This is a genomic window from Rathayibacter sp. VKM Ac-2801 (genome assembly GCF_009834245.1).
Classification (GTDB): domain Bacteria; phylum Actinomycetota; class Actinomycetes; order Actinomycetales; family Microbacteriaceae; genus Rathayibacter.
Window position 1 is genome coordinate 225,552 of record NZ_CP047183.1, and the last position, 111,806, is coordinate 337,357.

Consider the following 111,806-nt stretch of genomic DNA (forward strand, 5'->3'; position numbering starts at 1 on the left):
AGCGCGACGGCGACTCCCGCCCTCCGTACCGTGGCGGTGGGGACTCTCGTCCGCAGCGCGACGGCGACTCCCGTCCTCCGTATCGTGGCGGTGGGGACTCTCGTCCGCAGCGCGATGGGGACTCGCGTCCTCCGTACCGTGGTGGTGGCGACTCTCGTCCGCAGCGCGATGGCGACTCGCGTCCTCCCTATCGTGGTGGTGGCGACTCTCGCCCCCAGCGTGACGGGGACTCGCGGCCGCGCAGGGACGGGGACTCCCGTCCTCCGTTCCGCGGCGGATCGCGTGACGGTGGAGCGCGGCCCTGGTCGGACGATCGTCGCGGCGGCGGAGACCGCCAGGGCGGCGGACGCGGACGCGAGGGCTTCGGCGGCGGACGCGGCGGCCCCCGCGAGGAGCCGGAGCTCACCGAGGAGGAGCGCGAGCGGCGCTCCCTCCAGTCGGTGCGCCCGCGCCACGACGACCCGGACCTTCCTGACGACGTGCAGGCCAAGGACCTCGACAAGGTCGCGCGCAACGAGCTGCGCACGCTCTCGAAGGACAACGCCGAGTGGGTCGCCCGCCACCTGGTGATGGCCGGCCGCCTCCTCGAGGAGGATCCCGAGCTGGCGCACCGCCACGTGCTCTCGGCGGCGCGCCGCGCGGGACGCATCGCCGTGGTCCGCGAGTCGCTGGCCATCTCGGCTTACGCGACGGGCGACTTCGCTCTGGCGCTGCGGGAGCTGCGGACCTTCCGCCGGATCTCGGGCTCGGACGAGCAGGTGCCGCTGATGGTCGACTCCGAGCGTGGCGTCGGGCGGCCGGACAAGGCGCTCGAGCTGGGACGGTCGATCGACCGCACCACGCTGAGCCCCGGCGCGCAGGTGTCGCTGGCCATCGCCATGTCCGGCGCCCGCCTCGACCTCGGCCAGGCGGAGCTCGCCCTCATGGAGCTCGAGATCCCGCAGCTGGACCCGGACCGCGCGTTCTCGTACAGCCCGGATCTCTTCGCCGCCTACGCGCTCGTCCTCGAGGAGGTCGGCCGCTCCGAGGAGGCGGCGGAGTGGCAGCGCCGTGCGGACATCGCGGCCCAGGCCGTCTTCGCAGCCGAGGGCGGCGGTGACGACGAGACGATCGAGGTGATCGAGGAGGAGCACGAGTCGGCCGGCGCCGACTCCGCTCCCGATCGTGCCGACGAGGGGACCGCGGTCGACGCCGCGGACGAGTACCTGGACGATGAGGACGAGGTCGGCCCGATCGTCGTCGACGACGCGGACGAGGACGACGCTGAGCGGACCGAGCCCGAGGAGATCGCCGATCCCGAGGCCGACCTCTCCGACACGGACGAGCCGACCACCGCGGACGAGTCCCTCGAGTCGGACGGTCTCGCCGAGACCGACTCCGATGAGCGTTTCGACTCGGCTGAGGCGACCGCCGTCGAGTCCGTCGAGCCCGATGACGCCGAGACCGACGACTCCGCGGACGCAGGCCAGACCGCCGACTCCGACGAGCTCGCCGCCACCCGCCCCACCACGCCCGCCGACACCGCCGAGGAGGACGCCGATGTTCCGCAGCAGCAGGACTGAGCCCACCCCGCTCGACGGCCGCGACTCCGTTCTGGCCGACCTCGACGGGGTCGTCTACACGGGCGCCGACGCGATCCCGTTCGCGGTGGAGAGCCTGAACCGAGCGGCCGAGACGCTGCGCGTCGGCTACATCACCAACAACGCGTCCCGCACGGACGCCTCCGTCGCCGGACACCTCTCCGAGCTGGGGCTGAGCGTGCGGCCCGAAGACGTCGTCACCTCCCCGCAGGCGGCCGTCGTGCTGCTCGCCGACCTGGTGCCGGCCGGCTCGACGATCCTCGTCGTCGGAGCGGAGGGCCTCACCTCCGAGGTCGAGCGCGCCGGATTCACCGTGACGCGCAGCGCGGAGGACTCGCCGGCGGCGGTCATCCAGGGCTTCGCGCCCACGGTCGGCTGGGAGCAGCTCGCCGAGGCCTCGTTCGCGCTCCACACCGGGATCCCGTGGGTCGCGACGAACACCGACTGGACCATCCCTGTCGCCCGCGGCATCGCCCCGGGCAACGGGACCCTCGTCTCGGCCGTGCACACCGCGGTCGGCAGGCTCCCGGTCGTCGCGGGCAAGCCCGAGCGCGCCATCTTCGACGCGGCGACCGCGCGCTTCGGCTCGACCAACCCGCTGTTCCTCGGCGACCGGCTCGACACCGACATCGCCGGCGCGAACGGCGCCGACATGGAGAGCGCGCACGTGCTCACCGGGATCGACCGGGCCAAGCAGCTCCTCGCAGCGGAGCCCAAGCTCCGGCCGACGTACATCCTCGGCGACCTGCGCGAGCTGCACCTGCCCTACCCGGCCACGACCGTCTCCCGGAACGGCACGCACGCCGTCCGCGGCGCGAAGGTCCGCCTCGACGGCGACTCCGTGGTGATCGTGGACGCCGGCGACGACGCGACGGATCTGCTCCGGGCCGCCTGCTCGGTGATCTGGTCGTCCGGCCGCGCGATCTACGGCCTCGACGTGCCGGAGTCGCTCTACAGCTGAGCCTGCTCGGCGGGCTCCCGGCGTCCCTCGCGGCGCAGGAGCCCGTCGAGCCGGCCGGCCAGGCCCACCGCCACGATCGCGATCAGCGCGGCGTACGAGAAGGTCGCGGCGAAGACACCGGTCCCGGCTCCGATCAGCCCGGTGACCGCCGCCGCCAGGAGGCCCGTCAGCGCGAGCGAGACCGAGGCGCCGGTCGAGTCGGCGATCTGCAGGGCCGAGCTGTTGAAGCCCTCCCGGCCCGGAGCGGAGAGCGCGAGCGTCATCGTCCCCATCCGCGGGAACATGGTGCCCATGCCGCCGCCGGCGAGGAACCAGCCCACGCCCGCGACGATCGGGCTGAGCGCGAGCACCGTCACGAGCAGCACGACGCCGATGCCGGCGAGCACGAGCGACGTGCCGAGCCTCATCGCTCCGCCATGGCTGAGGCGGGTGCCGGGGCGCCCCTGGAGGTTCGAGCCGAGGGCCCAGGACACGGCGCCCGCGGTGAGCATGGCGCCCGAGAGCCAGGGCGGCAGGCCGTACTGCTCGGAGAGCAGCAGCGGCAGGTAGACCTCGGTGCCGAAGAACGCCGCGGCGACGAGGGCGCGGAGGAGGATCACCGACGGCAAAACGCCCCGGGCGCGCAGCGTGCCGGCGGGCAGGAGCGCGCGGACGGCCACGACCACGACCACCACGGCGGCCGCGGCCAGGAGCCCGGCGAGATCGGGGGCGAGCTCGGCGCTCGTGCTCAGCACGACGACTCCGGCCGAGACCACGACGGCGCGGGCGATGCGGCCCACGGCTCGGCGGTCGAAGGGGAGGCGCTCGCGCGGCTCGAGCGAGCGGAGGATGGGCGCGATCGCGGCGCTCGCGAGGGCCACCAGGCCGACGACTCCGAAGAAGACCCAGTGCCAGCTCGCGAGCTCGGCGACGACCCCGGCCACCAGCGGCCCCACCAGGGAGGGCACGACCCATGCGGCGGCGAAGGCTCCGAAGATCCTCGGATGCAGCTCGCTCGGGTAGACCCGGGCGACGAGCACGTAGAGCGTGACGGTGATCCCTCCGCTGCCGAGCCCCTGCAGCAGGCGGGCCGCCACGAAGACGGGCATCGACTGTGCGGCGCCCGCGGCGACGAGGCCCAGCGTGAAGAGCAGGATCGCGACCACGAGCGACGGGGTCGGGCCGCGGCGGTCGGCGGAGGAGCCGGCTGCGACCATCCCGACCACGGCGGCGGCCAGTGTCGCGGCGAACGCCAGGGGGTAGAGCGCCCGTCCGTCGAGGTCGGCGCTGACGATCGGCATGATCGTCGTCACGGCGAGCGACTCGAACGCGCAGAGGAACACGAGGCTCGTGGTTCCGATGGTGGTCAGGAGGAGGGGAGCCGAGGTGATGCCGCGGCGATCACGAGAACGCACCTGCTCAACAGTACGCCGAGCGCACAGCCCGTCAGCGGTAGACGGCCCAGTCGTCCTTCGCGAGGACCGTCGGGGTGCCCTCGATCTCGACCAGCCAGCCGCGGTCGTCGCGCTCGAGGTAGCGCCCCTGCACGATCTCGGGGGCCCAGCCACCGTCGCGGGACGAGATCCAGCGGACGAAGCGGACGGTGCCGCCGCGACGGAACAGTGTGCCGTTGTGGTCGCTCATGCGGGGATCTTCTTCACGGAGAGGTCGTCGGACGACGAGGATTCGGGGAGGAGGTGGAGGCCGAGGCGGCCGTTCGAGGCGTTCGAGAGCTCGCGCAGCCAGTGCGGGTTCAGCTCGATCGAGGCGGTGCCGTCGTATTCGTAGCGGGTGGGGATGCTGGGGTGGAGCCACAGCTCGGACCGTCGGCCCTCGCCGTCCTCGATCGTCAGGAGGAAGCCCTCGCCGCGCCGGAACCGCGAGGTGATCACGGTCTGGAGGTGGGCCAGAGCGCGGTCCTCGAAAGCGTGCGAGCTGGCCGGGGCGCCGTAGAGAAGTCGTCCCATCGAGCGCACCTCCTCCTCGTCGGCGGCGCACGGAAGGCGTGCCGCACGATCGACACTAGGTTTTGCTAAGCCGGTTAGCTAACAGCCGGAGCGTCCACTGCGCTTTCGGGATACACGCGCTCGGGCGGTCGGAGAAGTGGTTCGATGGGGACAGCGAGTTCCCGCCCGGGGCGCCTGCCGCTCGGAAGGTGCACCCCCGATGGACGCTCGACCAGACCTGTTCGCTCTGCTCACGCGGCTGCGCACGGCGGAGCGCGACTACGACGGCCGCGTGGAGCGGCGCCTGGGCATCGGCGCCACGGACCTCGCGGCCCTGCGGCTGATCGGAGTCGGAGAGCGGCGGAACGAGATCGTGCGCGCTGTCGACCTGGCCGCGGCCCTGTCGATCACGACGGCGGCGGTCTCCCTCCTCGTCGACCGCCTCGCCCGCGCCGGGTACGTGAACCGCACCCCCGACCCCTCCGACGGCCGCGGTCGGATCCTCTGCCTGACGGAGCGGGCGCAGAAGGCGATCATCGGCACCGACGACCCCACCTACGAGCTGATCCGCACGATGGTCGCGCAGGTGCCGGAGCCGGAGGCGGCGACCGTCGCGCTGCTGCTCGACGGCCTCAGCAGCATCCTCGAGGGGCAGCTCCCGCCCGACGTCGTCGACTGATCAGCTCTGGAGGGTGGTGCTCGGCGATTCGCCGAACCGCTCCGTGTAGGCCGCGCTGAAGCGGCCCGCGTTCCCGAAGCCCCAGTGCCGGGCGACGGCGGAGACCGTCGTCCCGTGGGGCGGGCTCGCGGCGAGCTCCTCCCGGGCGCGGTCGAGCCGCACCAGGCGCAGGTAGGCGATCGGGCGCATCCCGAGCACCCGCTGGAACGCGGACTGCAGGCCCCGGACGGTCAGGCCCGCCGCCGACGCCATCTCCGCCGGGCCGATCGGCTCGCGGCAGTGGGCGTGCACGTACTCGACGGCCGCGCGGACCCGCGCGTTCCGGGGGGCGAGGAGCTCGGGCGGGACCGGCGCCGACTCCGGAGGGTAGAGATCGAGCAGGGCGGAGGCCGTGGCGCGGGTGAGCTCGTCCCAGAGCAGCGGCTCGACCCGCTCGCTGCGCAGGGCACGGGCGGAGTCGGCGACGGCCGTGCGCCAGCGGCGGATCGCCGCGGCGTCGGGGCGGTGCTCGGAGTCGAAGACGAGGGACCCGACGAGGCCGCGCTCGGCGGCGACCCGGTCGACCACTCCCCGGTCGAGGTGCACCAGGCGCTGGTCGAAGTCGACGTAGTCGAAGGCGAACGGCCGGCCGACGGGGAAGAGGACGGGTCGGTTCTCCTCCATCGCGATCGAGGCGCGGCCGACGTCGATCCGTCCGGAGCCTCCCACGATCCACTGCACGACGACGTCGTCCGAGTCGCCCACGCCGCCGGCGAGGTGCCCGGACATCCGCGACGTGCGGAGGGTCATCCCGCTGTCGCCGATGGCGGCGTAGCGGTAGCTGAAGTCGGCCGCGGTGGTGGCGGCGCGCCACTCGTCGCCGTTGTAGAGCCGCGCGAGGCTGTGCCGCGCCTCGTCCGGATCCCCGCCGCCGGCTTCGAGCCGGACGCGGGGGTGATGATCGTCCACGGGTCGAGGTGCCTCAGCGGGTCAGGCGCTCGATGAGCTCGCGGTAGCGCGCGGCCGTGCGCTCGACGATCTCGGACGGGAGCGTCGGGGGGAGGCCCTGGCCGTCCCAGTTGTCGGAGAGCCAGTCGCGCACGATCTGCTTGTCGAAGGAGCGGCCGCGGATCCCGGCGTCGTAGTCGTCGGCGTCCCAGTAGCGGGAGGAGTCGCTCGTGAGCACCTCGTCGCCGAGGGTGACCACTCCGGTCCCGCGGTCGACCCCGAACTCGAACTTCGTATCGGCCAGCAGCACGCCACGGGCCAGGGCGATGGTGGACGCCTCGCGGAAGACCGCGAGCGAGAGGGTGCGCAGCGCCTCCGCGGCCTCCTCCCCGACGATCTCGACGGTGCGCTCGAAGGTGATGTTCTCGTCGTGCTCGCCCTGCGGGGCCTTCCACGCGGGGGTGTAGATCGGCTCGGGGAGCACGTCGCCGTCCTGGAGGCCCTCGGGGAGCGGGACGCCGCAGACGGAGCCCGTCTCCCGGTACTCCTTCCAACCGCTGCCGGAGAGGTAGCCGCGGACGACGCACTCGATCGGGAACATGTCGAGCGTCTTCACCAGCATCGACCGGCCGCGGACCGCCTCGGGGATCTCTCCCGGAACGAGGTGGTTCGGGATGTCGGAGAGCTGCGCGAACCACCAGAGGGACAGCGTGGTCAGCAGCTCGCCCTTGCCGGGGATGCCGGGCTCCAGGACGGCGTCGTACGCGCTGACCCGGTCGCTGGCGACGACGAGCATGCGGTCGGCGCCGAGCACGGGGTCGGCGTCGTCGGGGGTGTAGAGGTCGCGGACCTTGCCGGAGTAGGCGTGCTGCCATCCGGGCAGCGGCGCCGTGGTGTCGAAGGACAGGGAGTCGTCGCGGGTCACGTCGCCATTCTCCCCGATCCGGCGTTCCGCGGCTCCTGAACGCCTGCTGTGTCCTTCCGGATCCGGGCTGTCAAGCAGGCGCGGCCGCCGATCGCCCGCGCCTAGCGTCGGAGACATGACTTCGCAGAACGAACAGACCCCGCAGAAAGACCAGTACACGTTCCAGGACCCCGCCGCGATGTTCTCCGACATCGACACGGAGGCCCAGTACCAGGAGGGCTCCGGCCTCGACTCGAAGATGGACGACCCCGCCGACCGCGGCGAGTCGACCTACCGCGGCTCCGGCCGCCTCGCCGGCCGCAAGGCGCTCATCACCGGAGGAGACTCGGGCATCGGTGCGGCCGTCGCCATCGCCTACGCCCGCGAGGGCGCCGACGTCGCGATCGTCTACCTCCCCGAGGAGGAGTCCGACGCGAAGAAGGTCGTCGCGCTGATCGAGGAGGCCGGCCGCACCGCCGTGGCCATCCCCGGCGACATCACCGACCACGACTTCGCCGTGGGCGCGGTCGCGCAGGCCGTCGAGGGCCTCGGCGGCCTCGACATCCTCGTGAACAACGCCGGCAAGCAGCAGCACGTCGAGGACTTCCTCGAGCTCTCGGACGAGCAGTTCGACGAGACCTTCAAGACCAACGTCTACGCGATGTTCTGGATGACGAAGGCGGCCGTGCCGCACCTCGCCCCGGGCTCCGCCATCATCAGCACCTCGTCGATCCAGGCGTACTCGCCCTCGCCGATGCTGGTCGACTACGCCAGCACGAAGGCCACGATCAACACGTTCTCGAAGGCGCTCTCGCAGCAGCTCGCGCCCAAGGGCATCCGCGTGAACGTCGTCGCCCCGGGTCCGATCTGGACGCCGCTGCAGACCGCGGGCGGCCAGCCGTCCGACAAGCTGCCCGAGGTCGGCTCGCAGACGCCGCTCGGACGCTGGGGCCAGCCGGCCGAGCTCGCTCCCGCTTACGTCTTCCTCGCCTCCCCGGAGTCGAGCTACGTCATCGGCGAGACGCTGCACGTCAACGGCGGCATGCCCACGCCGTAACACTCGGCGCTCACGGCGGGCCCGGTCGCGGCGCGGAGGAACTTCTTCCGCGCTGTGACGGGGCCCGCCGTTTTGGTTGTCGTAACAATCGACTGCTGTGCAGGTTCGTGCGCGAGAGTCGGTGCATGACCGATTCCCTGCCGATCCTCGACCTGTCCCGCCTCGACCAGGGGGAGGCGGAGGCCGCCGCCTTCCGCCGCGACCTCCGGGAGACCACGCACGACGTGGGCTTCTTCTACCTCGTCGGCCACGGCGTGCCCCAGGACCTCCTCGACGACGTCGTCGCCGTCTCGCGCCGCTTCTTCGACCTGCCGGAAGAGGAGAAGCTCGCGATCGAGAACACCCTCAGCCCGCAGTTCCGTGGCTACACCCGCTTCGGTGCCGAGCTCACCAACGGCGACGTGGACTACCGCGAGCAGGTCGACATCGGCATCGACCGCCCGGCCGTCCCGAGCGGACCGGACGTCGCCGACTACGAGCGCCTCGAGGGGCCCAACCTCTGGCCGGAGGCGCTGCCGGAGTTCCGCGAGGTCTTCGAGCGCTGGCACGCGGAGCTCGCCGCGGTCGCGATCCGGCTGCTGCGCACCTGGGCCGTCGCCCTCGACGCCCCGGAGGACGTGTTCGACGAGGCGTTCGCCGAGCGGCCGTTCTCGCTGGTGAAGGTCGTCCGCTACCCGGGCACCTCGGACCCGGAGCCCAAGCAGGGCGTGGGCGCGCACCGCGACGGCGGCGTGCTCACGCTGCTGCTGGTCGAGCCCGGCAAGGGCGGCCTGCAGGTCGAGCACGACGGCTCGTGGATCGAGGCGCCGGCGAAGGAGGGAGCGTTCGTCGTCAACATCGGCGAGATGCTGGAGCTCGCCACGGGTGGCTACCTCAAGGCCACGCTGCACCGCGTGATCTCGCCGCTGATCGGGACGGACCGGATCTCGATCCCGTTCTTCTTCAACCCCGCGCTCTCGGCGACCATGCCCTCGCTCCCGCTGCCCGAGGAGCTCAAGTCCGGGCTCTCGGTCGACCCGACGAATGCGCCGATCCTCGAGACCTACGGCGAGAACGCGCTGCGCTACCGGCTCCGCGCCCACCCGAACGTGGCGGCCGTCCACCACGCGGACCTGCTCGCTCCCACCGTCTGACCCGCTCCGCGAGATGCCGCTCCGGTACGCCTGCACCGGCGTGTCGCGTACCGGACCGGCGTCTCGCGGGACGACGAAAGGGCCCCCTCCTGCGCTCGCGCGGGAGGGGGCCCTTCGTCGTCAGCGCGTCAGCAGCGCGCAGCGGCCACGGGGACCGTCGCGGTGAACGCGGGCTGGCCGGTCGCCGATCCGGTCACCGTCACCGTGCCGGCCGGCATCGAGGCCAGGCGGGTGGTGAAGGCGGCGGAGGCGGACGAGCCGGGTGCGACCGCGGTGAACGACTTCGAGCCGTAGGCCGAGGCGATCGTGACGTCCGCGGCAGCGGTGTCGGTGTTCTTCACGGTCGCCGTGAGGACGATCTTGCCGGCGACGCAGCGCGTCGACACGGCCGGGACGAGCTCGAGGGTGTCCAGCGACACCGCGGCCGAGGCCGAAGTGCGCACCAGCTTGTCCGCGTAGCCGGTGTAGGAGGCCGTGACGCTGGTCACGTCCGCCGGGACCGAGACGCTCGCCGTGCCGCCGGTCAGCGGGACGGTCGACGTCCACGAGCCGCCGGTGAAGGTGACCGAGCCGACGACGTCGCCCTTGTCTGCCGCCGCGACCGTCGCCGTGACCGTGCGGCCGTCGGCGGTGAGGGTCGTGGTGGAGTCGACGGCGGTGACGCCGGTCCAGTTCTTCATGGCGGTGAGGACCGTCTGCGGGACGCTCACGAACGCACCGTGCCGCGGGCTGGCCGGGAGGCCGGCGCGGCTCTTGGGCGAGACGTTCCAGTCGGCCGACTGCGAGAGGCGGTCCGTCTGCGAGCTGCCGGCGATGGCCGCTCCGGAGGTGAGGAAGGCCTTGTAGCCGCCGTCGCCGTAGTTGTCGACGAGGAAGGCGTAGCCGTCGCCCGTGCCGGTGGTGTCGTTCGGGTCACCCGCGTTCAGCTTGATGATCTCGGGTCCCTCACCGGCCTGGCCGGTCTCGAGCGAGGTCATCCGGGTGTCGGTGAGCTGCCAGGTGGTGTTCGGGTCGGCGCTCCAGTTCGAGGAGGTCGTCCCGGCGGTCAGGACCTTCGACCTCTCGAGGAAGATGTCCTTGCCGGCTTCGAGGGTGCCGGCGGCGCCGCCCTCCTCGTTCTTGGTGAAGCGGTAGTAGTAGTCGCCGATCTTCGTGATCGTCGAGTCGATCCGCGCGTAGCCCGTGTCCTGCCAGGTGGCGGGAGGAGCGGTGAACGTGCGGAAGTCGCGGGTGATCACGGAGAAGACGCGGGAGTAGAGCTTGTCGCTGTTGGTCTTCGTCGCGTCCGAGTAGAGGCGCGAGGAGAAGAACACGACGTAGGACTGCAGGGCGTCGTCCCAGTACGCCTCGGGCGCCCAGGTCATGCCGGCGGCCGGCTGGTTCACCGTGATGCCGGTGTCGACGCCGTTGGTGCGGGTCCACTGCACCAGGTCGGTCGACTCCCAGACCTCGATCTTCAGGCTGCCCTTGGACTGGGCGTCGCCCCAGCTCGTGCCGCAGGAGATGCAGAGGTCGGTGGCGACCATGTAGTACTTGTCGCCGTTGTGCGAGCGGAGGATGAACGGGTCGCGCAGGCCCTTCGTGTCGGTCGTCGAGGTGATGACCGCCTTGCCGCCGTTGACCGGCGAGAAGGTGAAGAAGTCGTTGCCCGAGGTCGCGGCCTGGTAGATCTTCTCGTCGCCGTCCGACTTGAAGTACGCCGAGGCGTAGCCCGCGTCAGGAGCGGTGCGGCCGAGCTCGGCGACCGTCAGCGTGAAGGCCCGGGTCTCGGTGACGCCGTTGAGCGTCGCCTTCGCGGTGAGGGTGACCGTCCTGTCCCCGGAGCCGTAGGCCGGGCGGGTGACGACGCCGCCGCCGCGGTAGGGGTCGGCCGCGCCGACTGCCGGAGGCGCGTAGGAGGTGCTCGTCGGCGTGACGAGGGCCGGGTCCGAGGAGGTCCAGGTGATGTCGGTGCCGTTCTTGGCGCCCTTCACCGCGAGGGGGAGGTTCTCGGTCGTGCGCGTGGCGAGCTTCAGCGCGTCGAGGTCGTCGTTGATGCTCGGGGCGAGCACGACGACGTCGAAGGCGATCGTCGCGCCCTGAGCGGTGGTCGCCGTCAGGGTGACCGGGGTGTTCTGCGCGATCGAGCGCGAGACGACGCCGGTGGTCGAGACGACCGCGCTGTTCGAGGAGGTCCAGGTGAGCGGGACGCCGCTGCTGGAGGCGGGCAGCGTCAGGTTCGAGGAGACCTGGGTCAGCGAGGGGTTGCCGGCCAGCAGGACGGGCTGGATGTCCGAGCGCAGCAGGGCGGAGGTCGCGGACGCCTTCGCCGCGGCGGTCGGCATGCTCGAGGCGACCTGCTCGGCGGTGAGGGAGGTGTCCCAGAACTTCACGTCGGCGACGTCGGCGGTCACGAGGGCGTCGCCCTGGTAGAGCGAGCGGCCGAGGTAGCCCAGCGTGGAGCCGGTCGGGACGATGCTCGCCATCGACTTGGCGGTCGTCACGGTGGAGATCTGCGTGCCGTCGCGGTACAGGGTGAGCGTCGTGGTCGCTCCGGTGCCCGTGCCGACGAGGGTGAGCGTCGTGAATCCGGGGTTGAGCGTGCCGCCGAAGGGCATGCGGGTCTCGCCGTTGCCGGAGTCCTTCACGCGGATGCCCGCGAGCACCTGGCCGCTGGGCGAGCCGTCGGGGTTCCGCGGGTTCACGAAGACGTGGTTGCCGAGCTGCGTGGTGTTCCACGGGCCGACGCCGTCGCCGATGACCCAGCCGAACTGGTTGGCGGTGGTCTGCGTCTTCACGGTGTACTCGACCGCGAAGGCGTTGTCCGAGCCGGTCACGAGCCCCTGCGGGAGGGAGGCGTAGCCGTTCGCCTTGAAGCGGGCGACCTGGTCGCCGCCGGCGTCCGCGAACGACGAGTCGCCGAGCCCGGTCAGGGTCGCGTTGCGCCCGTTGCCCGAGATGTCGAGCAGAGCGGACCCCGCGTGCGACATGTCGTAGTGCGCGGTGGGCGCGGGCACGTCGACGGCCTGAGCCGAGACGGGGACGAGGGCGCCGGTGAGGGCGACGCTCGTGCCTGCGAGTGCGGAGAGGAGGAGGGTTCGCACGCGGCGCCGAGGCGCGGCGGCAGGGGGCTCCGGGGAGCGTCGTCTCATCGTCGAGACCTTTCCGTCAGGGGAGGGGCGTCGGACCGGGGGGAACGGCGCAGTGTTCACGTTAACATGTGCGCCGCCCCAGAGCTATGGGAGAGGTGGACTCATCTGCGGACCGATCGCTACCACTCCGGACCCTCGGAGTGAATCCCCTGATCACTCCGAGGAGCCGGACGTACGGTGACGGTGACGGGCCGATGACGACACGATCGCCGCAGACCGTCGTGCCACAGGTACGGCCGCGGGCCGGCCGGAGAGGACGGTCGGGATGAACGACAGTGTTCCGTTCTGGGTGCGCCTCGCGCGCAAGGAGCCGCAGTGCGCCATCGTGCGGGGCCGGATCTTCGAGATCGGCGCTCCCGATGAGCGGGACGGGCTGTTCCTCCTCACGGTGTGGGAGAAGGGCCGGACGGTCGGCCACGTGATGTGCACGGACCCGCCGTCGTACCGTCCCAGCGGTCCGCGGGTCGCCGCCGACCCGCAGCCCGTCGCCGGCGTGGAGGAGCTGCTCGAGCTCCTCGTGCCGCAGCGCTCGCGGTCGGGGCTCCGGGCGCACGGCTGACGGCTCGACCCGCCCGGCGGGGGACGCGCGTCCCGCGCCGATCGACGGCCTCTCGGGGGAGTCGTGCGGGAGGAGCGGGGCTGGCATCCTGACCTCGGCGCGATGGCCGCGCCCCGTGAGGGGAGCCCCATGAGCGCCACCGAGGACGTCGACGACGGGACCGCCGAGTTCGGCTACCGCCCCTCCCTCACCCGCGGGATCGGCCGCTTCGGCAGCTTCGCCGCGGGCGTGAGCTACATCTCGATCCTGACCGGCACGTTCCAGCTCTTCTCCTTCGGCTTCGCGCTCGGCGGTCCCGCCTACTGGTGGTCCTGGCCGATCGTGTTCGCCGGGCAGCTCATGGTGGCGCTGTGCTTCGCCGAGCTCGCCGCCCGCTACCCGGTCGCCGGCTCCGTCTACAACTGGAGCAAGCGCCTGGCCGGTCCGACGGTGAGCTGGCTGGCGGGCTGGCTGATGGCGACCGCCTCCGTGGTCACGCTCGCCGCCGTCGTGCTCGCCTACCAGGCGACGCTCCCGCAGATCTGGGGCGGATTCCAGCTCGGCGAGTCCTCGGGTGTCAGCGCGGTGGTCTGGGGTGCGCTGCTGATCGCGTTCACCACTGCGGTTAACGCGCGCGGCGTGCGGCTGATGGCCCGGATCAACAGCGTCGGCGTGCTGATCGAGCTCGTCGCGGCGGTGCTGCTGGTGGCGGTGCTCGCGGTGCACGTGGTGCATCCGCCGACCGTGCTGCTCGACACGAGCGGCTACGGCGGGAGCACGCCGGGCGGGTACGCCGGCGCGTTCCTCATCGCCGCGATCGCGTCGGCGTACGTGATGTACGGCTTCGACACCGCGGGCTCGCTCGGCGAGGAGACGGTCGACCCGCGCCGGACCGCGCCGACGGCGATCCTGCGGGCGGTGACCGCCTCCTTCGTCCTCGGCGGCCTGATCCTGCTGCTGGGGATCCTCTCGGCGCCCGACCTCGCCGATCCGGCGCTCGGGCAGGCGTCGGGCGGGCTGCAGCGGATCGTGCTGCAGGTGCTCGGCGGCCCGCTGGGGACGGTGTTCCTGCTCTGCGTGGTCGTCGCGATCACGGTGTGCGCGCTCGCCGTGCACACGGCGGGCATCCGGCTGATCTTCGCGATGGCGCGCGACAACGCCCTGCCCGGCAGCCGCGTGCTCGCCCGCGTCGACCCGCGGCGCGGGACCCCGGTCGCGCCGGCACTGATCGTGGGGGTGCTCGCCGTGCTGATCCTGGTGGTGAACGTCGGGACGCCGGCGATCTTCACGGCCGTGACGAGCGTGGCGGTCATCCTGATCTACCTCGCGTACCTGCTGGTGACGGTGCCGCTGCTGATCGCCCGGCTCCGGGGCCGGTGGCCGGCGGCCGCGCCCGGGCGCTTCTCGCTCGGACGCGCGGGCCTGCCGGTGAACGTCGTCGCGGTGCTCTGGGGCGCGGCGATGACGGTCGACCTCGCGTGGCCGCGCGTCGAGGTCTACGGGGAGGAGCTGCGCTGGAGCGCGGTCGTCGTGATCGCCGCGGTCGTCGGGATCGGCCTGGCCTGGTTCCTCCTCCGCGGCCGGCACCGGCTGGGCACGCTGGCCGCGCACGCGCTGCCGACCCCGCGCGGAGACGACTCGGCTGGAGACGTCCGCCGCTGAGACGCCCGGGAAGGCTGGTTCTCGAGGCGGGAGACGAGCCTTCCCGGGCGGGTCAGTGGCGACGACGCCAGGTCTGCGCTCCCCAGAAGAGAAGGAACGCGGCGACCGGGAAGAGCACCAGCGTCGGAAGCTGGAGCCCGACCAGCACGGCGATCACGAGGAAGCAGGCGCCGACGGCGAGCGCGGTCAGCAGGTCCTTCGTGGTGGCGGTCACGACGGCTCCTCTCAGCAGTCGACTTCGTACGTGAACCAGAGTGCCGGACCGGTTCCGTAGGGGATGTTGATCTGGCTGCAGCGGCCGTTGCTCGCGGCGTCCTTGAAGGGCTGGATCTTGGTCCGCAGGACCAGCGCGGCGCCGAGGCCGCACGCGACAGCTCCCGGAGCGGAGCCGATCAGGCCGCAGAGGGTCGCGGCGGCGCTGCTCGCGTCGCCGGAGTCGGCGATCGCCTGCGTCTCGGCGCGGTCGAAGCGGACGCCCGTCCCTCCCGGCCAGAGGACCGGCTGGGGGTCGGCGACGACAGGGAAGACGATGCCGGCCGAGGAGAGGTCGACGTGCTGCAGGAGCGTCGTCCCGCTCACCGAGTAGGAGGTGGGGACTGCCGCTCCCGTTGCGTCGACCGCCCAGGGCGGCGCGAACCGGTAGTGCGGTTGCCCCGCCGGATCGAGGACGACCGCTCCACCGTCGTCGGTCAGGGACAGCGACGATCCCGTGCCGATGCTCACCGCGTAGGGGTACTCCTCGGGCGCGGTCCGGTCGCGCAGCACGGTGTGGATGCGCACGGTGCTGCCTGCCACCACGGGCACGGTCGTCGAGCCGTCGCCGTTGTCGTAGACGCGGACTCCAGGGTGCTCGGTCGACCCCGCGACGGCTCCGTCTCCGGCGGGCAGCCGGATGGACAGTGTGGGCGCGTCCTCCGCCGTGATGGTGAGGGGCTCCCTGCTGGTCGACGGGAGGTCGACGGTCGCTGCGTCGCCGAGAGTGCCGGCAGTGGGCGGAGTGGTCGCGGCGTCGACAGCGCTGACCGCGGCTTCTGCAGTGCTGGTCGCGCCGTCGTGAGCGCTGACCGCGGCGTCGGGGAGCGCCGACGGCGCCGCGTGCGCCGGGGCGACGCTTGCAGCGACCAGAGCGCACGCCAGGAGCGCCGCGAGTCCGCCGCGGGCGGCGGTCTCTCGATGGTCTCTGTTCATGTTCTCTCCTCCTCGTGGTCCGGGTACCGCCGGGACGCGGTGCCCGCGTCTCGGAAAGGAGGCACGCCGGGATCGCGGCCGACGCGTGAGCGCCTGTCGGTCCCGGCGTGTCCCCGGTGCGCAGTCCCGATCCGCTCGTTCTTGCGCTTTCGATACTCGACCATACGTGTATGGGTCTTGACCAGTCCGCAAAAGGGGGAGCATGCCCGCGCGCGGGGACGACCCGGGCACGAGGACGGACCGGGAGGGTTCTGCCCTCGTGCTCCCGCCGCCGGGCTCGAGCAGACCTCGGGCGACTCGGCGGCGGCGGGAGGGGAGGAGGATGGGGGAGCGGGTGCTCGGCCGAGCGCCCCGGGGAGGAGCACGCGTGCGGGACCGCCTGGCGACTCCGTCCCTGCTCGCGCACGCCGTGCTCATCCAGGCCGTCGCGTTCCTGCTCCGGCCGGCCGCCGTCTACCAGGCGATCCAGCTCGACGTGCCGGCCTGGGCGCTCGGGGCGCTCGGCGCCTCCTTCGCTCTGGTGCCGCTGCTGATCGCGCTGCCGACCGGCGGGCTGGTCGACCGGGTCGGCGCCCGAGCGGTGATGGCCGTCGGCTCGCTCGTCGCGGTGGGAGCGGCCGCAGTGCTGCTCCTGGCGGGCGGGAGCGTCGCCGGGCTGCTGGTCGGCATCGCCCTGCTCGGCGCGGGGCACCTGGGCTGCGTGGTCGGGCAGCAGACCGTCGTCGCGGGCGGCACCGGAGGGACGCGGCTCGACAGCCGCTTCGGCTACTACACGTTCGCCGCGTCGCTCGGCCAGGCGATCGGGCCCGCGTTCATTCCGGTGCTCGCGGGCGGCTCGGTGCGGCCCGACCCGGCGCCGCTGTTCCTCGTGGGCGGGATCCTCGCGGTGCTGCTGCTCGTCTCGACGGCGGGGATCCGCAGCCCGTCCCCTCGCGGACCCGCGGCGGCGGAGGAGGCGGCTCCGGGCTCGACGCTCGGGCTCCTCCGGGTGCCGGGCCTCGCGCGCGCCCTGCTGACCAGCGCGACCGTCGTCGCCGCCGTCGACCTGACCGTCGTCTACCTCCCCGCCCTCGGCGCCGAGCGCGGACTCCCGGCCGGCGTCGTCGGGGCCCTGCTCACCGTGCGCGCGCTCGCGTCGATGGCCTCACGGCTCCTCCTCGGCGCAGCCACCGCCCGGCTCGGGCGCACCCGGGTGATGGTGGGCGGCATCCTGATCTCGGCGCTCTGCCTGGTGCTGGTCGCCCTGCCCGCGCCGACCGTGCTCCTCTTCGTCGCGGTCGCCGCCCTCGGCCTGGGCCTGGGGATCGGCCAGCCCATCACGATGTCCTGGCTGATCGAGCGCACCCCCGCCGACCGCCACGGCCGTGCCCTCGCGCTGCGCCTGGCCGGGAACCGCCTCGGGCTGATCGCCCTGCCCAGCCTCCTCGGCGTCCTCGCGGCGGCGGCCGGAGCGGGCGGCGTCCTCATCGGCACCGGCGCCGCGGTCGGCGCGACCCTCCTGCTTCTGCGCGGGGTGCGCCTGGACTGAGGTGCCCGGGACCGCAGCGGATCGGCGGCGCGAGCCGCGTTCCCGGGCACCTCGGTCGGGACGCGGGAGGATCAGCTCCCCGGCTCCTCCACGCGGACGTCCTCGGCCGCCTTGTCGGCGCGCCAGCCGCGCCAGACCGGCTGGCGGAGGGTTCCGGAGGCGGTGCGCTCGCGGTAACGGACCTCGCCGACCAGGACGGGTGACACCCAGTGCACGCCCCGCGACTCGAGCGGCGGGACGGAGACGGCGGGCTCGTCGGCGGCTTGCTCGGCCAGGCGGTCGACGAGTCCGCGGCGCTCGCGGTCGCTGAAGCCGGTGCCGACGCGGCCGGAGTAGGCGAGCCCGTCCGCGCCGGGGATCGCGGTCAGCAGCGCCCCGACCGAGCCCTGCAGGCCGCCCTCGCCCTCGCGCCAGCCCACGATCACGACCTCCTGCAGCCGGTGGTGGGTGAGCTTGATCCAGTCGCGCGAGCGGCTGCCCTCCTGGTAGCGCGAGTCGCGGCGCTTGGCGACCACGCCCTCGAGCCCGAGAGCCAGGCTCGTGGCCATCGCCTCCTCCAGGTCGCCCTCGAACACCGACGGGACGTGCACGCGCTCGTTCTCGGCGACGAGCTCCACCAGTGCCGCGCGACGCGTGTCGTAGCCGCTCCCGGTCAGGTCCTCGCCGCCCTGCTCGAGCAGGTCGAAGACCATCAGGTGCACCGGAGTGGACCGGGCGGCCGCCTCGATCTCGCGCGGCTTCGTCAGTCCGCCGCGGGTCTGCAGGGCGCCGAAGTCGGGGCGCCCGCGAGCGTCGAGGGAGACGATCTCGCCGTCGAGCACGGCGTCGACGGCCGCGTCGGCGAGCGGGGCGAGCAGGTCCGGGAACGCCGCGGTCAGGTCGTTGCCGTTGCGGCTCGTGAGGGTCGCGGTGCCGCCCTGCACCCGCACCAGAGCGCGGTAGCCGTCCCACTTCATCTCGATCGCGGCCCCGGGGTCCACGTCGTTCCGGCGTCCCGCGGTGGCGAGCATGGGGCGGTGGCGGCGCGGAGCGGAGTCCTCGGCCGGGCGGTCGGCGGAGGGTGCGGGCCGGGGAGCGCTCGACGCGGCGGACGCGGCCGCCCGGCCCCGTCGCTGCGTCCCGTGCCCGTGAGCGGGACCCGCCGCCATCAGGTGCAGGAGCCAGTTCTTCTCGGCGCCCGCCGTCGATCCCGTGTGCAGCAGGGCGTAGCGGCGGGGCTCGCCGCCGAGCCCGCCGTCCGGGCGTCCGGTCAGCACCGCGATCACCTCCTTCCCCTCGCGCCACTTCTCGAGCGCGTAGGTGCCCTCGTCCCAGATGCGGACCTCGCCCCCGCCGTACTCGCCGGCCGGGATGGTGCCCTCGAAGGTCGCGTACTCGAGCGGGTGGTCCTCGGTCTGCACCGCGAGCCGGTTCGGGTCTCCCTCCAGCGGCGGGCCCTTCGGCACCGCCCAGCTGACCAGGACGCCGTCGTGCTCGAGCCGGAAGTCGTAGTGCAGGCGCCGCGCGTGGTGCTCCTGGATGACGAAGGAGTCGCCCGAGGAGGAGCCCGCGGACCCCGCCTCGGGAACCGGCTCCGGCGTCTTCGACGCGTCGCGCATGCTGCGGTACGTCGCGAGGCGGTCGGAGGAGGCGTCCGTCGCGGCGAAGCCCGCCATCCGCTCCGGGGTCGGCTCGAGCCCGGCGCCGCGGGCGGCGAGCAGCGGGCGGAGGAGGTCGCCGCCGCTCCGCAGCCGCTCCACCACCTCGTCGGGCGAGAGGTGGCGCAGGTCCTCGGCGCCCAGCTCCTCCCAGGTGCGGGGCGCGGCGGCGGCGGGCCGGAGGCGCCCGCGGAGGGAGTAGGGGGCGATGGTCGTCTTCGCCGCGCTGTTCTGGCTCCAGTCGACGAGGACCTTGCCCTCGCGCAGGGTCTTCTTCATGTCCGAGACGACGAGGTCGCGGTGGTCCGACTCGAGCGCGCGGGCCAGCTCGTGCGCGACCGCCGAGATCTGGTCGCTGGAGGCGGAGGCGTCCAGCGGGCAGTACAGATGGATCCCCTTGCTCCCGCTGGTCACCGGCAGCGGAGCCAGGCCCATCCCCTCCAGCAGGTCGCGGGCGAGGATCGCCACCTCGGCGCACTCGGGCAGGCCCGCCCCCTCGCCCGGGTCGAGGTCGAGCACGAGGCGGTCGGGCGGGCGGCGCTCGCCGTCGGAGCCCACCCGCCACTGCGGGACGTGCAGCTCGAGCGCCGCCTGCTGCGCCAGCCAGGTGAGCCCGGCGACGTCGTCGACCAGCGGGTACTCGACGTCGCGCGACGAGTGCGCGAGCCGGGTCCGGCTCAGCCAGTAGGGGGCGGAGGAGGGCAGGTTCTTCTCGAAGAAGACCTCGCCCGGGTGCTCGGCGGTGCCCACTCCGTCGACCCAGCGCTTCCGGGTGACCGGGCGGCGGGCGAGGTGCGGCAGCATCGCGGAGGCGACGGAGGCGTAGTAGGAGAGCACGTCGGCCTTGGTGAAGCCCGTCTCCGGGTAGACGACCTTGTCGAGGTTCGTCAGCCGCAGCCTCCGCCCGCCGACCGAGACGATCTGCTGCGAGGCGGCCATCCCCCCATGGTGGAGGCAGGCGCGCGCCGAGGGAACCCCGGACCGTCGAGGGAACCAGCATCGGCGGGCTCCCTCGACGACTCGGGGTTCCCTCGGCGGCGGGGAGTAGCGTCGACGCACCACGTCCGAAGGAGCCCTCCGTGCCCGACACGATCGCCGACATCCCCCTCACCACGATCGACGGCACCACGTCGACCCTCGCCGACTACCCGCCCGTGCGGCTGATCGTCAACGTCGCCTCCCGCTGCGGCCTCGCCCCGCAGTACGAGAAGCTCGAGGCTCTGCAGAAGAGCTACGGGGAGCGCGGATTCACGGTCCTCGGCTTCCCGAGCAACCAGTTCCTCCAGGAGCTGAGCGACGAGGACAAGATCAAGGCGTACTGCTCGGCGACCTGGGGGGTCACCTTCCCGATGTTCGAGAAGGTCCGCGTCAACGGCCGCTCGGCGCACCCGCTGTACGCGGAGCTCACCAAGGCGGAGGACGAGAACGGCAAGGCCGGCCGGGTGAAGTGGAACTTCGAGAAGTTCCTGATCACGACCGACGGCACGGTCCACCGGTTCCGCCCGACGGTCGAGCCCGACGACCCGCGGATCGTCAACCTGATCGAGGCCTCGCTCCCCGCCTGATCCCGCTCAGCGGCGGGCGCGTGGCCGGGGTGGGCCACCCGTCGCGGATCAGCGGTCGCGGAGCCCCAGAGCCGACCGCGCGTCCGCGGGCTCGACGCCCTCGGGGCAGACGATGTCCGAGACCTCGAACGGAGTAGCGCGAGTGAAGGGGATCATCTCGATCCCGTCGACATGGCGCAGCAGCACGAGTCCGCCCTGGCCCTCGCGCAGGCTCCTCCGCACCTGGCGCAGGAAGATGCCGGCCATGTCGAGCTCGACGACGAAGGAGCGGCCGCTCACGTCGATCCGGCAGCCGATGACGGCCTGGGGATCGACGGACACCGAGTCGGGGACGCGACGCGGCTCGACCGGCTGGTCCTTGCGGAGCGCCCGCACCGGGGTGAAGGTGTGGAAGCCGGTCGCTCGCGCGGTGTCCGTCATGGTCGTCTCCGTCCGTCGACGTCCGCCGATGGTTCCGGGGACGTCTTCTCGACGGTACTTCTCACCCCCGCAGAGGGGACGGGGTTGACGGCCGCGCGATCGCGAGGCAGCGGGGCTCAGGAGCCCTGGCGCTGCTCCTCGGGCTCCGGCAGGACCGAGAGCTCGCCGTGCATGCTGGCGACGCTGAGCATCTGCTCGATCCACGCGCGGTTGAGCTTGGGCTGGTGCGCCTCGGTGAAGCGGAAGTGCAGCGGCACCGACGGGTGCAGCCAGACGGAGCTCCGGCCGTGTCCGGTGGAGGCGTCCTCCATCCACGAGAGCGAGAAGGCTTCGTTGCGGCGCAGCTTCGAGAGGACGGCGACCTTCAGGTGCGCGAGGACGCGCTCCTCGAATTCGATCTCGAGGTTCTGCGGTCCGTAGATGAGCGTGGCCACGGGCCCCCTTCGTTCATCGGGCCGGCCCTGGCGGACGGCTCCTCGGGGGACGGTATCCGCTCGGACCCCGGTGCGGGGAATCGGGCAGGAGACACGCCGGACCCCCATTGACAGTCCCGCGGACGGGACGTAGCACTGCCGGGCGTGCTGGGCGCCACCCTAGCCGACGCGTATCGGCGGAGTCGATGCTCCGTCGCGGATCTCCGGTCGGTCGGGGCCGGGGAGCAGGCGCGGGCTCCTCCGGCGGCCGGCCGCGTCACTCCGGATCCTCGTCACGGACCGGCCGGCGCGTCCCATCCCTCCTGCGGGGTCGCGCAGGTGCCGCGGAAGACGTACTGCGACGGCAGCCTCCGCTGGTGCGAGGACCAGTCGATCGCCGGCCGCCGCTGCTCCGGAGGCAGGTAGCCGAGGCGGTACACCGCCATCAGCTCGAGCTCGTCGGGCACGGCGAGCAGCGACTCGATCCGCGCCCACGCCCCAGGCACCTCCATCGGGAACGACACGAACTGGATCCCCATCCCCAGCTCGACCGTGCTCAGCCAGACGTTCTCCATCGCGGCGCCCATGCTGAACACCGAGTAGAAGGAGGAGAGCTCGCCCGGCCGGTACTCGGAGCGGTCGAGCATCACCCCGAGCAGCAGCGGCGATCCCGCGACGAGCCGGCGGTTCTCCTCGCCGAGGGTCTGCGGGACGCGGAGGGAGTTCATCAGGAACTGCCCGCGCTTCGTGAAGACCTGCTTCGTGAAGGGGCGGAGCGGAGCCGGCAGCCTGTCGAACAGCATGCCGTCGCGCCGCTGCTCCATCTCCTCGCTGCTGAAGCGGAAGTAGGGCTTGTAGCGCTCGAAGAAGGTGCCGTTCGACATCGCGGTGGTCATGCTCTCGCCGCTGATCGCGGCGATCCGGTCGATGGTCTCGCGCTCCTCGACGAGCACGAACCGCCACGGCTGGCTGTTGAGCTGCGACGGGGCGCGTCCGGCCACCTCCATCAGGAGCCGCTGGTGCTCCTCCGAGACGGGGTCGGGCAGGAACGCGCCGTTGGTGGTCTTCCGGCGCCGGACGACATCGAGGAACTCCATGCCTCGATCCTGCCCCGATCGATCGCGCACAGGGGGAGCGGCGGCGGCCCGGGGCGCGCGCGGTACCATCGAGGGTCCTGTGCAGGCTCGAGGGAAGCGGTGGAACGGTGAAGACGAGGGTCATCTTCTACCTTCTCGGAGGTGTGTTCGTGCTCGGCGCGGGCATCAACTCGGTGGTGGGCTCCGGCTTCTCGGTGCCGAACATGCTGACGATCCTCTGCGGCGCGCTCATCCTCGCGATCGCCGGCTGGCAGGCGCTCCGCTCGTACCGCGCCGACCCCGACCGCGACGTCGAGCCCCCGCGCTAGAGGCGGGGACCGTCAGCGCAGTGCCGCCCCGGCTCTGAGGCGCTGGAGCACGCCGCGCCGCCGCTCAGGCCTCCGCGTCCGCCCGAGAGCGGCGAGCACGAACGGAGCCGCCGCCAGCGCGATCGCCGGGTGCCGATGTCCGTGCGTCCCGGCGAAGGGGATCACCGCCAGCGGGACGGCGGCGGGAGCCAGCGCCGCCGCGGCGCGGGGGGCTGACCGCCGCAGCGTCGCCCAGGCCAGAGCGGTGAGCGTCGACGTGCAGACGTAGAGCGCGTGGTGGATCCAGTGCCAGCGGCCCGTGCGGAGGGCGCCGGTGGCGACGGCGGTGCCGAGGGCGCAGTTGGCGGAGTAGCTGACAGCGGCGGCGCGCAGCCAGAGCGGACCGGATGCGCTCGCCCTCCGCCGCGTCCTCACACGTCGCCCCGCGCGAGCAGCAGCCGGTAGGGCGCCGCGCGCTCGACCCGCCACCCCTCGGGCGCCACCGCCCGCAGCTCGGCAGCGGTGTAGCTGCGGCGCACCGACAGCGACCCGTCGTAGTGGAGGAACGAGCCGGCCGCGATCGGGCGCGTCGCCAGCAGGTAGGCCGTGTAGGCCAGCCGCGAGCGCTCGATGTCGTTGTGGAGGGCGCGCGGGGCCAGGCGCTCGCTGTCGGCGAGCAGCTCGGCGAGCGACTCCGGCGACAGGTGGTGCAGCACGTGGTTCGAGGTCACCAGATCGAAGTGCTCGCCCTCGGCGACCAGGTCGGCGCTGCTCGCGCGGCGGAACTCGACTCCGGGCGGCGCGGACGTCGACGTGGCGAAGCCGGAGGCCCGCTCGTCCGGATCGACGGCGGTGATCGCCAGGCGGAGTCCGTCCTCGCGTGCCCAGCCGGCGAGGGAGCGGGCGACGTCGCCGCCTCCGGAGCCGATGTCGAGCAGGCGGAACGGCTCGTCGGGCCGCAGCAGCGGACGCAGGCGCGAGCGGTAGAGGCCGCGCCACCCCGAGACCAGCCGGTTCACCGTGCCGAAGCGGGCGTAGGTGGCGTCGAGCAGGGTCCGGTCGCACTCCGGGTCGTCCATCAGCTCCTGCTCGGAGACCTCGCGGTGGCGCAGGTCCGGCGCGAGAGGGGCTCGCGGAGTCACTCCCCGCCCCGCTTGGTGAGCAGCGCGAGCTCGACGGTGAGGCCGGGCCCGAACGCCATCGCGCCGATCCGCTCGCCGTCGGCCGCCTCGCCGTGCAGCAGGCGCCGCAGGATGAAGAGGACGGTCGCGCTCGACATGTTGCCGTTGGTCCGCAGCACCTCGCGCGACGGGGCCAGCTGCTCGTCGCTGAGGGCGAGCGAGGCCTGCACCTTGTCGAGGATGCTGCGGCCGCCGGGGTGGATCGCCCAGCGCTGCACGTCGCTCCGCTCGACCTCGGCGCCGGCCAGCAGCGGGGCGACGGCCGCCTCGATGTTCGCGCCGATGATCGAGGGCACGTAGGTGCTCAGCCGCATCGAGAAGCCGTGGTCGCCGATCGTCCAGGCCATCTCGGTCTCGCCCTCGTCGGTGAGCGTCGTGGCGAGCGCGTCGAGTTCGAGCACCGGTGTGCCGGGAGCGGCTTCGCGGGCGGTGACGACGGCCGCCGCTCCTCCGTCGGCGAAGACGGAGGTGGCGACGATCTGCTCCGGGTCGTTGGAGCTGGTGAGGTGGATGGTGCACAGCTCGACCGCGACGACGAGGACGACCGCCTCCGGGTCGGCCTCGCAGAACTGGCGGGCGGCGCGGAGCCCGGGGAAGGCGCCGTAGCAGCCCATGAAGCCGAGGTGGAAGCGCTGCGTCGAGGGCGCGAGCCCGAGCCGACGGACCAGCTGGTAGTCGGGCCCCGGGGCGTAGAAGCCGGTGCAGGAGACGGTCACCACGTGGGTGACGTCCTCGGCGGTCATCGACGCGGACGCGAGGGCGCGTCGGGCCGCCTCCGTGAAGAGCTCGGGAGCGCGCTCGGTGTAGACGGCGTTGCGCGCCGCCGTCCCCGGATCGAGCACCAGGCCGCTCGCGGCGTCGTAGAAAACGCTCGCACCCTCCCGTTCGACCCGGTCGAGCTCGTCGACCACCGTGCTGCGGGTGTCGATCCCGGACGCGTCGAAGGCCGCGCCGATCAGGCGGGACCCGAGACGGGTCATCGCGGGCTGGGACGCGAAGAGGTCGCGCACCTCGGACTGGCGCAGGACCGTGGTCGGCACCGCCGTCTCGATGCTGCGGATGTGGACGCTCACCCGCAGGAACCTATCGCGGAATCCTGCGGGTGAGCGGTGCCCTGGAGCGGGATCAGAGGATCGGCTTCCCGCCGGTGACGGCGATCGTCGACCCGCTCATGTAGCTGGCGTCGTCGGAGGCGAGCAGGACGTAGGCGTGGGCGACTTCGGCCGGCTGGCCCGGGCGGCCGAGCGGGACCTGCTCGCCGAACTCGGCGACGGCCTCCGCGGGCATCGTGCTCGGGATGAGCGGGGTCCAGATCGGGCCCGGTGCGACCGCGTTGGCGCGGATGCCCTTCGAGCCGAGTGCCTGCGCGAGCGAGGCGGTCATGCTGAGCATCGCCGACTTGGTCGCCGCGTAGGGCAGCAGCTGGTACGACGGCTGGTCGGACTGCACCGAGCTCGTCGCGATGATCGACGCGCCCTCCTTGAGGTGGGGCAGCGCCGCCTTCACGAGGTGGAAGTAGGCGCTGATGTTGGTCGCGATCGTGCGGTCCCACTCCTCGTCCGGGATGTCGGTGACGCTCTCGCGGCTCATCTGGAAGGCGGCGTTGCTGACCAGGACCTCGAGGTGGCCGAAGCGCTCGACGGTCTCGGTGACGACGGAGCGGCAGTGCGCCGGGTCCTGCAGGTCGCCGGGGAGGAGCAGTGCCTCGCGGCCGGCCTCCCGGATCCACTTCGCGGTGTCCTCGGCGTCGTCGTGCTCGTCGAGGTACGAGATCGCGACGTCGGCGCCCTCGCGCGCGAACGCGATCGCGACGGCCTTGCCGATGCCGCTGTCGCCGCCCGTGACGAGGGCGACCTTGCCGCTGAGGCGGCCGGTGCCGCGGTAGCTGGTCTCGCCGTGGTCGGCCTTCGGCGTCAGTTCGGCCTCGGTGCCGGGCGGTGTCTGCTCGGGGGATTCCGGAGTCATTGCTCTCCCTCTCGTCGGTGCGTTCCTCCATGCAAGCCGCTCGGGGCCCCGCCCGCAGGGGGTTGACGATCCGGAGCGCTGATCGGCCGTCAAGCCCGCGACACCGGGGACTCGCCGGGTCTTGACTGAGAGCATCCGCCCCGTTCCGGGGGCGCGGCCAGGAGGTTCGACATGAGCACGACAGACAGGGACCCGGGTTCCGACAGTGGACTGCCCGGACGCACCGGCACTCCGGGCACAGGAGACGACACGACCGCCGTGCCGCGGACGGAGGGCTCGCATGCGGAGTCGACGACCGGCGCGACCGGCGCTTCGCGGGCCGGCTCCTCGCCGGTCGTCTCGGCGCACGACGACTCCTCGCGGACCGGCTCCTCGCCCACCGGCCCCGAGCACCGCGCACCCGTCGACCCCGACTCCGCCGAGGCGAAGCAGGCCCGTGCGGCCGCGCGCAAGGACATCCACCAGCGCGAGCGCGACCGCTTCGGCGGCTTCAAGATCGGCTGCGCCTTCTTCGGCTGGCTCGCCGCCACCGGACTCGCGGTCCTCCTGACCGCCCTCGTCACCGCGATCGGGGCCGCCGTCATCGGGACCCAGGACGTCACCGGCGACCTCGCGGCCGACCCCGCGGCGTTCGGCTGGGCGGGCGCGATCGCGCTGCTGGTCATCCTCCTCGTCGCCTACTACTGCGGCGGCTACGTGGCCGGCCGCATGGCCCGCTTCAGCGGAGCGAAGCAGGGCGTCGGAGTGTGGGCCTGGGCGGTCGTCGTCGCGATCGTCGTGGGCATCGTCTCGGCGATCACCGGCGGCAGCCAGGCGCTGTCCGCGGTCAGCGGCTTCCCGACGATCCCGCTGGACGCCGGCGACGCCACTGTCGCGGCGATCGTGACGGCGCTCGCCGCGCTGGTCGTCGCGCTGGTCGGCGCCGTGCTCGGCGGTCTCGCCGGCATGCGCTTCCACCGCCGCGTCGACCGCGAGGGCCTCTCCGGCCTCTCCGTCTGACGCTCCCATCCCTCCTCCCTCCCGCGAGATGCCACTTCGGTAGGCCACGCACGGCGTGTCGCGTACCGAAGTGGCATCTCGCGGAGGGGAGGTAGGGTCCTTCGCGTGACGGGGGAGCGAGGGGCGCGGCTGGCGGGCGAGCTGCAGGAGTGGGACGCGGGTGCGCTCGCGCTCCTGCGGGACGAGTACCTGGCGTTCCTCGAGCAGCGCGGCGAGTCGGCGCTCGAGCGCGACGGCTCACCCGAGCACGTCACGGCGAGCTGCTTCGTGCTCTCGCCGGATCTCGCGCGGGTGCTGCTCTGCTTCCACCGCAAGGGCCGGTTCTGGGTGCAGCTCGGCGGTCATGTCGAGCCGGGCGACGGCTCCGTGGCCGCCGCGGCCCTCCGTGAGGCGCGGGAGGAGAGCGGCCTGGCTCGGCTCCGCCCGCTCGGCGAGCTCCCGCTGGATCTCGACCGCCACGGGCTCGGCAGCGGCTTCGGCCGGTGCGCCCGCCACTGGGACGTGGGCTACGGCGCTCTCGCCGATCCCGACGCCCCACTGATCGTGAGCGACGAGAGCGACGACGTGGCCTGGTGGCCGGTCGATGCCCTGCCCGCGGAGGTGCCGCCCGGCTTCCCGGAGCGGCTCGCGGGCGCGCTCGAGGCGGCGCGTCTGCTCTGACCAGGTCGGCGCGACGCGGCTGTCGGTCGTGCGGTGTCGAACGAAGGAAGGAAGTGCTTCCACGGCGGCGGATCCGCGTGACCTCGGTCGCTCGCGGGCGTTCCTCCTTCGTTCGGAACACCGCCGCCGCGTCGGTGCGGCACGATGGGGCGATGAGCAGCGCTGACCGACCCGTCATCGTCCTCGCCGGAGCGAGCGGCTTCCTCGGCACCGACCTCGCCCGCCGCTTCACCGCCGACGGCTGGACGGTCAGGCGGATCGGCCGCTCCGGGCCGGACGCGCGCTGGGGCGACACCGCCGGCATCGCCCGCCTGCTCGACGGTTCGCGCCTCCTGGTGAACCTCGCCGGCAAGAGCGTCGACTGCCGGTACACCGCGGCGAACCGCGCCGAGATCCTCCGCTCGCGCGTGGCGACCACGGCGGAGCTTCATCGTGCGGTCGCGGCGGCCGCGACTCCTCCGCCGGTCTGGATGAACGCGAGCACGGCCACGATCTACCGGCACGAGGAGGAGCGGGCGAACACCGAGGACGAGGGCGTGCTCGGCGAGGGCTTCTCGGTCGACGTGGCGCGGGCGTGGGAGTCGGAGTTCTTCGCGGGGGAGACCCCCGGCGTGCGGCGTCTGGCGCTGCGGATGGCCATCGTGCTCGGAGACGGGCCGGCGACGGCGATCCTGCTGCGGCTGGCGCGGCTCGGCCTCGGCGGTCCGCAGTTCGACGGGCCGTGGCCCTCGACGCGCGCCCGTCGCGAGGCCGGCGTGCATCACGAGCACCGGCGCACCCGCGGCCGTCAGCACTTCAGCTGGATCCACGTGGAGGACGTCCACCGGTCGATCCGCTTCCTCGAGGAGTCCAGCCTCGACGGGCCGGTGAACCTCGCGTCGCCGAACCCGAGCGACAGCACCGAGCTCTCCCGACTGCTCCGTGCCGCCGTGGGCCGGCGGATCGGCGTGCCGGCTCCGCGCTTCGTCCTCGAGCCCGCGACGCTCCTGCTCCGCACCGAGCCCGAGCTCCTGCTCAAATCCCGCTGGGTCGTGCCCGCCCGCCTCGAGGACGCCGGCTTCACCTTCGCGCACCCCCACCTCGCCGAGGCCCTCCGCACCCTGGCCTGACCCGCGCCGAGGCTCACCCCCTGAAGCGTCCTGGTGCGGCGTTCCGGCGGATCATCACCGTGACGCGCTGCTGCTCTCGCCACGGGTGCCCATCAGGGCCGCCGCCGCTGCGGTCAGCTCGGCGTTCGAGGAGACCCGCGTGCCGTCCTCCAGCACGGAGGTGTCCTCGAGCCCGGTGCGGATGCTGTGACCGCGCGCGATCGCCCGGCGGCTCACCTGCCAGGAGGCCCGGCCGATGCCGTGGTGCAGCTGCGGCAGAGTGATGCCCGCCGCGGCGACCATGGCCTCCATCTCGGCGTCCAGTGCGACAGCGTCGTCGGAGTCGGCCTCGAGGGGCTCGATCACGAGGCGCACGAAGCGCGACGGTGCTCCCGCCCGTACGAACTCCTCGACGTCGGACAGGGAGAGGACGCACGCCTCCACACCCACGCCGCGGCTCGCGAGCAGGGCGGTCACGTCGTCGATGCCCGCCTCGCCCTGGTTGGCGGCGATGAGGTCCGGCAGCTCCGTCCACTCGTCGATCAGCGCGAGGCGCTGCCGGGGGTCGGGCACGATCTCGGCGAAGGTCGTCACGTTCAGAGGTGTGCCCGGGCAGGTTCTGCGCACCGCCCTCAGCATCCGTCCGACCGGTCCGGCCGCCAGCGACTCCTGGCCGTCGTCGTCGAAGGCGTGCAGATGCAGAAGTGTCGCTCCGGCGGCGACGCAGGCCGCGGCGTCCTCCGCGGTCTCCTCCGCGGTGCGGGGCATGGCGGGGTGGTCGGTGTCGCCGTTGAGGGCCACCTGCAGATCGGGGGTGCCGCCGGCGCGGAGAGCGCGGATGTCCTATCCGTCCTCGTCGAGCAGATGACGGAAGAGCGGATCGGCGAACTCGGCGACACCTGCGTAGCGCGCCGTGAGCCTCCGGTAGGTCGTGACGCGTTCGGAGTGAGGCAGGACCGTGTCCCGCTCGCGGACGGTCGCGTCGATCGCGGTGCCGAAACCGTCGTGGACGCCGGCGCCGACCAGTGCGCAGATCGCGGCGCCCATCCCGGCGGCGTCGTTCACCTGCACGCGGCGCGCGGGACGGTCGAGGACGTCGGCGACGATGCTCATCATCAGGTCGGAGCGGGATCCGCCTCCGGAGACGACGACCTCGCGGAACCGCCGTCCGAGCGCGTGCTCCATCCGGTCGACGTGCCCCCGCATCGTCATCGCGATCCCCTCGAGAATGCTGCGGTGCACGTGGAATCGGCCCTGCCGTCCGTCGAAGCCGAGCATCGCCCCTCGCCGGTGCGAGGCGTCGTCCGGGGCCAGCCAGTCGAGCAGCGTGATCAGGCCGTCCGAGCCGGGTGCGACGAGCGCCGCGCCCGCGTTCAACTCCTCGTCCGTCAGGCCGCCGGCCAGCAGGTCCCGCCACCAGCTCACCGTCCACATCCCCCGGCGGATCCCGCCGCTCTCGTAGAGGTAGCGGCCGGGTTCGCTGCCGAAGTTCACCCAGTACGCCTCGGAGGAGGGTGCGAACGGCCCGGTCGACATCGCGGCGATGTAGGTGCCGAGGGAGAGCAGCAGCTGGTCGTCGGAGCGCAGGCCGCTGCCCAGCGCTTCGACCGCTTTGTCGTTCGCGGTCGCGAACACGGGGAGTCCTGCGGGCAGGCCGAGTGCTCCGGCCGCCTCGGTGCTGACATGCCCGAGGAGGCCGCCGGGATCGACGAGCTCGAACAGCTGCTCGGGCCGGATGCCGGTCGCTTCGTAGGCGGCGGGGTCCTCGGACCAGCGCCGCGTCCGCTGGTCGATCGGCCAGACGCCCTGGTGGTTGGCTGCCGCATCCCGGCGCTCGCCGGTGAGGCGGTGGGTGACGTAGCCGGAGGAAGTGGTGACGAAGGCGACTCCGGGCCGCTGGACGTGCGGGCGCGAGACACGCTCGTCCATCCAGCTCATCATCGGCTCGACGAGGCGACCGTCGGCGTCGAGCAGCGCGCGGCAGAAGCGGATGGTGCACAGCCCCAGGCCCACCACCTGCGCCGTGTCTCCGCGGAACGAGGCCATGGCCTCGGCGCAGGCCTCGACGACGGACTCCCAGACGTCGTCGCCCGGATGGACGACGCGCCCCGGCTCCGGCGTCTCGTACTGGAGGAGACGGCGCTGCGCAGAGGCGTGCACCACCCCGTCCTGATCGATGATCAGCACTTTCGTGCTCTGCGACCCGTTGTCCACTGCGACGACGTAGCGCGTCCCCTCCGCGACGCTCACGAGTCGAGGGCGATCAGCGTGCCCGCGTTCATCACTCCGCGCGGGTCGAAGGCGGCCTTGAGCGTGGTCAGCATCCCGAAGGCGGAGCCGTGCTCCTGCTGCGTCCACGGCGTGCGGTACTTGCCGATGCCGTGGTGGTGCACCATCGAGCCGCCCAGGCGCAGCGACTCCTCGACGATGATCGCGTTGAGCGGGACGTGGTACTCGTCGATCTCCTCGCGCGGGGACACCTGGATCGCGTAGTCGTAGACGAAGTACAGGTTCGTGCCGGTCTGGTAGCTGTGCGACGAGTGCGCGCCCAGCATCGTCAGGTCGGCGGCGCGGGGGAACTCCTCGCGGATCCGGGTCATGACCGCGTCGTAGAGCGCGCGCACACGGGACCAGTCGATCGAGACCTCGGTCGTGTAGCCGAGGTGCGCCTCGCGCAGCATCGTCTCCTTCTCGGCGTCGATCTTGTCCTGGCCCCAGTTGAGGCCGTCGAACCAGCGCTCGATCAGCGCCGTCTCGACGCGCTCGTGCGGGCGGGAGGCGAACAGCTCCTCGATCGCCTCGGCGGTGGCGTCCGCGATCCGCTTCGGGCCCTCGGCGACGAGGATCACGACGCTCCTCCCCCCGGCGAAGTGCGCGAAGTGCTGGGCGGCGTCCTCGGGTGAGTAGGCACGGCAGACGGAGGGACGGTAGCCCGCGGTCACCAGCTCGCGCAGCGCGTCGACGCCGTCGGCGAAGTCGTCGACGAGGAAGCCGAAGAAGCGGTTGTTCTCGGGCTGGTACCGGAACACCTTGATCGTCACCTCGGTGATCACGCAGAGCGCGCCCTCGTTGCCGATCACGACGTGGCGCAGGTCCGGTCCCGCGGCGCGGCGCGGCACGTTCTTGATCCGCGCGACCGTCCCGTCCGGGAACACGGCCTCGAGTCCGACGACCATGTCCTCGATCGCACCGTAGAGCGTCGAGAACTGGCCGATCGAGCGGGTGGCGACCAGGCCGCCGTACTGGGCGAGCGGCTTCGACTGCGGTGAGTGGCCGGTGGTGAGGCCCTGCTCGCGCAGCACGTCCTCGAGGCGCTGCAGCGGGACGCCGCACTGCACGGTCGCCATCATGTCGACCGGATCGATCGAGAGGATCGCGTCCATGCGCGAGCCGTCGAGCACGATCGTGTCCTCGATCACGGTCTCGAGGCCGCCCTCGGTGGCCGTGCGGCCGGTGCGGGGGACCACGTTGATCAGATTCGCGTCCGCGAACCGCAGGACGGCCGCGACCTCCTCGGCGGTGCGCGGGTAGACGATCAGGGCGGGGATCGGCCCGTCGAAGATCCCGTGCACCGACTGGTACTTCTTGAAGCGGTCGACGGAGGCGAGCTCCAGCTCGCGCGGGTCGGTGTCGACCGATCCCGCGCCGAGCAGCTCGGTCACGGCGGCGACGATCTCGTCGCGGCGGAGGGGGGAACGGGAGGCGGCCATGCGGTGGTCCATCGCTTTCGGAAGGGTCGGGAGGGAGGTCATCAGCGGACGAGGTAGCCGCCGTCGACGACCAGGACGTGGCCGTTGACGTAGTCGGAGGCGCGCGAGGCGAGGAAGACGGTGGCGCCCATCAGGTCGCCCGGGTCGCCCCAGCGCTCGGCGGGGATGTGCTCGAGGACCCGGCGGTCCGCGTCCGGGTCGGCGCGGGTGGCAGCGGTGATGGCGGTGGCGAAGTAGCCGGGAGCGAGAGCGTTGACCTGGATGTTGTCGCGGCCGAGCTCGTCGCAGTAGGCCTTGGTGAAGCCGACGATCCCCGCCTTGGTCGCGGCGTACGCGGGGGAGCCCTTGCCGCCGAGGAACGAGAACAGCGAGGCGATGTTGATGATCTTCCCGCCGCCCTGCGCGCGCATCCGGACAGAGGCCTCGTGCGCCAGCTCGAACGCGGCGGTCAGGTTCACGGCGAGCATCGGGTCCCACTGCTCGCGGCCGAAGTCGTCGACGTCGGCGAGCAGGCAGATCCCGGCGGAGTTGACCAGCACGTCGATCGCGCCGAAGCGCTCGACGCAGGTCTCCACCACCCCGGCGGGCGTGCCGCGGACGCTGATGTCGGCCTCGACGAACTCGTAGCGGGCGCCGGTCGCCTCGACGAGCCGGCGGGTGGTGCCGTCGTCCTCGGCGAGGCTCGGCACGAGCACGTCGGCGCCGGCGGTGGCCAGGGCGAGCGTGAAGGCGCGGCCGAGGCCGGTGTTGCCGCCGGTGACGACCGCGGTCCGGCCGGCGAGCGAGAAGTAGTCGGTCGAGAAGTCGGTGATCTCCATCGAGAGGTCCTTTCCAGGTCTCAGGCGTGGTGCGGATCGGCGATGCCGACGTAGCGAGTCTCGAGGTACTCCTCGATGCCCTCGGCCCCGCCCTCGCGGCCGAGACCCGACTGCTTCACGCCGCCGAAGGGCGCGGCCGGGTTGGAGACGACCCCGGCGTTGAGGCCGAGCATCCCGGTCTCGAGCTCCTCGGCGAGCCGGAGCCCGCGGTCGAGGTCGCGGGTGAAGGCGAAGGCGACCAGGCCGAAAGGCGTCGCGTTCGCGAGCTCCACCGCCTCCGCCTCGGTGTCGAAGACGACGATCGGGGCGACCGGGCCGAAGATCTCCTCGTCGAGGATCCTGGCGTCGCGCGGCACGTCCGTGAGCACGGTCGGCTCATAGAAGTAGCCCGCACCCGGGACGGCGGAGCCGCCGAGGGCGAGAGTCGCCCCGTCCTCGAGGGCGCCGGAGACGAGCTCCGACACCTTGCCGCGGGTCGCCTCGTCCACGAGTGGCCCGAGAGTGGAGCCGGGCTCGGTGCCACGGGCGACGCGGAAGCCGGCCATCCGCTCGACGAAGGCCGCGGTGAAGCGCTCGGCGATGCCGCGCTGCACCAGGAAGCGGTTGGCGGCCACGCACGCCTCGCCCCCGTTGCGCATCTTGGCGAGCACGGCGCCCGAGACGGCGGAGTCGAGATCGGCGTCGTCGAAGACGAGGAACGGGGCATTGCCGCCGAGCTCCATCGAGACCCGCAGGACCTGCTCCGCCGAGTCGGCGATCAGCCGACGGCCGACCTCGGTCGAGCCGGTGAAGGACAGCTTGCGCAGGCGCGGGTCGCGCAGCAGCGGACCCGTGACGGCTCCGGCGCTGGTCGTCGGCAGCACCGTCAGCACGCCGTCGGGCAGGCCTGCTTCGCGGAGCACCTCCGCCAGCAGCAGCGCGGTCAGCGGCGTGAGAGCGGCGGGCTTGAGGATCATCGTGCACCCGGCCGCGATCGCCGGCGCGATCTTGCGGGTGGCCATCGCCAGCGGGAAGTTCCACGGGGTGATGAACAGGCACGGACCGACCGGGCGCTTCAGCACCAGGAGGCGGTTGATCCCGTCGGGCGCTGTGGCGTAGCGCCCTGAGATCCGCGGCGCCTCCTCGGAGAACCAGCGCAGGAACTCCGCACCGTAGGCGACCTCGCCGCGCGACTCCGCCAGCGGCTTGCCCATCTCGAGGGTCATCAGCAGCGCGAAGTCCTCGGCTCGCTCGGTGACGAGCTCGAAGGCGCGGCGGAGGATCTCGGCGCGGGTGCGGGGAGCGGTCGCGGCCCAGCCGCGCTGCGCGGCGGCCGCGGCGTCGAGTGCGCGGACGCCGTCCTCGGGGCGGGCGTCGGCGATCTCGAGCAGCGTGCGGCCGGTGGCGGGATCCTGGACGGCGAAGGTGGAGCCGTCGGCGGAGTCGGCCCAGCCGGAGCCGAGGAGCAGCTGCACGGGGATCCGGGCGAGGAGGGCGGCCTCGTCGGCTGCGGTGGTCATGCGGGTCTCCAGGGTGGTGGTCGTGGCGGTCACAGGCGCAGGTCCCGCCCGATGAGGTCCTCGTAGAGGCGGAACGGCGTCATCTCTCCGGCGCGATCGCCGTAGGAGGCGCGGGCGCGGCGGTAGATCTGCTCCACCAGGCCGCTGAGCTCGGCGGGCACGCCCACCGAGCGGGCGAGGTCGATCGAGAGGCCGAGATCCTTGCAGGCGAGAGCGATGGCGAAGCCCTCGTCGTAATCGCCGGCGGTCAGGATCGAGAGCACGTCGCGCTCGACGAAGGTGCTGTTCGCGGGGCTCGCGATGAGGGAGTCGCGCAGCACTCCGAGGTCGACGCCGGCCTTCGTGCCGATCGCCAGCACCTCGGCGGTCGCGACCAGGTGCGAGAACCACAGCTGGTTGATCATCAGCTTCACCGCGTAGCCGGTGCCGTGGCCGCCGACGTGCAGGATCCGCTCCGGATCGCCCATCGCCTCGAGCACCGGGCGGACCCGGGCGACGTCCTCGGCCTCTCCGCCGACGAAGATCTGCAGCATCCCGCTGGCGGCACCGACGGCCATGCCGCTGACCGGTGCGTCCAGGACCCGCAGGCCCCGGTGCCGTTCCTCGGCGCGGACCCGGTCCGCTACCTCGGGGACCGAGGTCGACATGTCGATCCAGGTGCCGCCGTCGGCGATCCCCGCGAGGATGCCCGAGGGGCCGCCGACGACGTCCGAGACGTGGCGCGGAGTCGGCAGCATCGTGATGACGAGGTCGCTCGAGGCCGCGACCTCGGCGGCGGTCGGCGCCCAGACGGCGCCTCCCGCCACCAGCTCGTCTGCCGACTCGCGGCGGATGTCCGTGACGACGAGCGGGAAGCCGGCCTTCTGCAGGTTCCTGGTCATCCCGGAGCCCATGTTGCCGAGGCCGATGAACCCGACGGTCGGGGTGGTGGCGGGGGGCATGGTGATCGTGTCTCCTGTCATGGGGCGGCCGGAGCCGTGTAGAAGGGGTTCGCCGGAGCGCCGCGGGCGGCGAGCACGTCCTCCAGCGGCGGCAGGTGCCGGGCACCGTTGCGGAGTGCGGTCGCGGTCGCCTCGCGGTTGTGGCGGTAGACGGCGTCGGCGTCGTCGGCCGCGGCGTTCACCCAGACCGCGGCGATCACGACGCACTCGTCCACCGCGGCGGGATCGACGGAACCGTCGGCCACCGCGTCCGCCACTCCCGCCGCGACGCCGGCCTGCGCCGGGCCCCAGATCATCACGCCGTGCTCGTCGCCGGCCGGGGCCGACTTGGTGACGAACAGCGTGAGCGGCTTCACCGGGAGCGAGGGGCGCAGCACGGCGACGAAGGGGACGTGGCCGGCGCTCGGAGTCGCGAGGGCGGTGGCCCAGGCCGTCCCGGCCGGGCCGGTGCGGGCGCCGAGAACGGTGTTGATGTGGGCGGCGTTGACGCCCTCGCCGACGAAGCTCTCGCCGACCTCGAGGATCGGGGCGGTCATCCGAGGAGTCCCTGCTCGTCGAGCCACTCGCTGGCGACGTCCTCGGGGTCCTCGCCGTCCACGTCGACGCGGGCGTTGAGCTTCTGCATCTCCTCCGTGGTGAGCAACGGCGAGACCTCGGCCATCACGTCGGCGATCGCCGGGTACTCGTCGAGCACCGACTGCTGGAGCGTGAACCCGCCCTGGTAGACGGGGAAGAACTGCTGGTCGTCCTCCATCACGGTCAGGTCGAGGGCCGAGATGCGGCCGTCGGTCTGGAACACCTCGCCGAAGTTGCAGTCGTCGCCCTTCTGGGTGGCGGTGTAGATGACACCGGTGTCCAGGAGGGTGACGTTCGAGTCGGGCACGTCGAGTCCGTAGGCGGTCTTCAGACCGGGCCAGCCGTCGTCGCGCGTCGAGAACTCGCTCTCGATGCAGAACGTCTGCTCGTCGGCGGGCAGCTTCGCGACGTCGCTGAGCGTCTTCACGCCGAGCTTCTCGGCCTCGGAGGACCGGATCGCGAAGGCGTAGGTGTTGTTGAGGGGCGCGGGGTCGAGCCAGGCGATGTCCTTCTTCGCGTCGGCCTCCTTCACCGCGGCGAACTGGGCCTCGGCGCCGGGGATCGGTGACGTGTTGCCGTTGTAGGTGATCCAGGAGGTGCCGGTGTACTCCCAGTAGCCGACGAAGTCCTTGTTCTCGAGCGCCTGGCGCACGTTCGCCGAGCCCACGAGCTTGGTGTTCGCCTCCAGGTCGGCGCCGTGGGCGTTGAGGAGGTCCGTGGTGATGTGGGCGAGGATGTACTGCTCCGAGAAGTCCTTCGATCCGATCTCCCCGGAGAGGCCCGAGAGCTCGTCCCCCGCTCCTCCCGAGCCCTGGGAGGCGCCCCCGGAGCATCCGCTCAGGGCGGCGATGCTCGAGACGGCCGCGGCGACGATGACGACGGTTCGCTTCTTCATGGTTGTTCCTTCTGTGCAGGGGTGTGCGGGGGTGCGGATGTGCAGGAGTGAGGGGGGCGGGCCGGCGGCTAGAGGCCGCGCGGGCGCACGGCGTCCTCGACCAGGCCTGCGGCCCAGTCGATGAGCACCGCGATGCAGGCCACGAGCACGGCGCCCGTGATCAGGACGGGATAGCGCTGCAGCTTCAGGCCGTTGACGATCATGTCGCCGAGCCCGCCGGCGTTGATGAAGGTGGCGATGGTGGCGACGCCGACGCAGAAGACCAGCGAGGTGCGGAGCCCGGCGAGGATCACCGGCGAGGCCAGCGGCAGCTCGATCCGCCGCAGGACCTGGTTCGGGGTCATCCCCATCCCGCGCGCCGACTCGCGGACGCCGGCGTCGACCTGCTCCAGCCCCGTCAGGGTGTTCCGCAGCACGGGGAGGAAGGAGTAGGCGACCAGCGCGACCAGTGCGGTGGCGAATCCGGTCTGCCACACGATCGCCAGCAGGATCACCACGCCCACCGCGGGCGTCGCCTGGCCGATGTTCGCCAGCCCCAGCACCACGGTGTGGAACACCTTCGACTTCGCCCGGTAGACGGCGATGCCGGCCGGGATCGCGAGGACCGCGACGAGCGCTGAGGCGGTCACGGTGAGCACGACGTGCTCGCCGACGCGGGCGAGGATGTAGCCCGGGTTGAGCGTGCGCTGCTCGATCGAGTCGAGGGTGCTGCTGCTCAGCCAGAGCAGGGTGACTGCGAGCACGACGGCCACCGCCAGTGGAGCGGCGACCCGGCGCAGCACGCGGCCCGAGCGGCCGGCGCGGAGCGCGACGGAAGGAGCGATGACGGCCATGTCAGCGGACCTGTCCCGGCGCGGCCGACGGGTCGGAGTCGCCGGTGAGCACCGCGGAGATCGCAGCGTGGTCGAGGGAGCCGCGGACGGTTCCGCCGCCGTCCACCACGTCGACGCAGGGTGCTCCGGTGAGCACGAGCAGGTCGAGCGCGTCGCGGAGGGTGGCCGAGAATCCCACCCGCGGCGACCCCGACGGGCCTGCCGCGGCGAGGCGGGCGCCCCGCACCGGAATCAGCGCGAGGCGCTTGAGCGCCGCGCCGCTGCCGATGAAGGAGGCGACGTAGTCGTTCGCCGGCGCCGCGAGGATGGCTGCCGGAGTGTCGAACTGCTCGATGCGCGACCTCTCGCTCATCACGGCGATCCGGTCGCCGAGGCGGATCGCCTCATCGAAGTCGTGGGTGACGAAGATGATCGTCTTGCCGATCTCGCTCTGCAGGCGCAGGAACTCCGCCTGCAGCTTCTCCCGCGTGATCGGGTCCGTCGCGCCGAACGGCTCGTCCATGAGCATGACCGGCGGATCGGCGGCGAGCGCCCGAGCGACTCCGGCCCGCTGCTGCTGACCGCCGGAGAGCTGCTTGGGGTAGCGCTGCGCGAACTGGCCCGGGTCGAGCTGCACCGTGCGCAGCAGCTCGTCGACGCGCTCGGCGGTGCGCTGCCTGGTCCAGCCGAGGAGCCTCGGGACGACGGCGATGTTCTCGGCGATCGTGAGGTGCGGGAACAGGCCGATCTGCTGGATCACGTAGCCGATGTGCCGACGCAGCTGGTTGGGATCCAGGCTGAGCACGTTCTTGCCGTCGATCCGGATCACTCCGCTCGTCGGCTCGATGATGCGGTTGATCATCTTCATCGTGGTGGTCTTGCCGCACCCGCTCGGGCCGACGAACATGACCAGCTCGCCGGGCTCGATCCGCATCGAGAAGTCCTCCACAGCGGGCGCCGACTGGCCGGGGTAGGTCTTGCTGACGCCTTCGAGCTCGATGGCGACTCCTCCCTCCCGCTGCGAGATCGCGGAGAGGAAGCCCGTGTCGGTGGGTTCAGGGGTGGTCATCTCAGGCACGCAGACCTCTCGAGGTGGTGAAGCGGGTGATCAGGAGGAAGGCGGCGTCGACCAGCAGCGCCAGGACGACGACGGCGACGGTGCCGGTGAGGGCGTAGTTGAGGGCGTTCTTCGAGCCGAGCGAGGAGAGGCCCTTGAAGATGTACTGGCCGAGGCCGGGACCGGCGACGTACGCGGCGATGGCGGCGATGCCGATGGTGAGCTGCGCGGCGACGCGGACGCCGGTGAGGATGATCGGCCAGGCGATCGGCAGCTGCGTGGTGAGCAGGACCCGCAGTGGACCCATCCCCATCCCGCGCGCCGCCTCGAGCACGTGGCTCGGGACCTCGCGGAGGCCGACCACCGTGTTCCGGATGATCGGCAGCAGCGAGTAGAAGACCAGCGCCACCACGGTCGGCGCCCAGCCGAGCCCGAGGACGGGGCTGAGGATCGCCAGCAGGGCCAGCGAGGGGATCGTGATCGCGATGCCGGCGGCGGTGATGGCGAGCGAGCGGGGGACCGGGCGGTCCCATACCAGCAGGCCGATCACGACGCCGAGCACCAGGGCGATGACGAGCGAGACCGCCACGACGAGCACGTGCTCGAGGACGAGCTCCGCGATGTCGTCCCAGCGGCGACCGAGGAAGACGACGAGTCCGGAGACGTCGGATCCGGGCACGGATGACTCCCTTCTCTCCATTGAGCGGGGCCGCCGAGTGGCGACGAGGTCAGAGTACGAAGAGCGGTGCCATAAAAACAATGGATGTTGCTCATATGACAACTGCCGTCTACCGTTGCGTCATGCAGGACGACAGTGCGGCGCCGCGGCGCAACTCCTCGGGCCTGGCCCGCGACATCGAGATCCTCGAGATCCTGGGCGGACCGGAGGCCGAGGAGTCGGGCGGGCTGGGCGTGATGCGCATCGCGCAGCTCACCGGCCGCGACAAGGCGGTCATCTCGCGCAGCCTGGCCACTCTCTCCGACGCGGGCCTGCTCGACCGCGATCCCGCCACGCTCGGCTACCGGCTCGGGAGTCGGATCTTCTCGCTCGCCGCCCGCACCCTCGAGTCGCAGCTGATCGCGCGTTCGCGCCCGCACCTTCGGAGGATCGCCCGCTCCACGCGCGAGACCACGCACCTCTGCGTGCTCCGCGGCGGCAACGTGCTCACCGTCCTCAGCGAGCTCAGCCCGCACGAGGTGCGCACCACGGGCTGGGAGGGGGTCATCACCGCGGCCTGGCGCACACCCTCGGGGCGGGTCCTGATCAGCGACTGGGACCGCGCCTCCCTCTCGGCCTGGTACGACGAGCACGGGCACGACCGGCCGGTGGTGGGGCCGGTCGATCCGGCCATGGCCGCGGCAGGCTTCTCGGTGCTCGAGGAGCCGCCGGTCGATAAGGCGGTCGTCTCGGATTTCGACTCGCTGATCGCCGAGCTCGCGCGGATCCGGGAGCGGGGCTGGGCGACGCTCGACGAGGAGCTGGAGCGCGGGGTCGTAGGGGCCTCGGCGCCGGTGCGCGACTTCTCCGGCCGCATCGTCGCGGCGATCAACGTCAGCGCGCCGAAGTCGCGGATCGGATCACAGCTGGACGCACTCGGGGCCTATGTCTCGCTCACGGCGCGCGAGCTGTCCACTCACCTCGGCTCTCCGGGGTGAGTGCAGCCGCACCGACACGGCGGGCCTCACCGGACGACACCGCCGGCGGCGAGGAGGAGGCCGGCTCGCCGCGCTCGGTCGAGCGGGCGGCTTCTCAGGAGCGGCGCGGCTGCCGTCGCGCTACCGCGCGACCTTCGCCGCGATGTCGCTCCGGTACATCCCGCCGTCGAGGTGGATCAGGTCGAGCGCGCGGTACGCACGCTCCCGCGCCTCGACGAAATCGGCGCCGCGAGCGACGACGTTGAGCACGCGGCCGCCGGTGGCGACGAAGCGTCCGTCGACCAGCTGGGTCGCTGCGTGGGCGATGGTGACGCCGGGGACGTCCGCCGCCGCGTCGAGTCCGGTGATGGTCCGCCCGGTGACGGCGTTCTCGGGATAGCCCTCGCTCGCGAGGACGACAGTGACGGCGACCTCGTCGGTGAACGCGGGCCACGGCACGGAGGCGAGGGAGCCGGTCGCGGCGGCGTGCAGCAGCGCGGACAGCGGGGAGGCGAGGCGGGGGAGGACGACCTGGGTCTCGGGGTCGCCGAAGCGGGCGTTGAACTCGATCACGCGCAGGCCCGCGTCGGTGACGATGAGGCCGCAGTAGAGGAGTCCGACGAAGGGGGTGCGCTCGCGCTCGAGCTGGCGGATGGTCGGGATGGCGACCGTGTCGATCACCTCGTCGACGAAGGCGCGCTCGCTCTCCCAGCGGTCGGCGAGCCAGGGGAGCGGGGAGTAGGCGCCCATGCCGCCGGTGTTCGGCCCCTCGTCGCCGTCGCCCAGGCGCTTGAAGTCCTGTGCGGGGGAGAGGGGGACCACGTCGTGGCCGTCGGAGAGGAGGAAGAGGGAGACCTCCTCGCCGGCGAGGAACTCCTCGATGAGGACGTCGCCGGACTGCAGCCAGAACTCGGCGTGCGCGATCGCGGCGCTGCGCGACTCCGTCACCAGGACGCCCTTGCCCGCGGCGAGGCCGTCGGCCTTGACGACCGACGGGAGTCCGTACTCGTCGATGACGCGGGTGGCGTCGACCAGGGTGGAGACGCGTGTGGCGCGGCCGGTGGGCACGCGGGCCATGTCCATCACGCGCTTCGCGAAGGTCTTCGAGCCCTCGAGCGCGGCGGCGGCCTTGTCGGGGCCGAAGGTGGGGATGCGTCGGCGGCGGAGGGCGTCGGCGACTCCCGCGACCAGGGGCGCCTCGGGGCCGATCACGACGAGCTCGATGCCCTGCTCGACGGCGAAGTCGCTGACGAGCCGGGGGCTGTTCGTGTCGAAGTGGATGACCTCGACGTCGCGCGCGATGCCGGCGTTGCCGGGCGCCGCGATGATCTCGTGGTGCTCCTCCTCCGCGAGGAGAGCCGTGATGATGGCGTGCTCACGGGCACCCGAACCGAGAACGAGGATCTTCACCCTGACAGGATAGGGCGCCCCGCGCCGGAGCCGTCCTCCGAGCCGCCCGCCTCCCGCGAGATGCCACCTGTGACGACGACACGCCGAGGATCGCCTGCACAAGTGGCATCTCGCGGACGGCAGCCGGGTGAGCGGCGAGGGAGGATGGGTGCATGGCCAAGGGCAGGATCGACGAGGCGAGCGGGCAGTCCGCGGTGCGGGCGGCGCTCGCCGGGGGAGCGGACCGGAACACGACGGCGACGGCGGTCCGGTTCCTCCTGCAGATCATCGAGACGAACGTCCCCGGGCGCAGCGTCGAGGTGCGCGTTCCGCCGTTCGGCGCGGCCCAGTGCGTCGAGGGTCCGGGCCACACCCGCGGCACTCCGCCGAACGTGATCGAGATGGACGCGGCGACCTGGCTGCCGCTCGCGACCGGCTCCCTGCCGTGGAGCGAGGGCCTCGCGAGCGGGCGGATCCACGCGTCCGGAGTGCGCGCGGACCTCACGCCGTTCCTCCCCGTCCTGCGCGTCGGCTGAGCATCGGCGAGTTAACTTCTCGTAAACGCGGCGGCGAGCCGTCGTCAGAACGTTTGACCTGGGGTCCGCCGTCGGGTTGTCTGGGAATAACCCCCTCACGCGGCACGAATCCTCTCCGGATCCACCGCTCGATGCTTGGAGTCCCCTTCACGATGCGCAGTACTTCCCCGGGCCGACGCGGCCTCACCCGACTCCTCTCCGCGACCGCCGTCGGCGCCGTCGCCGGAGCGGCTCTCCTCGGCGCCACGCCCGCCGTGGCGGCCGAGGGCGATGTCGCCATCGACATCCTCTCGATCAACGACTTCCACGGGCGGCTCGCCGCCGACCGCGCCGTCGCCGGAGCCGCTGTGCTCGCCGGCGCCGTCGACTCCTACCGCGCCGCCAACCCGAACACGCTGTTCGTCTCGGCCGGCGACAACATCGGCGCGTCGACCTTCGTCTCGAAGGTGCAGGGCGACATCCCCACGCTCGACTCGCTCAACGCGATGGACCTCGACGTCAGCACGCTGGGCAACCACGAGTTCGACCAGGGCCGCGACGACGTCGACGGCCGCGTCGTCGACGCCTCGGCGTTCCCCTACGTGAACGCGAACCTCTACGACACCGCGACCGGCGAGCGCGCCTACTCCCCGTACGTGATCACCGAGCAGGACGGCGTCTCCGTCGCCTTCATCGGCGCGATCACCGAGGACCTCGGCAAGCTCGTCAGCCCGGCGACGATCTCGACGCTCTCCATCGAGCCGATCGCCGAGAACGTCAACGAGGTCGCCGCGCAGCTCCAGGACGGCGACGCCGCGAACGACGAGGCCGACGTGGTCGTCCTGCTCCTGCACGAGGGAGCCGACGCCGACGCGGCCGAGCTGAACACCCCGGAGGCCGACCCCAAGTTCGGCGCGATCGTCAACGCGGTCGCCCCGAACGTCGACGCGATCGTCTCGGGCCACAGCCACCAGGAGTACAACGCGGGCATCGACGCCGGCCGGGCCTTCCCGACCGTCGTGTCGCAGACCGGCAGCTACGCCGAGAACATCGGCCGCATGTCCCTGACCGTCGACCCGGCGACGAAGCAGCTCACCTCGCTCACCAGCGAGGTCGTCCCGCTCACGAAGGTCGTCGACGACCCCACCTCCGACGACCCGGCCAAGACGATCGTCGTCGGCGCCTTCACGCCCGACCCCGAGGTCGAGGCCATCGTCGCCGACGCCCAGGCCGTCGCCGTCCGCGAGGGCAGCGTGAAGGTCGGCACCATCACCGAGGACATCTCGCGCGCCTACCGCCCGGACGGCACCACGACCAACCGCGGCTCGGAGTCGACCCTCGGCAACCTGGTCTCGGACGCCCAGCTCTGGGCGACCCGTGAGCTCGGCACGCAGATCGCCTTCTCGAACGCGGGCGGCCTGCGCGACGACCTGTCCTACATCGCGACTCCGGACCAGCCCGGCGACGCGGACGGCGTGGTCACCTACGCCGAGGCCTCCGACGCCCAGCCCTTCGCGAACACCCTGGTGACCCTGCAGCTGACCGGCGAGCAGATCTCCGACCTGCTCGAGGAGCAGTGGGTGGGCAGCTCCAGCCACCCGCAGCTGAACCTGTCCACCTCGAAGGACCTCACCTACGTCTTCGACGCCACGGCGCCCGAGGGCTCGCGCATCTCGCAGGTGTTCTTCCAGAACGAGCCGATCGACCCGGCCGCGACCTTCACCGTCGTGACCAGCAGCTTCCTCGCGAGCGGCGGCGACGGCTTCAGCACCTTCACCGAGGGCACCGGCACGGCCGACTCCGGCCGCATCGACCTGGACGCCTTCGTCGGCTACATCCAGGACCTCGGCACCGTCAGCCCCGACCCCGTGCAGCGCACGATCGGCCTGACCGACAACGTCCCGGACTCGGGCGAGTACGCGGTCGGCGACACGATGACCGTCGACCTCTCCTCGCTCCTGTTCAGCACCGGAGCCGCGGCCGACACCACCGTGACCGCGAGCGTCGACGGCACCGTCGTCGGCACCGCGACGATCGACCCGACCCGGGCCGTCACCGACGACTCGACCGGTCGCGCCTCGTTCTCCGTCCCGATCGACGAGAGCCTGGCGGGCGGCGCGCACACCGCGACGTTCGCGCTCGACACCACCGGAACCGAGATCAGCCTCGGCTTCGCCGTCGCGGCCGGCGCCGGAGCGGGCACCCCCACTCCCGGACCGACCACGGAGCCCACGCCCGCGCCGACCACGCCGCCCACCACGGGCCCCGCGCCGACGCCGACCACCGCTCCGGTCGCCGGGTCGCACCACCTCGCCGAGACCGGAGTGGACGCGACCCCCGCGTTCGCCGCCGGGATCGCCGCCCTGCTGCTCGGTCTGGGCATGACGGTCGCGCGCCTGCGCCGCCGCACCGCCGCGAAGTAGCCGCACCGCGCACGACGACGGGCCCTCGACTCCGGTCGGGGGCCCGTCGTCGTGCGTGGGGGCGAGCCGAGGGGCGGGACCGCCCGGGTGCCGCGGGCGGGGAGGGGCTCCCCGAGGAGCGGTCGCAGCCCCTGGAGACGCGAGAACGCCGCCTCCCTATCGGGAGACGGCGTCGGAACGCGATGAGGTGCTGTCGCGGAGCGGCGGGGCTCAGTGCTGCGCGGGGACCTGGCGGTAGCCGTCGCGGCTGGCGACGAGCACCGTCGACACCGTGCCCCATGCGGCGAGGCCACTGAGGACGACGAGGATTGCGATGCTCATGAGTGTTCTGCCTTTCGTTGCGGCGGCTTCTGATCCATCCGCCGGGATGCTGTGTACAACGTCCAGTGTCCGGTCCCGTGTTCCGAAGGACAATCGAACTGTTCTTGCCCTGACGTGTAGTTTCTCTACATGGACGTCCGCCGACTGGAACTGCTCCGCGAGCTCTCGATGCGCCGCTCGATCACGGCCGTGGCGGAGGCGACGCACCGCACGCCCTCCGCGGTCTCGCAGCAGCTCAAAGTCCTCGAGCGCGAGGCCGGGGTGCCGCTGATCGAGCGCTCGGGTCGGGGCGTCGTGCTCACGGCGGCGGGGCGCGAGCTCGCCCGCAGCGCCACCGAGATCGCGATCGCGCTCGAGCGGGCCGACGCCGTCTGGCAGACCTTCAAGAACAACCCGATCGGCGAGGTCACGATCGCGACCTTCCCGACCGCCGGGCAGATGCTCCTCCCGAACGCGCTGGTGGCGCTCCGGAGCGTCGAGGGGCTCGTCGTGCAGTGCGAGGACGCGGACCCCGGCACGGACGAGTTCGCCGACCTGACCGCCGACTTCGACATCGTCCTCGCGCACTCGCCCACCGGCCGCAGCGCCTGGGCCGGCCGCGGCCTCGCGATGGCGGAGCTGATGATCGAGCCCCTCGACATCGGCCTGCCTGTCGGGCACCGCCTTGCCGACCGGGCGACGGTCTCGGCGGCGGACCTGGTCGGCGAGACCTGGATCGGCGTCCCCGACGGCTTCCCGTTCGAGCGGGTGATGCAGGACATCGAGACCGCGTCCGGCGAGGCGGTGCGGGTGGAGCAGCGCTTCGCGTCGACCCGCGTGACGGAGGCGTTCGTCGCGGCGGGCCTGGGCATCGCGGTGCTCCCGCGCTACACAGCGGGCGGCGCGGGAGTGGTGGTGAAGCCGCTCCGCGGGGTGAACTCGGTGCGGCACATCGTCGCGCTGATGCGGCCGGACCGGGCGGAGCGGCTCTCGGTCCGCACCGTCGTCCGCGAGCTGCGGGCGCAGGCCGGCCGGCTCGTGCACGCGCTCTGAGCGATCACGGTGCCGCGCCCTCGCCCGCGCGGGGGAGAATGGAGGCATGAGCGATCCCGCCCGCCCCGAGGTCACCCGCGAAGAGGTCGACGTCCGCCGCTCCCCGCGCGTGTGGCGCATCCTGACCCTCGGCGTCGGGCTCGGAGCGATCGTGGCGTTCGTGCTGACCTTCGCGCTGCCCGAGACGCAGGGCTTCTCCCGCGGGCAGGTCTTCGGCTTCAGCCTGCTGCTCTTCGTGACGCTGTTCGGCGCCCTGGCGGGGCTGGTCGTGGTCCTGCTCGACCGGGTCGTCGGCCGGAAGGTCGTCCGGACGACCGCCGAGCGGATCGTCGAGCGCGAGGAGCAGGCAGTCGAGGAGCCCGTGGCCGAGGAGGCTCGGCCCGACGTCGCGACGACGTCCGACGAGGGCGATCCGCAGACGGGGTCCGACCGGGTCTAGCCGGCCGAGGCGGGCCGTCCTGCGGCCGCGGCACTCCGCTGAAGGTCCCGCCCGCGGCTCGCGCTCGCGGACGGGACCGCGGCGTCAGCGTCCCCGGCGAGACGAGGAGCGGCGGCTGCTGCTCGTGGGGGACGTCGGGCGCTTGGCGGCGGCGCGCTTGGCGGCGGCGCGCTTGGCCTTCTGCGACTTCGAGATCTTCTTGGCCACGAAGGTGAGCAGGAACGGCAGGATTCGGTAGATCACGGGGGACTCCTCGGGTGCATGCGCGCGGGGCCGCGCACCCACCGATCATGGAGCGGCGCGCGGATCCGCGGCACCCGTTGCGCCGGGCCCGGCGCTGTGCAGAGCTCAGCTGAGCTGCGTGCGCTCCACCCAGTCGAGGTACTCCGGGGTGACGGTGCCCGTCACGTACTCGCCGGTGAAGCAGCTGGTCTCGAGGTCGGTGACGTCCGAGCCCTCGAGGATCGCCGCCTTCATGTCGGCGACCTCCTGGTAGATCAGCTGGTCGGCGCCGATCGCCTCCGAGATCTCGGGGATGCGGCGGTTGTGAGCCACGAGCTCCTGGCGCGAGGGCATGTTGATCCCGTAGACGTGCGGGTAGCGCACAGGAGGCGCGGCGGAGGCGAAGGTGACCGTGTTCGCGCCGGCCGCGCGGGCCATGTCGACGATCTCCTTGGAGGTGGTGCCGCGGACGATCGAGTCGTCGACGATCAGGACGTTCTTGCCCTTGAACTCGCTCGACATCGCGTTGAGCTTCTGCCGCACCGACTTCTTGCGGACCGCCTGCCCCGGCATGATGAACGTCCGGCCGACGTAGCGGTTCTTGTAGAAGCCCTCGCGGTACTCGATCCCGAGCTTCTGAGCCACCTGCATCGCGGCGGGGCGGGAGGAGTCCGGGATCGGCATGACGACGTCGATCGCTCCGCCCGGCGTGTACTGCGCGATGGTGTCGGCGAGGCGGTCGCCCAGGCGCAGGCGCGCCTCGTAGACCGAGATGCCCGACATCACGGAGTCGGGGCGGGCGAGGTAGACGTACTCGAACGAGCACGGGATGAGGCGCGGGTCCTTCGCGCACTGACGGCTGGCCATCCGGCCGTCGGGAGTGATGAAGACCGCCTCGCCGGGGGCGACGTCGCGGACGATCTCGAAGCCCTGCGCCTCGAGCACGAGCGACTCGGAGGCGACGACCCAGTCGTCCGGCGCCCCGGTGTTGCTGCGGCGGCCGACGATGAGCGGGCGGATGCCGAAGGGGTCGCGGAACGCGAGGAGCCCGACGCCGGCGATCAGCGCGATGGTGGCGTAGGAGCCCTCGACGCGCTCGTGCACGCGGGCGACGGCGTCGAACACCTCGTCGGCGTCGAGGTCGCGGCCCGACATCGAGGCCTGCAGCTCGTTCGCCAGCACGTTGACCAGCAGCTCCGTGTCGGAGGTGGTGTTGAGGTGGCGGCGGTCGATGCGGAAGAGCTCCTCGGTGAGCTCGCGCGTGTTGGTGAGGTTGCCGTTGTGGACGAGGATGATGCCGTACGGCGCGTTCACGTAGAACGGCTGGGCCTCCTCCTCGCGCTCGGCGTTGCCCTTCGTCGCGTAGCGCACGTGGCCGAGGCCCATGGAGCCCAGCAGCGAGCGCATGTCGCGGGTGCGGAACGCCTCGCGGACCTGTCCCGCCGCCTTCTTGATGTGCAGGGTGCTGCCGTCGGCGGTCGCGATGCCGGTCGAGTCCTGGCCGCGGTGCTGCAGGAGGGAGAGGCTGTCGTAGATGGACTGGTTGACCGGTCCGGAGGACACGATCCCAACGATTCCGCACATGCCGGAGGGGCTCCCAAGGGGATAGCAGGGGGGTTTGACGATCCATCCTGGCACGCGGGGGACTCATCCCCTAATGGTTCGCCCTGGGCGGATCCGTGGTCCCGGGGCTGCTCTGAGCGGTGTCGACCGGCGGATCGGCCGGGCCGTCAGCGGGGCGCCGCGCGGCCGCTCAGCTGCTCGGAGTCGTCCAGGCTCCCGCGAGACTGCGGTCCAGGACGCGTCGCCAGCCCTGCGGAGCCGCGGGCTCGCGGCTGGTCGTGCCCGCCATCCAGAGCAGCAGACCGCTCGGCGAGGGCGCGCTCTGTCGGGCCGCGCCGCGACGGGAGAAGGCAGTCGGTAGGGTCGTCGCGTGAGTGATGAGACGAGCAGCTACGCCCGCGCAGGAGTCGACACGGCGGCGGGGGACCTCGCCGTCGAGCTGATGAAGTCGGCGGTGTCGGCGACGCACGACGGCAACGTCCTCGGCGGGGTCGGCGGCTTCGCGGGCCTCTACGACGTCTCCTTCCTCCGCGACTTCCGCGCCCCCCTCCTCGCGACCTCGACCGACGGCGTCGGCACGAAGGTCGCGCTCGCGCAGGCGATCGACAAGCACGACACCATCGGGCAGGACCTCGTCGGCATGGTCGTCGACGACATCGTCGTGGTCGGCGCCCGCCCCTTCTTCATGACCGACTACATCGCGTGCGGCAAGGTCGTCCCGGCCCGCATCGCCGACATCGTCGCCGGCATCGCGCGCGCCTGCTCCGAGACGGGCACCGCGCTCGTCGGAGGCGAGACGGCGGAGCACCCGGGCCTGCTCGGAGCCGACGACTACGACGTGGCGGGCGCCGCTGTCGGCGCGATCGAGGCGGACCAGGTGCGCGGCGCCGACCGCGTGCGCGACGGCGACGTCGTGGTGGCGATGGCCTCCTCCGGACTGCACTCGAACGGCTACTCGCTCGTGCGCCACATCCTCGCCGAGCGCGGCATCGGCTTCACCGACCGCTCCGAGGAGCTGGGCGGCGTGGTCGGCGAGGTGCTGCTGGAGCCGACCCGCCTCTACACGCGACCCCTCCTCGACCTGCTCGACGACGCCGAGCTCGGCCCGGCCGTCCACTCCATCAGCCACGTCACCGGCGGCGGGATCGCGGCGAACCTCGCCCGGGTGCTGCCGCGCGGCTCCTGGGTCGAGGTCGAGCGGGCGAGCTGGAGCCCGTCCGACGTGTTCCGCGCGCTCGCCGGGATGTCCGGCGCGACGCTTGAGAGCACCGAGGGCACCTGGAACCTCGGCATCGGCATGTTCGCCGTGGTCGCGGCAGAGGCGGCCGACGCTGTGATCGCGCGCCTCGAGCGCTCGGGCGTCCCGTCCTGGGCCGCGGGTCGCGTCTCGTCGGCCGCGCGCGGGTTCGAGGGCTTCGAGCAGGGCGCGAAGGGCGTGGACGGCGGAGCGGTCCGCCTGGTCGGGTCCTACGCCGGCTGACCTCCGGAGGCGCCGCGGATCAGCGCGGTGCGGCGTGCGCGCGCTCCCAGGAGTGCTCGTGCCGGGTCAGCAGCCACGAGCCCGCCGCGCAGAGGGCGCAGGCGGCCGCGGTGGCGAGCAGGGCGGTCGCCCAGGTCGGAGCGTCGCGGCTGACGAGCAGGTTCGCCGAGGCGACCAGCACGCCGAGGCCGGCGCCCGCGCTGGTGCCGAGCACGAACGGACCGTCGCGGCGGCTCGCGACGCGCACTGCGACCATGCCGGCGACCGCTCCCGCGCCTCCGACGACTCCGATGCCCGCGCCGGACGCGGCTCCCATGAGCAGGCCGAAGCTGACCAGCCCGGGCGGACCGTCGGAGGCGAGGACGCCGGGCAGGTAGAGGACCAGGGCGACGGCGGCGCCGACCGCGCCGCCCACCAGGATCGCGCCGACCAGCAGGGCGGCGGTGACGTAGCCGACCCGCGCGACAGGTCGCGCGGATCCTCCAGGTTCGAACATTCGCGGCTCCATCGACGCGGGCCCGCGGGGCAGCGGGCGGTCCTCGGACAGTACGCCCGAACACCCCGCGGCGGAACCGCCGTCGGGGATCGGCGGGATCAGCGGCGCAGGGTCTCGCTCGGGAGCTCGCCGAAGCGCGTCGCGTAGTGCTGGGCGAAGCGCCCGCCGCTGATGAACCCCCATCGGGCGGCGACGTCGCCGACCACCAGCGAGCCGGCCGATCCGGCCGAGAGCTCCTCGTGCGCGCGCTCGAGGCGGACGTCGCGCAGGTAGTGCCGCGGGGTCTCGCCGAAGGCGCGCTGGAACGCCAGCTGCACGCCGCGGACCGTGAGCCCCGCCGCGTCGGCGATGTCGGCCACTCCGAGAGGCAGGTCGGCGTTGGCCTGCACGAACTCCACCGCCCGGCGGAGGCGCCGTGCGCTGACCGAGGGCGGGACGGCCGGCAGCGGGGCGATGCGGTGGGCGAAGGTCTGCAGGGCGGCGAGCGCGGCGATGCGGGCGACGCCGTCGCGCTGCAGCACGGTGGGCGTGTGCGCGGAGGCGAGGGTGTCGCGCAGGAGCCGGACCGCCGCCCACCAGGCGGTCGTGTCTCGCGCCACGGGGGCGAACCGCAGCGGGCCGGGCTCGGTGCCGTGCAGCTCGGCGGCGATCGCCTCGAGGTGGGCGGCCTCGAAGTGCACGAGCGCGTCGCGGTACTCGAGAGCCTCGAAGCCGAAGGGCCGGCCGCTCGGGAACATCGCCGGGCGGCCGACGACCAGGCGGTGCTCGTCGCGCCCCAGGTCGAGGGAGGCGCGCCCCGCGGTCAGCCAGAGGGCGACGTAGACGTCGCTCGGGGCCACCGTGCCGCGCACCCGCCCGAGGAACGAGGCGGAGTGGAGGCTCACCGGCCCGGGCCCGGTCGTCGTGTAGCGGAACGCGAACGGCACGACCGAGCGCTCGGCCCGGAAGCCGGAGCCGTTGTACGAGCCCGCGTAGAAGTCGCGCGCTTCGTCGAGGTCGTTCCCGCGACGCTCCGACTGCCACACGGGCAGCCGTGCGGGCGGGGAAGTGCTCATCCGGTCAGTGTCCCAGCGAGCACCGACATTCTGCACGCAGTGGCGGAAAGCGGGAGGACGTGCTCAGCCGAGCGACCCGCGCTCCAGATGGAAGAGGGCGAGCGCGGCCACCGCTGCCGTCTCGACGATCGCCCCGGAGCGGACCATCGCCGCGACCTCCGCATCGGGGAACCACTGCTGCCGCATGTCCTGCTCGGTGTCCTCGCGCTCGTGCTCGCCGTGCTCGAGCCCCTCGGCGAGGAAGACGTCCACGGACTGCGCGACGAAGCCGTACGCCTCCGCGAGCCGGCCCAGGTGCGTCAGCCGCTCGGCCCGGAGGCCCGTCTCCTCGCGCAGCTCGGCGCGCGCGAGAGCCTCGGCGTCGCCGCCGGAGGAGCCGTGCGGCCAGCCGCCGGCCGGGAACTCCCACGCGCGGCGGCCGATCGGATACCGGTACTGCTCGACCAGCCAGAACCCGCCGCGCTCCCGCGGGAGCACGAGGGCGTAGTCGTCGCGCTCGACGACGGAGTAGGCGCCGCGCGTTCCGCCCGGCCAGAGCACCTCGTCCTCGCGGACGCGGATCCACGGGGTCTCGTAGGCGATCCGCGTCGACAGCTGCCGGACGGCGCCGTCGACCGGTCCTCCGCCCGTAACCTCGTCCGTCGGATCCCCGCCCGCACGCGGAACGGGGCCGCCCCGAGGGAGCGGCCCCGTGTCACGGGAGGAGTCACGCACGCTTCTGGTGCGGCTCCTCGACGAGGTCCGTGTCGTCGCCGTCGTCCTCGGCGTCGATCCACTTCGAGTAGTCCGGCTCGTCCGGGTGGCTGAGCTCGCGCTCGAGCGCGCTGTAATCGACCGCCGGGCTGAACGACTTCAGCTCACGGGCGATCTTGGTGTTCTTCGCCTTCTGACGGCCGCGCCCCATGGGTGACCCCCTCACGATGACAGGCCAGACGGGCAGTGAGCCGGCTGGGGAAAAGAGCAGACAGGGAAAGTTGAAATCTACGCGGTAGTTTAGCAGACGGGGGACACGCCACCCCGGGCCTCGATCTGCCGGACGGCCGCCCATCCTCGACCGCGTCAGGAGCACCGTGGACAGCGTCGCCCCACCGCGCCCCGTCGTGGTGATCGGCGCGGGTCAGGCGGGCCTGTCCGTGGCCTACTACCTGCGCCGTCTCGGCCTCGTCCCCGGGCGCGACCTGGTGGTCCTCGACCGCGGACCCGAGCCCGGAGGGGCCTGGCAGTTCCGCTGGGAGGCGCTGCGGCTCGGCTCCGCGCACCGCGTGCACGACCTCCCGGGCATGGAGCGCATGGGGCTGTCGTTCCGCACGGCCGACCGCCGCCGGCCGGCCCGGGACGTGGTCCGCGAGTACTACGGGCGCTACGAGGAGGAGCTCGGTCTCGAGATCCGCCGTCCGGAGTCGGTGCGGCGCGTGTCGAGTGCGACACCGCACGACACGGGGTCGCCCCTCGTCGTCGAGACCGACCGCGCGGTCGAGCGCGCGAGCCTGCTCGTCAACGCGACCGGCACCTGGGGCTCGCCCTTCGTCCCGCACTACCCCGGGCGCGACCGGTTCCGCGGCGTGCAGATCGACCCGACCGAGTACGTCCGCGCCGAGGACTTCGCCGGGAAGCAGGTGCTCGTGGTCGGCGGCGGCACCTCGGCGATCGGCTTCCTGCTCGAGCTCGAACGGGTGGCGCGCTCGCTGACCTGGGCGACCCGGCGGCCGGTCGTGTACCACGACGGCGAGCAGCTGGCGATGGAGTCGGCGGTGGAGGCCGTGGCCGAGCAGGACCGCGCCGCTCGCGCCGGCCTGCCCCTGCCGAGCATCGTCGGCGGCACCGGCGTGCAGCGCACCCGCCGGGTGGTCGCCGCCATCGAGCGCGGGCTGCTGCACGAGCGGGGCATGTTCTCGTCGATCGAGGAGGAGGGCGTGCGCTGGCCGGACGGCTCTTTCACGCGCGCTGACGCGATCATCTGGGCGACCGGCTTCCGGCCGGAGCTGCGTCACCTCGCTCCGCTCGGGCTGCGCGAGCGGGAGGGCGGCATCGCGGTCGCCGACGGAGCCTCGCTGACCGATCCGCGCGTCTTCTTCGCCGGTTACGGCCCGACGGCCTCGACCATCGGGGCGAACCGGTCGGGCCGGCGCATCGCGCGCGCGGTCGTGGCGCGCCTGCCCTGAGCGCGGCGGCGCCTCAGATCCTGCCGTCCCAGTCCACCGGCACCACGGAGCCGCGGTAGCGGATCCCGTGCACGCGGATCGGCCCGGCGAGCGCGGGCGACAGCGGCGCGACGACCAGGGTGTCGCCTCCGGGAGCGAGCCCCAGCGCCGCCGACAGCACGGCGACGGAGGCGGCCGCCGACCAGGCCTGCGGACGGCAGGCGGCCGGGTACGGCACCGGCGCGTGCACCTCGGCGGCGGGATCGCCCGAATGCAGCTCCGGCATCCGGTAGCCGAATCCCTCGGCCGCCGCGATCAGCCCGCGCGAGAGGGTCGTCGCCTCCGACCCGAAGCCCTCCCGGGCGAGCCCGGTGACCGCGATCGCGGTGTCGTGGGCCCAGACCGAGCCGCCGTGGTACGACAGTGGCCAGTAGCCGCCCGAGCCGGTGTCCAGGGTGCGGAGGCCGAAGCCCGAGTCGAGCCCGGGGGAGACCAGCAGCTCGGCGACCCGGGCGGCGTGCCCGGGGGAGAGGATGCCGGTGCCGAGGAGATGGCCGAGGTTGCTCGTGATCGTGTCGACCGGGCGCTTGGCTGCGTCGAGCGCGATCGCCGGGTAGCCGCCGTCCGCATCGTCGATCCAGAACGCCTCCGCGAAGCGCGCCTTCAGGGTCGCCGCCGCCTCGCGCCACTCGGAGCCGTCGCGGCCGAGGTGCTCGAGCAGCGCCGCTCCGCCGATCATCGCCTCGTGGGCGTAGGCCTGCACCTCGCAGAGCGCGATCGGGCCCTCGGCGAGGGTGCCGTCGCGCCACTGGATCGAGTCGCCCGAGTCCTTCCAGCCCTGGTTGGCGAGGCCGTGCCCCGTGGTGTCGACGTACTCGAGGAACCCGTCGCCGTCGGAGTCGCCGTCGTCGCGGAGCCAGCGCAGCGCCGCCTCCAGAGCGGGCAGCAGCTCCTCCACCTCGTCGTCCGGGAGTCCCCAGCGCCACGCGTCGTGCAGGAGGCAGACCCAGAGAGCGGTGGCGTCGACCGTGCCGAAGTAGAGCGGGGGCAGCGAGACGCCCTCGCCGGGGATCTCGAGGGTCGTGGCGCGCAGCTCGTGCATGATCTTGCCCGGCTGCTCGGCGGTGTCCGCGACGTGGCGGGTGCCCTGCAGGCCGGCCAGGACGCGGAGGGTGGAGGCGGCGATCCCGGTCCCGAGGGGGAGGAGCATCCGCGCCGCCCAGATCGAGTCGCGGCCGAAGAGGGTGAAGAACCAGGGCGCTCCCGCGGCGAGGAACGGCTCGCCGGGGCGCTCCACGGCGACCATGCGCAGGGCGTCGAGGTCGTCGAGCGCGGCACGGCACCAGGACGCGAGGCGGGAGTCGCCGGTCTCGAGCGCGGTCCCCGCCCACTCGGCCGGTCCGGACGCGGCGGCGACCACGGCGGCCGCGTCCTCCGTCGCGACGCTCCACACGACCTCGACGCTCCCGCGGGCGGGGACCACGACGCTCCAGGTCAGCACCGTGCCCGAGATCGAGGCGCCGGGCGCGCGCAGCTCGGCGCGGACCGGGCCGTGGGTCCAGTCGAGGCCGCCGTCCACCGCCGCGGTCTCGAAGGAGGGCTCGTCGCGGAGACCAGCCTTCACCACGTGCACGAGCGAGAAGTCGGGGTCGAGGGTCAGCTCGACGGTCGTCGCGACCTCGTCGGGGAGCGCCGACTCGAGACGGATGCTCTCGCGGACGCCGCCGGCGGAGACCTCCCGCGAGCGGACCACGCGGAGCCGCGGGTCCGCAGCGGCGTCGTCGAGATGGCGGGCGAGTGCGGTGAAGCGGGCGGAGGAGGCGCCGTCGCGGCCGGTGGCGATCGGCTCCAGCGCCTCGCCGCCCACGCGGAGCGAGGCGCCCGCGAGCACGCGCACGTCGCCGAGGTAGAGCCCGTGCACGGGGCGGGAGCCGACCTCGCCCGCCTCGTCCGACCACAGCTGCACCGGTGCGCGGAGCAGGACGAAGGAGTCGTGGAGGAGGGGCTGGCGGGGCGGGGTCTGTCGGTCGTCGCGCTCGGTCGTCACGGTCGACTCCTCACTGGATCGTCGGTGCTGGGGGCGTGCCGCCGATCGTCCTCCGCCGGTCCCCGGGAGTGCCGGAGGGGGCGGACGGTTGACAGCGGCGTCGTCGGAGGTAACCTTACCGAAGGATTTGATCGATCAAACCGGTGGAGCCCGCCAGGTTGGAACGATCAAGAGCACGTCGAGGAGGACGCATGGCACTGCCGACCGTCGAGGACGTCGCCCGTGCCGCCGGCGTCTCGCGTCAGACCGTGTCGAACGTGCTCAACAGCCCGCACATCGTCCGCGACAGCACCCGCGAGCGCGTCGAGAAGGCGATCGGCGATCTCAACTACCGCCCGCACGCCTCCGCCCGCCGCCTCCGCACCCGCAAGTCCGGCACCATCGGCGTGCGGATGGACCGCGTGCTCGACGGCATCTCCGGGAGCCTGCTCGACCGCTTCCTCCACGCCGTCACCGAGCAGGCCGATGCGCGGGGCATGCGCATCCTCCTCTACACGGCGAAGAGCCCGGAGGAGGAGATCGAGCGGATCGGGCGCCTCCGCGACGGCGCCGACGTCGACGCCTTCGTGCTCACCTCCACCTTCTACGGCGACCCCCGGACCGCCTGGCTGATCGAGCAGGCCGTGCCCTTCGTCACCTTCGGCCGGCCCTGGGGCGTCGACGACCGCAACGACCCGCAGCACCTCTGGGTCGACGTCGACGGCGCCGCCGGGCTCGCCCAGGCCACCGCGCACCTCGCCGACAGCGGCTGCTCGCGCATCGGGTTCCTCGGCTGGCCGAGCGGATCCGCGACCGGGGACGACCGCCGCAGCGGCTGGGAGCGGGTGCACCGCGAGCGCTTCCGCGGCGCGCCCCTGCTCGCCGCCTCCTCCGAGGACGACGTCCAGCAGGCCCGGATCGCGGCCATCGAGTTCCTCCGCTCGACCCCGGAGCTCGACGGCCTGGTCTGCGTCTCGGACTCGCTCGCGCTCGGCGCCTCGATGGCCGCCGTGGCCGTCGGTCGGCCCTCGTTCCCGATCGTCGGCTTCGACAACACCCCCGTCGCCGCGGCCGTCGGACTGCCGAGCATCGAGCAGGACCTCGACGCGGTGGCCGCGGGCGCGCTCGAGCTCCTGCTGGGCGAGCGCGGCGACGACGTCGTCCACCGTTCGCTCGCTCCGGGCGAAGCCCACCGCCTGATCGAGCCCCACCTCGTGCTCCGCACGCCCCTCCACCACCCCGCCGACTGAGGCGCCGTCACTCCGACCGGCGCCCCTCCCCACGAAAGGCCAGACCATGACCCCCACCCACCGCGCGGCACGCTGGGGTGCCGCGATCCTCGCCGGAGGCCTGCTGCTCCCGCTCGCCGCCTGCTCGAGCGGCTCCGACTCCGGTGACGCGGGCGGAGACTCCGCCCTCACCGTGATGATCGGCTCGTCCGGCGACGCCGAGACGACCGCCGTCACCGACGCCGTGAACGCCTGGGGCGAGCAGAACAGCACGACGGTCGACGTCGTCGCCGCCAGCGACCTGACGCAGCAGCTCGGTCAGGGCTTCTCCGGCGGCAACCCGCCCGACCTCTTCTACATGAGCTGGGACCAGTTCCAGACCTACGCGAGCAACCGCTACCTGGAGCCGTACGCCCAGGACGCCGGGAACGCCGACGCGTTCTACCCGGCGCTGCGCGACGCGTTCAGCTACGACGACCAGTTCTACTGCGAGCCCAAGGACTTCTCCACGCTCGGCCTCGTGATCAACACTGACCTCTGGGCGGCGGCCGGCCTCACCGACGCGGACGTCCCCACCGACTGGGCCTCGCTCGAGTCGGCGGCGACGAAGCTGACCGCGAACGGCGTGACCGGGCTCTCCTTCGGCGCCGAGTACGCGCGCATCGGCACCTTCATGAACCAGGCCGGCGGATCGCTCCTCTCGGAGGACGGCGCCACGGTCACCGCGGACACCCCCGAGAACGTGGCGGGCCTCACCGAGGTGAAGACGCTGCTCTCCGACGGCGTGCTGAAGTTCCCGGCCGCGCTCGACTCCGGCTGGTCCGGCGAGGCGTTCGGCAAGGGCGCGGCGGCGATGGTCATCGAGGGCCCGTGGATCAACGGAGCGCTCGCGGCCGACTACCCCGACGTGAACTACCGCGTCGCCGAGCTCCCGGCCGGCCCCGGCGGGAAGTCGACCTTCACCTTCAGCAACTGCTGGGGCATCCCCGTCGGCAGCGCCTCGGCCGAGAAGACGGAGTCGCTCGTGTCGGCCCTGACCTCGGACGAGCAGCAGCTCGCCTTCTCGGACGCCTTCGGAGTCATCCCCTCCACCGAGACCGGAGCCGCCGAGTACGCGACGAAGTACCCCGAGAACGCCGCCTTCGTCTCCGGCAACGACTACGCGGTGAGCCCGGTGGCCTTCGCCGGCGCGGCGACCGTCATCACCGACTTCAACTCGGCGCTCGAGGGCCTCGCGACCGGCGACCCGGAGTCGATCCTGAGCGACCTGCAGACCAACCTGCAGGACGCGCTCGACACCGCGAACGCGAAGTAGCCCGGCCGGGAGGCGGCGGACCCGACCGCCGCCTCCCCGTGCCCGCCCGGCACGCCCCCACCCCGCGCACGTGAGTCGAAGGAGACCCGTCGATGAGCACCACCGCCGCCCCCCGGAGCCGCCGCTCCGGCATCCGCGGGCACGAGGCCCGCTACGGCTGGCTCTTCACCCTCCCGGCGATCGTCGTGATCGGCGTGTTCCTCGTCGTCCCGATCGGCCTCGCCCTCTGGGTCAGCGTCAGCAACTGGAACGGGCTCGGCTCGCCGCTCGGGCCCACCGCGCAGTTCGTCGGAGCCGACAACTACCGCGCGGTGCTCACCGACTCCGGCCTGGCGCAGAAGGACTTCGGCACCGCGATCCGCAACAACGTCTACTACGTGCTGCTCGTGGTGCCGCTGCAGACCGCGCTCGCGCTCTTCCTCGCCGTGCAGGTGAACCGGCGGATCCTGCGGGGCCGGGGCTTCTTCCGCACCGCCTTCTACTTCCCCTCCGTCACCTCCTCGATCGCGATCACCGTGATCTTCCTGTTCCTCTTCTCCGCCTCCGGCGTCGTCAACGCGGTGCTCGGCTGGTTCGGCGCCGACGGGCCGACCTGGATGGCCGACCCGACCGGCGTCCTGCACTCGCTCCTGGGCGCCGTCGGCGTCGACGGCTCCGGGCCCCTGGCGGCGGGCGCCCCGCTCGGCCTCACCTGGTGGGACTGGCTCTCCGGCCCGTCCGTCGCGATGTGTGTCCTGATCACGATGGCGATCTTCACCACCTCGGGCACGTTCATGCTGCTGTTCCTCGCGGCGCTGCAGAACATCGGCGCCGAGATCGACGAGGCGGCGCTGATGGACGGCGCCGGGCCGCTCCGGAAGTTCTTCTCGGTGACCCTGCCGATGCTGAAGCCCACGCTCTTCACCGTGCTGACCCTCGGACTGATCGGCACCTGGCAGGTGTTCGACCAGATCTACCTCACCGGAGGAGGGGCGCCGGGCAAGACGCTGCTCACCCCGGCGTACCTCGCCTACGAGTCCTCGTTCACGGATCTCCGCTGGGGCCAGGGCGCCGCGATCGCCTTCATCCTCTTCTTCATCATCGTCGTGCTGACGCTCCTGCAGCGGGCGGTCCTCCGCGAGAAGGGGGAGCCGCGCCGGCGCCCCCGCCGCGCCGCCCGAGCCGACGCCGCGACGACCCTCACCACGGGAGGCATCCGATGAGCACGCTGGCCGAGCCCGACACCCGCGCCCCGGAGAGCCCCGAGCCCGCCGCGCCGGTCCCGCACCGCCGCATCCGCCTCGGTGCCCGCGGCCGCGCGTCGCTGATCGGCGGCTACCTGCTGCTCATCGCTCTGGCGCTGGTGTACATCTACCCGTTCCTGATCTCGGTCGCCTCGTCGTTCAAGTCGGACGCCGACGCCACCGCGAACCCGCTGTCACTGCTTCCCGCGACGTGGTCGTTCGCCTCGTACGAGCGGCTGTTCACCGATGTGCCGCTGCCGCTGTGGACGCTCAACTCGGTGATCGTCACCGTGGTCGTCACCGTCGGCCGGGTCTTCTTCGACTCGCTGGCCGGCTATGCGCTCTCGCGGCTGCGCTTCCGCGGGCGGGGCCTGCTGTTCGCGCTGTTCATCGGAGTGATGAGCGTGCCCGCGGTGGTGCTGCTGATCCCGCGGTTCCTGATCCTCAAGCAGCTCGGCCTCTACGACAGCTATGCGGGGATGATCGTCCCGCTCGTCGTGGACGCGGCGGGGATCTTCATCATGAAGCAGTTCTTCGACTCGATCCCGCTCTCCATCGAGGAGGCCGCGCGGATCGACGGGGCCGGGGTGTTCCGGACGTTCCGCTCGATCGTGGTGCCGATGGCGCGCCCGGCGATCGTGACGCTGTTCATCCTGTCGTTCCAGGGGTCGTGGAACGAGTTCTCGCACTTCGTGGTGTCGCGGCAGTCACCGGAGCTCAACACGCTGACGACCGGAGTCGCGTCGCTCGTGTCGGGGCAGCTGGGCACCGGCAACCAGTACCCGCTGCAGCTCGCGGCGGCGGTGCTGATGTCGATCCCGGTCGCCGTGCTGTTCTTCGTCTTCCAGCGGCGGATCATGAACACCACCGAGGGCGCGGAGAAGGGCTGACGGGGGGTCGTCGGTGAGGAGTCCCCGGTTCATGCTGGTCGAGTAGCGCGCGCAGCGCGCGTATCGAGATCCGCCTCTGTGCGGAGGGTCTCGACACGCCCCTGCGGGGCTGCTCGACCAGCATGCGGGGCGCCCCGGCTACTTCGCGAGGAACTCCAGGACGACGCGGTTCCACTCCTCAGGGTGGCTCACGGTCACACCGTGCGGGGCGCCGTGGACGACGTGCAGCTCGGAGCCGGGGATCGCCGCGTGGGTGCGCGCGCCGGAGCCCTCGAACGGCACGGTGGCGTCTCCGTCGCCGTGGATGACGAGCGCGGGGACCGACACGTTCGGCAGGTCCTCGCGGAAATCGGTGGTCGCGAACGCGGTCATGCAGGCGAGCGCGGCGTGCTTGGCCGACTGCTTCGCCAGAGCGATCGCCTCCTGACGCTGCTCCTCCGTCACCTTCAGGACGCCGTCGACCGAGAAGAAGTCGGTGGTGAACTGGTCGTAGAAGTCGTCCTCGCTCTTCGTGAGGCCGGCGGTCATCTGCGCGGCCTGAGCCTTCTCGAGCGGGCCGTCGGGGTTGTCGTCCGTCTTCATCAGGTACGGCGGGACGGCCGAGGCGAAGACCACGCTGTGCAGGCGCTCGGCGCCGTACTTCGTGAAGTAGCGGGCGACTTCGCCGCCGCCCATCGAGAAGCCGACCAGGGTGACGTCCTGCAGGTCGAGCTCGGTGAGGAGGGTGTGCAGGTCCTCGGTGAGCGTGTCGTAGCTGTAGCCGGTGAGCGGCTTGTCGCTGCGCCCGAAGCCGCGGCGGTCGTAGGTGACGACGCGGTAGCCGGCCTCGGCGAACGCGGGGACCTGCTCCTTCCACGACTCGCCCGAGAGGGGCCAGCCGTGGATGAGGACGACCGGGCGTCCCGATCCGCCGGTGTCGTCGACGTGCAGGTTCGTGTCCTTGAAGAGCCCGTGGTGGGCGGTGATCTCGGCCATGGCGAGTGCTCCTTCCGGCGCCGACGATCGGCGTCACTCGATGTTCGAGGACGTCTCCCCGGGCGGTTTGTCGGGGCCGAGAGGGTTGACAGCTCGCATCATCGCGTGAGGACGGCCGCCGCGAGCCCCTGCAGCGCCGTCCGCAGCCCGTCGCTCACGGGCAGGCCGGCGTCGAGCAGGGCGTTAGCGGCGGCGACCAGCACGGGCGCCGCGGGGGAGGAGGTGACGACGAGGTCGGACGGCGGGGCCGCGCCGCCCGATGGCCTCACGACCAGGATCAGCCGGGAACCGGAGGCGCTCGTGGTGATCGTCGCTCCGGCTCGGGCGGGCAGCACGGCGACCGTGCCGCGCACGACGACACCGCGCTCCTCCCGGCAGGACACCGTGAACACGCCCTCGAGCGGGAGCAGGAGCACCACCGATCGCGAGTCGGCGCGGGGGCTCGGGTGGAAGTGGATGGATCCGGCCGTGTGCCAGATCCGCCGGAGGAGCACGCCCTCGGCCGACGCCTCCTGACCCGTGACGGCGAACGCGGGGTCGGGCTCGACTTCGGCGTGCCGCGACCGCAGCCACTGCCGCGCCGAGGCGCCGTGGAGGGGCGTCGAGCGGATCAGCGGATCGGACACGGAGGCGGCTCCCAGGGAACAGCGGACCGGGATCCGCCGAGTTAGTGAGGAACCATCATTCTAGAAGCCGGGCATGGAGCCGTGCCCCGACTGGCGCGTCCTCACACGAGGATGCCGCCCCGGCCGCGCTGAGCGCGACGCCGGAGCGGCATCCGAAGGGTGGTGCGGACTACTGGAATCCGCCGCCGCGGTCCTCCGGGTCCTCGATCGGGTCGGAGTCGGGAGTGTCGATCGAGTAGGTCACGTGGACCGCCTCGCCGACCTCCTTGGCGGAGACGGCGTTGTAGACGAGGTGCGTCTCCTGGCCGTCGACGGCGGCGTAGACGTCGACCTCCTTCTCGTAGCTCCCGTCGGTGCTGACGCGGTTCTCGGTCTGGCCGTCGAACGGCCCGCCCTGGAAGAAGACGAGGTAGCTCTCGCCCTCGGCGAGTGCGCGGATGTCGTTGCTCATGCCCCCAGGTCTACCACTCGCCGCCTCCCCGCCGCTCGGCCTTGCGCTCGGCGGGCGGAGGAGGGCGGAGTGCGCCGGCGGCCGAACGGCGGCCGTCCTCTGCGCCCTGCCTGCGCTGATTCGCCAGCCGTCCGCCGAGCGCGACCGCGAGGAGGGTCAGCGCGATCGCCGCGGATCCGATCCACTCGCGCGCGGCACTGTCCGCGGGGAGGAGGGGCCCGATCAGGAGGCACGCCACGACGCCGACGGCGAGAGCGCCGACGGTCCACCACGAGCGGAGGGAGAGGCGCCGGGGGGAGCTGCCGGTGTCGTCAGCGCGCTTCGTCACGGCCGACCCGTCCCGGACCGGCCGACCGGCTGCTGCTCCTCCTCCCGGTGGAGGCGCCGCGCTCGGCGCGCGAAGAGCACGACCCCGGCGATCGCGGCGGCGCCCCAGAGCACGGACCACCCGTGTCCGAGCCCGGCGTGCACGAGGAACGCGACGGCGAGGAACGCGCAGGCGGCGGCGTACACGACGCAGATCCACGGCTTCGGAAGGAGAGCGTTCACGCTCGCACCCTAGCGGTGGCGACGCCGCGGGTGTCTCGGCTCCGCTGCGGCCTGCGGCGATCCTCGCCACAGGGCCCCCTCAGCTCGTCAGGCGGCCGATCTCGTCCTCGGAGAGGAGGCGGTCGGAGTAGAGCGCGAGGCGAGCCGCGGGGTCGGGGCTGTGCGCGTCGGGGCCCTCCCACCTCCGTTCGAGCCCGAGTCGAGCGACCGTCCGGTGCGATCGCTCGTTCCGTTCCGCGACGACCGCGGTCACGGGGAGCTCCGGCCGGAGCCGCCGCGCCCGCGCGATCCCTGCGGAGGCGACCTCCTGCGCGTACCCCCTGCCCCAGTGGTCCGGATGGAAGGTGAACCCGACGTTCCAGGCCGTGCCGGCGAGGAGAGTGCATCCGCCGATCCCGATCGCGCCGTCCGCGCGGCCCTCGGGACTCCGCAGCCGGACGACCCAGCTGCTGAGGTCGTCCCGTGCCCACTGCGCTGTCCCGCGGGCGAGCATCGCCTGCGTCTGCTCGACGGAGTCGTGTCGAAGGAGGGGGTCGCCCGCCGCGATCCGCTCGTCGGAGTACAGCCGCCACAGCTCGTCCAGATCGCTCTCGGCGGGACGGAACAGCCGGAGCCGCCCGGTCGTCTCGTCCGGACGGTCACCGGCGCCGATGCTGCTGCCGCTCGCTCGAGGAGGGACTCGGGGCCACCGGGGCGGTCGCCGAGGGGGTGAGGTCTGCGCGGTGATCGCGCCAGGACGTCCACGACCACCCGCTCAGCCCGTGATCAGGCCGGTGAGGCGGTCGGCGGCGGCTCCGACGGTCGAGACCGCGCTGAGCGTGACGAGGCAGGCGATGCCCCAGAACCAGGTGCGACCGGGCGCCCCGGCGCTGCGCCGCTCGAAGGCGAGCCACCAGGCGCCGACCACCGAGACGCACGCCGCGACCACCGAGCCGAGCGACATGCGCACGTACTCCTCCGGTCCGGGGGAGGACCAGGCCGTTGTCGCGAGGACGATGAGCAGCGGGACCACGATCATGCCCAGCGCGCCGAGCAGAACCGCGTGGAGGTGGCTGCGGGGAGGGGTGCCGGCCGTGGTCGTCGTCGCGGTCCGCGTCCGTGTCGTGTCCATGCTGCGTCCCCCGTCGCCGCGGTCCGGTCCGCGCTGCCCCGACGCTATCCGCTCGCCGTCCCGCCGTCACCCCGCCCGCAAGGCCTCCGCACGGGCTCCTGGACGAGTCTCCACCGCCGTGGGCGCGAAGGACCCGTGGAACGCGGTGATCACCGCCGCGATCGTCGCGGTCGTGCTCCTGTTCGGCTGGGCGGTGCTGAACCTCCGCAGCAGGCAGCACTGACGCTCCCGGCTGCAGTGACCATCGGCCCACGCCACCCGCGCCGCCCCGGCCGAACGCCGAGAACGTAGGATGTGCGGGATGACGATCGGACGCCGCCTCTTCCTCTCGGGAGCCGCCACGGGAGTCGGGCTCCTGGCCCTCGCGGGCTGCACGCCGTCGCGTCCGACGCCGACCCGCTCCGTCACCAAGGCCCCCGTGCCCACGCCGAGCACCACGGCCGTCCCCGCGCCGTCCGCCTTCGTGCGCTCCGCCTGGGCCGAGGATCCGTACGCGCTCGGCTCCGTCTCCTACCTGCCCGTCGGCGCGACGCCGCAGCACCGCACCGACCTGGGCACCGCGGTCCTCGACCGCGTCTTCCTCGCGGGTGAGGCCACCGACACGGAGGCGCCCGGCACGCTCCAGGGCGCCTGGAACTCGGGCGTCCGCGCAGCCGCCGAGATCAGCGCCGTCGCCGACGAGGGCGAGCGGATCGCGATCGTCGGGGCCGGTCTCGCCGGAGCGGTCGCCGCGCGGCGCCTGTCCGACGCGGGCTTCGACGTCACCGTGGTGGAGGCGCGCGAGCGCACCGGCGGCCGCATCGCGACCGCGACTCCGGACGGCTGGCCGATCGCCGTCGAGACCGGGGCCTGGGCCCTCACCGGCGCGGGAGCCGCCCTGCGCGAGAGCATCGCGGACGCGGGCGTGGTCACGACCGCGGTCGACCTCGCCGACGTCCGCTCGAGCGACGCCGACGGCGCGGCCCTCGACGTCGGCACCACGGGCGCCGAGGCCCTGACCCGCGCGCTCGAGTGGGGAGCGGAGCAGCCGGAGGACCTGGCGCTCGCCGAGTCGTTCGCCGGCTCCGGAGCGCCCGACCCCGCCGAGGCCGAGCCGGGCTCCGGCGACGGCGACGCCGCCCGCGTGGCGGCGCACCTCGCCGGGACGACCGCGCTGCGCACCGGCGCCGCTCCCGAGGAGCTCTCCTCCTGGTACGGACTGGGCGACGCCTCCGCCGCCACGACCGCGGAGGAGCTGAGCGACGACTCCGGCGACGCGCTGCTGACCGACGGGCTCGCCCCCCTGGTCGACACGCTGCTCGCCGACGTCGAGCTCTCGCTGCGCGCCGTGGTGAGCGGCATCGGCTACACGGAGACCGGCGTGAGCATCCGCCTGGGCACCGGCGAGTCGTTCACGGCCGACCGGGTGCTGGTCACCGTGCCGATCGGGGTCCTGCAGACGGACGCGATCGCCTTCGACCCGCCTCTCCCGTTCGCTCAGCGCGCGGCCGTCGCGGCCCTCGGCTCCGGCGTCGTCGAGACGCTCTGGCTGCGCTTCGACGAGGCGTTCTGGGAGGCCGGCGCCCCCGCACGCTGGTCGCTCGTCGGCTCCGAGGCGGGCATCACCGAGTGGCTCAACCTTCAGCCGTCGACCGGCGAGGCGGTGCTCGTCGGGCTGGTCGGAGCGGATCAGGCCCTCTCGCTGCAGGACCTCAGCGACGACGAGCTGGTCACCCTCGCGCAGACGGCGCTCGAGCCGTTCGCCGTCGTCCCCGGCTGACGAGCTCGCGGAGCCTCGCCAGCGGCCCCCGCCACTCCGACGCGTGCGCCGCCCCGAGAGGCCGCACCCGGCTGAGCGCGACGACGAAGGCGGCGATGCCTGAGATCAGGCTCAGCACGATCACGTCGTAGAGCACGAACATCACGGGTCCGTCGACCTGGCCGGGGTCGAGGAAGAAGTACGGGTACCAGCCGATGAGGGCCCCGCGGACCAGGGTGATGACGCCCCAGACGATCGGGAAGCCGAGCACGGTCAGCGCCCCGCGCCAGGCGACCGGGCTGCGGCCGGGGCCGAGAATCCAGTCGAGGATCGCGAGCGTGGGGATCACGAAGTGCAGGAGCGCGCTCGACCAGGGCACGTCGACCCGCACGCCGCGGTTGTTGGCCTCGACCGCGATCAGCCCGAAGACAATCCCCGACACGACCATGTAGGTGAGCACGAGCGCCCGCACCGTGCTGAGCCAGCGCGGCTCCCGCTCGCGCGCGAGGGCGACGAGGCCGGACAGGCCCAGCACCACGACCCCGGCCATGTTGGACTGCGTCGTGAAGTAGGCGAAGAAGTTGTCGATCTGGAACGCGCGGAAGCCCAGCGTGTAGAAGAAGTCGCCGACGAGTCCGACCGCGCCCAGCCCGGCGAGGGCCAGGCGGAGGATCGCGAACGCCTTCCGCACACCCGCTCCGATCCGTCGCCGCTGGGCCCGGAGGGCCGGACTTCCGGACGATTCTACGGTCGCCGCGCTCGGAGCTCCCCGAGCGCGGAGCTCCGCCGGACGGGGGAGGCGGGCCCCGCGGAGGCGGCCTAGCGTGGAGGGATGGTGCGCGCACAGGGCGGGAAGGGTCCGGGTCGGATGTCGACGGAGGAGGCGTCCCGGCGCTGGAACGCGGTCACGGGTCCGCTGTTCCTCGCGGCGGGAGCCGTCTTCGCGGTCCTCGGGAATCCGGTCTGGCCGGTGTTCCTCGTGCTGGGGATCACGTTCCTCGGGCTGACCGCCGGCCCCGGGAAGCCGGCGCGCCGGAGCGACCCGCAGGGGCCGGATCGCGATCGGTGACGCCCGCTTCGCGACGCGGACACTCGCCGGCCGCGTCGCCGGGATAGCGTGCGTGTCATGCCCTTCACGCCGAGCCACGCCGTCGTCGCGCTCGCGTTCTCGAACGGCCGGATCCCCGCCGCGGCCGTCGCCGTCGGCGCGATGGTCCCGGACATCGGCATGTACCTCCCGGTCGCCGTCGCCCGCGAGTCCACCCACTCCCTCCTCGGCGTCGTCACCGTCGACCTGCTGCTCGGGATGCTCGGCCTCGCGCTGTGGAGCGCGGTCGTCGCTCCGGCCTGGCGCGACCTCGCACCCGCGCTGGTCCGCTCGCGCCTGCGTCCCCGGCGCTCACCGCCCCGCGGGGCAGCCGAGTGGATCCGCGTGCTCGTCTTCGCGGCCGCCGGCATCGCCATCGGAGCCGCCAGTCACGTGATGTGGGACGGCTTCACCCACCGGGGCGGCCTCTTCGTCTCGGCGATCCCGGTGCTGCAGCAGGATCTCGGACCCTTCCCCGGCTTCCGGTGGGCGCAGTACGCGAGCGGCGTGCTCGGGCTGCTCGGGCTCGGGATCGGCGCGGTGGTCTGGTACGTCGGCCGCCGTCCCCGGAAGCTCCGTTCCGACGGCCGGCAGCCGGTGCGCATCGCGGCCGCGGCCGTGGTGCTCGCGGCCGCGGTGGTGCCCGCCGGAATCGTGCTGGCGGGGGCGGGCATCGATCCGCTCGACGCCGCCTACCGGGCGCACGTGGTGCGGGCGGCGATCCTGCTCGTGGGAGGCGGTGCGGCGGCCGCGGTCGCCGTCGCAGCGGTCTGGTGGCTCACCGGCCGAGGGGTGCGCGGGGCCGTCGTCTGAGACGACGGGGGACGAGCCTGTCGTCTGAAGGGATCACGGGCATCCGTCGCGAGGAGGATGCGCAGGTGCATAGCCCACCGATAGCGTCGGACACGGCCCGTTGGGGCGGGCCGCCTTCGGGGGAAGGCACTAAGGGGAAATCGGGGGCTCGCGGCACACGCCGCGGGCCCTCTACCCGTGTGCGGGCCTGTCGCCTCAGCGCCGCTTCGAGCGCGGCCGGTTCTGTGCGGCCGGGCGCTGCGGGATGCGCGGGGCGCCCTCGCCGGCGGCACCCTGCGGGAGCGAGGACGCGGGCGGGATCGGGCGGCGGGTCACCGGGCGCACCGGCTCGCCGCGGCGCGTCTGGCCGGGGATCGGACGCGAGCGGCGCCCGTAGATCAGCTCGGACGAGTCGAGCAGCCACGGCACCAGCGCCACCGTCACTCCGTGCACCAGCAGGAGCTTCTGACGGATCCGCCGCGACTTGTGGTTGTGGAGGAACGCCTCCCACCAGTGCCCGACGATGTACTGCGGCATGTAGACCGTGGTGATCTCGGAGCCGTGCTCGAGGCGGTGGCCCTTGATGTACTTGATCAGCGGGTACGAGATGTCGCGGTAGGGCGAGGCCACGCAGCGCAGCGGCACCTCGATGTCCATCTGCGCCCAGTCGGCCTTGAGCTGCGCGGTCTGCGCGTCGTCGATGGAGGAGTGCACCGCCTCCAGCGTCTCGTGCCGCGCCGCGATGGCGTAGTCGAGCGCCTTCAGCGTGGGCTTGTTCATCCGGCCCACCAGCACGATCGCGTGGTCGCCGTTGGCGCCGAAGGTCGTGGTCGGGTCGACCTCGATCTCCTTCTCGACGTCGCGGTAGTAGCGGTAGACGCCGGCCATCAGGACTCCGAGGATCGGCATCACCAGGTAGACGAGCCAGGCGCCGTGGGTGAACTTCGTGATCGTGACGACGACGAGCACCGCGAAGGTCAGCGTCGCGCCGAACAGGTTGATGGCCAGGCTCGTGTAGACGGTGCGCGAGCCCTCGCCGCCCCGGATCATCCGCACCCAGTGCTTGACCATGCCCGACTGCCCGAGCGTGAACGAGACGAAGACGCCGATGATGTACAGCTGCACGAGGCTCGTGAGCGAGGCCTGGTAGACGAGCAGGATGACCGCGGCGACGAGCGCCAGGATGATCACGCCGTTGGAGTAGATGAGGCGGTCGCCGCGGGTGTTCAGCGACTTGGGCGCGTAGCCGTCGCGGGCCAGCACGGAGCCCAGCAGCGGGAAGCCGTTGAACGCGGTGTTCGCCGCGAGGAGCAGGACGGCGGCGGTCGCGGCCTGGATGATGAAGAACAGGATCGTGTTGTTGCCGAACGTGGCGGCGGCGACCTGCGCGATCACGGAGCGCTGCGGGGTCGTGGCGCAGTCGGCGAAGCCCACGAGGTGGCAGGCGTTCTCGGCGTAGTGCACGTTCGAGAGCAGGGCGAGGGCGGTCAGGCCGACGAACAGCACGATCGCGATCGTGCCCATCGCGACGAGGGTGCGCTGGGCGTTCTTGACCTTCGGGGCACGGAACGCGGGCACGCCGTTCGAGATCGCCTCGACGCCGGTGAGCGCCGCGCAGCCGCTGGCGAAGGAGCGCAGCAGCAGGAGGACGACGGCCGCCTGCGTGAGCTGCTCGCCCTGCACGGTGAAGCCCGCCGACTCCGCCACCGGAGTGTCGCCGAAGGCGGTGCGGACCAGGCCGACGACGACCATCACGAAGACGCTCGCGACGAAGAGGTAGGTCGGGATCGCGAAGGCGCGGCTCGACTCCGAGACGCCGCGGAGGTTCACGGCCGCCAGCAGCACCACGAAGAGGATGGCGAGCTCGACCCGCAGCGGTGCCAGCTCGGGCACCGCGGAGATGATGTTGTCGACTCCGGAGGCGACCGACACGGCCACGGTGAGCACGTAGTCCACGAGGAGGGCGGCGGCGACCGTGAGTCCCGCCGTCTCGCCCAGGTTCGTGCGGGCGACCTCGTAGTCGCCGCCGCCGGACGGGTAGGCCCGGATCAGCTGGCGGTAGCTCAGCACCACCACGACGAGGAGGACGACCACGCACGCGGCCACCCAGGGGGCGAAGGTGAGGAAGGAGAGCCCGCCGAGCAGCAGGATCATCAGCAGCTCCTGCGGCGCGTAGGCCACGGAGGAGAGCGGGTCGCTGGCGAAGATGGGGAGCGCCAGCCGCTTCTGCAGCAGCTGTCCCTCGAGCTTGTCGCTGGGGAGCGGCTCGCCGATGAAGAAGTGCTTGGCGGTGCGCAGCTCGGTCGCGTCGGCCGGTGATCCGTCCGCGGCGGACGGGGGGCCCTCGTGTGTCACGAGCGATGACACTACTCCGTACGAGGGGGCAGTCAAGACGCCCGGGAGCGGGCCGAGCGGAGGCTGATCTCGCCCTGTGACCGGGAGTTTCCCGGTGCGGCGGGGTGCGGCGGCCGACGTGCTCGCGGCCGGCGCCCCGAGCGGGGGGTCAGCGGCCGTCGCGGGTCGCGGCTCCGATCAGGCCGGTGAGGCTGTCGCGGAGCGCAGTGAGCTCCTCGAGGGGGACGTCGAGCCGCTCGACGATCTGCGGCGGCACCTGCAGGGCCTGCTCGCGCAGGGCCGCTCCGGAGGAGGTCAGCGCGACGTCGAGGCGGCGCTCGTCGTCGCTGCTCCGGGCCCGCGTGACGTGGCCGCTCGCCTCCAGGCGCTTCACGAGCGGGCTGAGAGTGGCCGGCTCGAGGCGGAGGGCGGAGCCGAGGTCGGCGAGCGAGCGGGGGCTGCGCTCCCAGAGCGCGAGCATCACGAGGTACTGCGGGTGCGTGAGCCCGAGCGGCTCGAGCACGGGGCGGTACAGCCCGATGACGGTGCGCGCCGCGACGGCGAGGGAGAAGCAGACCTGGTTCTGGAGGGCGAGCGGGTCGGTTTCCACAGCGTCATCCTCTCATCGCGCACTGATCGTTAGTACACTAAGGATATGACACGGAAGAAGACCGGCTCCCTCTACCAGCGCTTCAACGCGCGGCTGTTCCCCTGGATCGGCCCGCCGCCGCTCGGCCCGTACGACCAACCCGAGCAGGAGGCTCCGGCGGGGCAGGCGTGCCCGCTCTGCGGCCGGCCGATGTCGGAGCACGTCATCGACCGCTCCGGTACGCGCACTCAGCTGTACTGCCCGAGCGACCCCTCCTGAGCCGCACGCCCCCGTTCGGGGGTCAGGGCTTCGGGCGGCGGGGGCGGATGATGAGCGCATGTCCCGTCTGAGCCCCACCGCCGCCCGCGTCGTCCAGTACAGCCGTTTCGGCGACGCGGACGTCCTCGAGATCGCCGAGGTCGAGCGGCCGAGGCCCGGAGCGGGCGAAGTGCTCGTCGAGGTGCTCTCCGCCGGGGTGAACCACATGGAGGCGTTCATCCGGCAGGGCCAGTTCGACTCCGACCACTCCGCCGCCTTCCCGATGCGCCAGGGCACCGACTTCTCGGGCGTCGTCGTCGCCCTCGGCGAGGGCGTCACCGACATCAAGCTCCGCAGCGACGTGGTCGGCCACGCGCTCGTCGGCTCGCACGCGACCCACGTCGTGGTGCCGCGCCGCAACCTCGTCGCCAAGCCCGCCTCCGTGAGCTGGGAGGTCGGCGGCGCGCTGTTCCTCGCCGGAGTGACCGCGTGGCGCGCGCTCGAGGCCACGCACGTCGGACCGGACGACACCGTCCTCGTCTCCGCTGCGGCCGGAGGAGTGGGCAGCCTCGAGATCCAGCTGGCGAAGCTCCGCGGCGCGACCGTGATCGGCACCTGCGGCGAGCGCAACTTCGACTACCTCCGTCAGATCGGTGTGAAGCCGGTGGTCTACGGCGACGGGATCGTCGACCGCATCCGGGCCGCGGCGCCCGGCGGAGTCACGGTGTTCCTCGACAACTTCGGCGGGGAGAACGACGCCCTGGCCGCCGAGCTCGGCATCGCGGCGGGCCGCTTCCACTCCAGCGACGACCGCAAGGAGATCGAGCTGCGCGCCGTCTGGCCCGACGCCGAGACCGCCCAGCGCGACACCGAGATCCTCGGCGAGCTGGTCGGCCTCGTCGCCGACCAGAAGCTCCGGGTGCTCGTCTCGGGCTTCTACCCCTTCGACCAGGTGCAGGACGCCTTCGACGATCTCGAGAAGCGGCACTCGCGCGGCAAGATCGTGCTCGGCATGAACCCGGTGGACCCGGCGAAGGTCACCAAGGCGCGCGACATCCACGAGGCCGGCCGCTAGCTCGGGCCGTCGGCCGGAGCGGACGCCGCAGGTCGGGGCCGGGGTGCGGTTCAGGCCGCCGAGCGGGTGCCGTCGAGCGCGTCGAAGACCGCGGCGTTGAGGGCGAACGCGAGCCGGGCCTCCGCCACCATCGCGTCGAGGGCGCCCGGGGCGAGCGCCAGCTTGTCGAGCTGCGCGCGGTAGACGCGCTTGAAGTGCACGGCGTTCGGGATCCCGTCGAAGCGGAAGAACGCCAGCTGCTCGGCGGTCGCGCCGTAGTGGCGGGTCATCATCGTCGCGATCGCCTGACCGCCCGAGAGGTCGCCGAGGTAGCGCGTGTAGTGGTGGGCGACGTGCAGCAGGCCGTCGTCCTCGCCGAGCGACTCCAGTCGCGCCACGTAGCGCGCCGTCGCGTCGAGGGGGACGATCGAGGCGGGGTCGACCCCGAGAGCGGCGAGGCCGGAGCGCAGGGCCGCGACGCGGTGCACGGCGGTGTCGTGGAGCAGGGCCGGATCCTCCCGGGCGGGGCGGCGCGACTCCAGCGCCTCGTAGACGGGGAGCAGCTGTCCGAGGTAGCGCGCGAACTCGCGGAGGGAGAGCGTGCCCTGCATCAGCGCCGTGATGTAGCCGCGCGATTCGGCGTGCCTGTGCTCCTCCGAGGTGGCCTCGCGGAGTGCTGCGGCGACCCCGGGGGGCGCTGTCGAGGCGGGCGTGGAGGGGCTGTCGGTCGTCGTGGCTGCGGTCACGGTCGGCTCGTCTCGTCGGGGGCCAGGGCTCGTGGTGGGCGAGCGAGGTTAGGTTAGCATTAGCTAACTTTTCGACCAGCCCCCGCTCCGGGCGCCTCTGTGAAAGGCGACATCGTGCCGCTCCTCCACCGCCGCTCCGCAGGCCTCCCGGCCGCCGCCCTGGTCGTTCTCGGGCTGCTGGCCGGCTGCTCCTCGGCGGAGTCCGCGGTCGACGGCCCGGTCACTCCGCGCCTCGCCGACGTCGCTCCGCTCGCCGAGCCGCGCACCGCGACCGGCCCCTCCACGGCCCGGATCCAGGCGGCTCCCGTCGAGCCGATCACGTCGGGCCCGCAGGCGCTGCCCGCCTCTGTCGTCGACGCGCAGGGCACGGCCGTCACGGTGGCCGACACGTCCCGCATCCTCGCGCTGGACCTGTACGGCTCCACCTCGCGGCTCGTCTTCGAGCTCGGTCTGGGCGACTCCGTCGTCGGCCGCGATCTGTCGAGCGACTTCGCCGAGATCGCCGACCGGCCGCTGGTGACGCGCAACGGGCACGACCTCGCCGCGGAGGCGATCCTCGACCTGGCGCCGACCGTGATCATCACCGACACCAGCCTCGGCCCGTGGGACACCGTCCTGCAGATGCGGGACGCAGGCATCCCCGTCGTCGTGGTCGGCGCGGAGCGGTCGATCGCGACCATCCCCTCCCTCATCGGCGAGGTGTCGGCGGCGCTCGGCGTGCCGGAGCGCGGAGCCGAGCTCGCGGCGCGCGTGAGCGCCTCCGTCGACGAGACGATCGCGCGCATCGGCGCGGTCGCCCCGGCCGACCCGGCTCAGCGGCTGCGGATCGCGTTCCTCTACGTGCGCGGCCAGTCCGGCGTCCACTACCTCTTCGGGGAGGGCTCGGGCGCCGACGACCTCGTCCGCTCGCTGGGCGGTGTGGACGTGGCGGAGGAGATCGGCTGGCAGGGGATGCGCCCGCTCACCGACGAGGGGCTCGTCGCCGCCGCACCGGATCTCGTTCTGATGATGACCGCCGGCCTCGACTCGGTCGACGGAGTGGACGGGCTGCTCCGGCAGGTGCCCGCACTCGCCCAGACCCCGGCCGGGCAGAACCGCCGCATCGTCGACATGGCGGACACCCGCATCCTCAGCTTCGGCCCCGACACCCCGCGCACGCTCGACGCGCTGGCCGTCGCGATCTACGCTCCGGACAGCGCCCGATGACGGCCGTCGCGGAGGCGTCCGCCCCGCGCCCCGGCCGGATCCCGGTCCTCACCGGCGCCCTCGTCCTCGCGCTCGCCGTCGTCGCCGTCGTCTCCGCCGGTCTCGGGCAGCTCCCGATCCCGCCCGCGCAGATCCTCGGCTCGGTCGCCCAGCACGTGAACGACGCCCTCGGCGCTCGAGTGCTGCCGGTGCTCGAGACCCCTGCGCACGTGAACGGCGACGCGACGCTCTGGGCGATCCGCTTCCCCCGGATCGCGATGGCCGCCGTCGTCGGAGCGGCGCTCGCCGTGGGCGGGGCCGTCATGCAGGGCGTGTTCCGCAATCCGCTGGCCGAGCCCGGCGTCGTCGGAGTCTCCTCCGGAGCCGCTCTCGGCGCGGCCGCGGTGATCGTGACCGGGCTCGACGCACTGGGGCCGCTGACCGCGCCGGCCGTCGCCTTCGTCGGCGGGCTGATCGCGACCCTCCTGGTGTACCTGACGGCCCGAGCCGGCGGGCGCACCGAGGTGGTCACGCTCGTGCTCACCGGCATCGCGGTGAATGCGGTCGGAGGCGCGGGGATCGCGCTCCTCACCTTCCTCGGCACCACGCAGCAGCGCGAGCAGATCGTGTTCTGGCAGCTCGGGTCCCTCAACGGGACGCGCTGGCAGGACGTGGCGATCGTCCTGCCGATCACCGCGGCAGGCATCGCCGCGGCCGCCCTCCTCTCGCGCCGGCTCGATCTGCTGGCCCTCGGCGAGCGCCAGGCGCAGCACCTCGGGGTGCCGATCGAGCGGACCCGGATCGCGGCGATCGTGGTCGTCGCGGCGCTCACCTCCGCCGCTGTCGCCCTCTGCGGCATCATCGCGTTCGTCGGGCTGGTCGTGCCGCACCTGCTGCGCATGGTCCTCGGGCCGGCGCACCGGGCGCTGATCGGCACGAGCGCCGTGGGAGGCGCGCTGCTGCTGGTCTGCGCCGACGCGGTCGCGCGCACCGCGGTGCCCTACGCCGACCTCCCGATCGGGATGCTCACCGCGCTGGTCGGCGGTCCGTTCTTCTTCTGGCTGCTGCGCCGGGCCCGCGTGCGCTCGGGAGGCTGGGCGTGAGCGCGGAGGAGCGGCTGCGCGCCTCCGGTGCGGGCGTGGCCTACGGCCGCCGGCAGGTGCTCGACCGCATCGACCTGAGGATCGGCCGCGGCGAGTTCGTCGCGCTGGTCGGGCCGAACGGCGCCGGGAAGTCGACGCTCCTGTCGGTGCTCGCGGGGGACTCCGTGCCCGACGCCGGTGGGATCGAGCTCGACGGGCGGAGCCTCCGGAGCTACCGCGCGCCCGAGCTCGCTCTGCTGCGCTCCGTGCTGACGCAGTCGAACGAGGTCTCGTTCCCCTTCACGGTCGCCGAGGTGGTCGAAATGGGGCGGTCGCCGAGACGGGGCGCCGACGGCGCGGGTGCGGCCGTCGCGCTGGCCCTCGCGGACGCGGAGGTCTCGACGCTGCGCGACCGGCGGATGCCCGAGCTCTCGGGGGGCGAGCGGGCGCGGGTCGCGTACGCCCGGGTCCGCGCGCAGGAGTGCGACCTGGTGCTGCTCGACGAGCCGACGGCCAGTCTCGACATCCGCCATCAGGAGCGCCTGCTCGGCCAGGTCCGCTCGCACACGGAGTCGGGCGGTTCGGCGGTCGTCGTTCTGCACGATCTCGGGCTGGCCGCCGCCTACGCCGATCGCGTCGTCGTGCTCGAGGGCGGACGCGTCCGCGCCGACGGGCCGCCCGCGCGCGCCCTGACGACGGAGCTGCTGAGCGCCGTCTACCGCTTCCCGATCCGCGTCGACGCCGACGCCGACGGAGTCCTCTCGATCCGGCCGGAGCGTGCGCGGCGCACCGGCCGGTCTCCGTCCGACACCGACACCGACACCGACCCCCGCACCGCTGCGCAGACAGGAGAGATCCGATGATCCGCACGTCCCGCTCGGCCGCCGCGGCCCGCCTGACCCGTCCGGCCGCTCCGGTCCGCCTCCTCGCCGCCGTGCTGCTCGGGGCAGCGGTCGCCGCCGCCCCGCTCGCCGTCCCCGCGGCCGAGGCCGCCGGCTCCGTGACGATCACCCTTCCGGGCGGTGCGTCCGCCGCCAATCCCGCCGAGGCGACGTCGATCACCGTCGCAGGACGCGGATTCCAATCGGTCTCGGGAGGCTTCGGAGGGGTGTACGTGCTGTTCGGCTGGGTGTCGGGCGAGGGCTGGGCGCCCAGCCGCGGCGGGCAGGCCGGTGCCGACTACCGGTACGTGCCCGACTCCCAGTCGAAGGACAACGCGGGCTACGAGCGGTTCGTGGCCTTCCCGGGCGGTGAGACGGAGTCGGCGGCGAACGGCGTGCTCGCGGCCGACGGCTCCTTCTCCGTCGACCTGACGATCCCGTCGGCGCGCTTCGAGGCGACGGACCGCTCGGGGGCGCTCACGACCGTCGACTGCCTCGAGGTGCAGTGCGGCGTGATCACCCTCGGCGCGCACGGAGTGAAGAACGCGAACAACGAGTCGTTCACGCCGCTCTCGTTCGCGGCGCCGTCGGCGGGTGCGGCGGCTCCCGCTGCGGCTGATCCGAGCGCGGGAGCCCCGGGCGCGGCGGTTCCGGGCTCGGAGGAGCCGACCGCGGCCGCCGGCACCGCGCGCGTCGGCTACACCGCCTCCTCGGCGGTGGCGGGGAACGCCCTCTCCTTCACCGGTCAGGGCTTCGCCGTCTCGGAGCAGGTGGTCGCGACCCTCGACGACGGCGTGGTCGCCGTCGGCCCGCTCACCGCCGGCACCCGCGGCGAGGTCGCGGGGGTCCTCCCGCTCCCCGCCGATCTGCGCGGAGGCACTCACCTGCTGACGCTCACGGGTGCCGCCTCGGGGGCGAGCGCGCAGAGCGAGGTGACCGTCGTGGCGGCGGCCGCGCCCGGCGCGCCGAGCGCTCCGCCCGCGCAGGAGGTGCCGGTCTGGCTCTCCCTCGCGCTCGGCGCTGCTCTGCTCATCGCGGCGGGGCTGGTGCTCGCGAGTGTCGTCGCGGCGATCGTGCGTGCGGCGCGCCGGCGGCGCGTGCGGCGGGGGGCGGAGGCGCAGGGCGCGGCGCCCGGTGCGGACCCGGCTCCCGCCACCGCGACTCCGCTGCTCGGCCGCGAGACGGCGGACGTGCGATGAGGCGCCGCCTGGCGGGCCTCGCGGCCGCGGCCGTGCTAGCGCTGGGTCTCGCTCCGGCCGCCGCCGCGACGTCCACCGCGCCCGGAGGAGGGACCGAGATCGGCGTGACCGTGCCCGAGGGCGCGGCGACCGGAGTCGACGGGCGCATCGCGGACGCCGAGCTCCGCTGGGGACTCAACCGCGAGACCTCCGGCGGCGCCTTCGCCGGCGGCTGCAACTTCCTCAGCGCGGGCACCGCGGGCGACATCGGCGGCTCCCGCGTCTGGGCGGAGGCCGACGGCCTCTACTCGTCGCGGGAGGGGCCCGTCTCGATCGAGAAGGCGACGGCCGACGGAGGCTGGACCGGCGCCTCCTTCGCCACCCGGTGCACCGACCCGTCGGGCGCGGTCGTCAGCGCCGCCTCGCCCGCATCGAGCACGCAGACCCAGGTGGTCATCGGCGGCGGCGAGGGCGAGGCCTCGGCAGCGGGCCTGACCCTCCGCTGGAGCGGGTCCTTCACCGTCGCCTTCTACGGGGGCATGACCTACTGGAGCGCGAGCGACCCGGTGCTCGAGCTCGATGCGGCCGGGAACGGGCGGCTGACCGCCACCGCGAGCGGCTACGGCGCCTCCCGCGACGACGCCTCGGTCTGGCGCCCGGTCGCCGCCGCCTCTGTCGTGCTCGCCGAGGTCCGCGGCGCCCCGCTCGGGGTCGGCGGATTCAGCGTGATCCCCGAGTACCGGGGCGTCGCGAGCCAGATCGGCGGGCAGGTGCCCCGAACCGCCGAGAACGAGGCGCACTGGGGGTCGTTCCCACCGAGCTTCCTGCGCTTCCAGGAGCAGACCGGCCAGGTCGGCTACTGGCTGACCTCGGGCGGCGTCCGCGATCCGGCGAAGCCCGCCACCGCGCTCCTGGTGAACTACGACGCCTCCGCGCCCGTGGTCGTCGCGGCACCGGAGACGGGCGCGGCACCGGCGGGCTCCGCTCCCACCGGTCCCGCTCCCACCGGCGGCACGGCTGCGGCGGGGTCCGCGGGGGCGACCGCCGCGACCGCGCCGCCGTCCGCGGCGGGCGCTGCGGAGGCGGGGCTCGTCGGCGAGGCGACCACCGTCGTCCGCGACGGCGGCGGACTGGTGCCGGAGGCTGTGGAGAGCTCCTCGGCGCTCCCGCTGCTGATCGGGACGCTGGCGCTCGCCGTGCTGATCGCCGTCCTGGCGGTCCTGCACCTCACCGGGCGCCTCCCGTGGCGACGGGGTGCGGCCGGCTGAGCCGTTCGCCCCTCGGGCGATCGCCGGCGCGACTCCTCCGCCGCGCAGAACGTCGGCTGAGGCGGTCTGGCCTCCGCTGTCGGGGCAGGGCGGCCGCTCTCAGCCGACGTTCTGCGCGTGCGGTGCGACTACGCCCGGGAGGCGGCACGCGCTCGGCGCCGCCCGAGCACCACGGCGAGCACGACGAGCGCGGCGGCCCCCAGCAGGATGAGGAGGGCGGCGACCGGGACGGCAGCGAGGCCGAACTCGGCCGTGACCGCCTCCATCGCCGCGGCGCCGAAGCCCACGCTGCTGGGCTGCAGGCTCACGGCGCCCGACAGCCGGAGCAGCGCGCCGACGCCGTCGAGGCGCTCCTGCACGTCGATCTCCGAGCCCGGGAGCACCTCCGGGAGCTGCTGCTGCGCGCTCGCCGCGGCGACTCCGAACGGACCGGAGACGCTCGTGGAGGTCTGCCCGGTGATGCGGGTGTTGCCCGTGTTCACGACGGAGTAGTCGACCGTGACGAAGCCGATCGCGAGGGGGTTCCAGCTGCCGGAGAACGCGACCCGCGGCTCCGACAGCTCGACCGACGGGACGAGATCGCCCGCCACGCGCAGCTGCAGGCGCGTGCCCAGACGGCGGTCCACCTGGACCTGGGCGTCCGGGTCCTCGACGCGGAGGGACGTGACGATCCCGGCGGGGTGGTCCCCGGGGCGGGCGTCGGCCGGAACGGTCACGGTGAAGGGGACGGCCGCCTCCTGGCCCGGCGCGAGCGTCAGCGATGCGGAGTCGAGGGCGATCCAGGTGCCGGAGTCCTCGGAGGCGGTTCCCGCGGTGAGCACGTCGATCCCGCCCTCGCGGGTGGTGAACGCGTCGGCGGAGTAGAGATCGAGGACGAGCTCGGCTGCGCCGTCGTTGCGGACCGAGATCGAGTCCTCGACGACGGCTCCGGGATCGAGCGAGTAGTCGAAGTTCGCGCGCACGGCGCCGGCGTCGTCCGCGGACGGGCCGATGCTCCAGGCCGGGCCGGTCGCGGCGGCGGCGATCGTCGCGTCGGCGGCGGGCGCGACCGCGAGCACGGCTCCGACGAGGAGGGCGGTGAGGGCGAGGGGGGAGCGGGGCATGGGATCCGTCTCGGTGCAGGGAGTGGAGTGACGAGAGGGCGGCGCCGCCTCCGGAGGAGTGCGGCGCCGCCCCGAGGGGTCGACCGGCCGGTCAGCCGAGCGCGGTGATGGTGAGCGTCGCCGCGTAGTCGCCCGCGGGCGTCGTGGTGGGGATGACGAGCTTCACGGCCGCATCGACGGCGGCGCTCGCCGCGGCGGTGCTGGAGGCGAGCGTCGCGGGCTCGGCGAGGCCGGCTCCGTTCTCGAGGGTCGAGCCCACAGCGGCGCCTGCCGCGACCGCCGGTCCCGCGCCGGTGACGCTCGGCGTCCAGCCGAGGTAGCCGGCGTCGAAGCCTCCGGCGGCCGAGGTGAAGCCGCTGACCGACCCGGCGATGCTCCATCCGTACGGAGTCGAGCCGCCCGATCGCGTGTCGGTCACGGCGATGGTGTTGAGCGCGCCGTTCGCGACGAAGGTCGATCCCGCCTGCACCGCCGTGCCGAGGCTGACGGCGTCGGTGCTCTCGAACGCCCAGCCGAAGCTCCCGGTCGCCGGGGGAGCGGTGACGGCCGGGACCTGGACGGTGATGTCCTGCTCGCCGGGCTCGGCGGGCGGCGTGGTCGGCGGCGTGGTCGGCTCCGGAGTCGTGGCGCCCGTCAGGGTGTACGCGACCGAGAGCGGCGAAGCGGGCTTGGCCGCGTCGCGCGAGCCGCCGGAGCTGTACCAGTAGCTGCTCTGGCCGGTCTTCGCCTGGAAGTCGACGAAGCTCTGCGGGAACGAGCCCCACGACGCTCCGGTGCGCGACTGCGCGGTCCCTGCCGTGGTGACCGCGACGCCGAGGTAGTCCGGCGCGGCCGTGAGGGAGTCGTCGTCGGCCTCGGCTCCGCGGATCTCGGCGAGGACGACCTGCTGCGGGGCGACCGGGACCCACTTCGTCTGGTCGGCCATGTCGGTGCCGTAGCCGCTCGCCGTGGCGGTCAGCGTCCCGTCGCCCGCTCCGTCCACGCTCAGCACCGGGTCGGTGGCGGTCCAGTAGGTGAGGCCGCCGTAGAACGCGACGGTGAAGGAGCCGTCCCACTCGATCCGCGTCGACCCGTCCGCGGCGACCGTGCCGGTGCCGCCGTCGACGACGACCGCGTTCCGGGTGAGGGAGGCGGCGGAGGCCGGGTTGACCGGGCTGCCGGCGGCGGTCTGGCACTTGGTGCCCCAGCTGGTCGGCACCAGCGCGCCGGAGGCGTCGGGCTTCACGATCGAGACGTTGCCCGCCTCCTGCGCGTAGAAGCCGTCGGCTTCGGTCCACAGGCGAGAGCTGCCGGTGTCGCCGGCCGTCCCCGCGCTGAGGAAGTTGCAGCCGCCGAAGAACGCGCCGCCGCCGGCCTCGCCGCTGAGGCCCCAGGTGAAGGAGGCGTCGGTGACGGTTCCGGGCGAGGCAGCGGCCGACGCGGACGGAGCGAGCGCGAGGGCGCCGCCCACCAGGGAGACGGTGGCGAGCAGCGCGGTGGCGGCGCGGTGGATGCGGGGTCGTCGTGGATGCACGGCGTGGTCCTCTCGGAGGATCGGTAAGGGTCGCCTCACCTTACTTAGGGTCGCCTTATTAAGGCAATCCTCACTCCGGCCGTCCGGCCGTCGCGCTCCCCCGCGGCGCGAGCGCCTCCGCAGTGCCATGATCGTGCGCGGAGGCGCGCGGACGCCCGGGAGGAGTGACGCGATGGAGGAGCCCGTCGTCGCGATCGTCTGGATCGTCTCGTTCGTGGTGGTGACCGTCCTGGTCACCGGGCTGTCGGGGCGGGTGAACTGGTCCGCTCCTGTGGCGCTCGTCGCTGTCGGGGCCCTCGCCTCCTTCGTCCCCGGGATCCCGGAGGTGGTGGTCGAGCCGGACGTGGTGCTGTTCGGGATCCTGCCGCCGCTGCTCTACGCGGCGGCGATCCGCACCTCCGTGCTCGACGTCCGCGCCCGCGGCGACAGCATCCTCCTGCTGTCGGTGGGGCTGGTCGTGTTCACGGTCGCGGTGGTCGGCGCAGTGGCCTGGATGGTCGTGCCGGCGATCACGGTCGCCGCGGCCCTCGCGTTCGGCGCGATCGTGGCGCCCACGGACGCGGTGGCGGTCACGGCGATCGCGGGGCGGCTCCGCCTGCCGCGGCGGATGCTCACGGTGCTCGAAGGCGAGAGCCTCCTCAACGACGCGACCGCGCTGGTGGCGCTGAACGCCTCCCTCCTGGCGATCGTCAGCACGGTCACGCCCGGGCGCATCGCGCTCGACTTCGTGCTGGCCGTGGCGGTGGGCGGCGGAGTCGGGATCGGCATCGCCGTGCTGCTCGGGTTCGTGCGCAAGCAGGTGCAGTCGTCCGTCCTGGACACGAGCCTCTCGCTGGTGACGCCCTACGTCGCGTTCATCCCCGCGCAGCTGCTGCACGGCTCGGGGGTGCTGGCGGTCGTGGTCGCGGGCCTCTACCTCGGCTACCGCGCGCCGGTCATCCAGTCGGCGCAGGCGCGGATCGCGGAGTCGCTCAACTGGCGGACGATCCAGTTCCTGCTCGAGAACGCGGTCTTCCTCTTCATCGGGCTGAGCCTGTCGTCGGTGGTGGAGGCGACGGCCGACTCCGGCATCGGGGTCTGGCAGACGGTCGGCATCGGCGCCGCCGTGCTCGCGGCGCTGGTCGGGAGCCGCGTGGCCTGGATGTGCATGACGACCCTGCTGTTCCGGCACGGTCCGCGACGGCTGCAGCAGCGCGGGTGGACCTGGCCGACCGCGATCGGGGTCTCGTTCGCGGGCATCCGCGGCGTGGTCACCCTCGCCGCCGCGTTCCTCCTGCCCGCGGAGACGCCGCAGCGCGCGTTCCTGCAGTTCCTCGCCTTCATCGTGGTGGCGGGGACGCTCGTCGAGGGGCTCGCGCTCCCGCGGCTCGTCCGCGCCCTCAAGCTGCCGGCCCCGAACGAGATGCAGGAGCACGTCGAGAAGCAGATGCTGCTCGCCGAGGCGCAGGCCGCCGGTCTCGCCCGGCTCGACGCGGAGCCGCAGGACGGGGTGGAGGACCGCGTGCTCGACCGGCTGCGGCGCAACGCGACGTTCCTCGCCGACGCCCTGGAGAACCCGCCGGAGGGCGAGGGCGTGGAGCCGCTGCCGCAGGCGTACAACCGGCTCCGGCGCGTGATGATCGCGGCCGAGCGGGAGGCGGTGCTCCGCGCCCGCTCCGAGGGGCGGTACCAGGAGCCCGCGGTGGTGAGCGCCCTGGCCTTCCTCGACGTGGAGGAGGAGGCGCTGGCGGTCGGGCGGCAGTAGCGCCGAGAGGGCGGGGACCCCGGGTGGGATCCCCGCCCTCTCGGCGGTGCGGTGTCCGGGCTCAGCCCAGGGTGGAGCGGACCGAGGCGCGGGCCTCGTCGAGCGCGGCGCGCAGGGCGTCGACGCTCGCGGTCGTCACGGATCCCGAGGAGGCGGCGGTGCGCAGCTCCGCGCGCAGCTCGTCGCGGAACTCGGTGAGCAGGACCTCAGCGTCGCGCAGGGCGATCCGCGAGGCGGTGCGCGCGTCAGGCGAGGCCGGTGCGGCCTGCTCGGGCGCGGGCTGCTCGGCGGGGGTGCCGGACGTGTCCTGCGGGCGCGGCTCCTCGGCGGAGTGCTCCGGTCGGCGTCCGGGCTCCCGCGAGTCGCGGGCGGCGCTGGCCAGGTCGGCGCGGAGGCTCTTCATCGCCTCCGCGACGCCCAGGCGGACCTCGTCGGCCAGTCGGCGGACGGAGTCGGTGAGCTCCTCCTCGATGTCGCCCAGGTCGGTCGCGCGGTTCGCGAGCTCGGCGCGGCCGGCGTCGGTGATCGAGTAGACGGTCTTGCGGCCGTCGGCCTCCTTCGTGACGAGTCCCTCCTCCTCGAGCTTCGCGAGGCGCGGGTAGACCGTGCCGGCGCTGGGCGCGTAGGTGCCGCCGAAGCGCTCGCTGAGCGCCTGGATGAGCTCGTAGCCGTGGCGCGGTGACTCGGCGAGGAGGTTGAGCAGGTAGAGGCGCAGGCGGCCGTGCGCGAAGACGGGGCTCACAGCGAGCTCCCGTCCATCGGGCGCGGGCCGTCGGCGGGGCCGGAGCCGGGGGAGCCCCAGCCCTCGCCCACCGAGGCGGAGGCGGCGGCGACGGAACGGCGGACGACGACCACGTCTCCCGAGACGGAGTTGGCGGCGACGTCGACCCACTTCGAGTCGAGCGAGCCCGTGGTCGAGGTGAAGCCCCGGCCGAAGGTGCCCTTGACGACGGAGCCGTCGAGCTGGAGCGTCCCCGAGACGGTGTTGATGCGGTAGCGGGCGCCGAGGCCCTCGTCGACGCGGATCGTGAGGTCGCCGCTGACGGTGTTGGCCTGGATCCGGTCGGGGGTGCCCTCGGCGTCGACGAAGACGCTGCCCGAGACGCCGTCGACGGTGAAGCGGGTGAGCTCGCCGGTCGCGGTGACGTCGCCCGAGACGGTGCGCGCGGTGACGCGGCCGGTGTGGCTGCGGACCGAGAGCTCGCCGTGGACGGTGTTCACCTCGATGTCGCCGTGCAGACCGTCCACGACGATGTCGCCGCCGACCGTCGAGACGCGGGCGTCGCTGTGGAGGCCCGAGACCAGGCCGTCGGCCGAGACGGTGTCGAACTTCAGGTCGATGCCGCGGGGGACGAGGAGGCTGATGTCGGCGCGGTCGCCGCGGCGGCCGAGGCCCTTCACGACGTCGACGATGGTGTCCCAGCGGAGCTGGACGTGGTCGATCTCGAGGCGGTCGCCGTCCATCGAGACCGTGAGCGGGCGGCCGTCGACACTGTGGACCTCCACGCGAGCGGTCGGCTCGTCGTGGGCGATGACGTCGATCTGGCCGCCGACGAGGGCGACCTTGACCGAGCGGACGACGTCGAGGTCGATGACCTTCGTCTCGCCGGCCTGTACGAGCCATTTCTCGAGGGACATGAGCTCCTCCTCCTGCACCGGGGTGCCTTTTGGAAACGCGATACATCGCGAGTGGACGAGAGTCACGATATATCTCGATCGCAGCGGTCGGCAACGGGGCTCGGCCGGTTCCCAGCGTCGGGCAGCCGGGACCGGGGGCGGCGCCCAGGCGGGGGTCGGAGCCACTGTCGAGGGGATGAGGGTGCGGCGGGCGCCGTGGTAGACCGGGCGCATGGACCCGATCGCGGCACTCGAGGAGATCGCAGCCCTGCTCGAGCGGGAGCGGGCCTCCCGCTACCGGGCGAAGGCGTTCCGCCGAGCGGCCGCGGTGCTGGAGGGGATGGCGCCGGCCGAGCGGGACGACCTCGCCCTGGTGCGGCGGGCGTCCGGGATCGGCGACACGACCTTCACCGTGATCGAGCAGGCGCGGTCCGGCCGGGTGCCCGACTACCTGGCGGAGCTGCGCGGCTCCGCTCCTCCGCCCGCGAGCGCTCTGCGGGGACGGCTGCGCGGCGACCTCCACAGCCACAGCGAGTGGTCCGACGGGGCGACGCCGGTTCTCGCGATGGTGGACGCGGCACGCGCGCTCGGCCACGAGTACCTGGCGCTCACCGACCACTCGCCGCGGCTCCGGGTCGCCCACGGTCTCAGCGCCGAGCGTCTGGAGGAGCAGCTGGCGCATCTCGCGGGCCTCGACACCGGTCCCCTGCGGCTGCTCAGCGGGATCGAGGTCGACGTCCTCGAGGACGGCGCGCTCGACCAGACGGACGAGCTGCTGAACCGCCTCGACGTGGTCGTCGCGAGCGCCCACTCGAAGCTGCGGCTGCCCTCCCGCGAGATGACGGCCCGGCTGGTAGCGGCGGCGTCGGATCCGCGGACCGACGTCCTCGGCCACGTCACCGGGAGGCTGGTGTCGGGCGAGCGCGGCACCCGCCCGCCGTCGACCTTCGACGCCCGGGCCGTCTTCCGGGCGTGCGCCGACCACTCCACCGCGGTCGAGATCAACGCCCGCCCCGAGCGCGAGGACCCGCCGGACGGGCTGATCGCGCTCGCGCTCGAGGAGGGCTGCCTGTTCTCGATCGACAGCGATGCGCACGCTCCGGGCCAGCTCGGACTGCTCGACTACGGAGCCGAGCGGGCGGAGCGGCTCGGCGTTCCGGAGGAGCGGATCGTGACCACTTGGCCGGTCGAGCGGCTCCTGGAGTGGACCCGCGGCTGACCCTCGCGCGTGGCGCAAGCGAACTGCGGGTGTCTCCCCCTTGACAGGAGGGCGTACCGCGGGAAGAGATCCGATGCAAGTGGCGAAATCCCAGCCGCCCACGCGGCATGCTCGGTACCGGTCCGCTCCTCCTGGGCCGCTCCAGCGGTCGGGAGTCGCGCTCCGCCGCACTCTCCACTCCGACAGACCAGGTGAACCATGGCCACGCAGACCGCTCTCGACGCCGTGCGCGCCGCTCCCACTCTGCTCGAGGCCGTCCGGATGGCCGATGAGCTGACGGTCGCCGCGGTGAGCGACGGCGGCGGCCGCGCGGTGCGCCTGCTCACCCGCGCCGCCCTGGACCCCTCGGACCAGCTCACCGCGATCGCGGCCGTGCACGCGCTCGCGCAGGTCTTCGACGAGGAGGCCGACCTCGCACTGCTGATGCTGCTCGAGGACGAGCGCTCGTACCTCCGCGAGCACGCCGCCTGGGCCTTCGGCGGGCGCCTGCCCCGCCCCGCCGCGCTCGGGCCGCTGCTGCGCCTGGTCCGCGACGGCGGCTTCTCCGGGATGCTCGCGCAGCGCACCGTCCTGCTCTGGGCCTCCTCGACCCCCGACCTCGTCGCCGTCGCGCTCGAGGGCGCGCTGCTCGGCGAGCGCGAGGCGGCGGCCCGGGCGAGGCTCGTCGAGACCCTGGGCCTCGTTCCCGGCGCGATCGCCGAGCGCACCCTCCTGCACGTGGCCGCTGACCGCGCGGAGGGGCTGGAGGCGCGGGCCGCCGCGACGGACGCGCTCGGCGAGCGCGGCTCCGACGACGCCGAGCTCCTGCTCACAGGCCTGGCAGAGGAGGCGGCGCCGATCGGGCCCCTCGCCCGGCTCGCCCTGGGCGACGTCGCCCCCGCACCGGCCGCGGAGGCCGGGCCGACGGTCGCGCAGCTCTTCGTCCACGCCGACATCGACGGGACCCTGACCCGGGTGGGCGCCGGCGACAACGGCGGCATCGCGACCCTGCTCGTGCGCCTGGGCGACTCGCTCGTCGAGCAGGAGGGGATCGACCGGGTGCTCACGCTCTCGCGCGGGACTCCGGCCGAGGCTGAGCGCGCGCTCGGCGAGCTGCCCGTCGCCGGCCACGGCTTCGCTCCGGTCCCGTTCACGGGGCCGCCCGTCGCGATGCCCCAGGCCTGGAGCCGTCGCATCGCCGCCGAGCGCGGCATCCGCCGGATCCTGCGCGCGGCAGGCCGGGTCGACGTGCTGCACCTCCGGATGGCGGACGTCGGATCGCTCGCGGCGGCCGCGGTCGCGCGGGAGCTCGAGATCCCCGTCGTGTTCACCCTCGCCCCCGACCCGCACGCCCTGATCGCGGGCCTGGACGCCTCCGGCGCGCTCACCCGCGCCGACTTCGGCGAGCGCGACGCCGCCGAGCACTTCTGGTTCCGAGTGCGCCTCGTGCAGCGCCTGGCCGCCGACGCCGCGCACACCGTCCTGTTCCCGAGGGAGGAGCTGGCCGCAACCATCCGCGAGCTGATCGGCGTCGACATCACCGCGCACCCGGAGCGGCACACGATCGTCCCGGAGGGGATCGACGTCGGCCTCGTCGAGCGCGGCGAGGCGGCCGCACGCGCCTCGGCAGCCGGTGAGCCGGTCGCGCTGGACGAGGGCGGCGACCTGGCCTCGCTCGACCTCCTGCTGGGGGAGCTGCCCGAGCACCGCCGCGGCCTCCCGCTGCTGCTCAGCGTGGGCCGCCTGCACCGGGTGAAGGGGATGGCGGCGCTCGCCGAGGCCTGGGCGTCCGACCCCTCGCTCCAGGAGCGCGCCAACCTGCTCCTGGTCGGCGGAGACCTCGCCGACCCGAGCCCCGACGAGCGCGAGCAGCTCGACCGCATCCGCGCCGTCGCGTCGGACGGGCTGCTCCTGGCCGGCCACCGCCCGAACGGGACCGTGGCCCGCTGGCTCGGCGCGATCCGGCACGGCCGACCGGGGCTCTCGGCTCCGGGCGGCGCGTACGTCTGCGCGAGCGTCAAGGAGGAGTTCGGCATCGCCCTCCTCGAGGCGCTCTCCGCGGGACTGGTCGTCGTCGCTCCGGCGACCGGCGGGCCCGCGACCTACGTCGAGGAGGGGGAGACCGGCTTCCTGGTCGACACCGCCGACCCCGCAGCGCTCGCCGCCGGTGCCGCCGCCGCACTGGATCTCGCAGGCGGCCCCTTCGGCGAGCACGCCGCGGCCCGCGGGCGCGCGATGGTCGCCGAGCGCTACACGGTGCAGGCGATGGCGCACGCCCTCTCCGGCGTCTACGCGCACGCGACAGCGGACCAGGAGCGTCCCCTCCGCTCGCCGCTCGTGCTGGGGGCCTCGTGACCCTGCTGATCATCAGCCCGGACTACGCGTCGCACCTGCTGCCGCTGGCGACCCTCGGCACGGCGTGGCAGGAGGCGGGCGAGCGCGTCGTCGCGGCGACCGGCGACGCGACGCGCTCCATCGTGGACGCCTTCGGCTTCGAGCACATCGCGCTCCGGCTGGGGCGCGGCTCCAACCCGGGCACGATCCGCGCGGAGGAGCAGGCGCCCGACGAGGGCGCGTCCCTCCGCGGCTTCTTCGACGCCACTCGGCGCGGGATGGTCCCCGCCCTCGCCTACCAGGCGCGGGAGCGGCTCACCGATCTCCTCTGGGATCCGGCCGGCGTCGCCGCACGCCTGCGCGCGATCCTCGACGAGGTTCAGCCCGACGCGATCGTGGTCGACCACCTCGCCTTCACCGCGCGCGTGGCGCTGAAGGCCCTCCGCGTGCCCTACGGCGACGTCGTGCTCGGCCACCCCAGCGCGCTCACGGTGCCCGGCGAGGTCTACGGGTTCCCTCCGGTCTGGCCGGACGCCTTCGCTCCGGAGCCGGACGACCTCGACGCGCTCCGCGACCTCTGCGAGCGGGTCCGCGACTCCTTCACCGCCGAGTGGAACGCCGCCCTCACCACCCTCGACCCCGGGGCGGCGCCCAGCGCCGACGCCTTCGCCGAGAGCGGCGACGTCCTGCTGCTCAACTATCCGGGCGAGCTCCACGACCCGGCTCGCACCGCGCAGCTGCCGCCGCACGCGTTCCTCGGCTCCGCCGTCCGCGAGGAGCCCGACGACGCGGAGGTCGAGGAGTGGCTCGCCGCGTCCGAGGATCCGGTCGTCTACGTGAGCTTCGGCAGCTTCCTCTCGGTGCGCGACGACGTGCTGGCCCGGGTCGTCGAGGCCCTGGCCGGCGTCGAGGCCGGGGGCAGGCGCGTCCGGGTGGCTCTCGCCTCCGGTGCGACCGAGCGCTCGGCCCTGGGCGAGATCCCCGAGGGCTGGCTGGTCCGCGGCTTCCTGCCGCAGGTCGCGCTCCTGCGCCGGGCAGTGCTGGCGGTCAGCCACGGCGGCAACAACAGCGTCACGGAGGCGATGACCGCGGGCGTGCCGCTCGTCGTCCTGCCGTTCTCGACGGACCAGTTCGCGGGGGCGGCCGCGCTCGAGGACGCCGGCTTCGCCGCCGTCCTCGACCCCAACGCCGCATCCGCGGGGGAGCTGGCGGACGCTGCGCGGCGGATGCTCGCACTCGACGCTTCCGCCCGCGGACGGCTGTCGGCGCTCGCCGAGGGCCTCGCCCGCGAGCCCGGACCGCAGCGGGCGCTCTCCGCCCTGAGCGGAGCGACCGTCCAGCGCTAGCCTGGGCCGATGGTCGAGCCGACACCGGAGGACGCGCCCCTGCGCGCCGAGCGGGACGCCGCGCGGGCGGAGCCGGTGCTGAGCGCTCTCGGGCCGTTCGGGCGCTTCGAGGGGATCGTCCCGCCCCTGTTCGAGGCGGCCGTGCGGATCCTGCACCCGTCCGGCGAGGACCCGCCCCTGCGCTGGCGCGAGGTGGCCGAGCGGGAGGGGACGCTCCTGCATCCGCTCGCGCAGTGGTACTCGCTCACCGGCGAGCATCCCGACGACTACTCGGAGCCCCGCCTCGGAGTGCTCCCGCTCGACGAGCTCGCGGCCGTCGTCGGCGTGCTCGCGGAGCACACGAGCACTCCGGAGGACTGCCTCGCCGTGTTCTGGGAGGGGTTCGGTGTGCTGACCGGTGGGTCGCGGATCCTCATCTCCCGCTCGGACGCGTCGGACGAGCTCCCCGAGTGGATGAGCGACACCCGGCCGACCGGCTGGGAGCACCCCGAGACCGCAGCCGCGACGACGGTCGAGCTGCCGGGGCGCGAGGGGCCACTACTCTCGCTCGACGTCCGGGTGCTCGAGGACACCGCGTGGGCGCGCGCGGCGGGCTTCGCCGACGCCTCCGGGCTCGTCGTGCAGACTCCGCTCGCGATGTGGCCGGAGGACCGGGCCTGGTACCTCGCGAGCGAGATCGACTTCGACTCGACGCTGATCGGCGGCTCCCGCGCCCTCGTCGAGGACCTGCTGCGGCTCTCCGCCACCGGACGGATCGAGGCGTTCCTCCTGCCGGAGCACGTGGACCTCACGAGCACCGGCGACCGGCTCAATCCGAGGCGGCGGTGACGGAGTGAACGACGAGGACGACGAGCGCTGGCTCGTGGTGAAGGGCCGCCGCTGGCGGCGCACCGACCCCTCGCTGCCGGAGGACGTGGTCGCGGGCCTGACCTCGCACCTCGGGCGCGGGCGCTCGGGAGTGCGCTCGGCACGGCTGCACGACGATGCCGAGGCGGAGGCGCTGGCGCGCACAAGGGTCGGGCTCGCCAAGCACGGGCTCGGCGAGCGCGGACCGGCCTGGTGGGACGAGCCCGAGGCCGATCGGCTCGAGCGCGCCCGCGAGGCGCTGCGGGCGCTCGAGGAGCTCGACGCTCCGGAGGACTGACTCGGCTGCTGCATCCCCCGAGCGTGCTCGTCCGGAGAGGCCGACGGGGCCGGCTCGGCCCGATCCGGGGAGGGCTCGGGAATCCGCGACCTGTGGAGGGAGCGCATCCGTTCCCGTCGCCGTCGGGTCCCTTCCCGGCCGTCGCGTCCCGACCGGGGTCCGGAGCGATCGCTCGACCGGGGTCCGGGGCGACGGGTCGCTCGCTCAGGGGACGAGAGCAGGGCTCAGCCGAGCAGGGACTCCGCCAGCGAGATCGCCCCGCGCACTCCGGACTCGTCGCCGAGCGCCGGGCGCACGATGCGGATCCGCCCGCCGCCCGTCCCCGTCGCGCCGGGCGCGCCCATCAGCCGCTCGACCTCGGCCTCGACCGCGGGGACGAGCCCCGGCGTCTTCGACACGCCTCCGCCGACGACCGCGAGCCGCACGCCGGCGACGTAGGCGAGCGTCGTGACGAGCTGCGCGAGGTAGTAGGAGCTGAAGCGGAGGTTCGCAGCCGCCTCCTCGGGGCCGAGGCGGGAGCCGTCGACGCCCCAGCGCGCCGAGATCGCGGGACCGGCGACCAGGCCCTCGAGGCAGTCGCCGTGGAACGGGCAGGCGCCGGCGAAGCCGTCCTCGGGGTGGCGGCGGGGCAGCAGGTGCGCGACCTCTGGCCAGCCGCTGCCGGCGAGGAGCCGTCCGCCCGCGATGACGCCTCCGCCGACTCCGGTGCCGACCGTCAGGTAGACGAAGTCGTCGACTCCGGCTCCGGCGCCCCAGCGGGACTCGCCCAGCGCGGCTCCGTTGACGTCGGTGACCAGCGCGAGCCGGGCGCCCGGAGCGGCCGCGCCGATCGGGCCGAGCACGTCGGTCCCCTCCCAGCCGAGCTTCGGCGTGGAGGTGAGGTGCCCGTAGGCCGGGGAGCCGGGATCGATGTCGAGGGGCCCGAAGGAGGCGACGCCGACCGCGGCGACGGTGCCGTCGACGCCGTGGCCGCTGACGAAGCCGGCCAGGTCGGCGAGGGTCTCGATGGGCCCGCGCGTCGGCAGGGTCGTCGTCGCGAGGATCCGCTCGGGGTCAGCCGCGTCGGCGACCGCCGCGACGACCTTCGTGCCCCCGGTCTCGATGCCGACGAGGAGGGGGCGGTCGGCGGTGGCGCTCATGGATCTCCAGGGCTCGTGCGGTGCGTCTCGGGTCTCAGCAGGCGGACAGCGAGCGCACCTGCGCCGACAGCGTCAGGGGGCTGCCGAGGAGCAGCACCTGATCGAGGTCGTGGCCCTGCATCTTCACACGGGTGCTGCGCGGCAGGCAGGTCGGCTCGCTGAGGTAGAGCGGGGCGCCCTGCTTCGCAGCGACCGGGCCGACGGCCAGCGCGTCGGCGAAGCCGGTGGCGGTGGCGAGGTAGACGGTGTCGCCCAGCTCGGACGGCGGGAAGACGTCGTTGAGGCGTCGGCTGGTGTCGTGGCGGTCCGTCCCGGCGATGCGCGACACGGTGTCGGCGATCTTCGCGGCGCGCAGGTCGGCCTCCACGGCGGTCGAGATCGAGGGCGCGCCGCCGAGAAGCTGCACGGCGGAGGGGTCGAGCCCGGCGAGCGTGTCGCGGGTCGGCTGGTCGAGGCGCGAGCGGGCGCCGTCGACGAGGAGGACGGGCTCGGCGCGGCGGCCGGCGATCGGCGCGACCGAGAGGGCGTCCGGGAAGTTGGTGCCGGTCGCCACGAAGACGTTCTCGTAGCTGCCGTCGGGGAAGGCGTCCTCGACGATCCGGCGCGAGGTGTCGTAGCGGTCGACGCCCTCGATGCGCTCGGTCGGGATCCCGAGGGCCGTCACCTGCTGGAAGACCGAGTCGCTCACCGAGAGGGCGCTGCCGACCACGACGATCCGCTGCGGGGCGAGGCGGCGCAGCTCGGCCGCCACCACTGCGGGCAGGACGCTCGGGTCGGTGAGCAGGAGGGCGCCGCCCTGCTTCGCGGCGGCGGGACCGGCGCTGAGCGCGTCGGGCCAGTTCGCTCCGCTGGCGAGGTAGACGACGGGAGCGCCGGCGGCGAATCCGGAGGCGGTCACCGCGACGGCGGTCGCGTACCGGTCGGTCCCGGCGAGGCGCGCCACGTCGGAGGAGTAGGCCGACGGGAAGAAGTCGACGCCGCTGCGGCCGCCCGGCGGCACGGAGACGACCGCGCGCTCGTCGAGGCGGGCCAGGCGCGAGAAGTACTGGTCGTCGTAGGCGGGGTAGCCCGGCTCCACGAGGCGCAGGAGGTAGTCGCCGGCGGGCAGGGCGAGGTCGCCCGTGTCCCACGCGCGGGCGGCGCCGGGGGCTCCGGTGACGGGGACGGAGTCGAGGAGCGAGTACGTCCCGCCGTCGACCCACCAGGCCTGCACGTCGAAGGCGGGGGAGGAGACGCCCGAGACCGCGTCGGCGGTGATCGATCCGGACAGCTCGGCGGTGCGCAGGAGGGAGATGGCGACGGACTCGTCGGTCCCCCGGGTCGTCCTTGCGGCCTCGGCGACCGGGGTGTCGCCGAACCAGGTCGGGTACCAGTCGTCGCTGCCGATCAGGCTCGCGCGGAGGGTGAGGGGCTCGCCGCCGGGAACGGTGAGGGAGAAGTCGGGGCCGGTGTCGGCCTCGGCGACCACGGCTCCCTCGGCGTCCTGGACCTGGACGTAGAAGGACGGATCCGCGGGGGCGGGGTGCTCCTCGTCGGCGTCGCGGAGCGCGATGGTGCCGGAGAGGACGACCTCGGCGGCGGCCTCCTGCGCGGCGCTCGCACCGGGGAGATCGGGGGCGGCGACGGCCGGACCGGCGGCGAGGCCGGCCAGCAGGAGAGCGGAGACGCCGATCGCGGCGAGGGAGCGTGCGGGCACGGCGGGCCTTTCGGCAGGATCCGCGGGAGGCCGCGGCGGACACGGTGTCTGAATGCTAGCCGCCGCCCGCGTCCGGGCGAGGGCGGGTGTCGGCGGGATGGGCCCCCGTCCGGGGGGCGACGGTGGGGGATTCACGGAGTCGCCGGGGGAGTCCGCGTGAGCAGGCTCCCCCGGCGACTCTGGTTCGATCCTTTACTTGACGACCGCTGCGGTGGCGGCGGAGGTGCGCGTCGCCGTCGTGTAGTCGGCCTTCTTGCCGGTGACGGTCACCGTGATCTTCTTCCCCACCGTGGCGCTGGTCGGCTTGTACGTGGCGGAGGTCGCCCCGGAGATCGCCGTGCCGTTCGCCTTCCACTGGTAGGTGAGGGTCACCGGCGAGGGCCCCCAGGTCCCCGGCTTGGCGGTCAGGGTGGAGCCGACCTTCGCGGTTCCGGAGATCGTCGGGGTCGCGGCGGAGAGGGTGCCCGCCGCCACGGCGCTCGTCTTCGCGGAGGTCTTCGTCACGGCGGTGAAGCCGGACTTCGACCCCGTGACCGTCACGGTGATCGTCTTGCCGAGGGTGGCGCTCGTCGGCGTGTAGGTCGCGGACGTCGCCCCGCTCAGAGCGGTGCCGTTCGCCTTCCACTGGTAGGCGAGGGCGACGGGGGAGGGGCCCCAGGTGCCGGGCTTCGCGGTGAGGGTCGAGCCCACCTTCGCGGTGCCGCTGATGGTCGGCGTCGCGGCGGTGATCGCACCGCCGGTCACGGCAGGGGTCCCGGAGGAGACCCGCGTGGTCGAGACGTAGCCCGACTTGGAGCCCGTGACGGCGACGGTGATCACCTTCCCTGCGTCGGCCGAGACCGGGCGGTACGTGGTGCCCGTCGCTCCGCTGATCGCAGTGCCGTTCGCGCGCCACTGGTACGCGAGGGCGACGGGGGAGGGACCCCAGGTGCCGGCGCTCGCCGTGAGCGTCGAGCCGACCGCGGCGGTGCCGGTGACGGTCGGAGTCGCGGCGGTGAGGGCGGTGCCGCCGATGCGCACGACGGTCGATCCCGCCGCGCTCTCGCCTCCGGCGTTGATCGCGGTGACGCTCATCGTGTAGGTGGCTCCCGCCGCCAGGTGAGTGAACGTGAAGGAGCGCGCTGTGGCGGCGACGGTCGTCGACCACGGACCGGCGCCCGCGTTGTCGACGCCGTTGCGCGAGACGCGGTAGCCGGTGATCGCCGGGTTGCCGGCCGACTCCGGAGGCGCCCAGGAGATCGTCGCGGATCGCACGCTGTCGTTCGTGGTGCCGGCGACGCGCGTCGGGACGGAGGGGGCGTAGTAGGGGTCGGCGGTGCGGGTGACCGTTGCTGACTCGCTGGTGCCGACCGCGTTGATCGCCTGGACGGTGAAGGTGTACGAGGTGTTCGGGCGGAGGTTCGTGAACGTCTGCGAGCGGCGGTCGGCGGCGACGACCGTCGACCAGGGGCCACTGCCGGACGCGTCGGTGCCGTCGCGGCTGACCCTGTAGCCCGTGATGTCGGTGCCGCCGTCATTCCATGGGGCTGCCCAGGTGACGGTTATTGCCGTGCCCGAGGAGTATCCGTCGACGTAGCCGGGCGAGTCAGGCGCCGACGTTCCGGTGACGAAAGTGACACACGACTCCGGGGAGTGCGAGAACGCAGGCGACTCGTTGTAAGGACGTTCACTGAGCGACGCTGCCCAGACGCAGAACCTGTACCGCTGGAAAGGCTGAATATTTAGGTCGATCGAAGCGGCGTCGACATCGAGGGAGCCTTCGTAATCGGGATACTGGTCCCAGTCGTACTGCGAGTTCAGGTTGTCGAGGTCGTAGTAGTAAAGGTCGAAATTGCAGGCGGCACTACCGACGGAAGGCCGATCCCAGCGCGCCGTGGCAAGAGACGAGGTCGGATCCGCCGCAACGCTGAGATCGCCTGGGGCGGGGACGTCCCAAAAGTGGTCGAACGACGCCTCGGCGGGAGCGCTTTGGGTGGACGAGGCGACCAGAGACGCCCCGTCCTTACCGCCGGAGTAGGGCGCGTTGAAATCCGAGACGCTAGACACCTCGAAGGAGTAAGAGTCCCACGACCGCGGAAGGTCGAACGTTGATGTCGTGGTCCGCCCTGTCTCGATCAGCTCCGCGGAGTAAACGGGGCCGTCTTCGTAGTACCCCGAGTACTGGCTGGTCACGTGGATCCGATATCCGGCCGTCGCCGACGCGGACGGCGTCCAGGAGACGGTGACTGCATCGGTGCAGTCGTTGTCGGTCACGCTCACGTTCGTCGGCGCCGCCGGCGAGCCCGCGGCCTGGGCCGGGGTCGCGACGAAGAGGGAGAGGAGCAGGGCGAGGAAAAGGGAGACGCTGAGGGTCTTCGTTCGCATGGAGGAGGGCATCCGGATTCGTCGGAGCGAGAAGGCCGACGACTGTCGGGCCGGAGGGATCGTCCCATGCCGCTTATCGCTGCACTAAGTCCCCCATTCAGGGCGGAATTCGGCGGAATGGAGAAGTGTCATCAGCGCGATGACAAGCGGGTACATACGACCTTCTCCCTGAGGCGCTGCATCATTCCCTCCAAGAGGCCCCGCCTCAGACCCAGACAAGTGGAGTCGCGGCGGCCTCACAGCGCCACACGAGAGGGCGGTAGCGTTTTCCCGCGTCGCATCCGTTACTCACGCGCGTTCCGTGCGCCCCATGGCGAGAACCGCACGATCGGCGCGTGCAAGACTGGGCGCGAGCGTGCTCCATCCCGCCGCGTCACGCGCGGGGCACGGAGCCACTGGACCCGGTCCGCTCATCCGCATCCTTTCGCAGGAGGACTCGAATGACCGATACCGCCGTGCTCGCCGAGGCACCCGCCCGAACCTCCGTCGCGAAGACGATCCTGATGTGCCGTCCCGAGCACTTCACCGTCGTCTACCGCATCAATCCGTGGATGGACCCGCAGGTCCCCACCGACACCTCCCTCGCCGTCCGGCAGTGGCAGACCCTCTACGACACCTACGCCGATCTCGGCTTCACGATCGAGCTGATCGAGCCCGAGGCCGGACTGCCGGACATGGTCTACGCGGCCAACGGCGGATTCGTGATCGACGGCATCGCCTACGGCGCCTCCTTCACCTACCCGGAGCGCCAGCCCGAGGGCCCGGCGTACATGGACTGGTTCCGCTCGGCCGGCTTCGACGTGCGCGTCCCCGAGGAGGTCAACGAGGGGGAGGGCGACTTCCTCCTCGTCGGCGAGCGGATCCTCGCCGGCACCGGCTTCCGCTCCGCCTCCGACTCGCACGCCGAGGTCGCCCGCGTCTTCGGCCGCGAGGTCGTCACGCTCGAGCTCGTGAATCCGTCGTTCTACCACCTCGACACCGCGATCGCGGTGCTCGACGAAACGAACATCGCCTACCTCCCGAGCGCGTTCAGCGAGGAGGGCAACCGCACCCTCCGCGAGCTCTACCCCGACGCGATCCTCGTCTCGGAGGAGGACGCGTCCGTGCTCGGCCTGAACTCCTTCTCCGACGGCCTCAACGTCGTGATCGCGTCCCGCGCGACGGGCTTCGAGCGTCAGCTGCGCGAGCGCGGCTACAACCCGATCGGCGTCGACCTGTCCGAGCTGCTGCTCGGCGGCGGCGGCGTGAAGTGCTGCACGCTCGAGCTGCGCCGCTGACCCACTCCCCCCGGGCGGCGCGGCCTCGCTGCAGCGCCGACCCACCCTCCACTGTCCACGAGTTGTCGCACTCGACGCCGAGTGCGACGACTTCTGGAGAGTCGATCGTCCCCTCAGGAGGAACGACATGAGCATCACCGACACCACCACCGCCCGCTCCGCCGCCCTCATCGCCGCGGAGGAGGAGCACGCCGCCCACAACTACCACCCGCTGCCCGTCGTCGCGGCCACCGGCGAGGGCGCCTGGATCACCGACGTCGAGGGCGTCCGCTACCTCGACTGCCTCGCCGCCTACTCCGCCGTGAACTTCGGCCACTCGCACCCGGTGCTGCTGGAGGCGGCCCGCGAGCAGCTCGGCCGCGTCACCCTCACCAGCCGCGCGTTCCACAACGACCGCCTCGGCCCGTTCGTCACGGCGCTCGCCGCGCTCGCCGGCAAGGACATGGTCCTGCCGATGAACACGGGCGCGGAGGCGGTCGAGTCGGGCATCAAGGTCGCCCGCGCCTGGGGCTACCGGGTCAAGGGCGTCGCTCCGGGCCGGGCGAACATCGTCGTCGCGGCGGGCAACTTCCACGGTCGCACGACCACGATCATCTCGTTCAGCGACGACGCGGAGGCGCGCGACGGCTTCGCTCCGTTCACGCCCGGATTCCGCACGGTGCCGTTCGGCGACGCGGAAGCCCTCGAGGCGGCGATCGACGACGACACCGTCGCCGTGCTGATCGAGCCGATCCAGGGCGAGGCGGGCATCGTCGTGCCGCCGGCCGACTACCTGCCGGCCGTCCGCGAGATCACCGCTCGACGGAACGTCCTCTTCATCGCCGACGAGATCCAGTCCGGCCTCGGCCGCACCGGCGCGACCTTCGCCTGCGACCTCGTCGGAGTCGTCCCCGACGTCTACCTGCTCGGCAAGGCGCTGGGCGGCGGCATCGTCCCGGTCTCGGCCGTCGTCGCGAACTCCGACGTGCTCGGCGTCCTGCAGCCGGGCCAGCACGGCTCCACCTTCGGCGGCAACCCGCTCGCCGCGGCCGTCGGCCTCGCGGTCGTCGAGATGCTCGCGACCGGCGAGTACCAGGCCCTCGCCCGCGAGCGCGGCGCCCAGCTGCACGCGCGTCTCCAGGCGCTGATCGGCCGGGGAGTGGTCGCCGTCCGCGGCGCCGGACTCTGGGCCGGCATCGACATCGACCCGGAGCTCGCCTCGGGCCGCGCGGTCTGCGAGGCGCTGATGGCCCGCGGCGTGCTGGCCAAGGACACGCACGGCTCCACCATCCGCCTGGCGCCCCCGCTGGTCGTCACCGCCACCGAGATCGACTTCGCCGTCGACGAGCTGGAGGCCGTGCTCGCCTCCCTCCGCTGAGGCGCCCCGCCCTCCCTGCCTCCGGCGAGATGCCACTTCGGTACGCCCGGCACGGCGTGTCGCGTACCTAAGTGGCATCTCGCGGAGGGGAGCGGGGTCAGCGGGCGGCGCCGGCGGTCGCGGACTCGGGGAGGTTGCTCATCGGGAGGGTGTACTCGCCCTTCAGCGCCGAGATCCAGACGGTGGTCGGGGCGACGGCGGCGAAGTTCGAGTTGAGCAGCGCCATCAGCGTGGTGTGCAGGGAGTGCGCGTCGATCGAGCCCGCGTCGTTCGAGATCGCGATCGCGCCCGTCGCGTCCGAGAGGACCTCGGCGCGGAGCCCGTGGGTCTCGGCCTCGGCGGCGGAGGCGAGGATGCAGTTGTTGGTCATGTAGCCGACGAGGGTGATCGTGTCGACGTCGTGCTCGCGCAGCCAGTCGAGCAGGTCGGTCCCCGCGAAGACGGTGCCGAACTGCTTCGTCACGCTCTTCCACGAGTCCGAGCGGCGCTTCTCGATCTCGGGGTGCAGAGCGAAGGACGGGCCGGACGGGTCGAAGATCGGGGCTCCCTCGCCCGCGCTGTGCTGGACGACGGCGATCGGGAGGCCCGCGGCGGCTGCGGAGTCGAGAGCGGCGGCGATCCTCGGCAGCGACTGCGCGTGCGGCGGGTACTGGATCTCGAGCGGGCCGCTGAAGTACTCCTGCTGCACGTCCACGAGGATCAGTGCGCGGCGCGGTGTGGTCATGAGGTGCTCCCATCGGTGGCGGACGTCCCCGATCCTCCCGCCCGGGGCTGGGAGCGGCGGTCAGCCACGCGGCCCGCGACCCGGTCGTGCGCGCAGGCCCACACCTCCTCGTGCTCGAGCGGGGTGAGGACGCCGTCATCGAGCAGCCGGTCGGCCCGGCGCAGCACGGCCGCGATCGCCGCCAGCTCGGCGACGGCGGGGGAGTCGACGTCCGCGATCACGAGCCGGCGGGCACAGGCGCAGCGGAGGCGGCGGGTGGAGCGGGCCGAGAGGAGCAGGAGCGACGCGGTCGGCAGGGCGAGCGCGGCCAGCAGGAGGAGCGACAGCCGGTCGAGGGCGAGCGTACCGACGGCTCCGGCGGTCATCGCGGCGAGGACCAGCTGCGGACCGGCCGCATGCAGGCGGAGGCGCCTCCGCTCCTCGACGGAGGTGCCGGGCGCGAAGACGACGAGCTCGCTCCGGACGACGCCGTACCGGCTCGCGCCGACGGTGTGGCGGCCCCAGCGGGGCCCGGCGTCGAGGAGGCGGAGGAGCAGGTGCACGAGCGCCATCCTCGGCCCGTGACGGCGGCATCCGAGGGGGTCCTGACGGAATGCAGGCGGGCCCCGACCCGATCCGCACGGTCCGCTCGCGCGACGCTCACGACCCCCTCACGACGCGGGATCGCGCGCCGACGTCCCTCCACAGCCGATTACCCGTGAGGAAAGCGTGAGGATCCGCTCATTCAGGGCGGGCGCGCTCCTCACGGCGAGTAGAAACATCCAGTGACCTCTTCCGTCGTCCGTGGCGACCCCGACGCCCTCGAACCCTCTCCCCTCTCCTCCGCGCGCGCGGGCGGGGTGAAGGCGTGGCTCCTCGAGGGCCTCCGCGACGACTCCGGAGCCCACCCGGGCCCCCACGCGGCCACCGCCAAGACGCACTCGTGGTGGCGCGTCATGTGCCTCACGGGCGTCGACTACTTCTCCACCCTCGGCTACCAGCCGGCGATCGCGGCGCTCGCCGCGGGCCTGGTCTCGCCGCTCGCGACGATCGTCCTGGTGGTGCTCACGCTCCTGGGCGCACTCCCCGTCTACCGCCGCGTGGCCCGCGAGAGCTTCCGCGGCGAGGGGTCGATCGCGATGCTCGAGCGCCTGCTGCCCTGGTGGGGCGGCAAGCTCTTCGTGCTCGTGCTGCTGGGGTTCGCGGCGACCGACTTCATGATCACGATCACCCTCTCGGCCGCCGACGCCACCGCGCACGCGGTCGAGAACCCCTTCGCCCCCGCCTGGTTCCACGGCGCGGAGGTGCCGCTCACGCTGGGCCTGATCGCCCTGCTGGGGATCGTGTTCCTCCGCGGGTTCCGCGAGGCCATCTCGATCGCGGTCGTGCTCGTGGCCGTATTCCTCCTCCTCAACGCGATCGTCATCGCCGTGGCGATCGGGCACGTGGCCGAGAACCCCGTCGTCATCGGCGACTGGTGGTCGGCGCTCACGACCCAGCACGGGAATCCGCTCGTCATGGTCGGCATCGCGCTCATCGTGTTCCCCAAGCTCGCGCTCGGGCTCTCCGGCTTCGAGACCGGGGTCGCGGTCATGCCGCAGATCCGAGGCGACGCGGGCGACACCGAGGACGCCCCGGTCGGCCGCATCCGCGGGGCGAAGCGGCTGCTCATCACCGCCGCCGTCACGATGTCGGCGTTCCTCATCACCTCGAGCTTCGTGACCACGCTGCTCATCCCGCAGGCGCAGTTCCAGCCGGGCGGCGAGGCCAACGGCCGCGCGCTGGCCTACCTCGCGCACGAGTACCTCGGCGAGGGCTTCGGCACGGTCTACGACGTCGCGACGATCTGCATCCTCTGGTTCGCGGGCGCCTCCGCCCTGGCCGGCCTGCTCAACATCGTCCCGCGCTACCTGCCCCGCTACGGCATGGCGCCGCAGTGGGCCGGCGCCGTGCGTCCGCTCGTGCTGGTCTTCACCGTCGTGGCCTTCGTCATCACGATCCTCTTCCGCGCCGACGTCGACGCGCAGGGCGGGGCCTACGCGACCGGCGTGCTGGTGCTGATCACCTCCGCATCCGTCGCCGTGTTCCTCTCGGCGAAGCGGAAGAAGCAGCGCAAGCGCGCGGTGGGCTTCGCAGTCATCGCCCTGGTCTTCGTCTACACGACGGTCGTCAACGTGATCGAGCGGCCCGACGGCGTGCGGATCGCGGCGGTCTTCATCGTCGGCATCCTCGCGGTCTCGCTCGTCTCGCGGGTGCACCGCTCGTTCCAGCTGCGCGCCACCTCCGTGGTGTTCGACGCCGCCGCGATCGACTTCCTCACGACGGACGCCGACGACTACGGCGTGATCCGCATCCTCGCGAACGAGCCCGACGACGGCTCCGAGGCCGAGTACCGGGACAAGCTGGCAGAGGAGCAGCGCGACAGCAACCTGCCGATGCGCGGCCCTGTGCTCTTCCTCGAGGTGCACACCACCGACTCCTCGGACTTCGAGGAGGACCTGGTCGTGCAGGGCCGCGTCTGCCACGGCTTCCGCGTGCTCACGGTGACCAGCGGCAACATCCCGAACACCATCGCCACGGTGCTGCTCGAGATCCGCGACCTCACCGGCGTGATCCCGGACGTCTACTTCGAGTGGACCGAGGGCGGCCCCCTCTCGAACATGTTCCGCTTCCTCATCACCGGCACCGGCGAGGTCGCCCCCGTCACCCGCGAGGTCCTCCGCCGCGCGGAGTCCCGCCGCGACCGCCGGCCGGGCGTGCACGTGGGCTGACGCCTGCGCACGGCCGAGGCGCACCGCCGAGGCGCAGCGCCCCCAGCGGGCCGCACTCTCGCAGGGCCGCCTTCCCGCTGAGGCGCCGCTCCCTCGCTGAGGCGCCGCTTCCTCGCCAAGACACCGCCGACAGCGCGCCTGCAGCCGGGAGGCGTCGCCGAGGCGCCACTCCCTCCCCGAGACACCGCCTGAGGAGCGGTGTGTCGGCGGATGCGGAGGCGTCCGGGCGAGCGGGCGCCCCGTAGCGTGGGCAGGAGCCCCGCCCGGGGCGCCGACACCGACGAACGGACGACGATGACCCTCGAGGACCAGCGCGCGCACATCCTGACCGGAGCCGTGTACGACGACATGACCCCCGAGCTGGTCGCCGCGCGCGAGCGGGCGGTCCTCGCCTCGAACGCGTACAACGCGAGCTTCGGGCGGCCGCCCGTCGAGCGCGAGGCTCTGCTCCGCGAGCTCGTCGCCTCGGTGGGCGGGGACGCGCACCTAGAGCCGACGTTCCGCTGCGAGTTCGGGTTCAACATCACGATCGGCGACCGCTTCTACGCGAACTTCGACTGCATCCTGCTCGACGGCGCCCCCATCACGATCGGCGACGACGTGCTGTTCGGCCCGCGCGTCTCGATCTACACCTCGAACCACGCCCTCGACCCGGCCGAGCGGGCGGCCGGCGCCTGCACCGCGAAGCCTGTCGTCGTCGGCGACGGCGTCTGGATCGGCGGCGGCGTCACGATCAACCAGGGCGTCACCATCGGCGACGGGGCCGTGATCGGCTCGGGCAGCGTCGTCACCCGCGACGTCCCTCCGCTCACCATCGCCGCCGGCGTCCCCGCCCGCGTCCTCCGCACGATCACCCCCGACGACCGCACGGGCTACCGCCCGGCCCACTGAGCGCCGCGCCCTGCCGCCCGGCTCCGCTCGCGAGATGCCACTTCGGTACGCCTCGCCCGGCGTGTCGCGTACTCAACTGGCATCTCGCGGAATGCCGCCCGGCTCCGCTCGCGAGATGCCACTTGTGAGGGCGACACGCCGCCAGGGAGCGTCACAAGTGGCATCTCGCGGGAGGGAGAGGGAGAGGGTCAGCCGTCAGGACTTCACGGTCGACAGGGGCTCGGTGATGTCCTCGAGGCTGCGGCGCTCGGCGTCGACGCCGAAGAGCAGGGCGATCACGCCGCCGAGGATCATCACGGCGGCGCCGACGAAGTAGCCGATCGTCAGCGGGCCGCGGTCGCTGCCGTCGCCGATCAGGGCGCCGTAGAGAGCGGGCGCGACCGCTCCGGCGATCTGGCCGAGGGTGAAGAAGTACGAGATCGCCTGGCTGCGCAGCTCGAGCGGGAAGATCTCGCTCACGGTCAGGTAGGCGCTCGACGCTCCCGCGGAGGCGAAGAAGAACGACACGCACCAGAGGATCGTCTGCGTCGTCGCGGTCAGCACGTCCATGCTGAAGAGGACGGCCGACACGGCCAGGACCGCACCCGAGACGCCGTAGGTGAGGAAGATCATCTTCCGCCGGCCCCAGACGTCGAACAGGTGACCGAGCACCAGCGGCCCGACGAGGTTGCCGATCGCGAACGGGAAGAAGAAGTACGAGATCGCGCTCTGCTCGACCCCGTAGAAGTTCTCGAGCACCAGCGCGTAGGTGAAGAAGATCGCGTTGTAGAGGAACGACTGGGTGATCATCATCGTCGCGCCCACCAGCGTGCGCTTCGGGTACTGCCTCAGCAGCACACCGGCGATGGTGCGGAACGGGATGCTCTCGGTCGCCTTCACCGTGATCGCCTTCGAGTCGTCGACCGGTTCGAGCACGCCGCCCTCGGCCTCCACCCGGCGCTCGATCTCGTCGACGGTGCGCTCCGCCTCCTCCTCGCGGCCGTGGGTCATCAGCCAGCGCGGGCTCTCGGGGATGTGGCGGCGCAGGTAGATGATCGCCAGTCCGAGGATCGGGCCGAGGAAGAAGCCGAGGCGCCAGCCGACGTTCTCGGCGAAGAGCGCGTCGTTCAGGAAGAACAGGTTGGCTGCGGAGCCCAGAGCCGCGCCGCCCCAGTAGGTGCCGTTGATCGCGATGTCCACGCGGCCGCGGTACTTGGAGGGGATGAGCTCGTCGATCGCGGAGTTGATCGCCGCGTACTCGCCGCCGATCCCCATGCCCGCGAAGAAGCGGAAGACGGCGAGGAAGACGTAGTTCGGCGCGAGTCCGGCCAGGCCGCTGGCGACCAGGTAGATGACGAGGGTCAGGATGAACAGCTTCCGCCGCCCGAGCTTGTCGCTCAGCCGCCCGAAGATCAGGGCGCCCGCGATCTGGCCGACCAGGTAGATCGTGCCGAGAAGGCCGACCTCGAAGGCCGAGAGCCCGAACTCCTTGGCGAAGCCGGCGGAGGCGACGATCTGGATCTCGAGTCCGTCCAGCACCCACGAGAAGCCGAGGCCGACGACGATCGACCAGTGGAAGCGGGTCCAGGGGAGCCGGTCGATGCGGGCGGGCACGAGGCTCCGGACCGGGCCGCGCGGACTGGTGGATGTCGACATGGCGAGCGCCTTCCTGTCGCCCCGGCGTCGTTGCGGAGGAACGCTGTCCCGAGCGCGGCGAGACGACACTAGACCCGCGGGCGGCTCCATATCGCCAGGCTATTCACCCCTTGTCACCGACCGCCGAGCGGGTGTATTCCGGGGGTCGGTGCCCACCCGGATCCGGAGCGCGGCGCGGTGGACTCGAGCCCGGATCCGTCCCGCGGGGCCTGACACCGCGCGCCTCCTCCGCCTAGCGTGGAGGCATGATCGACGCGACGCCCGCGGGCACCCCCACCTACGTCCTCAGCGAGGCGCCCGTCTGGGATCCGGACACCGCCCGCCTCACCTGGGTCGACATCGAGGCCGGCGCGGTCCTGTCGGCCCCCGTCACCGCGGAGGGGATCGGGGCGATCTCGCGCACCGACGTCGGCGAGCAGATCGGCGCCGCGCTGCCGCTGGGCAACGGCCGGACGCTGGTCGCGCTGACCCGACGGCTCGCGATCCTCGAGGTCGACGGCTCCCTCACCCGCGGCTCCGAGCTGCTGCCGGAGGGGCACCGCTTCAACGACGGCACGATCGACCCGCAGGGGCGCCTCCTCGTCGGCTCGCTGACGCTCGGCGAGTCGGCAGGCGACGACGTCCTGCTGCGCATCGAGCGCGACGGATCCGTCACCGTGCTCGACGACGACCTGCGGCTCTCCAACGGGCTCGGCTTCTCGCCGGACGGCTCCGTGCTGTACTCGGCCGACACCGAGTCGGGCGTGATCCACCGCCGCTCCTACGCGGACGGCGAGCACGGCACGCGGGAGCCCTTCGTCGAGCTCGAGAAGGGCGTGTTCGCCGACGGGCTGACCGTGGACGCGGACGGCCGCGTGTGGGTCGCGGTCTGGGGCGGGAGCGGCGTGCGGGTCTTCGAGGCCGACGGCAGCCCGGTCGAGGGCGAGGGCATCAGGATCGACGCCCCGCACTCCTCCAGCATCGCCTTCGCGGGGGAGGACCTGGACATCGCGGTCGTCACCTCGGCGTCACGCGACCTCTCGGCGGACGAGCGGGCGCGTCATCCGCACGCCGGCGGACTGTGGATCGCGCAGCCCGGCGCCCGCGGCCGCGTCGCCACGCGCTGGGTGGAGGGGCCTCTGCCCTAGGCGCGGCCGGTCGCCCGTCAGACGGCGGGCGTCGTCGGCCCGCTCGGCTCCGACGCCGGCTGCGGCACGAGGGTCAGCCGCGAGATGCGGTAGCGGTCGGTCTCGGCCACGCGGAGCAGGTGGTCGCCGACGAGGACGGAGTCGCCCACCACGGCGACGCGGCCGATCCGGTCGAGGACGAATCCGCCGACCGTCTCGTACGGGCCCTCGGGCAGCTCGATGCCCAGCTGCTCCGCCAGGTCCTCGAGGATCATCCCGCCGTCGACGTCGTGCAGCTGCTCGGCGGCCTTCGCGTCGACCGCCTGGCGGGCGCCGTCGTACTCGTCGTAGATCTCGCCGACGAGCTCCTCGAGCAGGTCCTCCAGCGTGATGATGCCGTCGGTTCCGCCGTACTCGTCGATGACGACGGCGATCTGGTGGCCGTCCTGGCGCATGGTGCGCAGGGCCGCGAGCACCTTCGTCGTGCCGGGGACCGCGAGGATCGGGCGGGTGATGTCGGCGACGCTGCTCGCGGTGCCGGCGCGGCCCGCCTCCGGGAACGCGGACATCAGGTCGCGCACGTGCACGAAGCCGAGGACGTCGTCGAAGTCGTCGCCGACGACCGGGTAGCGCGAGTGCGGCTGGTCGAGGACCGCCGCGTAGCCCTCGGCCACGCTGAGCGCGCCGCGGAGGAAGTCGACGTCCGGGCGGGGGCGCATCACCTCGGCGACGCGGCGGTCGTCCGCGCGGAAGATGTCGGTGAGCAGCCGGCGGCTGTCCTCGTGGATCTCGGTGTTGCTGGAGATCATGTCGCGCACCTCGTCGGCCGAGACGCTCTCGCCCTTCTCGCGCGGATCGGCGCCGAGGAGGCGGACGACGGCGTCGGTGGAGACGGACAGCAGCCAGATCACGGGGCGCATCAGGCGCGCGAGGGCGTTGAGAGGGGGCGCGAGGGCCTTGGTGAACGTGACCGACTTCTGCATCGCCAGGCGCTTGGGGACCAGCTCGCCCAGCACCAGGGAGAGGTACGCGATGACGAGGGTCATCAGGATCAGGGCGACGGTGGAGGCGGCGGAGGCCGAGAGGCCGAGCGACTGCAGCGGCGGCACGAGGTCGGGCGCGATGGTCGAGGCGCCGTACGCCGAGGAGAAGAAGCCGGCGAGCGTGACGCCGATCTGGACCGCGGAGAGGAACGTGTTGGGGTTGCGGACGAGCTCGGCGATGCGGCGGCCGCGCTCGCTGCCGGCCTCGATCGCGCGGACCTGGCTCTCGCGGAGGCTGACGATGGCCATCTCGGTGCCCGCGAAGACGCCGCCGAGGAGGACGAACAGCACGACGAGGCCGATGTTGAGGAGGGTGTCGAGATCCACGCCGACCAGAGTAGGGATGCCGGCCGTGAGAACGCCTCGTGGACTCTCAGGGAGCGGGGTGAGGAGCGCGCGACTCCGCAGAAGTCGCGCTGATCGCGCGCGACTCCTGCGACGTCTGGAGGGTCGCGGGGGCGGCGGGGCGCGCCCGCCGCCCGCTCAGGACGCGTCCGCCGGGCGCACGCCGATCGTGAGGATGAGGTTCGCGTAGATGCGGCGGTCGCCCGAGGCGATGGTGAGCGCGACGTCGGGCGTGCGCGCCTCGGCGTAGAAGGCGTGCCGCTCGAGCGAGGTGAAGGGGACGCCGTCGAGGGACCGGCGGAAGGCGTCCTGCGCGGGGACGTCGATCCCGGGCGCTGGGGTCATGACCGTCGCCTCTTCGACGACGATCGCCGAGAGCAGGGCGTCGAGGATCTCGTCGACGGTCAGCATGTCGGGCCGGAGGTTGAGGTGCACGAGGGCCGAGTTCGGGCCGAGCGTGGTGCCGACGGGGTAGTTGCCGTCGGCGATGAGGACGCGGGAGCCGTGGCCCGCGCGGGCGAGCGCGTGCAGGATCTCGGGGTGCAGGAGGGTCGTGGTCAGCAAGAGGAGCTCCTAGAGGTCGTGGAGGTGGGCGACGGACGAGCCGGCGAGCAGGCGGCCGGGGAGCCTCCGCTCCTGGGGGCCGGGCTGCTCCGACCCGGACTCGAGGCGGAGGCGGACGAGGGCGGCGGCCTCGGCGGCGATCGCCTCGGTCGGCTGGGCGATCGTGGTCAGGTGAGGGCGGACCACGCGGGCCAGCTCGACGTTGTCGAAGCCGACGACCGAGAGGTCCGTCGGCACGCGCAGACCGGAGTCGCCGAGCGCGATCAGGGCGCCGACCGTCAGCTCGCGGTTGCCGGCGAACAGGGCGGTCGGCCGGGGCCTCAGGGCGAGGATCCGCTCGACGGCGGCGACCCCGCTCTCCACTGTCAGCGGGCCGCGCACCACGGCGTCGGAAGCGGGGTGCACGCCGCGCTCGGCCAGGGCGGCGAGGAAGCCGGCCGTCCGCTCCCGGGTGGAGGACACTCCGTCCTCCCCGCCGAGCACCGCGATCCAGCGGTGGCCGTGGTCGAGGAGGTGGCGGGCGGCGGAGGCGCCGGCGCCCGCGTTGTCGAGCGCGACGCGATCGGTGACCAGCGCGTCGTCGATCCAGTCGACGGTCACGACGGGGGTGCCCTGCTCGGAGGCGCGGCGCAGCGCGTCGACGTCGCCCGCGGACGGCACCGCCACGATCCCGTCGACCATCTTCTCGAGCAGCAGGTCGACCGCGGCGCCCGGCTCGGGGCGGCTCACGCCGACCAGCACGCCGATGCCCTCCTCGTGCAGGGCCCGCTCGAGTCCCGCGATGATCGAGAGGTGGAACTCGTTGTCGAGGGCGGGCAGCAGCACCCCGACCGTGCGGGAGCGCCGCGAGCGCAGGCCGCGCGCGAAGCCGTTGACGCGGAAGCCGACCTGGGCGGCCGCGGCCTCGATCGCCGCCCGGTTCTCGGGGCGCACGGGGAGGCCGTTGTAGTGCTTCGAGATGGTCGAGAGCGAGAGCCCGGTCAGCCGCTGCAGATCCTTGTAGGTGGCCACGTCACAGGGTGGCGCGGGGCGAGCCGTAGCCGCTCCAGCCCGGGATCGTGCCGTCGGCGTCCCACAGGTCGAGCCAGCCGGTGCTGCCGGGCCAGAGGAAGACCTGGCCCTTGATCAGCCGGTTGTTGCGCTCGGCGCCGCGCAGCGCCTCCTGCTCCTCGGCCGTGAGCACCAGGGAGGCGGCGGCCAGGTTCGCGTCGATCTGCTCCGGCTTCACCGCGAAAGGGATCGGGATCTGGCCGCGGTTCACCGCCCAGGCGAGGCACACGACGGCCGGATGCACGCCGCGCTCGTCGGCGATCGCCCGCACCGCGGGGTGCTCGATGTCGACGATGTCGCCCTCCACCCGGTCGCGCTCGGGCCGCGACGGCGAGCCCAGCGGCGAGTACCCGATCGGCTGGATGCGGTGGTCGAGGCAGAAGCGGAACAGCTCCGGCTGCTGGAAGCAGGGGTGCAGCTCCATCTCGTTCAGCTGCGGGGCGATGCGGACGTCGGCGAGGATCCGCTCGAGCTTGGGGATCGTGACGTTGGAGGTTCCGAGGTGCCGGACGAGCCCCCGGTCGACCAGGCTCTCGAGCGCGCGCCAGGTCTCGAGGAACGCCTCGTGGACGTACGGGCGGGCGTGCGGATCGCGCGCGTCGGTCTCGGCGTGCGGCGGGTGGTGGTTGGGGAAGGGCCAGTGCACGAAGACGGCGTCGAGCACGTCGAGGCCGAGGTCGGCGAGCGAGCGCTCGACGGAGGCGACGGCCGCCGCGGGCTCGTGCGCGTCGTTCCAGATCTTCGACATGACGAAGAGCTCGTCGCGGTCGACTCCCGAGTCGGCGATCGCCCGGCCGACGCGCGGCTCGTTGCCGTAGACGGTGGCGCAGTCGAGGAGGCGGAAGCCGGCGCGGAGGGAGTGCTCGACGGCGAGGCCGACGGTCTCGGCGTCGTAGCGGTCGGACCCGAACGTCCCGGCGCCGATCGCGGGGATGCGGCTGCCGCTGGCGAGGACGCGGTGGCTCGGCGGGGTGGGGGCCATGCGGGTCCTCCTGGGGCGACCGGGGGCGAAACGTTGCGCTTCACGGTAGGCGGGAGGACGTGGCGTCGTCAACGGGGCTGCAGGTGCCCGTGTGCAACGTTTCGTCTGGAGCGCGCTCTTGTCCACCCGTCTCGCTGCTCCGCCTCTCTCGAAACTCCAGAAGTTGTCGCACTCGAGGTCGACTGCGACGACTTTCGGAGAGTCGAGCCGACCGAGCCGAGCGCGGGTCGCACGCGGTCGCTGCACGCGGGCACTCCACCGCCAGACTCCAGAAGTTGTCGCACTCGAGGTCGACTGCGACAACTTCCGGACTCTCGGGTGGGAGCGGCGGGCGCGCGACGAGCGGCCTGCGGAACGACGTCCGGAGGCCGGCACGCCGCTCAGACCAGTCGGCGCGAGTCCTCCGTGACCACGCGGAACCAGCGCGCGCCGTAGCCGTCGAGGGACACCGACACGGAGCCGTCCTCGCCGAGCGGCAGCGACTCGCCGCCGAGGGAGTCGACCAGCCGCGCCCCGGCGGGGGCGTCGGGGAGCAGGAGGTGCGCCGTGCGCGGGTCCGACGCCAGGTTGTGCACCGCGACCGTCGTGCCGGTCGACGCGGACATCCGGTGCGCGAGCACGCTCGGCTCGTCGCAGGGGAGGTGCGTGTAGTCGCCCCAGCCGATCTCGGGCGACCGCCGGTACAGCCAGGCGAGGCCCTTCACGTGGGCCAGGAGGGAGTCCGGATCCTGGAGCTGGGCCGCCGCGTTCACGTGCTCGGGTCCGAAGCCGCCGCCGGGAGGCGCGGCGATCAGGTCGGCGGCGTCGGCTCGCGAGAACCCGCCGTTGGCCGCGCTGCTCCACTGCATCGGGGTCCGCACGGCGCTCCGGCCCGGGATGTCGGCGTTCTCCCCCATCCCGATCTCCTCGCCGTAGTAGAGCACCGGGGTGCCGGGCAGCGAGAAGACCAGGCTGTGGACCAGGCGGACGCGGCGCGGGTCGCCGTCGACCATCGGCGGGAGGCGGCGGACGATGCCGCGCCCGTGGATCCGCTGCGACTGCTCCGGAGCGAACGCCGCGAAGACCTCGTCGCGCTCGTCGTCGCTCAGCTGGTCGAGGGTGAGCTCGTCGTGGTTGCGCGCGAAGTTCGCCCACTGGCTGCCGACGGAGATCTCGGGGCGGCTCGCGAGCGCCTCGACGAGCGGCGCCGCCTCCTGCCGGGCCAGCGCGAGGTAGAGGCGCTGGTTGCCGATGAAGTCGAACTGCATCGACAGCTCGTCCGCGTCCGCGCCGCCGAAGAAGCCGAGCTGCTCCTCGCGGGTCACGTTGACCTCGCCCAGCAGCATCGCCTCGCCGGAGCGCCGCGAGACGAAACGGCGCAGCAGGCGCAGCCACTCGTGCTCGTCGCGGGCGCCGGGCTCGATCAGGTACGGCACCGCGTCGACCCGGAAGCCGTCGACGCCCAGCTGCAGCCAGAATCCGATGACCTTCGCGATCTCGTCGCGCACGGCCGGATTCTCGGTGTTGAGGTCGGGCTGGTGCCGGTAGAAGTGGTGCAGGTAGTACTGGCCGGCCTCCTCGTCGCGGAACCAGACGCCGTCCTCCGCATCGGGGAACACGTTCGCGGGCTGGTAGGCGGGCGGCTCGTCGCGCCAGACGTAGTAGTCGCGGTACGGGCTGTCGGGGGAGGAGCGGGCGGCCTGGAACCAGGGGTGCTGGTCCGAGGTGTGGTTGACGACGAGGTCGACGATCACGCGCATCCCGCGGTCGTGGGCGGTCCGGATCACCTCGACGACGTCGCCGTGGTGCCCGAAGCGCTCGTCCACTCCGTAGAAGTCGCTGATGTCGTAGCCGTTGTCGCGACCGGGGGAGCGGTAGAACGGCGCGAGCCAGAGGCAGCTGACGCCGAGCTCGGCCAGGTAGTCGATCCGGTGGACGAGGCCCTCGAGGTCGCCGACGCCGTCGTCGTCCCAGTCCATGAACGTCTTCACGTCCAGGTTGTAGAACACGGCGGTGCGCCACCACAGGTCGCTGGTGTCGGTGACCCTCATGCGCGGGGCTCCGTGCGGGACGAGGCGGGGGTCGCGGGGGTGAGGGTCGGAGCGAGCGGGGAGGCGGGGCTCGCGCTGGGGGCCGAGGTGCGGCCCCCGCGGGTGGCGCTCCAGGAGGAGGTGCTGCCCGCGGTGGTCGGCGAGGCGGCCGGGCCTTCGGGGGCGGGAGTGGCGGTGTGCGGGTGCTCGTGATGCGTCACGGAGGGGCTCCAGGGGTCGGGGGAGGCGGCGGGGGCCGTCCTCGGAGGCTAGGCGGGGCGGGGCGGTGCGTCCGCCCGTTGACTTCCCAGGTGCGCGGCCGTTCTCGCGGGTCCGGAGGCGCTCGCCGGCTCGGGCTCGCGCTCCGTTCTCGGCCGGCTCTCGCGACTGTCCAGGAGTTGTCGCACTCGCGGTCGAGTGCGACGACTTCTGGACAGTGGGCAGAGGCTCGGGTGAGGGCTCGCGAGTGCTCGAGAGTTGTCGCAGTCGACGCCGAGTGCGACGACTTCTGGACAGACGACTTCTGGACAGTGGGGGGAGGCCTCCCGGCGGCACGCGTCGTGCCCGGTGCCCGCGACCTAGGGTGAGGGCATGCATCCGCTCGACGCCCAGGACCCGCTCGCGCACTGCCCCGAGCTGTTCGTCCGCACCCCCGAGGTCCGCTCCTACCTCGACGGCAACTCGCTCGGCCGGCCGCTGCGCGCGAGCGTCGCCCGGCTCGCGCGGTTCGCGGAGGAGGAGTGG

Annotated in this window: 108 protein-coding genes (1 of these 108 only partly in view); 46 read left to right on the top strand and 62 right to left on the bottom strand. The window is 73.0% G+C overall.

The window, feature by feature from the left end; translation table 11 throughout:
- Positions 1–440 precede the first annotated feature (440 nt).
- Positions 441–1,562, top strand: coding sequence for an MSCRAMM family adhesin SdrC (locus GSU45_RS01020; protein WP_244248164.1), 1,122 nt, complete (start codon positions 441–443; stop codon positions 1,560–1,562).
- Entirely contained in the window at positions 1,540–2,541 is a 1,002-nt protein-coding gene (locus tag GSU45_RS01025; protein ID WP_159911950.1) for an HAD-IIA family hydrolase, read from the top strand. The genes GSU45_RS01020 and GSU45_RS01025 overlap by 23 nt, the downstream gene beginning before the upstream one ends.
- Here GSU45_RS01025 and GSU45_RS01030 read toward each other — a convergent pair.
- From GSU45_RS01030 to GSU45_RS01035, 3 genes are read right to left on the bottom strand one after another with little or no spacing between them, the layout of a single operon-like run.
- Entirely contained in the window at positions 2,532–3,935 is a 1,404-nt protein-coding gene (locus GSU45_RS01030; RefSeq protein ID WP_244248165.1) for an MFS transporter, read from the bottom strand. The two genes, GSU45_RS01025 and GSU45_RS01030, sit on opposite strands and share 10 nt — an antisense overlap.
- 31 nt (positions 3,936–3,966) lie before the next feature.
- A complete protein-coding gene (locus GSU45_RS17190; protein ID WP_068256013.1) occupies positions 3,967–4,164 on the bottom strand; it encodes a hypothetical protein in 198 nt (65 codons plus the stop codon).
- Complete coding sequence (locus tag GSU45_RS01035; RefSeq protein ID WP_159911954.1) at positions 4,161–4,487, bottom strand: hypothetical protein; 327 nt, start codon at positions 4,485–4,487, stop codon at positions 4,161–4,163. Before GSU45_RS01035 ends, GSU45_RS17190 begins: the two co-directional genes overlap by 4 nt.
- 199 nt (positions 4,488–4,686) lie before the next feature.
- Here GSU45_RS01035 and GSU45_RS01040 point away from each other — a divergent pair, with 199 nt between their 5' ends.
- Entirely contained in the window at positions 4,687–5,145 is a 459-nt protein-coding gene (locus GSU45_RS01040) for a MarR family transcriptional regulator (protein ID WP_159911956.1), read from the top strand.
- Here GSU45_RS01040 and GSU45_RS01045 read toward each other — a convergent pair whose 3' ends face one another.
- On the bottom strand, positions 5,146–6,093 hold the full coding sequence (locus GSU45_RS01045; protein WP_159911958.1) for a helix-turn-helix transcriptional regulator: 948 nt from the start codon (positions 6,091–6,093) through the stop codon (positions 5,146–5,148).
- A 13-nt stretch (positions 6,094–6,106) separates the two neighbouring features.
- Positions 6,107–6,997 (bottom strand): phosphoribosylaminoimidazolesuccinocarboxamide synthase, encoded by an 891-nt coding sequence (locus GSU45_RS01050; protein ID WP_244248166.1) that lies wholly within the window; start codon positions 6,995–6,997, stop codon positions 6,107–6,109.
- A 115-nt stretch (positions 6,998–7,112) separates the two neighbouring features.
- Between GSU45_RS01050 and GSU45_RS01055 the strand changes: the two genes are divergently transcribed.
- Together GSU45_RS01055 and GSU45_RS01060 are read left to right on the top strand one after the other, a co-directional pair.
- Complete coding sequence (locus GSU45_RS01055) at positions 7,113–8,033, top strand: glucose 1-dehydrogenase (protein ID WP_159911962.1); 921 nt, start codon at positions 7,113–7,115, stop codon at positions 8,031–8,033.
- 125 nt (positions 8,034–8,158) lie between these two features.
- Positions 8,159–9,166: a 2-oxoglutarate and iron-dependent oxygenase domain-containing protein gene (locus tag GSU45_RS01060; protein ID WP_159911964.1), complete on the top strand. Its 1,008-nt coding sequence runs from the start codon at positions 8,159–8,161 to the stop codon at positions 9,164–9,166.
- A gap of 128 nt (positions 9,167–9,294) precedes the next feature.
- Here GSU45_RS01060 and GSU45_RS01065 read toward each other — a convergent pair whose 3' ends face one another.
- Positions 9,295–12,249 (bottom strand): glycoside hydrolase family 43 protein, encoded by a 2,955-nt coding sequence (locus tag GSU45_RS01065; protein ID WP_244248167.1) that lies wholly within the window; start codon positions 12,247–12,249, stop codon positions 9,295–9,297.
- Between the two features lie 313 nt (positions 12,250–12,562).
- Between GSU45_RS01065 and GSU45_RS01070 the strand changes: the two genes are divergently transcribed.
- Together GSU45_RS01070 and GSU45_RS01075 are read left to right on the top strand one after the other, a co-directional pair.
- The gene (locus tag GSU45_RS01070) at positions 12,563–12,856 is read left to right on the top strand and encodes a hypothetical protein (RefSeq protein WP_159911968.1); all 294 of its coding nucleotides are present in this window, start codon (positions 12,563–12,565) and stop codon (positions 12,854–12,856) included.
- Between the two features lie 129 nt (positions 12,857–12,985).
- Entirely contained in the window at positions 12,986–14,497 is a 1,512-nt protein-coding gene (locus tag GSU45_RS01075) for an amino acid permease (protein ID WP_159911970.1), read from the top strand.
- A gap of 52 nt (positions 14,498–14,549) precedes the next feature.
- On the opposite strand, the gene GSU45_RS01080 is transcribed toward GSU45_RS01075, so the two are convergent.
- Positions 14,550–14,711 (bottom strand): hypothetical protein, encoded by a 162-nt coding sequence (locus GSU45_RS01080; RefSeq protein WP_159911972.1) that lies wholly within the window; start codon positions 14,709–14,711, stop codon positions 14,550–14,552.
- Between the two features lie 11 nt (positions 14,712–14,722).
- Entirely contained in the window at positions 14,723–15,685 is a 963-nt protein-coding gene (locus GSU45_RS01085) for a hypothetical protein (protein ID WP_159911974.1), read from the bottom strand.
- Positions 15,686–16,052: 367 nt separating this feature from the next.
- On the opposite strand from GSU45_RS01085, the gene GSU45_RS01090 reads away from it, so the two are divergent.
- Positions 16,053–17,213: an MFS transporter gene (locus GSU45_RS01090; protein WP_244248168.1), complete on the top strand. Its 1,161-nt coding sequence runs from the start codon at positions 16,053–16,055 to the stop codon at positions 17,211–17,213.
- A gap of 71 nt (positions 17,214–17,284) precedes the next feature.
- On the opposite strand, the gene GSU45_RS01095 is transcribed toward GSU45_RS01090, so the two are convergent.
- On the bottom strand, positions 17,285–19,789 hold the full coding sequence (locus GSU45_RS01095) for an ATP-dependent DNA ligase (RefSeq protein ID WP_159911978.1): 2,505 nt from the start codon (positions 19,787–19,789) through the stop codon (positions 17,285–17,287).
- A 140-nt stretch (positions 19,790–19,929) separates the two neighbouring features.
- Between GSU45_RS01095 and GSU45_RS01100 the strand changes: the two genes are divergently transcribed.
- Positions 19,930–20,415 carry a glutathione peroxidase gene (locus GSU45_RS01100; protein ID WP_244248169.1) on the top strand — a complete coding sequence of 162 codons (486 nt, stop codon included), beginning with the start codon at positions 19,930–19,932 and terminating at the stop codon, positions 20,413–20,415.
- Between the two features lie 48 nt (positions 20,416–20,463).
- Here GSU45_RS01100 and GSU45_RS01105 read toward each other — a convergent pair whose 3' ends face one another.
- From GSU45_RS01105 to GSU45_RS01115, 3 genes are all read right to left on the bottom strand, one after another.
- Positions 20,464–20,835: a hypothetical protein gene (locus tag GSU45_RS01105; RefSeq protein ID WP_159911980.1), complete on the bottom strand. Its 372-nt coding sequence runs from the start codon at positions 20,833–20,835 to the stop codon at positions 20,464–20,466.
- A gap of 116 nt (positions 20,836–20,951) precedes the next feature.
- Complete coding sequence (locus tag GSU45_RS01110; RefSeq protein WP_244229547.1) at positions 20,952–21,269, bottom strand: hypothetical protein; 318 nt, start codon at positions 21,267–21,269, stop codon at positions 20,952–20,954.
- Between the two features lie 272 nt (positions 21,270–21,541).
- Positions 21,542–22,345, bottom strand: a complete 804-nt coding sequence (locus tag GSU45_RS01115) for a nitroreductase family protein (RefSeq protein WP_159911982.1) — start codon at positions 22,343–22,345, stop codon at positions 21,542–21,544.
- Between the two features lie 107 nt (positions 22,346–22,452).
- Between GSU45_RS01115 and GSU45_RS01120 the strand changes: the two genes are divergently transcribed.
- Complete coding sequence (locus tag GSU45_RS01120) at positions 22,453–22,653, top strand: hypothetical protein (RefSeq protein ID WP_159911984.1); 201 nt, start codon at positions 22,453–22,455, stop codon at positions 22,651–22,653.
- A gap of 12 nt (positions 22,654–22,665) precedes the next feature.
- Here the strand turns inward: GSU45_RS01120 and GSU45_RS01125 are convergent, their stop codons facing one another.
- From GSU45_RS01125 to GSU45_RS01140, 4 genes are read right to left on the bottom strand one after another with little or no spacing between them, the layout of a single operon-like run.
- Entirely contained in the window at positions 22,666–23,067 is a 402-nt protein-coding gene (locus GSU45_RS01125) for a hypothetical protein (protein WP_159911986.1), read from the bottom strand.
- Positions 23,064–23,774: a class I SAM-dependent methyltransferase gene (locus tag GSU45_RS01130; RefSeq protein ID WP_244248170.1), complete on the bottom strand. Its 711-nt coding sequence runs from the start codon at positions 23,772–23,774 to the stop codon at positions 23,064–23,066. Before GSU45_RS01130 ends, GSU45_RS01125 begins: the two co-directional genes overlap by 4 nt.
- Positions 23,771–24,886 carry a 3-oxoacyl-[acyl-carrier-protein] synthase III C-terminal domain-containing protein gene (locus GSU45_RS01135; protein ID WP_159911988.1) on the bottom strand — a complete coding sequence of 372 codons (1,116 nt, stop codon included), beginning with the start codon at positions 24,884–24,886 and terminating at the stop codon, positions 23,771–23,773. The genes GSU45_RS01130 and GSU45_RS01135 overlap by 4 nt, the downstream gene beginning before the upstream one ends.
- A 52-nt stretch (positions 24,887–24,938) precedes the next feature.
- On the bottom strand, positions 24,939–25,778 hold the full coding sequence (locus GSU45_RS01140) for an SDR family oxidoreductase (protein WP_159911990.1): 840 nt from the start codon (positions 25,776–25,778) through the stop codon (positions 24,939–24,941).
- Between the two features lie 171 nt (positions 25,779–25,949).
- On the opposite strand from GSU45_RS01140, the gene GSU45_RS01145 reads away from it, so the two are divergent.
- The 3 genes from GSU45_RS01145 to GSU45_RS01155 all read left to right on the top strand — a co-directional run bounded on the left by GSU45_RS01145 (position 25,950) and on the right by GSU45_RS01155 (position 28,546).
- Positions 25,950–26,777 carry a hypothetical protein gene (locus GSU45_RS01145; RefSeq protein ID WP_208543471.1) on the top strand — a complete coding sequence of 276 codons (828 nt, stop codon included), beginning with the start codon at positions 25,950–25,952 and terminating at the stop codon, positions 26,775–26,777.
- Between the two features lie 105 nt (positions 26,778–26,882).
- On the top strand, positions 26,883–27,437 hold the full coding sequence (locus tag GSU45_RS01150; RefSeq protein ID WP_244248171.1) for an NUDIX domain-containing protein: 555 nt from the start codon (positions 26,883–26,885) through the stop codon (positions 27,435–27,437).
- Positions 27,438–27,589: 152 nt separating this feature from the next.
- Positions 27,590–28,546: a DUF1731 domain-containing protein gene (locus GSU45_RS01155; protein ID WP_159911992.1), complete on the top strand. Its 957-nt coding sequence runs from the start codon at positions 27,590–27,592 to the stop codon at positions 28,544–28,546.
- Positions 28,547–28,600: 54 nt separating this feature from the next.
- On the opposite strand, the gene GSU45_RS01160 is transcribed toward GSU45_RS01155, so the two are convergent.
- From GSU45_RS01160 to GSU45_RS01210, 11 genes are all read right to left on the bottom strand, one after another.
- Complete coding sequence (locus GSU45_RS01160; protein WP_208543472.1) at positions 28,601–29,326, bottom strand: 3-keto-5-aminohexanoate cleavage protein; 726 nt, start codon at positions 29,324–29,326, stop codon at positions 28,601–28,603.
- Between the two features lie 42 nt (positions 29,327–29,368).
- Positions 29,369–30,775 carry an FGGY family carbohydrate kinase gene (locus GSU45_RS01165; protein WP_159911994.1) on the bottom strand — a complete coding sequence of 469 codons (1,407 nt, stop codon included), beginning with the start codon at positions 30,773–30,775 and terminating at the stop codon, positions 29,369–29,371.
- Positions 30,772–32,235 (bottom strand): FAD-binding oxidoreductase, encoded by a 1,464-nt coding sequence (locus GSU45_RS01170; RefSeq protein ID WP_159911996.1) that lies wholly within the window; start codon positions 32,233–32,235, stop codon positions 30,772–30,774. The genes GSU45_RS01165 and GSU45_RS01170 overlap by 4 nt, the downstream gene beginning before the upstream one ends.
- Positions 32,236–32,276: 41 nt before the next feature.
- On the bottom strand, positions 32,277–33,053 hold the full coding sequence (locus GSU45_RS01175; protein ID WP_159911998.1) for an SDR family oxidoreductase: 777 nt from the start codon (positions 33,051–33,053) through the stop codon (positions 32,277–32,279).
- 20 nt (positions 33,054–33,073) lie between these two features.
- On the bottom strand, positions 33,074–34,552 hold the full coding sequence (locus tag GSU45_RS01180; protein ID WP_159912000.1) for an NAD-dependent succinate-semialdehyde dehydrogenase: 1,479 nt from the start codon (positions 34,550–34,552) through the stop codon (positions 33,074–33,076).
- Positions 34,553–34,581: 29 nt separating this feature from the next.
- Positions 34,582–35,493, bottom strand: coding sequence for an NAD(P)-dependent oxidoreductase (locus tag GSU45_RS01185; protein WP_159912002.1), 912 nt, complete (start codon positions 35,491–35,493; stop codon positions 34,582–34,584).
- A gap of 17 nt (positions 35,494–35,510) precedes the next feature.
- Complete coding sequence (gene fae / locus GSU45_RS01190) at positions 35,511–36,029, bottom strand: formaldehyde-activating enzyme (RefSeq protein WP_159912004.1); 519 nt, start codon at positions 36,027–36,029, stop codon at positions 35,511–35,513.
- Positions 36,026–36,964 carry a glycine betaine ABC transporter substrate-binding protein gene (locus GSU45_RS01195; RefSeq protein WP_159912006.1) on the bottom strand — a complete coding sequence of 313 codons (939 nt, stop codon included), beginning with the start codon at positions 36,962–36,964 and terminating at the stop codon, positions 36,026–36,028. Before GSU45_RS01195 ends, fae begins: the two co-directional genes overlap by 4 nt.
- A gap of 68 nt (positions 36,965–37,032) precedes the next feature.
- A complete protein-coding gene (locus tag GSU45_RS01200) occupies positions 37,033–37,797 on the bottom strand; it encodes an ABC transporter permease (RefSeq protein WP_159912008.1) in 765 nt (254 codons plus the stop codon).
- Position 37,798: 1 nt separating this feature from the next.
- Positions 37,799–38,845 (bottom strand): ABC transporter ATP-binding protein, encoded by a 1,047-nt coding sequence (locus GSU45_RS01205; RefSeq protein WP_159912010.1) that lies wholly within the window; start codon positions 38,843–38,845, stop codon positions 37,799–37,801.
- 1 nt (position 38,846) lies between these two features.
- Complete coding sequence (locus GSU45_RS01210) at positions 38,847–39,512, bottom strand: ABC transporter permease (RefSeq protein ID WP_348272084.1); 666 nt, start codon at positions 39,510–39,512, stop codon at positions 38,847–38,849.
- A 122-nt stretch (positions 39,513–39,634) separates the two neighbouring features.
- Between GSU45_RS01210 and GSU45_RS01215 the strand changes: the two genes are divergently transcribed.
- Positions 39,635–40,489 (top strand): IclR family transcriptional regulator, encoded by an 855-nt coding sequence (locus GSU45_RS01215; RefSeq protein ID WP_159912014.1) that lies wholly within the window; start codon positions 39,635–39,637, stop codon positions 40,487–40,489.
- A gap of 120 nt (positions 40,490–40,609) precedes the next feature.
- On the opposite strand, the gene purD is transcribed toward GSU45_RS01215, so the two are convergent.
- On the bottom strand, positions 40,610–41,878 hold the full coding sequence (purD, locus tag GSU45_RS01220; RefSeq protein WP_159912016.1) for a phosphoribosylamine--glycine ligase: 1,269 nt from the start codon (positions 41,876–41,878) through the stop codon (positions 40,610–40,612).
- Positions 41,879–42,030: 152 nt separating this feature from the next.
- Here purD and GSU45_RS01225 point away from each other — a divergent pair, with 152 nt between their 5' ends.
- The 4 genes from GSU45_RS01225 (at position 42,031) to GSU45_RS01240 (ending at position 46,587) form a co-directional block, all read left to right on the top strand.
- Positions 42,031–42,393: a sterol carrier family protein gene (locus tag GSU45_RS01225; protein ID WP_104277062.1), complete on the top strand. Its 363-nt coding sequence runs from the start codon at positions 42,031–42,033 to the stop codon at positions 42,391–42,393.
- Positions 42,394–42,545: 152 nt separating this feature from the next.
- Positions 42,546–44,795, top strand: coding sequence for a bifunctional UDP-sugar hydrolase/5'-nucleotidase (locus tag GSU45_RS01230; RefSeq protein WP_159912018.1), 2,250 nt, complete (start codon positions 42,546–42,548; stop codon positions 44,793–44,795).
- Positions 44,796–45,245: 450 nt separating this feature from the next.
- Entirely contained in the window at positions 45,246–46,148 is a 903-nt protein-coding gene (locus GSU45_RS01235; protein ID WP_104277060.1) for a LysR family transcriptional regulator, read from the top strand.
- Between the two features lie 46 nt (positions 46,149–46,194).
- Complete coding sequence (locus tag GSU45_RS01240) at positions 46,195–46,587, top strand: hypothetical protein (protein WP_159912020.1); 393 nt, start codon at positions 46,195–46,197, stop codon at positions 46,585–46,587.
- Between the two features lie 84 nt (positions 46,588–46,671).
- Here the strand turns inward: GSU45_RS01240 and GSU45_RS01245 are convergent, their stop codons facing one another.
- Together GSU45_RS01245 and purF are read right to left on the bottom strand one after the other, a co-directional pair.
- Entirely contained in the window at positions 46,672–46,830 is a 159-nt protein-coding gene (locus GSU45_RS01245) for a hypothetical protein (RefSeq protein WP_159912022.1), read from the bottom strand.
- A 105-nt stretch (positions 46,831–46,935) separates the two neighbouring features.
- Complete coding sequence (gene purF, locus GSU45_RS01250; RefSeq protein ID WP_104223766.1) at positions 46,936–48,393, bottom strand: amidophosphoribosyltransferase; 1,458 nt, start codon at positions 48,391–48,393, stop codon at positions 46,936–46,938.
- Between the two features lie 349 nt (positions 48,394–48,742).
- Between purF and purM the strand changes: the two genes are divergently transcribed.
- Entirely contained in the window at positions 48,743–49,852 is a 1,110-nt protein-coding gene (gene purM / locus GSU45_RS01255; RefSeq protein ID WP_159912024.1) for a phosphoribosylformylglycinamidine cyclo-ligase, read from the top strand.
- A gap of 19 nt (positions 49,853–49,871) precedes the next feature.
- Here the strand turns inward: purM and GSU45_RS01260 are convergent, their stop codons facing one another.
- The 4 genes from GSU45_RS01260 to GSU45_RS01275 form a co-directional block, all read right to left on the bottom strand.
- Positions 49,872–50,348, bottom strand: coding sequence for a hypothetical protein (locus tag GSU45_RS01260; RefSeq protein WP_159912026.1), 477 nt, complete (start codon positions 50,346–50,348; stop codon positions 49,872–49,874).
- Between the two features lie 98 nt (positions 50,349–50,446).
- Entirely contained in the window at positions 50,447–51,403 is a 957-nt protein-coding gene (locus GSU45_RS01265) for an AraC family transcriptional regulator (RefSeq protein WP_159912028.1), read from the bottom strand.
- Positions 51,404–51,466: 63 nt separating this feature from the next.
- Positions 51,467–52,117 carry an NUDIX hydrolase gene (locus GSU45_RS01270; protein WP_244248172.1) on the bottom strand — a complete coding sequence of 217 codons (651 nt, stop codon included), beginning with the start codon at positions 52,115–52,117 and terminating at the stop codon, positions 51,467–51,469.
- Entirely contained in the window at positions 52,110–52,307 is a 198-nt protein-coding gene (locus GSU45_RS01275) for a DUF3073 domain-containing protein (protein WP_097167615.1), read from the bottom strand. Before GSU45_RS01275 ends, GSU45_RS01270 begins: the two co-directional genes overlap by 8 nt.
- Before the next feature lie 166 nt (positions 52,308–52,473).
- Here GSU45_RS01275 and GSU45_RS01280 point away from each other — a divergent pair, with 166 nt between their 5' ends.
- Positions 52,474–53,565, top strand: a complete 1,092-nt coding sequence (locus tag GSU45_RS01280; RefSeq protein ID WP_159912030.1) for an FAD-dependent oxidoreductase — start codon at positions 52,474–52,476, stop codon at positions 53,563–53,565.
- Positions 53,566–53,578: 13 nt separating this feature from the next.
- Here GSU45_RS01280 and GSU45_RS01285 read toward each other — a convergent pair whose 3' ends face one another.
- On the bottom strand, positions 53,579–55,591 hold the full coding sequence (locus GSU45_RS01285) for a glycogen debranching N-terminal domain-containing protein (protein ID WP_159912032.1): 2,013 nt from the start codon (positions 55,589–55,591) through the stop codon (positions 53,579–53,581).
- Between the two features lie 191 nt (positions 55,592–55,782).
- On the opposite strand from GSU45_RS01285, the gene GSU45_RS01290 reads away from it, so the two are divergent.
- The 4 genes from GSU45_RS01290 (at position 55,783) to GSU45_RS01305 (ending at position 60,227) form a co-directional block, all read left to right on the top strand.
- Positions 55,783–56,820, top strand: coding sequence for a LacI family DNA-binding transcriptional regulator (locus GSU45_RS01290; protein ID WP_159912034.1), 1,038 nt, complete (start codon positions 55,783–55,785; stop codon positions 56,818–56,820).
- A gap of 46 nt (positions 56,821–56,866) precedes the next feature.
- Positions 56,867–58,114, top strand: a complete 1,248-nt coding sequence (locus GSU45_RS01295; RefSeq protein ID WP_159912036.1) for an extracellular solute-binding protein — start codon at positions 56,867–56,869, stop codon at positions 58,112–58,114.
- A 92-nt stretch (positions 58,115–58,206) separates the two neighbouring features.
- Positions 58,207–59,316, top strand: coding sequence for a sugar ABC transporter permease (locus GSU45_RS01300; RefSeq protein ID WP_159912038.1), 1,110 nt, complete (start codon positions 58,207–58,209; stop codon positions 59,314–59,316).
- Positions 59,313–60,227 carry a carbohydrate ABC transporter permease gene (locus tag GSU45_RS01305; protein ID WP_159912040.1) on the top strand — a complete coding sequence of 305 codons (915 nt, stop codon included), beginning with the start codon at positions 59,313–59,315 and terminating at the stop codon, positions 60,225–60,227. The genes GSU45_RS01300 and GSU45_RS01305 overlap by 4 nt, the downstream gene beginning before the upstream one ends.
- Before the next feature lie 138 nt (positions 60,228–60,365).
- Here the strand turns inward: GSU45_RS01305 and GSU45_RS01310 are convergent, their stop codons facing one another.
- From GSU45_RS01310 to GSU45_RS01340, 7 genes are all read right to left on the bottom strand, one after another.
- A complete protein-coding gene (locus GSU45_RS01310; RefSeq protein WP_159912042.1) occupies positions 60,366–61,202 on the bottom strand; it encodes an alpha/beta hydrolase in 837 nt (278 codons plus the stop codon).
- A 98-nt stretch (positions 61,203–61,300) separates the two neighbouring features.
- Positions 61,301–61,828 carry a hypothetical protein gene (locus GSU45_RS01315; protein WP_159912044.1) on the bottom strand — a complete coding sequence of 176 codons (528 nt, stop codon included), beginning with the start codon at positions 61,826–61,828 and terminating at the stop codon, positions 61,301–61,303.
- A gap of 169 nt (positions 61,829–61,997) precedes the next feature.
- Positions 61,998–62,279 carry an oligoribonuclease gene (locus GSU45_RS01320; RefSeq protein WP_159912046.1) on the bottom strand — a complete coding sequence of 94 codons (282 nt, stop codon included), beginning with the start codon at positions 62,277–62,279 and terminating at the stop codon, positions 61,998–62,000.
- Positions 62,280–62,289: 10 nt separating this feature from the next.
- Positions 62,290–62,607 (bottom strand): hypothetical protein, encoded by a 318-nt coding sequence (locus tag GSU45_RS01325; RefSeq protein WP_159912048.1) that lies wholly within the window; start codon positions 62,605–62,607, stop codon positions 62,290–62,292.
- Positions 62,604–62,828 (bottom strand): hypothetical protein, encoded by a 225-nt coding sequence (locus tag GSU45_RS01330; RefSeq protein ID WP_159912050.1) that lies wholly within the window; start codon positions 62,826–62,828, stop codon positions 62,604–62,606. Before GSU45_RS01330 ends, GSU45_RS01325 begins: the two co-directional genes overlap by 4 nt.
- 79 nt (positions 62,829–62,907) lie before the next feature.
- Positions 62,908–63,555: a GNAT family N-acetyltransferase gene (locus GSU45_RS01335; RefSeq protein ID WP_159916763.1), complete on the bottom strand. Its 648-nt coding sequence runs from the start codon at positions 63,553–63,555 to the stop codon at positions 62,908–62,910.
- Positions 63,556–63,582: 27 nt separating this feature from the next.
- On the bottom strand, positions 63,583–63,939 hold the full coding sequence (locus GSU45_RS01340; RefSeq protein WP_159912052.1) for a hypothetical protein: 357 nt from the start codon (positions 63,937–63,939) through the stop codon (positions 63,583–63,585).
- A gap of 301 nt (positions 63,940–64,240) precedes the next feature.
- Here GSU45_RS01340 and GSU45_RS01345 point away from each other — a divergent pair, with 301 nt between their 5' ends.
- Positions 64,241–65,698, top strand: a complete 1,458-nt coding sequence (locus GSU45_RS01345) for an NAD(P)/FAD-dependent oxidoreductase (protein ID WP_159912054.1) — start codon at positions 64,241–64,243, stop codon at positions 65,696–65,698.
- Here GSU45_RS01345 and GSU45_RS01350 read toward each other — a convergent pair.
- Positions 65,649–66,368 (bottom strand): Pr6Pr family membrane protein, encoded by a 720-nt coding sequence (locus GSU45_RS01350; RefSeq protein WP_159912056.1) that lies wholly within the window; start codon positions 66,366–66,368, stop codon positions 65,649–65,651. The two genes, GSU45_RS01345 and GSU45_RS01350, sit on opposite strands and share 50 nt — an antisense overlap.
- Before the next feature lie 141 nt (positions 66,369–66,509).
- On the opposite strand from GSU45_RS01350, the gene GSU45_RS01355 reads away from it, so the two are divergent.
- Together GSU45_RS01355 and GSU45_RS01360 are read left to right on the top strand one after the other, a co-directional pair.
- Complete coding sequence (locus GSU45_RS01355; protein ID WP_159912058.1) at positions 66,510–66,746, top strand: hypothetical protein; 237 nt, start codon at positions 66,510–66,512, stop codon at positions 66,744–66,746.
- Positions 66,747–66,803: 57 nt separating this feature from the next.
- Positions 66,804–67,577 (top strand): DUF4184 family protein, encoded by a 774-nt coding sequence (locus GSU45_RS01360; RefSeq protein WP_159912060.1) that lies wholly within the window; start codon positions 66,804–66,806, stop codon positions 67,575–67,577.
- Between the two features lie 195 nt (positions 67,578–67,772).
- Here the strand turns inward: GSU45_RS01360 and GSU45_RS01365 are convergent, their stop codons facing one another.
- Positions 67,773–69,854, bottom strand: a complete 2,082-nt coding sequence (locus GSU45_RS01365) for an APC family permease (RefSeq protein WP_159916766.1) — start codon at positions 69,852–69,854, stop codon at positions 67,773–67,775.
- A 205-nt stretch (positions 69,855–70,059) separates the two neighbouring features.
- Positions 70,060–70,500, bottom strand: a complete 441-nt coding sequence (locus tag GSU45_RS01370) for a MarR family transcriptional regulator (protein WP_159912062.1) — start codon at positions 70,498–70,500, stop codon at positions 70,060–70,062.
- A 45-nt stretch (positions 70,501–70,545) separates the two neighbouring features.
- On the opposite strand from GSU45_RS01370, the gene GSU45_RS01375 reads away from it, so the two are divergent.
- Positions 70,546–70,758 carry a hypothetical protein gene (locus GSU45_RS01375; RefSeq protein WP_159912064.1) on the top strand — a complete coding sequence of 71 codons (213 nt, stop codon included), beginning with the start codon at positions 70,546–70,548 and terminating at the stop codon, positions 70,756–70,758.
- Positions 70,759–70,816: 58 nt separating this feature from the next.
- Positions 70,817–71,812 (top strand): NADP-dependent oxidoreductase, encoded by a 996-nt coding sequence (locus tag GSU45_RS01380; RefSeq protein WP_159912066.1) that lies wholly within the window; start codon positions 70,817–70,819, stop codon positions 71,810–71,812.
- Between the two features lie 50 nt (positions 71,813–71,862).
- Here the strand turns inward: GSU45_RS01380 and GSU45_RS01385 are convergent, their stop codons facing one another.
- Complete coding sequence (locus tag GSU45_RS01385) at positions 71,863–72,537, bottom strand: biliverdin-producing heme oxygenase (protein ID WP_159912068.1); 675 nt, start codon at positions 72,535–72,537, stop codon at positions 71,863–71,865.
- A gap of 114 nt (positions 72,538–72,651) precedes the next feature.
- Between GSU45_RS01385 and GSU45_RS01390 the strand changes: the two genes are divergently transcribed.
- From GSU45_RS01390 to GSU45_RS01410, 5 genes are read left to right on the top strand one after another with little or no spacing between them, the layout of a single operon-like run.
- The gene (locus GSU45_RS01390) at positions 72,652–73,743 is read left to right on the top strand and encodes an ABC transporter substrate-binding protein (RefSeq protein WP_244248173.1); all 1,092 of its coding nucleotides are present in this window, start codon (positions 72,652–72,654) and stop codon (positions 73,741–73,743) included.
- Positions 73,740–74,825, top strand: a complete 1,086-nt coding sequence (locus GSU45_RS01395) for an iron ABC transporter permease (RefSeq protein ID WP_159912072.1) — start codon at positions 73,740–73,742, stop codon at positions 74,823–74,825. The genes GSU45_RS01390 and GSU45_RS01395 overlap by 4 nt, the downstream gene beginning before the upstream one ends.
- Positions 74,822–75,667, top strand: a complete 846-nt coding sequence (locus GSU45_RS01400; RefSeq protein ID WP_159912074.1) for a heme ABC transporter ATP-binding protein — start codon at positions 74,822–74,824, stop codon at positions 75,665–75,667. The genes GSU45_RS01395 and GSU45_RS01400 overlap by 4 nt, the downstream gene beginning before the upstream one ends.
- The gene (locus GSU45_RS01405; protein WP_159912076.1) at positions 75,664–76,884 is read left to right on the top strand and encodes a hypothetical protein; all 1,221 of its coding nucleotides are present in this window, start codon (positions 75,664–75,666) and stop codon (positions 76,882–76,884) included. Before GSU45_RS01400 ends, GSU45_RS01405 begins: the two co-directional genes overlap by 4 nt.
- Positions 76,881–78,131, top strand: coding sequence for a hypothetical protein (locus tag GSU45_RS01410; RefSeq protein ID WP_159912078.1), 1,251 nt, complete (start codon positions 76,881–76,883; stop codon positions 78,129–78,131). The genes GSU45_RS01405 and GSU45_RS01410 overlap by 4 nt, the downstream gene beginning before the upstream one ends.
- A gap of 128 nt (positions 78,132–78,259) precedes the next feature.
- On the opposite strand, the gene GSU45_RS01415 is transcribed toward GSU45_RS01410, so the two are convergent.
- Both GSU45_RS01415 and GSU45_RS01420 read right to left on the bottom strand, forming a co-directional pair.
- Positions 78,260–79,234: a DUF916 domain-containing protein gene (locus GSU45_RS01415; protein WP_159912080.1), complete on the bottom strand. Its 975-nt coding sequence runs from the start codon at positions 79,232–79,234 to the stop codon at positions 78,260–78,262.
- Positions 79,235–79,325: 91 nt separating this feature from the next.
- Positions 79,326–80,747 carry a hypothetical protein gene (locus GSU45_RS01420; protein WP_159912082.1) on the bottom strand — a complete coding sequence of 474 codons (1,422 nt, stop codon included), beginning with the start codon at positions 80,745–80,747 and terminating at the stop codon, positions 79,326–79,328.
- Between the two features lie 172 nt (positions 80,748–80,919).
- On the opposite strand from GSU45_RS01420, the gene GSU45_RS01425 reads away from it, so the two are divergent.
- Positions 80,920–82,491 (top strand): sodium:proton antiporter, encoded by a 1,572-nt coding sequence (locus GSU45_RS01425; protein WP_104223748.1) that lies wholly within the window; start codon positions 80,920–80,922, stop codon positions 82,489–82,491.
- A gap of 61 nt (positions 82,492–82,552) precedes the next feature.
- Here GSU45_RS01425 and GSU45_RS01430 read toward each other — a convergent pair whose 3' ends face one another.
- Both GSU45_RS01430 and GSU45_RS01435 read right to left on the bottom strand, forming a co-directional pair.
- Positions 82,553–83,233 (bottom strand): PadR family transcriptional regulator, encoded by a 681-nt coding sequence (locus GSU45_RS01430; protein WP_159912086.1) that lies wholly within the window; start codon positions 83,231–83,233, stop codon positions 82,553–82,555.
- Positions 83,230–84,129: a hypothetical protein gene (locus GSU45_RS01435; protein WP_244248174.1), complete on the bottom strand. Its 900-nt coding sequence runs from the start codon at positions 84,127–84,129 to the stop codon at positions 83,230–83,232. Before GSU45_RS01435 ends, GSU45_RS01430 begins: the two co-directional genes overlap by 4 nt.
- Before the next feature lie 211 nt (positions 84,130–84,340).
- Between GSU45_RS01435 and GSU45_RS01440 the strand changes: the two genes are divergently transcribed.
- The 5 genes from GSU45_RS01440 to GSU45_RS01460 all read left to right on the top strand — a co-directional run bounded on the left by GSU45_RS01440 (position 84,341) and on the right by GSU45_RS01460 (position 90,130).
- A complete protein-coding gene (locus GSU45_RS01440) occupies positions 84,341–85,327 on the top strand; it encodes a PHP domain-containing protein (protein WP_159912088.1) in 987 nt (328 codons plus the stop codon).
- A 198-nt stretch (positions 85,328–85,525) separates the two neighbouring features.
- Positions 85,526–87,661, top strand: a complete 2,136-nt coding sequence (locus GSU45_RS01445) for a glycosyltransferase (RefSeq protein ID WP_159912090.1) — start codon at positions 85,526–85,528, stop codon at positions 87,659–87,661.
- Positions 87,658–88,986, top strand: a complete 1,329-nt coding sequence (locus GSU45_RS01450; protein ID WP_159912092.1) for a glycosyltransferase — start codon at positions 87,658–87,660, stop codon at positions 88,984–88,986. The genes GSU45_RS01445 and GSU45_RS01450 overlap by 4 nt, the downstream gene beginning before the upstream one ends.
- A gap of 9 nt (positions 88,987–88,995) precedes the next feature.
- Positions 88,996–89,814: a hypothetical protein gene (locus GSU45_RS01455; protein ID WP_159912094.1), complete on the top strand. Its 819-nt coding sequence runs from the start codon at positions 88,996–88,998 to the stop codon at positions 89,812–89,814.
- Positions 89,815–89,818: 4 nt separating this feature from the next.
- A complete protein-coding gene (locus GSU45_RS01460; protein WP_159912096.1) occupies positions 89,819–90,130 on the top strand; it encodes a biopolymer transporter Tol in 312 nt (103 codons plus the stop codon).
- A 224-nt stretch (positions 90,131–90,354) separates the two neighbouring features.
- Here GSU45_RS01460 and GSU45_RS01465 read toward each other — a convergent pair whose 3' ends face one another.
- From GSU45_RS01465 to GSU45_RS01475, 3 genes are all read right to left on the bottom strand, one after another.
- The gene (locus GSU45_RS01465; protein ID WP_159912098.1) at positions 90,355–91,269 is read right to left on the bottom strand and encodes an ROK family protein; all 915 of its coding nucleotides are present in this window, start codon (positions 91,267–91,269) and stop codon (positions 90,355–90,357) included.
- Between the two features lie 34 nt (positions 91,270–91,303).
- On the bottom strand, positions 91,304–92,965 hold the full coding sequence (locus GSU45_RS01470; RefSeq protein WP_159912100.1) for a cell wall-binding repeat-containing protein: 1,662 nt from the start codon (positions 92,963–92,965) through the stop codon (positions 91,304–91,306).
- A gap of 192 nt (positions 92,966–93,157) precedes the next feature.
- Positions 93,158–95,329, bottom strand: a complete 2,172-nt coding sequence (locus tag GSU45_RS01475; protein WP_159912102.1) for a fibronectin type III domain-containing protein — start codon at positions 95,327–95,329, stop codon at positions 93,158–93,160.
- Between the two features lie 440 nt (positions 95,330–95,769).
- Here GSU45_RS01475 and ddaH point away from each other — a divergent pair, with 440 nt between their 5' ends.
- Together ddaH and rocD are read left to right on the top strand one after the other, a co-directional pair.
- Positions 95,770–96,606, top strand: a complete 837-nt coding sequence (gene ddaH / locus GSU45_RS01480) for a dimethylargininase (protein ID WP_159912104.1) — start codon at positions 95,770–95,772, stop codon at positions 96,604–96,606.
- 127 nt (positions 96,607–96,733) lie between these two features.
- A complete protein-coding gene (gene rocD / locus GSU45_RS01485; protein WP_159912106.1) occupies positions 96,734–97,963 on the top strand; it encodes an ornithine--oxo-acid transaminase in 1,230 nt (409 codons plus the stop codon).
- A gap of 97 nt (positions 97,964–98,060) precedes the next feature.
- Here rocD and GSU45_RS01490 read toward each other — a convergent pair whose 3' ends face one another.
- Positions 98,061–98,687 (bottom strand): isochorismatase family protein, encoded by a 627-nt coding sequence (locus tag GSU45_RS01490; RefSeq protein WP_159912108.1) that lies wholly within the window; start codon positions 98,685–98,687, stop codon positions 98,061–98,063.
- The gene (locus GSU45_RS01495) at positions 98,684–99,229 is read right to left on the bottom strand and encodes a DUF6611 family protein (RefSeq protein ID WP_159912110.1); all 546 of its coding nucleotides are present in this window, start codon (positions 99,227–99,229) and stop codon (positions 98,684–98,686) included. Before GSU45_RS01495 ends, GSU45_RS01490 begins: the two co-directional genes overlap by 4 nt.
- A gap of 297 nt (positions 99,230–99,526) precedes the next feature.
- Between GSU45_RS01495 and GSU45_RS01500 the strand changes: the two genes are divergently transcribed.
- Positions 99,527–101,437: an amino acid permease gene (locus GSU45_RS01500; protein WP_159916769.1), complete on the top strand. Its 1,911-nt coding sequence runs from the start codon at positions 99,527–99,529 to the stop codon at positions 101,435–101,437.
- A 294-nt stretch (positions 101,438–101,731) separates the two neighbouring features.
- Positions 101,732–102,328 carry a sugar O-acetyltransferase gene (locus GSU45_RS01505; protein WP_159912112.1) on the top strand — a complete coding sequence of 199 codons (597 nt, stop codon included), beginning with the start codon at positions 101,732–101,734 and terminating at the stop codon, positions 102,326–102,328.
- Between the two features lie 195 nt (positions 102,329–102,523).
- On the opposite strand, the gene GSU45_RS01510 is transcribed toward GSU45_RS01505, so the two are convergent.
- Positions 102,524–103,963 carry an MFS transporter gene (locus tag GSU45_RS01510; protein WP_159912114.1) on the bottom strand — a complete coding sequence of 480 codons (1,440 nt, stop codon included), beginning with the start codon at positions 103,961–103,963 and terminating at the stop codon, positions 102,524–102,526.
- 245 nt (positions 103,964–104,208) lie between these two features.
- Here GSU45_RS01510 and GSU45_RS01515 point away from each other — a divergent pair, with 245 nt between their 5' ends.
- Positions 104,209–105,090 carry an SMP-30/gluconolactonase/LRE family protein gene (locus tag GSU45_RS01515; protein WP_159912116.1) on the top strand — a complete coding sequence of 294 codons (882 nt, stop codon included), beginning with the start codon at positions 104,209–104,211 and terminating at the stop codon, positions 105,088–105,090.
- A 17-nt stretch (positions 105,091–105,107) separates the two neighbouring features.
- Here the strand turns inward: GSU45_RS01515 and GSU45_RS01520 are convergent, their stop codons facing one another.
- The 6 genes from GSU45_RS01520 to GSU45_RS01545 form a co-directional block, all read right to left on the bottom strand.
- The gene (locus GSU45_RS01520) at positions 105,108–106,439 is read right to left on the bottom strand and encodes a hemolysin family protein (RefSeq protein WP_159912118.1); all 1,332 of its coding nucleotides are present in this window, start codon (positions 106,437–106,439) and stop codon (positions 105,108–105,110) included.
- A gap of 156 nt (positions 106,440–106,595) precedes the next feature.
- Positions 106,596–107,021 carry an RbsD/FucU family protein gene (locus GSU45_RS01525; RefSeq protein WP_104225080.1) on the bottom strand — a complete coding sequence of 142 codons (426 nt, stop codon included), beginning with the start codon at positions 107,019–107,021 and terminating at the stop codon, positions 106,596–106,598.
- A 9-nt stretch (positions 107,022–107,030) separates the two neighbouring features.
- Positions 107,031–108,032 (bottom strand): LacI family DNA-binding transcriptional regulator, encoded by a 1,002-nt coding sequence (locus tag GSU45_RS01530; RefSeq protein WP_159912120.1) that lies wholly within the window; start codon positions 108,030–108,032, stop codon positions 107,031–107,033.
- Position 108,033: 1 nt separating this feature from the next.
- Positions 108,034–109,053 carry an aldo/keto reductase gene (locus GSU45_RS01535; protein ID WP_159912122.1) on the bottom strand — a complete coding sequence of 340 codons (1,020 nt, stop codon included), beginning with the start codon at positions 109,051–109,053 and terminating at the stop codon, positions 108,034–108,036.
- A 380-nt stretch (positions 109,054–109,433) separates the two neighbouring features.
- The gene (locus GSU45_RS01540; protein WP_159912124.1) at positions 109,434–111,083 is read right to left on the bottom strand and encodes an alpha-amylase family protein; all 1,650 of its coding nucleotides are present in this window, start codon (positions 111,081–111,083) and stop codon (positions 109,434–109,436) included.
- Positions 111,080–111,283, bottom strand: a complete 204-nt coding sequence (locus GSU45_RS01545; protein WP_159912126.1) for a hypothetical protein — start codon at positions 111,281–111,283, stop codon at positions 111,080–111,082. Before GSU45_RS01545 ends, GSU45_RS01540 begins: the two co-directional genes overlap by 4 nt.
- 370 nt (positions 111,284–111,653) lie before the next feature.
- Between GSU45_RS01545 and GSU45_RS01550 the strand changes: the two genes are divergently transcribed.
- Positions 111,654–111,806, top strand: the beginning of a protein-coding gene (locus GSU45_RS01550) for an aminotransferase class V-fold PLP-dependent enzyme (RefSeq protein ID WP_159912128.1). Its footprint extends 1,044 nt past the window's final position; 153 of the gene's 1,197 nt are visible here — the first part of the coding sequence; it begins with the start codon at positions 111,654–111,656; its stop codon lies beyond the right edge, outside the window.

What these genes read in the sequence shown, in the direction of transcription:
- GSU45_RS01095 (WP_159911978.1), bottom strand. Translation starts at nt 19,789, where the DNA reads ATGGCCGCCTCGCAGCAGATCGTCTCGGTCGGCGGGCGGAGGCTGCGG.
- GSU45_RS01070 (WP_159911968.1), top strand. Translation starts at nt 12,563, where the DNA reads ATGAACGACAGTGTTCCGTTCTGGGTGCGCCTCGCGCGCAAGGAGCCG.
- GSU45_RS01360 (WP_159912060.1), top strand. Translation starts at nt 66,804, where the DNA reads ATGCCCTTCACGCCGAGCCACGCCGTCGTCGCGCTCGCGTTCTCGAAC.
- GSU45_RS01310 (WP_159912042.1), bottom strand. Translation starts at nt 61,202, where the DNA reads ATGGCCGAGATCACCGCCCACCACGGGCTCTTCAAGGACACGAACCTG.
- GSU45_RS01290 (WP_159912034.1), top strand. Translation starts at nt 55,783, where the DNA reads ATGGCACTGCCGACCGTCGAGGACGTCGCCCGTGCCGCCGGCGTCTCG.
- GSU45_RS01195 (WP_159912006.1), bottom strand. Translation starts at nt 36,964, where the DNA reads ATGAAGAAGCGAACCGTCGTCATCGTCGCCGCGGCCGTCTCGAGCATC.
- GSU45_RS01465 (WP_159912098.1), bottom strand. Translation starts at nt 91,269, where the DNA reads ATGAGCGCCACCGCCGACCGCCCCCTCCTCGTCGGCATCGAGACCGGG.
- GSU45_RS01440 (WP_159912088.1), top strand. Translation starts at nt 84,341, where the DNA reads ATGGACCCGATCGCGGCACTCGAGGAGATCGCAGCCCTGCTCGAGCGG.
- GSU45_RS01305 (WP_159912040.1), top strand. Translation starts at nt 59,313, where the DNA reads ATGAGCACGCTGGCCGAGCCCGACACCCGCGCCCCGGAGAGCCCCGAG.
- GSU45_RS01275 (WP_097167615.1), bottom strand. Translation starts at nt 52,307, where the DNA reads ATGGGGCGCGGCCGTCAGAAGGCGAAGAACACCAAGATCGCCCGTGAG.
- GSU45_RS01235 (WP_104277060.1), top strand. Translation starts at nt 45,246, where the DNA reads ATGGACGTCCGCCGACTGGAACTGCTCCGCGAGCTCTCGATGCGCCGC.
- GSU45_RS01200 (WP_159912008.1), bottom strand. Translation starts at nt 37,797, where the DNA reads ATGGCCGTCATCGCTCCTTCCGTCGCGCTCCGCGCCGGCCGCTCGGGC.
- GSU45_RS01515 (WP_159912116.1), top strand. Translation starts at nt 104,209, where the DNA reads ATGATCGACGCGACGCCCGCGGGCACCCCCACCTACGTCCTCAGCGAG.
- GSU45_RS01055 (WP_159911962.1), top strand. Translation starts at nt 7,113, where the DNA reads ATGACTTCGCAGAACGAACAGACCCCGCAGAAAGACCAGTACACGTTC.
- GSU45_RS01295 (WP_159912036.1), top strand. Translation starts at nt 56,867, where the DNA reads ATGACCCCCACCCACCGCGCGGCACGCTGGGGTGCCGCGATCCTCGCC.
- GSU45_RS01140 (WP_159911990.1), bottom strand. Translation starts at nt 25,778, where the DNA reads ATGACTCCGGAATCCCCCGAGCAGACACCGCCCGGCACCGAGGCCGAA.
- GSU45_RS01505 (WP_159912112.1), top strand. Translation starts at nt 101,732, where the DNA reads ATGACCCTCGAGGACCAGCGCGCGCACATCCTGACCGGAGCCGTGTAC.
- GSU45_RS17190 (WP_068256013.1), bottom strand. Translation starts at nt 4,164, where the DNA reads ATGAGCGACCACAACGGCACACTGTTCCGTCGCGGCGGCACCGTCCGC.
- GSU45_RS01265 (WP_159912028.1), bottom strand. Translation starts at nt 51,403, where the DNA reads ATGAGCACTTCCCCGCCCGCACGGCTGCCCGTGTGGCAGTCGGAGCGT.
- GSU45_RS01230 (WP_159912018.1), top strand. Translation starts at nt 42,546, where the DNA reads ATGCGCAGTACTTCCCCGGGCCGACGCGGCCTCACCCGACTCCTCTCC.
- GSU45_RS01060 (WP_159911964.1), top strand. Translation starts at nt 8,159, where the DNA reads ATGACCGATTCCCTGCCGATCCTCGACCTGTCCCGCCTCGACCAGGGG.
- GSU45_RS01185 (WP_159912002.1), bottom strand. Translation starts at nt 35,493, where the DNA reads ATGCCCCCCGCCACCACCCCGACCGTCGGGTTCATCGGCCTCGGCAAC.
- rocD (WP_159912106.1), top strand. Translation starts at nt 96,734, where the DNA reads ATGAGCATCACCGACACCACCACCGCCCGCTCCGCCGCCCTCATCGCC.
- GSU45_RS01490 (WP_159912108.1), bottom strand. Translation starts at nt 98,687, where the DNA reads ATGACCACACCGCGCCGCGCACTGATCCTCGTGGACGTGCAGCAGGAG.
- GSU45_RS01155 (WP_159911992.1), top strand. Translation starts at nt 27,590, where the DNA reads ATGAGCAGCGCTGACCGACCCGTCATCGTCCTCGCCGGAGCGAGCGGC.
- GSU45_RS01395 (WP_159912072.1), top strand. Translation starts at nt 73,740, where the DNA reads ATGACGGCCGTCGCGGAGGCGTCCGCCCCGCGCCCCGGCCGGATCCCG.
- GSU45_RS01375 (WP_159912064.1), top strand. Translation starts at nt 70,546, where the DNA reads ATGACACGGAAGAAGACCGGCTCCCTCTACCAGCGCTTCAACGCGCGG.
- GSU45_RS01215 (WP_159912014.1), top strand. Translation starts at nt 39,635, where the DNA reads ATGCAGGACGACAGTGCGGCGCCGCGGCGCAACTCCTCGGGCCTGGCC.
- GSU45_RS01225 (WP_104277062.1), top strand. Translation starts at nt 42,031, where the DNA reads ATGGCCAAGGGCAGGATCGACGAGGCGAGCGGGCAGTCCGCGGTGCGG.
- GSU45_RS01040 (WP_159911956.1), top strand. Translation starts at nt 4,687, where the DNA reads ATGGACGCTCGACCAGACCTGTTCGCTCTGCTCACGCGGCTGCGCACG.
- fae (WP_159912004.1), bottom strand. Translation starts at nt 36,029, where the DNA reads ATGACCGCCCCGATCCTCGAGGTCGGCGAGAGCTTCGTCGGCGAGGGC.
- GSU45_RS01035 (WP_159911954.1), bottom strand. Translation starts at nt 4,487, where the DNA reads ATGGGACGACTTCTCTACGGCGCCCCGGCCAGCTCGCACGCTTTCGAG.
- GSU45_RS01145 (WP_208543471.1), top strand. Translation starts at nt 25,950, where the DNA reads ATGAGCACGACAGACAGGGACCCGGGTTCCGACAGTGGACTGCCCGGA.
- GSU45_RS01180 (WP_159912000.1), bottom strand. Translation starts at nt 34,552, where the DNA reads ATGACCACCGCAGCCGACGAGGCCGCCCTCCTCGCCCGGATCCCCGTG.
- GSU45_RS01320 (WP_159912046.1), bottom strand. Translation starts at nt 62,279, where the DNA reads ATGAGCAACGACATCCGCGCACTCGCCGAGGGCGAGAGCTACCTCGTC.
- GSU45_RS01115 (WP_159911982.1), bottom strand. Translation starts at nt 22,345, where the DNA reads ATGGAGTTCCTCGATGTCGTCCGGCGCCGGAAGACCACCAACGGCGCG.
- ddaH (WP_159912104.1), top strand. Translation starts at nt 95,770, where the DNA reads ATGACCGATACCGCCGTGCTCGCCGAGGCACCCGCCCGAACCTCCGTC.
- GSU45_RS01355 (WP_159912058.1), top strand. Translation starts at nt 66,510, where the DNA reads ATGGTGCGCGCACAGGGCGGGAAGGGTCCGGGTCGGATGTCGACGGAG.
- GSU45_RS01240 (WP_159912020.1), top strand. Translation starts at nt 46,195, where the DNA reads ATGAGCGATCCCGCCCGCCCCGAGGTCACCCGCGAAGAGGTCGACGTC.
- GSU45_RS01205 (WP_159912010.1), bottom strand. Translation starts at nt 38,845, where the DNA reads ATGACCACCCCTGAACCCACCGACACGGGCTTCCTCTCCGCGATCTCG.
- GSU45_RS01340 (WP_159912052.1), bottom strand. Translation starts at nt 63,939, where the DNA reads ATGGACACGACACGGACGCGGACCGCGACGACGACCACGGCCGGCACC.
- GSU45_RS01260 (WP_159912026.1), bottom strand. Translation starts at nt 50,348, where the DNA reads ATGTTCGAACCTGGAGGATCCGCGCGACCTGTCGCGCGGGTCGGCTAC.
- GSU45_RS01510 (WP_159912114.1), bottom strand. Translation starts at nt 103,963, where the DNA reads ATGTCGACATCCACCAGTCCGCGCGGCCCGGTCCGGAGCCTCGTGCCC.
- GSU45_RS01540 (WP_159912124.1), bottom strand. Translation starts at nt 111,083, where the DNA reads ATGAGGGTCACCGACACCAGCGACCTGTGGTGGCGCACCGCCGTGTTC.
- GSU45_RS01300 (WP_159912038.1), top strand. Translation starts at nt 58,207, where the DNA reads ATGAGCACCACCGCCGCCCCCCGGAGCCGCCGCTCCGGCATCCGCGGG.
- GSU45_RS01105 (WP_159911980.1), bottom strand. Translation starts at nt 20,835, where the DNA reads ATGACGGACACCGCGCGAGCGACCGGCTTCCACACCTTCACCCCGGTG.
- GSU45_RS01170 (WP_159911996.1), bottom strand. Translation starts at nt 32,235, where the DNA reads ATGGCCGCCTCCCGTTCCCCCCTCCGCCGCGACGAGATCGTCGCCGCC.
- GSU45_RS01415 (WP_159912080.1), bottom strand. Translation starts at nt 79,234, where the DNA reads ATGCCCCGCTCCCCCCTCGCCCTCACCGCCCTCCTCGTCGGAGCCGTG.
- GSU45_RS01425 (WP_104223748.1), top strand. Translation starts at nt 80,920, where the DNA reads ATGGAGGAGCCCGTCGTCGCGATCGTCTGGATCGTCTCGTTCGTGGTG.
- GSU45_RS01535 (WP_159912122.1), bottom strand. Translation starts at nt 109,053, where the DNA reads ATGGCCCCCACCCCGCCGAGCCACCGCGTCCTCGCCAGCGGCAGCCGC.
- GSU45_RS01405 (WP_159912076.1), top strand. Translation starts at nt 75,664, where the DNA reads ATGATCCGCACGTCCCGCTCGGCCGCCGCGGCCCGCCTGACCCGTCCG.
- GSU45_RS01475 (WP_159912102.1), bottom strand. Translation starts at nt 95,329, where the DNA reads ATGCGAACGAAGACCCTCAGCGTCTCCCTTTTCCTCGCCCTGCTCCTC.
- GSU45_RS01435 (WP_244248174.1), bottom strand. Translation starts at nt 84,129, where the DNA reads ATGTCCCTCGAGAAATGGCTCGTACAGGCCGGCGAGACGAAGGTCATC.
- GSU45_RS01410 (WP_159912078.1), top strand. Translation starts at nt 76,881, where the DNA reads ATGAGGCGCCGCCTGGCGGGCCTCGCGGCCGCGGCCGTGCTAGCGCTG.
- GSU45_RS01445 (WP_159912090.1), top strand. Translation starts at nt 85,526, where the DNA reads ATGGCCACGCAGACCGCTCTCGACGCCGTGCGCGCCGCTCCCACTCTG.
- GSU45_RS01380 (WP_159912066.1), top strand. Translation starts at nt 70,817, where the DNA reads ATGTCCCGTCTGAGCCCCACCGCCGCCCGCGTCGTCCAGTACAGCCGT.
- GSU45_RS01345 (WP_159912054.1), top strand. Translation starts at nt 64,241, where the DNA reads ATGACGATCGGACGCCGCCTCTTCCTCTCGGGAGCCGCCACGGGAGTC.
- purF (WP_104223766.1), bottom strand. Translation starts at nt 48,393, where the DNA reads ATGTGCGGAATCGTTGGGATCGTGTCCTCCGGACCGGTCAACCAGTCC.
- GSU45_RS01175 (WP_159911998.1), bottom strand. Translation starts at nt 33,053, where the DNA reads ATGGAGATCACCGACTTCTCGACCGACTACTTCTCGCTCGCCGGCCGG.
- GSU45_RS01455 (WP_159912094.1), top strand. Translation starts at nt 88,996, where the DNA reads ATGGTCGAGCCGACACCGGAGGACGCGCCCCTGCGCGCCGAGCGGGAC.
- GSU45_RS01085 (WP_159911974.1), bottom strand. Translation starts at nt 15,685, where the DNA reads ATGAACAGAGACCATCGAGAGACCGCCGCCCGCGGCGGACTCGCGGCG.
- GSU45_RS01075 (WP_159911970.1), top strand. Translation starts at nt 12,986, where the DNA reads ATGAGCGCCACCGAGGACGTCGACGACGGGACCGCCGAGTTCGGCTAC.
- GSU45_RS01025 (WP_159911950.1), top strand. Translation starts at nt 1,540, where the DNA reads ATGTTCCGCAGCAGCAGGACTGAGCCCACCCCGCTCGACGGCCGCGAC.